The organism is Streptomyces sp. NPDC008238 (assembly GCF_042956445.1).
Lineage (GTDB): Bacteria > Actinomycetota > Actinomycetes > Streptomycetales > Streptomycetaceae > Actinacidiphila.
On sequence record NZ_JBIBGK010000014.1, the window covers coordinates 1 to 113998 of the forward strand.

The following is a 113998-nucleotide window of genomic DNA, read 5'->3' on the forward strand; positions in this document are numbered from 1 at the left end:
GCCGCTGCGGCCCTCATCCTGCTCCAGCTCGAGTACGACCGAACCGTCTAAACGATCACGCAGCGTCATGATCCATTACCGGGAAAGGCTCAATGGGCGCCCGGGACATGGCCGACCGTCAGGACCGTCCAGCCGCCGCCCTTCGGGCCCGCCAGCCCCGCCAGCAGGCGGGCCTCCTCGGCCTCCGGCCGGTGCAGCAGCACGATCAGCCCGGCCGCGGCCTGCGGCGTCCCCGCCCCGCGCAGCGCGGGGATCTGACGGAGGGTCCGGACCCGGAGCACCGCGGGCGGCCCGGGCAGGTCACGGGCACCAGGACCCACGGCGACCACCACGGTGCGGGTGGCGGGCGCGGCCTCCAACACCCCGTCCACCAGGGCGAGCACGGCGTCCCGCGCGACGGCGGGATCCCCGAGCACACTGAGGACGCCGCCGATCCGCGCGAGGTTCACCAGCACCTGGCCCCGGCCGACCGCGCCGAGCCTGGTCAGTTGGGGGAGCGGCCCCGGCCCGGCGGCGGGACCCTCGCCGGGTTCGAGGCCCGTGCGCTCCCAGCGGGTCGGCGTCAGCGCCGTCCACGGCGCCGGGGCCGGCCCGCACGCCGAGACCGTGGCCAGCACCCGGCCGGGCTCGGCGAGCACGCCCCGTACCCGGACCGGGCTGTCGGGCCGTCCCGCCAGGGCCAGTTCGCGCAGCGCGTGCCGGACCAGCAGGGGGGTACGGGTGTCCGCGGCGAGCCGCCGTCCGAGCGCCGCCCGCCGGTGCCGCCGTGCCGTCCGCAGCAGCGGACGCCGCCCCGCGGCGAGACCGGCCAGCAGCACCACCGCCCCGATCCCCGCGGCCGTCGCGCCCTGGGTCGGCGCACCCGCCGCCACGTCACGGGACGGCCGGGAGGCGGCGGACCCCGGTCCCTCCGGTGCAGGCCGCACGGGGGCGGCGGGCGCGGCGGGGGAGCGGTCCGCGGCGGCGCCGGGGGACGGGGCGACGGCGAACAGCACGGCGGCCGCCGCCAGCAGACGGACCGTCCTCTTCGCGGGGCTGTACCGCATCGTTCGTCTCCTCCTGTGGACCGGCCCGGGCGGGCGGGGGCGTGTGACCAGACACGGCCCGTGCCGCACGGCGGTTCAATCACGGCCCGCGCGGTGTGAGGCGGCTCACCTGAACCCGGCCCGGACGGGGGCCGTGTCTGCGTCGAGGCACCGCGGCACGGTCGGTGGGCGGGCGGAGTGGGCGGGTGACGGCAATGCGGCCCCGTACCCGGCAGAGCCGGGGCACGAGCGACGAGGCGCTCGTCAGGGCGCTCTACGAGGAACACGGCAGGGCCCTGCTCGCGTACGCGACCCGCCTCACCGGCGACCGCGCCGCGGCCGAGGACGTCGTCCAGGAGACCCTGATCCGGGCCTGGCGCCATCCCGACGCCCTGCTCAACGGCAAGGTCTCGGTGCCGGGTTGGCTGCTCACCGTGGCGCGCGACATCATCACCGACCGGTACCGGGCCAGGGCCGCCCGCGCCACCGAGGTCGCCGCGTCGACGGCGGCGCCACCGGTGGAGCGCGACCACGCGGAGGCGGTGGTGGACGCCGTGGTCGTCATGGAGGCACTGGAGCGGCTCTCCGCGGACCACCGCGACGTGCTCTACGTCCTCTACTTCCGCGGGCAGAGCGTCGCCGAGGCCGCCAGGACCCTGGGCATCCCGCCGGGAACGGTCAAGTCCCGGTCGCACTACGCGCTCAAGGCGCTGCGCGAACTCTGCCGCCACCGGCCCGTCGAGATGGGGGAGGTCGCCGCATGAGCGCGCCGGAGCGACACGGAGGGGAGGCGCTCACCGCCCGCGTCCTGGGCGCGCTGAACGAGGAGGAGGTCCGCGCCGTGGACGAGCACGCCGGGTCCTGCGAGTCCTGCCGGACCGAACTCGGCGAGCTGCGCGCCATGGCGCGGGCCCTCGGCGGCGTCCCGCCGGAGACCTTCCTCGACGGCCCGCCCGAGGGCGGTGACCTGCTGCTGCAGCGGACGTTGCGTCAGGTGCGCGCCGAGCGGGCCGGCGCACGGCGCCGCCGGCGGGCGGCCGTCGCGGTCGCGGCCGCGCTCCTCCAGGGCGGTGTGCTCGTCGGGGAGCACCGTTCCGCGCGCGCGTCCCGCCCGCCGGCCGCGGCCTCGCCCCCGGGTCCCTTCCGTACCGCCTCGGCCGCCGACCCGTCCACCGGGGCCGCTTGGCCGTACGGCTCACCCCGGCCACCGCCTGGGTGCGGGTGCACGCCCGGGTCGGCGGCATCCCGCCGGGGGAGCGCTGCCTGCTGGTGGTGGTGGCCCGGGACGGCGCCCGGACGATCGCCGGCAGCTGGGTGGTGTCGCCGGGCGGGGAGGGTCGCGGCGTCAGCCTCGACGGTTCCGCGGCGGTGGCCCCCGGTGAGGTCGCCGCGGTCGTCGTGGAGACCGCCGAGGGCGGGGCGTACGTGTCGGCCAGGCTCTGACCGCCCCGGGGGCCGGGCGCGGCCCCGGCCCCCGGCTCCCGCTCGGGCGGGGGGACTTCGAGGGTCGTTGGGCCTGTCGTGGTGAGGGCGGTCCGATCACTTCCGGGGCAGTGCGTGCGGGTTGAGCTGTTCCAGCATCCGCCGCAGGTCGGCGTGGACGCGTCCGCGCTCCTGCGCGGCGAAGGGCGCGAGCGCCTCCTCCTCGGCAGGGGCGATGGCCTGCTCGGCGCGGACCGCCAGTTCCTCGCCCGCCGGGGTGACGCTGATCTCGATGATGCGTCCGTGCGTCGCGTGCGCCCGCCGCTCGACCAGCCCGCGCTCGGCCAGGCCCTGCACCGCGGTGCCCATGGACTGCGCCGTGACCCCGCAGTGGCGCGCCAGTTCCGCGCCCGACATGGGCCCGCTCACCGTGAGCCGCATCAAGGCGCTGAACTGCGCCTGGGTCAGCCGCAGCGGACGCAGCGCCTGCTCGATACGGATCGCGTACGCCTGCGAGATCTGCCAGATCAGATAGCCGATGTGGTCGCCGGGCTCCGCTACGGGCATGCCGTGCACCCTTCTGTTGTCTGTTAACTTATATAAGTCAGCTTACATTACTGGAGGGACTCTCCCTGGTGGACAACGTGATCATCACCGATGCGCACCCCCCGGCGGAACAGCCTCCTCCGCACCACCGTCACCGGGCGCGGCACGTCCCGGGAGCGCAGACCGACGCACCGCCCGCACGGCCGGGACGGACCGGCGCGAAGGCCGTCATCACCCCGGTGATCTCGGTGCTCATCGTCGGGCTCTCCTTCGTCAGCGTCTTCCTCGCCGCCTTCCACACCCCCACCGCGCACCGGCTGCCGGTGGCGGTCGTCGCCTCGGACCACTCGGCGGCCCTGTTCGACGTACGCCTCCAGCGCATCGCGCCCGAGGCCTTCCAGGTCGACCGCTACCCCGACGTGGCCTCCGCCCGGCACGCCGTGGAGCACCGCGAGGCCTACGCGGCCTACCTCTCCAAGGGCGGCACGTCCAAGGTCGTCTACGCCGGCGCGAACGGCCCCGCGGTGTCCTCCCTGGTCACCACCCTGGCGTCGGTCCCGCACGGCGAGGACCACAAGATCCCGGTGGCAGACATCCTGCCGCTGTCGTCCGGCGACAGCAGAGGGCTGTCGGTCTTCTACGCCTCCTTCGGGCTCATCCTGGCCGGTTTCCTCTTCGGCCAGCTGACCTACCAGGTCGCGCCACGGCTCTCCTTCAACCAGCGCGTCCTGAGCATCGCCCTCTTCGCCGTCGTCGGTGGACTGGCCACCACCCTGATCGCCTGCACGGCCTTCGGCGCGATACCCGGGCCCTTCTTCGGGATCTTCGGCGTCGTGACCCTCATGGCCGGCGCGGTCGCCGCCGCGACCGTCGCGCTCATCCGCGTGTTCGGCCCGGTGGGCGTGCCCCTCGGCTCCATCTTCATGCTCATCATCGGGAACGCCACCAGCGGCGGCGTCCTCCCGCCGTCCTTCCTGCCCGGCTGGCTGCAGCCACTGGCCTCCGTCATGCCGGCCGGGGTCGGCGTCCGCGCCATGGACGGCCTGTCCTACTTCCACCACGACGGCCTGACCCGCGGGATCGTCATCCTCTGCTGCTGGATCGTGGCGTGCGTGGGCACCATGTTCCTGCTCGACCGCATCGCGGCGACCTCGGGGATCGTGCACGCGGCCACCCGCTGAGCCGAGCCGGAGCGGCTGCTCCCCGGGGCGTACCCGGCCCGCCTCCCCGCGGACGACGACCGGCCCCGCCGCCCCGGGCAGGCTGGGGCCCATGGCGACGACCACCAGCCCCACCGCCCCGGGGCGGACGCACGACCGCCCCGGCACCGCCGACCGCCTGTGCCGGGCCACCGGTGCCCTGCTGATCCTCTCGGGGCTGTTCCACCTCGCCGTCCTCGCGGTGGACGGCGGCCCCTGGGAGGGCCCGGTGTCCTGGCGCAAGCCGGTGACCTTCGGGCTCTCCTTCGGCCTGACCCTCCTCGCGGTCGCCTGGGTCACCTCGTACCTCGACGTCGGCGCGCGCCTGCGCGCGCTGCTGCTCACCGTGTTCGCCGCCGACTGCGTCGTCGAGGTCGCCGGCATCACCCTGCAGGCGTGGCGGCACGTGCCGTCGCACCTCGACATGGAGACCGGCTTCGACACCGCGGTCTCCATGACGCTCGCCGCCGGCGGCGCCGTCCTGGTGGCCGTCCTGTCGGTCTTCGCCGCCGCGTCCTTCCGGCGCCGCCCCGGCGGGCCCACCGGGATGCCCCTCGCCCTGCGCGCCGGCTTCGTGATCCTGCTCGTCGGACTGCTCTCCGGCGCGGCCATGATCGCCCGCGGCGTCCACCTCACCCGCACCGGCCACCAGGCCGCCGCGTACGCCTCGACGGCCCCCCTCAAGCCCCTCCACGGCGTCAGCCTCCACGCCGTCCTCGTCCTCCCCGCCCTGGCCTGGCTGCTGTCCCGCACCCGCCTGTCCGCCCGGGCGAAGATCCGCCTCCTGCGCGCCGCCACCGCCTGCTACGCCCTCGCGGTCGCGGCGACGGCGGTGTGGGCGGCGGCCACGTACCGCTGAGGCGGGGTCCGGCTCCGGCGGCGCCTGGCATCATGCGGGGCATGGGCAGGCAGGACAGCGACGAGGCGTACGTACTCGACCTGTGCGACGAGGTGTTGGCCGAGCGCGGGAGGCGACAGCACCGTTTCGACTGGCTGGTGGGCGATCCGAGCCCGTCGGGACGCAGAGCACGCCTGCCGGTCGACTCCTACTGGCCGGGCTACGGCCTGGTGGTGGAGTACCGGGAGATCCAGCACGACCAGCCGGTCGCCTTCTTCGACAAGCCCGACCGCCTCACGGTCAGTGGCGTCCACCGGGGTGTTCAGCGCGCCCTGTACGACGAGCGACGCGAGGCGCTGATCCCGGAGAACGGCCTGGACCTGCTGGTCATCTGCCCGGGGGACCTGGCGGCCGACGCCAGGGGACGATTGCGCCGGTTCCGCGAGACCGACCTCGCCGCGCTGCGCGGACTCCTCGCCACGGCCGAGCACCGCGTGACCACCGACGAGGACCGTGTGGTCGCGGCCTTCCGCCGTTGGCTGCGCTCCGAAGGGTGGACACCGGTGCTGCCGACCGACGAGTACGCCGACATCGAGGCCGTGCGGGACGGCGGGCGGATCGTGGGGGAGGCGAAGGGCCGCACCGAGGACCCGGGCATCGACGCGGACGTCGCGTACGGGCAGCTCCTGCGGAGGATGACCGACGCGTCGGCAACCACGCGCTACGCACTGGTCGTTCCCAGCTCCGGCCTCGCTGCCGCCCGACGTGTGCCCGCAGCCGTGCGCCACGCGCTCAGGATCGACGTGTACGAGGTCGGCGACGACAACGTGGTACGGCCGGTCGGCGACTGACCTCCCCCGTGGCAGGGCTCAGGGAACCCCGGGGACGGGAGGTCGCGGCGGGTACGGCGGGGCCCCGGCCGCCCGGAGGTCCGGGGCGGCCGGGGCCCGCGGCGTCAGCACTCGATGACGTTGACCGCGAGCCCGCCCCGCGCGGTCTCCTTGTACTTGACCTTCATGTCGGCCCCGGTCTCCTTCATGGTCTTGATGACCTTGTCGAGGGAGACGTGGTGCCGCCCGTCCCCGCGCATCGCCATGCGGGCGGCGGTGACGGCCTTGACCGCGGCCATGCCGTTGCGCTCGATGCAGGGGATCTGGACGAGCCCGCCGACGGGGTCGCAGGTGAGGCCCAGGTTGTGCTCCATGCCGATCTCCGCGGCGTTCTCCACCTTCTCCGGGCCGCCGCCGAGGACCTCGGCGAGCCCGCCCGCGGCCATGGAGCAGGCGGAGCCGACCTCCCCCTGGCAGCCGACCTCGGCGCCCGAGATGGAGGCGTTCTCCTTGAAGAGCATGCCGATCGCGCCCGCCGCGAGCAGGAAGCGGACGACGCCGTCCTCCTTCTCCGCCTCCGTCGACTGCCCGGCCACGAAGTTGACGTAGTAGTGCAGCACGGCCGGGATGATGCCGGCGGCACCGTTGGTCGGGGCGGTGACGACGCGGCCGCCCGCGGCGTTCTCCTCGTTGACGGCCATGGCGTACAGCGTGACCCACTCCATGGCGTGCGCCGCCGTGTTGCCCTCGGCGCGCAGCTGGCGGGCGGTGGCCGAGGCGCGGCGGCGGACCTTGAGGCCGCCGGGGAGGATGCCCTCGCGGGTCAGCCCGGCCTTGACGCAGTCCTGCATGACGCGCCAGATCTCCAGCAGGCCCGCGCGGATCTCCGCCTCGGTGCGCCACGCCTTCTCGTTCTCCAGCATCAGCCCGGAGATCGACAGCCCGGTCTCCCGGGTGAGCCGCAGCAGCTCGTCGCCGGTGCGGAAGGGGTACCTCAGCACGGTGTCGTCGAGCTTGATGCGGTCCTCGCCGACCGCGTCCTCGTCGACGACGAAGCCGCCGCCCACCGAGTAGTAGGTCTTCTCCAGCACGGGCGCGCCGGTCTCGTCGTACGCGGCGAGCGTCATGCCGTTGGCGTGGTACGGCAGCGAGCGGCGCCGGTGCAGCACCAGGTCGTCGTCGGCGGAGAACGGGATCTCGTGGGCGCCGAGCAGGTTGATGCGGCGGCTGTGGCGGATCTGCTCGACCCGCTGGTCGGCGGTGTCCACGTCGACCGTGCGGGGGGAGTGCCCCTCCAGGCCCAGCAGCACCGCCTTGGGGGTGCCGTGGCCGTGGCCGGTCGCGCCGAGCGAGCCGAACAGCTCGGCGCGCACGGAGGCGACGCCCGCCAGCATGCCGTCGTTCTTCAGCCGCTGGACGAACATCCGCGCGGCGCGCATCGGGCCCACGGTGTGGGAGCTGGAGGGGCCTATGCCGATCGAGAAGAGGTCGAAGACGGAGATGGCCACGGTGCGATGACTCCTCGGGTTCGCGGACCCCGTTGTCCGCGGGCGGCCGGCGGGTTCGCCGCCGGGTGGTACGTGGGCGCGGCGTGGGTGCGCCGCCTGTGTTCCAGTGTGCGGGACCGTCCTCACGGAGCGGCCCCGCACACCGGGTGACACTCGCTACTTCAGGCCGGGGTACAGCGGGTGCTTGCCGGCCAGGGCGGTGACCCGGGCGCCGAGCGCCTTGGCGGTCTCCGCGTCGAAGCCCGGCTTGAGGGCCTCGGCGATGACGTCGGCGACCTCGCGGAAGTCCTCCGTGCCGAAGCCGCGGGTGGCCAGCGCCGGGGTGCCGATGCGCAGGCCGGAGGTGACCATCGGCGGGCGCGGGTCGTTCGGGACCGCGTTGCGGTTGACCGTGATCCCGATCTCGTGCAGCCGGTCCTCGGCCTGCTGGCCGTCGAGCTCGCTGTCGCGCAGGTCGACCAGGACCAGGTGGACGTCGGTGCCGCCGGACAGCACCGAGACGCCGGCCGCCGCGATGTCGTCCCGGGTCAGCCGCTCCGCGAGGATCCGCGCGCCCTCCAGGGTGCGGACCTGGCGGTCCTTGAACTCCTCGCTCGCCGCGATCTTGAAGGCGACCGCCTTCGCCGCGATGACGTGCTCCAGCGGGCCGCCCTGCTGGCCGGGGAAGACCGCCGAGTTGATCTTCTTGGCGAGCTCCGCCTTGCACAGGATGACGCCGCCGCGCGGGCCGCCCAGCGTCTTGTGCGTGGTCGTGGTGACGACGTCCGCGTACGGCACGGGGGAGGGGTGCAGGCCCGCCGCCACCAGACCGGCGAAGTGCGCCATGTCGACCATCAGGTAGGCGCCGACCTCGTCGGCGATCCGGCGGAAGGCCGCGAAGTCCAGCTGCCGCGGGTACGCCGACCAGCCGGCGATGATCAGCTTCGGCCGGGACTCCTTGGCCAGGCGCTCGACCTCGGCCATGTCGACCTGACCGGTCTCCTGGTCCACGTGGTAGGCGACCACGTCGTACAGCTTGCCGGAGAAGTTGATCTTCATGCCGTGGGTCAGGTGCCCGCCGTGGGCGAGGTTCAGACCCAGGATCGTGTCGCCGGGGTTCAGCAGCGCGAACATCGCGGCCGCGTTGGCCTGCGCGCCCGAGTGCGGCTGGACGTTGGCGTGCTCGGCGCCGAAGAGCGCCTTGATCCGGTCGATCGCGAGCTGCTCGACGACGTCGACGTGCTCGCAACCGCCGTAGTAGCGGCGGCCGGGGTACCCCTCGGCGTACTTGTTGGTCAGCACCGAGCCCTGGGCCTGGAGCACCGCGACCGGAGCGAAGTTCTCCGAGGCGATCATCTCGAGGGTGGACTGCTGACGGTGGAGTTCGGCGTCGACGGCGGCGGCGACGTCGGGGTCGAGCTCGTGCAGTGAGCTGTTGAGAAGCGACATCAGGGGGTCATCCGTCCGGAGGTCGGAGTGGACAGGGCGGAGCTGCCGGGAGGTCCCGAGCGGTCAGTTGCCGGTGAAGGCGGTGTACTCGTCCGCGGAGAGCAGGTCGCCCGGCTCCTCGGTGACCTTCACCTTGAACAGCCAGCCGCCCTCGAAGGCCGCCGAGTTCACCAGCGAGGGGTCGTTGACGACGTCCTCGTTGACCTCGGTGACCTCACCGGAGACCGGGGCGTACAGGTCGCTGACCGACTTGGTCGACTCCAGCTCACCGCAGGTCTCGCCCGCGGCGACCGTGTCACCGACCGCCGGGAGCTGGACGTAGACGACATCGCCGAGGGCGTTCGCCGCGTGCTCGGTGATGCCCACCGACGACACGCCGTCCGCGTCGGCGGCCGAGACCCACTCGTGCTCCTTGCTGTACCGCAGCTGCTGGGGGTTGCTCATGGCGTGAATTCTCCTGGATGACGGTATGTGCTGGTGAACGGCTGTCTTGACAGGTGGGACGGGTGTGCCGGATGAGACCGGGGACTCAGCGCTGCCGCTTGTAGAACGGCAGGGCCACCACCTCGTACGGCTCATGCGTACCGCGGATGTCCACGCCCACACCGGAGGTACCCGGCGCGGCGTGCGCGGCGTCCACGTACGCGATGGCGATCGGCTTGCCCAGGGTCGGGGAGGGGGCGCCGGAGGTGACCTCGCCGACCACCTCGCCGCCCGCCACCACCGGGTAGCCCGCCCGGGGTACCCGGCGGCCCTCGGCGACCAAACCGACCAGCTTGCGCGGCGGCGTGGCCTCGGCCTTGGCGGCGGCCGCGGCCAGCGCCTCGCGGCCCACGAAGTCACCTGGCTTGTCGAACTTCACGACCCGGCCGAGCCCGGCGTCGAACGGGGTGAGCGCGGTGGTCAGCTCGTGCCCGTACAGCGGCATGCCCGCCTCCAGGCGCAGCGTGTCGCGGCAGGACAGGCCGCACGGCACCAGGCCGGCGTCCGCGCCCGCCTCGGTCAGCGCCTGCCACAGCTTCTCCGCGTCGGCCGGGGCGACGAAGAGCTCGAAGCCGTCCTCGCCGGTGTAGCCCGTGCGGGCGATCAGCGCGGGGACGCCGGCCACGGTGCCGGGCAGGCCCGCGTAGTACTTCAGCCCGTCGAGGTCGGCGTCGGTGACCGACTTCAGGATGGCGGGGGAGTTCGGCCCCTGGACGGCGATCAGCGCGTAGGCGTCCCGGTCGTCGCGGACCGCGGCGTCGAAGCCGGCGGCGCGCTCGGTCACCGCGTCGAGGACGACCTGGGCGTTGGAGGCGTTGGCGACGACCATGTACTCCTCGTCGCCGAGGCGGTAGACGATCAGGTCGTCGAGGATGCCGCCGTCGGGCGCGCAGATCATCGTGTAGCGGGCACGGCCCACGGCCAGCGCCGAGATGTGGCCCACCAGCGCGTGGTCCAGGGCCTCGCCCGCACCCGGACCGGTGACCGTGATCTCACCCATGTGGGACAGGTCGAAGAGACCGGCCCGGGTCCGTACGGCGGTGTGCTCGTCGCGCTCGCTGGCGTACCGCAGCGGCATGTCCCAGCCCGCGAAGTCGGTCATGGTGGCGCCGAGGGCGCGGTGCAGCGCGTCCAGTGCGGTACGGCGGGATTCACTCATCGGGCGGGCTCCCAAGGCAAGGAAGAGACAGGTAGGGCGATGACGGGGCAGGTCCTCCCCATCTGTCATCGGAACCTGAGAGGTTCACCTGGACCCTCCGTGCGGAGGAGTCCCGGCTTGCACCTTGGGTGGGGCGGCACCCCCGTGGCCGGGAGGGCTCGCCCGCTTTTCAGATGTGCCTCGAACGCGCGGTATCTGTGCCTGAGAGATTCAAGGGAGGACTTGCTCCTTCGGCGTCCCGCCCGCCACAGCGGTGCGGAAACTCTCCCGCGCGGCCTCGAACGGCCTATATGCGATTGAGGCCGCCATCATTGCACGGGCGCCCGCCGTTGTCGCGATCGCGTCCCGGATGTCCCGGTCCGGTCCCGATCCGGTAGTAACGCCGCCGTTCCTCTGGGTAGGCAAAGACACAGGATTTACCATCTTGAACGTCGGACCCGGAGGGCGAACTGTGCGGTGGCAGAGTGCGTATGCGACGGCCGGGGGTCCGGCCGTGTCCCGGCCGGTACCGGCGCGGGCCGGGGAAGCGCGTCGCGGGGGACGTGCCGTACGGCCGCGGCGGCTGATCGATCTGCGACGGGGGCGCCGGCCCGTACGCACCCTGCGCTACCCGCCGGGGGACGTCCTGCTCGTCTCCGGCCTGCCGGGCGGCGGCAAGAGCACCCTCATGCGGCGCGCGACCGGCGGCGCCCGCCTGATCGACTCACAGGACGTCAGGGAACGCTGGCAGGCCCGGGTTCCGCGGCTGCTGCCGTACGCCCTCTACCGTCCCCTGGTGCGGATCGCTCACTACGCCGGGCTGTGGCGGGCGCTGCGCTCGGGCGACAGCGTCGTGCTCCACGACTGCGGAACCCTGCGCTGGGTGCGCGCCTGGGTCTCCCGTGAGGCCCGGCGCCGGGGAAGGGGCATGCACCTGGTGCTGCTGGACGTCCCCGTCCGGACCGCGCTGGACGGCCAGCGCGAACGCGGCCGCCGGGTGTCGGCGTACGCCATGGCCCGGCACCGTGCCGCCTCCCGCCGCCTGCTGACGGAGGCGGAGGCGGGCCGGCTGCCGGGGGCGTGCGCCTCGGTGGTGCTGCTGGACCGCGAAGCGGCCCGGGAGCTCGAGGCCATCGACTTCGACGGCTGAGCGGCCGGGCCGCGACGCGTGAGGGGCGGTACCGCTGAACGATCAACCAATCTGCGGATCCACCTGGGCCTGGGGCGCGATCTCCGCCTCGGGCGACAGCTGCTGCCCCTGGTCGTTCAGGGGGAGCGGCAGCGGGAGCGGAAGCGGCAGCGGCAGTGCGCCGGTGAGCAGCTTCGGCACCGCCAGCAGCAGGGCCTGCAGGTCGGCGACGACGGCGGCGACACCGGCCGTCACACCCGCGAGGTCCTTGGCGACCACCTTGGCCAGCAGGTCCGTGACGTCCTGGACCAGCTTGGTGAGCGCGTTCTTGACGTCGGTGACGGCGTCCGCGGCGCCCTGATCGCCGGGACCGCCGACCTGGTCGATGGTGCTCGGGTCACCCGGCAGGCCGGGGTCCCCTGGCTCCAGGCCCGGTTGTGGCGCGCCCGGATCCATGGCCGCCGGGTCGGTGAAGCCGGGAGAAACCGCACCCGCCTGGTCGAGGACCGAGGCCAGCTGCCCGCTCGCCTCCTCCAGACCCTTGCGGAGTTCCTCGAGCTTCGCCGAGTCCGGGCTTTCGACCTGGGCTTCCTGGGTGAGCTTGGCCCCGATGGACAGCGTGTCACCGAGCTTGGAGATCAGTTCGGCGTTGCCCGTGTCCGCCGCGCGAGCGGCGAGGTGCTCGACCTCGACGGCCGTGCTCCGGGTGGGGGCCTGGGCACTCGCGACACCGCCGGTGAGGCCCATCGTCAGCGAGGCGCACACGGCCGCCGCTATGAGGGTGGAGTTGATCCTGGTGATGCGCATGTCGAGATATCTCCCGGTTGAGGGTGTTCTCCTTGCTCGTCCTACCTTCGGAGCCGCTGTGACGCTTCGCAACCGGACGATCGCAATATGTGACCACGGCATGGGGCGGCCGATGTGACGGGCGCGTGATGCGGGGGTCGTCCGCGCCCGCCGCCGGATAGGGTTTCCACGGAGCGCACCACCACAGGAAATTGCGAGGCGAAACGCAGTGAACATCCCGGGGCAGCGGATACCGGACGGCTTCGCCCCGCCTGGCCACGGCGCCGGCGGCTGGCCCGCCAACGAACTCGAGGAAGTGCTCTCCGCGGCACTCGGCGATCCGGGTGCCACGGCCCGCGTCCTGGAGGTGCTCGGACGCTCGCAGTTGTGGATCCCGCTGCCGAACGGCGGCAGTCCCGAGAGCACCGACCTCGACCTGCCGACCCTCGAACTCGACGGCGGCGTCTACGTCCCCGTCTTCAGCTCCGAGCAGCAGTTCCTCGCCGCCGGTACCGGCATGAGCTTCGCCGTCGCCCCCGCCCGTGAGTTCGCCCGGGGGCTGCCCCCGCAGATCGGGATCGCCGTGAACCCCGGAGGCGCGGTGGGCATCCCGCTGCCGCCCGCCGCGGTGATGGAGCTGTGCCGCACCGACCGCGAGCCCGGTACCCCCACCGGCGCCCGGGTCCGGCTGTGGGAACCCTCGCCGGACGAGGAGCCGGTCGACTTCCTGGCCGTAGCCGCGGGCGAGTTCGCCGTGACCCCGGTCGTGCTCTCCGCCCGCCGCGCGCTGGCCAGCGTCGAGGGCGACCCCGCCACCCTCTTCGTCGGCGTCGAACTCGACCGCTGGCAGGAGGAGGACCGGGCCGCCGCCATGGCCGCCCTCGGGCGCGCGCTCGGCGCCGTACCGCTGCCCTGGCAGGTCAGTCTGGTGCTGCTGGACGTCGCACAGGACCCCATCGGCGACTGGATGCTGGAGCGCGTGCGACCCTTCTATGTCGGCACGGGCGCATAACCTGGGTCCCGTACGGCACCAGAGGCATTCGGCGGAGCAGACGACGCGGACGAGGCAGACGCGGAAGGGCGGGACACGTGAGCGCCGGCGTGGGAGGGGGCGGGGGGCTGGAGCATGCGCTCCGGCAGGTGACGCCCGGTAGGTACGACGCCTACGAGGAAGTGCTGCGGACCCTCGCCGACAGCCAGGTGTGGATGCTGCTCTGGCAGGGCACCCCCGGCGGGGCGGACGCGCAGTACGGCAACATGGAGGTCGCCGGCCACGGCTACGCGCCGTGCGTGACCTCGCCGCAGGAGTTCACCGCCTGCGGCTGGAACCGGGCCCACGAGGTGGTGTCCGGCCGCGAGATCGCGGCCTCGCTCTTCCCCGACCGCTGGGGCCTGTGGCTCAACCCGCACGCCCCCGGCGGCGGCGTCGGCGTCCCCTGGCTCGACCTGCGGCGCGTCAGCCTCGGCCTCGACCGCTCCCCGGCCGGACCGCTGCGGATCGGCGAGCCCGCGCTCCAGATCCCCCAGTACTACGCCCTGTTGTCCCAGCAGGCCCATCGCAGCCCGGCCGTCCGCTCCCTGCGGCGCGCCTGGGTCCAGCCCGTACTGGGCGAGCCCTACCTGGCGATCGGCGTGGACCTCTACGACGCCGGGCCCCAGGCCGTGGAGTCGGTGCGCCTGATGATGCAGTCCGCCCTCGGGGCGGTGCCGCAAGGGCTGCCGGTCGCCACGGTCGCGCTCACCGACGAGTACGACCCGGTCGGTATGTGGATGCGGGCTTCGGCGCAGCCCTTCTACTCCCGTGACGCCCACGGCGCGCCGGGTGCACAGGGCGCACCGGGCGCGCCGGGTGCTCCCGGGGCGACGTACGGGTGGGCCCCGCAGCCCTACTGACGCTCCCGGCGGGTCTCTCCCACCCGCCCACCCGGACGGCGCCTCCGTGCAGGTCAGGAAGGCGGTGACGGGCGGGTGGCGAGTGGGTGGGAGGCGGCCCGCCGCAGGCGCGACGGACCCGCTCCGCGGGGGACCCCGGTCACAGGATCGCGTCGATGAGCCCCAGCGGCGGGCTCCCCATTTCCAGCAGCGCCCCGTGGAACCGCTGGAGCGAGAACTCCGGCCCCCAGGCGCGCCGGGCGCGCTCCCGCAGCCGCATGATCTCCAACTTGCCCCAGGTGTAGCGCCCGTAGGCCGCGTCGAAGGTGCCGCGCCGTGCCTCGGAGGCCGCGCCGGCCCGCGCGAGGTGGGCGTCCCGCATGAAGCGCTGCGTGGCCTCCTCCAGCGTCATCGCCCCCGTGTGCAGCCCGATCGCGCACGCCAGCCGGGTGACGCGTACGAGCGCCTCCAGCGCCACGCCGATCGCGAAGCGGGGGTCGCGGGCACGGAAGCCCTCCTCCAGGCAGACCTCCTCGACGTAGTGCGCCCAGCCCTCGCAGAAGGAGAGCGAGTGCAGGACACGCCGTACCTGCGTGGGTGCGTGCCGCAATGCCCGGCCGTGGGCGAAATGGCCCGGCGCGACCTCGTGGACGGTGATCGCCGGCAGGCTCGTGCGGCTGAAGACCGAGAGCCACTCCTCGCGTTCCTCCTCCGGCCAGTCCGGCTCCGGCGGGGTGACGTGGTACCAGGAGGCGGAGTCGGCCTCCTCCGGCGCGGCCCAGGTCATCATTGCCATGGACCAGCGGCGTGACGGCGGTGCCGGTCCGACCAGGCAGTCCCCGTCGAGCCAGGGCACGAGCCCGCGCTGCCGGGTGAACTCGATGACCTCCTCGGTGAGCCGGGCGGCCTCGGGGATGACCCCGTCCGCGTCCGGGTGGTCGGCCAGCAGCCGCGGGATGAGCTCGTCCACGCCGGCCTTCGGGTCCAGCCGCCCGCAGGACTCGGTGAGGAGCGCGGTGAGCCGGTCCCGCTCGCGCTCGGCCTCGTCGGCCAGGGCCGACAGGTCGACGTGCAGGCCTTCTTGACTGCCCATCAGCAGGGCCAGCGCCTCGCCCCCGAGCCGCGGGTCGGGGTCGCCGGTCTCGGCGGCGCGGGCGATGTGGTCGACCAGCCGGGCGTGCGCGGCGAGCGCGGGACCCGCCTCCGGCTCGGCCTCCGGGTCGAGGTCGGCGGCGAGTCCGCGGACCGCCCCGAGGAGTGCCCCGGCGACCGGCGCGCTCACCCGGTCGAGCGACGCGATGGCCGCGTCGACGGCGTCCGGCCACTGCTGCAGGTGGCGTCTGCGTGCCTCGGCAAGCTCCTCACGGGGCGCGTACTCGCGGTCGTAGGCGGTGAGTTCGAGATTGGACAAATGCGGATATGGGTCGCGGCGGTGCAGTTCCAGTTCCCCGTACTGGACCTTGAGGGTGTCCTCGAAGACCGAGAGGTGCCGTTCGTCGTGGGGGTCGGCGAGGGCCGGCTCGCGCAGCCGGGCGTGGGCGAGCGAGGACAGTCCGCGGCGGACGCCTGCGGGCGACAGATCCTGCACCTGGCCGTCGTACTCGTGGAGTCCCGCCATCTCCCTGACCACGGGGACCATCAGGTCGCACACCGAGCGAAGCCGATCATTCATGGCGTCGACGGTAGCGACTCCAGTTGCATCGCGGCGATCTGTCAACGCGCGTAACACTGCGGTAATAACGGACGAAGGCTCACCACATCACGGTTGCGCATCGCTTCCCTGTGGGGTCTGGCGCGTGATCCACGCCCCATGAAGACTCGCGCACCAAGACGCCTCACGCGTCGCCTTAACGATTCATCACACGTCAAACACACAGCCCAGCGCCACCGCACCACCATCAAGAGCTGCGCCCGACATGGTCGGTCCGCTCCGTCGACCCGGGCGGACGGCCAGGCGAAGCCGGCCACCGCCGGCAGGGGGATGCACGAGGAGACATGACAGCACCGCTGCACGACACCGCTGAGACGGCCGTCGCCGACGTCGCCGCCGACATACCCGCGAAGGCGATCGAGGGGCGTTCGCCCGGGCGCATCGCATGGATGCGCCTCAAGCGCGACAAGGTCGCGCTGGCGGGCGGCGTGATCGTCGTCCTCCTCATCCTGGTCGCGATCTTCGCCCCCCTCATCGTCAGCGCCTTCGGCCACCCGCCGAACGACTTCCACGAGGACAAGATCGACCCGCTGTTCGGCACGCCCACCGGCAAGTGGGGCGGCATCAGCGGGGATTACCTCTTCGGCGTGGAGCCGGTCAACGGCCGCGATGTCTTCAGCCGCATCGTCTACGGCACGCGGATCTCCCTGCTGGTGGCCTTCCTGTCGGCGATCGTCGCCGTGGTCCTCGGCACCTTCTTCGGCATAATGGCCGGCTACTTCGGCGGCTGGGTCGACGCCGCCATCGGCCGTGTGATGGACGTGCTCCTCGCCTTCCCGCAGCTGCTCTTCATCATGTCCCTCGTCTCGGTCATGCCGAACTCGCTGCTGGGATTCAGCGGCACCGGCGTGCGCATGGGCGTCCTGGTGGTCGTGATCGGCTTCTTCGGCTGGCCGTACGTCGGGCGCATCGTGCGCGGCCAGACCCTGAGCCTGAGGGAGCGCGAGTACGTCGACGCGGCCCGCAGCCTCGGTGCCGGCCGCGGCTACATCCTCTTCCGTGAACTGCTGCCCAACCTCGTCGCACCCATCACCGTCTACGCGACGCTGATGATCCCGACGAACATCCTCACCGAGGCCGCCCTGAGCTTCCTCGGGGTCGGCGTGAAGCCGCCCACCTCGTCGTGGGGACAGATGCTCTTCAAGGCGCTGTCCTTCTACGAGACGGACCCGATCTTCATGCTGATCCCGGGCCTGGCGATCTTCATCACCGTGCTCGCCTTCAACCTCTTCGGTGACGGCGTACGGGATGCGCTGGACCCGAAGGGCTCCCGCTAGCCCCTCGCACACCGCCCCTGCCATTCCCGTCAGGTGGCTTCTCACCGAGAAGGACCGCAGGTCCGCGGAAAGTCGCGGACCGCGAATCACGGAGGTTACGAAAAAGTGACATCCCCACGCTCATCGAGGCGCAGGCTGGCCGCAGGGACGGTCGTCGTGGTCGCCACGCTGCTGTCCACCGCCGCCTGCGGCGGAGGCGGCGGTGGCAAGTCCGACGGCAACGCCAAGGCCCCCGGATTCAACGCCGCCGTCAACAAGGTGGCGAACGCGTCCGACAAGAAGGGCGGCACGCTCAAGTTCATCGGTACCCAGGACGCCGACTCGTGGGACCCGCAGCGTGGTTACTACGGCTTCATGTGGGACTTCGCCCGGTACTACACCCGTCAGCTGGTCTCCTTCACCCCGGAGCCGGGCCTGGCCAGCACCACGCTGAAGCCGGACCTCGCGACCGGCCTCGCGAAGGTCAGCGACGGCGGCAAGACCTACTCGTACACCCTGAAGGACGGCCTGAAGTGGGAGGACGGCTCCCCGCTGACCTCCAAGGACGTCAAGTACGGCATCGAGCGCATCTGGGCGCAGGACGTCATCTCCGGCGGCCCGATCTACCTGCAGCAGGTGCTCGACCCCAAGGGTGAGTACAAGGGTCCCTACAAGGACACCTCGCCGGACAAGCTCGGTCTGAAGGCCATCGAGACGCCGGACGACAAGACCATCACCTTCCACCTGGCGACGCCGAACAGCGACTTCGAGCAGATGCTCGCGATGCCGTCCGGCTCCCCGGTCCCCGCGGCGAAGGACACCGGCGCCAAGTACGGCCTGAAGCCGTTCTCCAGCGGCCCGTACAAGTTCCAGTCGTACACGCCGAACAAGTCGATGGTCCTGGTCCGCAACACCAACTGGAGCGCGTCCACCGACGACCTCCGCAAGGCGCTGCCGGACAAGATCACGGTCACTCTGACCACCAACGCCGACGACATGGACAAGCGCCTGATCAACGGCGACTACGACCTGGACCTGAACGCCACCGGCGTCGGCCAGGCCGCGCGTGCCGAGGTGCTCGGCAAGAACAAGGCCAACGCCGACAACCCGGACACCGGCTTCATCCGCTACGCGGTCTTCCCGACCACGGTCAAGCCGATGGACAACATCCACTGCCGCAAGGCGGTCATCCTCGCCGCCGACCACAAGTCGCTGCAGACCGCCCGCGGCGGCCCGCAGGCCGGCGGTGCCATCGCCCCGAACATGCTCCCGCTGGGCATCAAGGGCGCCGACGGTGCCTACGACCCGTACAACGTCCTGAAGGACACCACGGGCAACGTCGAGGAGGCCAAGAAGGAGCTCAAGGCCTGCGGCCAGCCCAACGGCTTCAAGACCACGATCGCGGTCCGCAACAACAAGCCGATCGAGATCGCCACGGCCGAGTCGCTGCAGGAGTCGCTGAAGAAGGTCGGCATCACCACCGAGCTCGACGAGTTCGACGGTGCGCAGACCTCCGGCATCATCGGTGCCCCGAAGACGGTCAAGTCCAAGAACTACGGCATCATCATCATGGGCTGGGGCGCCGACTTCCCGTCGGGCCAGGGCTTCCTCCAGCCGCTGGTCGACAGCCGGTTCATCCTCGAGAGCGGCAACAACAACTTCGCCGAGATCAAGGACAAGTCGATCGACGGCCTGTTCGACCAGGCGCTGCAGCAGACCGACCCGAACGCGGCGGCCGAGCTGTACAAGCAGATCAACCAGAAGGTCTCCGAGGGCGCGTACTACCTGCCCTTCACCTTCGAGAAGAACATCATCTGGCGCAGCTCGCGCCTGACCAACGTCTACACGGCCGACGCGTACAACGGCCGCTACGACTACGCCTCGCTGGGCGTGCAGTAACAACCCTCGAATCGATCGAGTGCCACACCCGCTAGGCACGAAGGGCAGGTGATGGCCGCGTGCGGCGGCCCGGGGAACCCCCGGGCCGCCGCCGGGCCGAGCACAGTGCTTGCATACATCATCCGGCGACTGTTCGCTGTCGTCGTCATGTTGCTGGTCATCACGTTGGTGACCTTCGGGATCTTCTTCCTGATCCCCAAATGGGTCGGTGTCGACCCCGCCACCTACTTCATCGGGAAGCAGGCGGACCCGGCCTCCCTCGAGGGCATTCGGAAGAAGATGGGCCTCGACGATCCCATCCTCGTGCAGTTCGGCAAGTTCCTGTGGGGGCTGATCGCCGGGCGTGACTACGCCAATGGCACCGATGTCACGCACTGCTCCGCCCCTTGCTTCGGCTACTCCTTCCGCAACGAGCAGGCGATCTGGCCGGTCCTGACGGACCGTCTCCCGGTGACCCTGCAGCTGGCGGCCGGCGCCTGCGTCATCTGGGTCGTCGTCGGCGTCGGCACCGGTGTCGTCTCCGCCCTCAAGCGCGGCTCCGCCCTGGACCGCACGCTGATGACGGTCGCGCTCGCCGGCGTCTCGCTCCCCATCTACTTCACCGGCATGATCGCCCTCGCGGTGGTCGTCTACGGACTCGGATGGATCGACGGCCAATACGTGCCGTTCGGTGATTCGCCATCCGGGTGGTTCGGCGGCATGCTGCTGCCCTGGGTCACGCTCGCCTTCCTCTACGCAGCCATGTACGCCCGGATGACCCGGGCCACCATGCTGGAGATCATGGGCGAGGACTACATCCGCACCGCCCGTGCCAAGGGCCTGCGCGAGCCGGTCGTCATCGGCAAGCACGCCATGCGCTCGACCATGACCCCGGTGCTGACCATCCTCGGCATGGACCTCGGCGCCCTCGTCGGCGGCGCGATCCTCACCGAGACGACGTTCAGCCTGCCCGGCATCGGCCAGGCGGCGGTGAAGGCGATCGGGGACAAGGACTTCCCGCTGATCCTCGGCGTCACGCTGATCGCGGCCGTCGCCGTGGTGGTGGCCAACCTCCTCGTAGACCTGCTGTACGCCGTCGTCGACCCGCGCGTGAGGCTGTCATGACCGACCTCCCCATCCAGAAGTCCGGTACCGGGGCGGATTCCGCGCCGAACGAGCCGGTGGCCGGGAAGGCGCAGCCCACGTCGTTCCTCGAGGTCCGCGACCTCAAGGTGCACTTCCCGACCGACGACGGCCTGGTGAAGTCCGTCGACGGCCTCTCCTTCCAGCTGGAGAAGGGCAAGACCCTCGGCATCGTCGGCGAGTCCGGCTCCGGCAAGTCCGTCACGTCGCTGGCGATCATGGGCCTGCACCGGACCGGTCAGTACGGCCGGAGCAAGGCCCGGATGTCCGGCGAGATCTGGCTCGAGGGCAGGGAACTGATCTCGGCCGACCCGGACGAGGTCCGGCGGCTGCGCGGCAAGGACGTCGCGATGATCTTCCAGGACCCGCTGTCGGCGATGCACCCCTACTTCACCGTCGGGGCGCAGATCGTCGAGGCGTACCGGGTGCACCACGACGTGTCCAAGGCCGTGGCGCGCAAGCGCGCCATCGAGATGCTCGACCGCGTCGGCATCCCGCAGCCCGACAAGCGCGTCGACGACTACCCGCACCAGTTCTCCGGCGGCATGCGGCAGCGCGCCATGATCGCGATGGCGCTGTCCAACAACCCCGACCTGCTCATCGCGGACGAGCCGACCACCGCGCTCGACGTGACCGTGCAGGCGCAGATCCTGGACCTCATCCGGGACCTGCAGAAGGAGTTCGGCTCCGCGGTCATCATCATCACCCACGACCTCGGCGTCGTCGCCGAGCTCGCGGACGACATCCTGGTGATGTACGGCGGACGCTGCGTGGAGCGCGGGCCGGCGGACAAGGTCTTCTACGAGCCGCAGCACCCCTACACCTGGGGCCTGCTGGGCTCGATGCCGCGTCTGGACCGTGAGCGCACCGAACGGCTCAACCCGGTCAAGGGCTCGCCGCCCAGCCTGATCAACGTGCCGTCCGGCTGCGCCTTCCACCCGCGCTGTCCGTACGCGGAGCTCACCGGCGGCGCCAGCACCACCGTCGTTCCGGAACTGCGCGAGGTCGGCAGCCGGCACCACGCCGCCTGCCACCTGGGCGTGGCGGACCGGGAGCGCATCTGGACCGAAGAGATTGCGCCGAAGCTGTGAAAGGCCAGGAGATGACGATCCCCCAGCAGTCGACCGCCGACGGGTCGGATGCGCTGCTCAAGGTGAGCGGCCTGGTCAAGCACTTCCCGATCACCAAGGGCCTGCTGCGCCGTCAGGTCGGCGCGGTCAAGGCGGTCGACGGCATCGACTTCCACGTCAACCCCGGCGAGACCCTGGGCGTGGTCGGCGAGTCCGGGTGCGGCAAGTCCACCATGGGCCGGCTGATCACCCGGCTGCTCGAACCGACCGGCGGGACGATCGAGTTCGAGGGCCGCGACATCACGCACCTGGGCACCGCGGGCATGCGCCCGCTCCGCCGCGACGTGCAGATGATCTTCCAGGACCCGTACTCCTCCCTCAACCCGCGGCACACCGTCGGCACCATCGTCGGCGCGCCGTTCCGGCTGCAGAAGGTGCAGACGGAGAACGGGGTGAAGAAGGAGGTCCAGAACCTCCTGGAGCTGGTCGGCCTCAACCCCGAGCACTACAACCGCTACCCGCACGAGTTCTCCGGCGGACAGCGGCAGCGCATCGGCATCGCCCGCGCACTGGCGCTCAAGCCCAAGCTCGTCGTCGCGGACGAGCCGGTGTCGGCGCTCGACGTCTCCATCCAGGCCCAGGTGGTCAACCTCCTGGACGACCTGCAGAGCGAGCTCGGCCTGACCTACGTGATCATCGCGCACGACCTGTCGGTCATCCGGCACGTGTCGGACCGCATCGCGGTCATGTACCTCGGCAAGATCGTGGAGGTCGCGGACCGCGAGGACCTCTACACCAAGCCGATGCACCCCTACACCAACGCACTGCTCTCCGCGGTGCCGGTGCCGGACCCCAAGCGGCGCGCCAAGCGCGAGCGGATCCTGCTGACCGGTGACGTCCCGTCGCCGATCTCCCCGCCGTCCGGCTGCCGCTTCCACACCCGCTGCTGGAAGGCGACCGAGGTCTGCAAGACCACGGAGCCCCCGCTGGCGACCCTGGCCACCGGGCACCAGGTGGCCTGCCACCACCCGGAGAACACCGGGGACTCCGGTGCCTCCGGCGACGGCACGGCAGGGAAGACGACCGAAAAGGCGTAACCCCGGCACCCTGCACAATGGGACCGGTGCACACCGAACTGTTCAGCCACTCCGTCCAGCACGTGCTCGACCTCGTCGGAATCTTCGTCTTCGCGATCTCCGGCGCTCTGCTCGCCGTACGCAAGAACTACGACGTCTTCGGCATGGCGGTGCTCGCCGAGGTCACCGCGCTGGGCGGAGGGCTGATCAGGGACCTGATCATCGGGGCGGTCCCGCCGGCCGCCTTCACCGACCTCGGGTACTTCCTCACCCCGCTGATCGCCACCACGGTGGTGTTCTTCCTGCACCCCCAGGTCGAGCGGATCAACACCACGATCAACGTCTTCGACGCCGCCGGCCTCGGCCTCTTCTGCGTCGCCGGCACCACCAAGGCCTACGACCACGGCCTCAACCTCACCGCCTCGGCCACCCTCGGGCTCGCCACCGCCGTCGGCGGCGGCGTACTGCGCGACCTGCTCGGCAACGAGGTCCCCTCCCTGCTGCGCTGGGACCGCGACCTGTACGCGGTGCCGGCCATCGTGGGGGCGACCGTGGTGGCGGTGCTGATCAAGTTCGAGGCCCTGACCCCCGGCACCGGGGTCCTCGCCGTGATCAGCGCCTTCACCCTCCGGCTGCTGGCCATGCGCTACCACTGGCGGGCCCCCCGCGCCTGGCACCGGCGCACCACCGCGGCGGAACAGCTCCACCTGTAGGCCATCCCCCGCGGGGCACCCCCGCGGACGGCGTACCCGGGGCGGGCCTCGGTCCGGGAAGGCGCCGCAGCGGCCGTAGAATCACGCTCATCATGGCCTACCTCGACCACGCCGCCACGACCCCGATGCTGCCGGAGGCGGTCGAGGCGATGACCGCGCACCTCGCTGTCACGGGCAACGCGTCCTCCCTGCACGCCGCCGGCCGCCGGGCCCGGCGCACGGTGGAGGAGTCCCGCGAGTCCCTGGCCGCCGCGCTCGGCGCCCGCCCCAGCGAGATCGTCTTCACCTCGGGCGGCACCGAGGCCGACAACCTCGCGGTCAAGGGCCTGTACTGGGCCCGCCGCGACGCGGACCCCCGGCGCACCCGGGTCCTCGCCAGCCCCGTCGAGCACCACGCCGTCCTCGACGCCGTCGACTGGCTCGCCACGCACGAGGGCGCCCGGGTCGAATGGCTCCCCGTCGACGCCCACGGACGCGTCCACCCCGAGGCCCTGCGCGAGGCCGTCGCCCGCGACCCCGGCGATGTGGCGCTCGCCACCGTGATGTGGGCCAACAACGAGGTCGGCACGGTCTTCCCGGTCGCCGAACTCGCGGCGGTGGCCAGGGAATTCGGGGTGCCGCTGCACTCCGACGCCGTCCAGGCCCTCGGCCAGGTCGAGGTCGACTTCGCGGCGTCCGGGCTCGACGCGATGACCGTCACCGGGCACAAGGTCGGCGGCCCGTACGGGGTCGGCGCGCTGGTGCTCCGGCGTGAGCTCGGCCCGGTCCCCGTCCTCCACGGCGGCGGCCAGGAGCGCGGCGTACGCTCCGGCACGCTCGACGTCCCCGCGGTCGCCGCGTTCGCCGTCGCCGGGACGCTGGCCGCGGAACGGCACGAGGCGTTCGCGCGGGACATCGGCGCCCTGCGCGACGACCTGGTCGCCCGGGTCCGGGAGGCCGTCCCCGAGGCCATCCTCAACGGCGACCCCGCCCCCGGCGGCCGCCTCCCCGCCAGCGCCCACTTCTCCTTCCCCGGGTGCGAGGGGGACTCCCTGCTGATGCTGCTCGACGCCCAGGGCATCGAGTGCTCCACCGGGTCCGCGTGCACCGCCGGCGTGCCCCAGCCCAGCCACGTCCTCCTCGCGATGGGCGCCGACCCCGACCTCGCGCGGGGCTCCCTGCGGTTCTCCCTCGGGCACACCTCGACGGCCGAGGACGTCGCGGCCCTCGGCGACGCCATCGCCCCCGCGGTGTCCCGCGCCCGCAGCGCGGGCCTGATGTAGCGCCCGCGGCAGCGTGCCGCCCGCCCGCCCACCTGCGCGGCGTTGTCGGCGTATGCGGGTGGCCCCCGTGGGCCGTGCCGCCCCTGCGTTCACGCACCGCAGGCGGTAACGGGCGGGTGTGCGGGAGACAGCCCGCCGCAGGCGCGGCGCACTCGCCCACGCACTGGCACCCGCGTTCACGCACCGCCGGCCGCCCCGCGAAGCCCCGCCGGGGCGCCGTACCCTAGGAGGCGCTATGACTGACTTCCCCGGTGCACCCACAGGCCCTGGCGACGGCCGTCGCCTCCGCGTGCTCGCCGCGATGAGCGGTGGCGTCGACTCGGCCGTGGCGGCTGCCCGCGCCGCCGAAGCGGGGCACGACGTCACGGGCGTGCACCTCGCGCTCTCCGCGAACCCGCAGTCCTTCCGTACCGGTGCCCGCGGCTGCTGCACGATCGAGGACAGCCACGACGCCCGCCGCGCCGCCGACGTGATCGGCATCCCCTTCTACGTCTGGGACCTCGCCGACCGCTTCCGCGCCGACGTCGTCGACGACTTCGTCGCCGAGTACGCCGCCGGCCGCACCCCCAACCCCTGCCTGCGCTGCAACGAGAAGATCAAGTTCGCCGCGCTGCTCGACAAGGCGATCGCCCTCGGCTTCGACGCCGTGTGCACCGGCCACTACGCCACCGTCGTCGTCAACCCCGACGGCTCCCGTGAGCTGCACCGCGCCTCCGACGCGGCCAAGGACCAGTCGTACGTGCTGGGCGTCCTCGACGAGCGGCAGCTGGCGCACGCCATGTTCCCGCTCGGCGACACCCTCACCACCAAGGAGGAGATCCGGGCGGAGGCGGCCCGGCGCGGCCTGTCCGTCGCCAAGAAGCCCGACAGCCACGACATCTGCTTCATCGCGGACGGCGACACCCAGGGCTTCCTCGCGCGCCGCCTCGGCGCCGCCGAGGGCGACATCCTGGACGAGGACGGCAACCGCCTGGGCACCCACTCCGGCGCCTTCGGCTACACCGTGGGCCAGCGCAAGGGCCTGCGCCTGGGCGTGCCCGCCGCCGACGGCAAGCCGCGCTACGTGCTCGACATCTCCCCGGTGAACAACACGGTGACCGTCGGCCCGGCCGAGGCCCTGGACGTCACGGCCCTGACCGCGATCCGCCCGCGCTGGTGCGGTACCGCGCCCGACGGCGCCGGGCCGCGCACGTACACCGCCCAGCTGCGCGCCCACGGCGACGACGTGCCCGTCACCGCCGAGCTGACCGACGGCGAACTGCGCGTCCGCTTCACCGGCGGCGCCGTCCGAGGCGTCGCGCCCGGCCAGGCGGTCGTGCTCTACGACGGCACGCGCGTCGTAGGCTCGGCGACCATCGCCACCACGGAGCGCAGCCGGCGCGCCACCGCGAGCGCCTGAGCGCCCCCACGCGGCTCCCGGACGGGCCGGGCGCCCCCCTGCCCGGCCCACGGCGTCATGCGCGAGACTGGCCCGCATGAACATCTGCGTCTTCCTCTCCGCCGCCGACCTCGAGCCCCGCTACACCGAACCCGCCCGCCAGTTCGCCGAGTTGATCGGCAAGGGCGGTCACACCCTGGTGTGGGGAGGCTCGGACGTGGGCCTGATGAAGGTGATGGCGGACGGGGTGCAGGAGCACGGCGGACGCCTGGTCGGGGTCTCGGTGGAGTTCCTGGCGGCCAAGGCGCGCAAGGGCGCCGACGAGATGGTGATCGCGGCCGACCTCGCCGAGCGCAAGGCGGAACTGCTGGCCCGCGCCGACGCCGTGGTGGTCATGGTGGGCGGTACCGGCACGCTGGACGAGGCGACCGAGATCCTGGAGCTGAAGAAGCACGGGCTGCACACCAAGCCGGTCGTCCTGCTCAACACGGCGGGCTTTTACGACGGGCTCAAGGAGCAGTTCCAGCGCATGGACGCGGAGGGCTTCCTGCCGCTGCCCCTCACCGACCTGGTGTTCTTCGCCGAGGACGGCGTCTCGGCGCTCGCCTACCTGGAGGAGGGCGCCGGCATCGTGTGAGCCGGCCGGGATGACAGCATGGGGCCCATGTCGATTCACCTGATCACCGGCGCGGGCTCCGGCATCGGAGCCGTCGTGGCCCGGCGTCTCCTCGACCGCGGCGACGAACTGTGGCTGCTGGCCCGCAACGCCGGACGCGCCAAGGAACTGGCCGACCGCTTCCCGGGCGCGCGGACCCTCGTCGGCGACCTCGCGGAGCCGGAGCGGCTGTCCTGGGCGCTGGGCCAGCAGGCGCCGCCGGACCGGCTGGACTCCCTGATGCACATCGCGGGCGTCGTGGACCTGGCGCAGGTCGGCGAGCTCACCCCGAAGATCTGGAACCGGACGCTCGCCGCCAACCTCGTCGCACCCGCCGAGCTGACCCGTCTCCTCCTTCCCCAACTGCGGCTGTCCCGCGGCCACGTGCTCTTCGTCAACTCCGGCGCCGGGCTCAACGCGCACGCCGAGTGGGGCGCCTACGCGGCCAGCAAGCACGGCCTCAAGGCGCTCGCCGACTCCCTGCGCGAGGAGGAGCACGCCAACGGGGTACGGGTCACCTCCGTCTACCCGGGCCGCACCGCCACGCCGATGCAGGCCAAGGTGCACCAGCAGGAGGGCAAGACGTACGACCCCTCGCGGTGGATCGACCCCGGGTCGGTCGCGACGGCGATCCTGACCGCGATCGACCTGCCGCGGGACGCGGAGGTCAACGACCTGACCATCCGGCCGGGAGCCTGACCCGCCGGTCGTCGTAGGCTGCACCGGTGAGCACGGAAGGTACCGAAGCGAAGTTCCGGCTGCCCGAAGGGGCGGCCACCGGTGTGGGCTCGATGCCCGGAGGCGACGCGCGCGAGGCGGCACGGACGGCGACCGGGGCGCTGGAGGCGCTGCCGTTCCTGCCGGAGCTGCCCGCGCGCGGCCCGGGCGCCGACATGATCGGCCGCACCCTCGGGATGCTGGTCGAGCTGTACGCGCGCGTGGAGCCCAGCGGATGGCGGTTCGGCGACCGCCCCGGCCGGGACACCCGCCGGGCCAGGGCGTGGCTGGGGGAGGACCTCGACGCCGTCGAGGAGTTCACCCAGGACTACCGGGGCCCCCTCAAGCTCCAGGCCGTCGGCCCGTGGACGCTCGCGGCCTCGGTCGAGCTGAAGAACGGCGAGGCCGCGCTCTCCGACCCGGGTGCCTGCCGCGACCTGGCCGCCTCGCTCGGCGAGGGGCTGCGGCTGCACCTGGAGGACGTGCGCCGGCGCGTGCCGGGCGCACAGCCCGTGCTGCAGCTGGACGAGCCCTCGCTGACCGCCGTCCTCCAGGGCCGGGTCAGGTCCGCCAGCGGCTACCGCACGCACCGCGCGGCGGACCGGGGCGTCGTCGAGGGCGCGCTGCGGGACGTCATGGCGGCCGCCGGCGGCGGCGCGGACGGCGTGCCCGTGATCGTGCACTCCTGCGCTCCCGAGGTGCCCTTCGCGCTGCTGCGCAGGGCCGGGGTGGCGGGGGTGTCGTTCGACTTCTCGCTGCTCACGGAGGGTGACTGGGACGCCTTCGGTGAGGCGGCCGAGGCGGGAACCGCGCTCTTCACCGGTGTCGTCCCGGGTACCGATGCCCCATTGTCGGACCCTGCGGGTAGCGTCAGTGGTGTTCGGGCGCTGTGGCGCAGGCTGGGGCTGTCCCCGGGGGATCTGGGCACCTCCGTGGCGGTGACCCCGTCCTGCGGTCTGGCGGGGGCCTCGCCGGCCTATGCCCGTGCCGCGCTCGTGCACTGCGCGAAGGCGGCACGCTCGCTCGTCGACAACCCTGAGTGAGGATGGGAAGAGGAAGGACGTGGACGTGGAGGACTCCGTGATCCCCGAGGGCGCCAGGAACGAGGACGTGCCGGCGAAGGCGCGCGAGCTGCACGCCTCCCTGGCCGAGCAGGTCGAGGAGCACCGCTTCCGCTACTACGTCAAGGACCAGCCGGTCATCAGCGACGCGGACTTCGACAAGCTGCTGCGGCGGCTGGAGGCGCTGGAGGACGAGCACCCCTCGCTGCGCACGCCGGATTCGCCGACCCAGAAGGTCTCCGGCGCGTATGCGACGGAGTTCACCTCCGTCGAGCACCGCGAGCGCATGCTCTCCCTCGACAACGCCTTCACCGAGGAGGAGTTGGACGCCTGGGCCGACCGCCTCGCCGCGGAGCTGGGCCCCCCGGCGGGCGAGGGCGGCACCTACCACTTCCTGTGCGAGCTGAAGGTCGACGGCCTTGCCGTCAACCTCACGTACGAGAACGGCCGTCTGGTGCGCGGCGCCACCCGCGGCGACGGCCGCACCGGCGAGGACATCACGCCCAACGTCCGCACGATCGCCGAGATCCCGGACCGGCTGGCGGGGGAGCGCGTCCCCGCCCTGGTCGAGATCCGCGGCGAGGTCTTCTTCCCCATGGAGAAGTTCGAGGAGCTCAACGCCCGCCTGGTCGAGGCCGGCGACAAGCCCTTCGCCAACCCGCGCAACGCCGCCGCCGGTTCCCTGCGGCAGAAGGACCCCCGGGTCACCGCGAGCCGCCCGCTGCACATGGTGGTGCACGGCATCGGCGCCCGCGAGGGCTTCACCATCGACTGCCAGTCGCACGCCTACGAGCTGCTGCACGAGTGGGGTCTGCCCACCACCAGGTACGCCCGGGTGGTCGGCACGCTCGCCGAGGTCAAGGAGGCCATCGCCTACTACGGCGAGCACCGCCACGACGTCGAGCACGAGATCGACGGCATCGTCGTCAAGGTCGACGAGATCCCGCTGCAGGGCCGGCTCGGCTCCACCGCCCGCGCGCCGCGCTGGGCCATCGCGTGGAAGTACGCGCCGGAGGAGGTCAACACCAAGCTGGTCGACATCCGCGTCGGCGTGGGCCGTACGGGCCGCGTGACGCCGTACGCGGTGGTCGAGCCGGTCACGGTGGCCGGCTCCGAGGTCGAGTTCGCGACCCTGCACAACCAGGACGTGGTCAAGGCCAAGGGCGTGCTCATCGGCGACACCGTCGTGCTGCGCAAGGCCGGTGACGTCATCCCGGAGATCCTCGGCCCGGTCGTCGACCTGCGGGACGGCGGTGAGCGCGAGTTCGTGATGCCCGCCGACTGCCCCGAGTGCGGCACCCCGCTGCGCCCCATGAAGGAGGGCGACATCGACCTGCGCTGCCCCAACGCGCGGGGCTGCCCGGCGCAGATCCGGGAACGGCTGTTCTACCTGACCGGCCGCAAGTGCCTGGACATCGAGAACTTCGGCTACGTCGCGGCGGCCGCGCTCACCCGGCCGCTGGAGCCCGCGGAGCCGGCGCTGCGCGACGAGGGCGACCTGTTCGACCTCACGCCCGAGGACCTGCTGCCTATCCGCGCCCACGTCCTCGACCAGAACACCGGCCTGCCCAAGCGCGACCCGGAGACCGGTGAGGAGAAGGTCGTCTCGGTCTTCGCCAACCAGCAGGGCGAGCTGAAGAAGAACGCGGCGGCCATGCTGGAGCACATCCAGGACGCCAAGGAGCGCCCGCTCGCCCGCATCATCGCGGGCCTGTCGATCCGTCATGTCGGCCCGGTCGCCGCCGAGGCCCTGGCCCGTGAGTTCCGCGACCTGGACGCCGTCTTCGCCGCCGACGAGGAGCGCCTGGCGGGCGTCGACGGCGTCGGCGGCATCATCGCCGCCTCCCTCAAGCAGTGGTACGAGGAGGAGTGGCACCGCGAGATCCTCCGCAAGTGGAAGGCGGCCGGGGTCCGCTTCACCGAGGAGGGCTCCGACGAGGGACCGCGCCCGCTGGAGGGCCTCACCGTCGTCGTCACCGGCACCCTCGCCACCCACACCCGGGACGGCGCGAAGGAGGCGCTCGTGAGCCGCGGGGCCAAGGTCACCGGGTCGGTCTCCAAGAAGACCGACTTCGTGGTCGTCGGCGACAGCCCGGGCTCCAAGTACGACAAGGCGGTGCAGCTGAAGGTGCCGGTCCTGGACGAGGACGGCTTCGCCGTCCTGCTCGGACAGGGTGCGGACGCCGCCCGGGAGGCCGCCGTGAACCCGGAGGCCTGACACCCCATCATCACCCTTTCGGCCCAGAGCGGGACGATCCGGGATGGTGGGATCCATTCGGGCAACAGCAGCCGATCGGTGCCCGTGACAGCCTTTATCGGCCTACTGTTGAGAGGCGCGCCTTCCGGGCACGGGCCCTCCGGCAGCCCGGCCGTCAATCCCGCGGGCAAGGGCGTGTGGTGGAACGGCACACGCGGCTGCGAGAGGGTACGGGCATGGAACCGACGGACAGCGCCGGACCGGCGCAGCGGCTGCTCGGACCGGCCGCGCCGGTGCTGCCCACGGCGGCACTCAGGTACTCGGTCGTGGGCGCTGCCGCGGCGGCCCTGGCCGTGGGCGTCGTCCGGATGCTCGTGGACGGCAACGCCTTCTTCCCCGGCGGCGACGTCGGCTGGGCGTTCGCCGTGCTCACCGGCATCATCGTCGGCCACCTGGTCGCGATGGGCCGGGACCGCTGGTGGGGCGGCACCGGCTCCGGCGCCGCCCTGACCCTCGCCATGCTGCTGCTCTACGGCTGGGTGCCCGCGGTGCTGATCAGCCTGGCCGTCGTCGTCCTGGTCGGCGCGGCCCGCCGGCACCGCTGGCGCGAGGCGCTGCTGCACGGCGCCGTGGACATCCTGGGCATCGGCGCGGCCTCGCTCGCGCTGTCCGCCTTCGGTACCCACCCGTCCGTCGAACAGCCCTGGCAACCCGCCACTTGGGGGATGGCCGCCGTCCCCGCGGTGCTCGCCGCCGCGCTCGGTTACCTCGCTGCGACCCGCACGCTCCTGTGGTACGCGATCGTGCCGCGCGCCGGAGCGCTGCCCACCGTGGCCCGTACCGCGCTGATACGCCAGGGCTTCGTCGGCGTCGCACTGCTCGGCATCTCCCCGCTGATCATCATCGTCGCGGCCGATCTGCCCCTGCTGCTGCCGCTGTTCGCCGTGCCCCTGATCGCGCTCGACTCCACCCTCTGGATCGCCCACGCCCGCGCCGAGGAGCAACTGCGCGACCCGCTCACCGGACTGCCCAACCGTCAGTGGCTGCTGGAGCGCACCTGGACCGCGCTGGACGACGCCGCCCGCAACGGCGAACGCGCCGCCCTGGTCCTCATCGACCTCGACAAGTTCCGCTCCGTCAACGACACCCTCGGTCACATGGCCGGCGACCGGCTGCTGCTGCAGATCGCCGACCGCCTGCGGCTCGCCCTGCCGCGCGGCGCCGAGGTCGCCCGGCTCGGCGGCGACGAGTTCGCCGTCCTGCTCCCCACCTGCGACGCGCCGACCCGCGCCCAGCGCATCGCCAGGGCCCTGGTCGCCGCGCTGGGCTCGCCGTTGAGCCTCGACGGCCTGACCCTGGTCCTCGAGGCCAGCGCCGGGGTCGCCGTCTACCCCGATCACGCCGGTGACGCCGAGGGCCTGCTGCGCCGCGCCGACGTCGCGATGTACCAGGCGAAACGTGACCGCAGCGGGGTCGAGGTCTACGAGTCCTCCCGCGACGGCAACACCCCCGACCGCCTGGGTCTCCTCGGCGACCTGCGCCGGGCCCTGGACCGCGGCGAGGTCGAGCTGCACTACCAGCCGAAGGTCCGCTTCGACGGGCAGGTCGCCGGCCTGGAGGCGCTGGTCCGCTGGGTGCACCCCGAGCGCGGCCGGGTCAGCCCCGAGGAGTTCATCGCGATCGCCGAGACCTCCGGGCTGATGCCGCAGCTCACCGAGTACGTCCTGGAGACCGCCCTCGGGCAGGTCGCCCGGTGGCGGGCGATGGGCCTCGACGTCCCCGTCGCCGTCAACGTCTCGCCGCGCGACGTCCACTCGCCCGGCTTCGCCGGGGCCGTCGCCGCGCGGCTGGCCCGGCACGGCGTCCCGCCGGGGGCCCTGCAGCTGGAGATCACCGAGCACGTGCTGCTGGAGGACCCGCAGCGCGCCGCCGACACCATGGCCGGGCTGACCGGGCACGGGGTGAAGATGTCGCTCGACGACTTCGGCACCGGTTACTCCTCGCTGGTGCACCTGCGGCGGCTGCCGGTCAGCGAGCTGAAGATCGACCGCTCGTTCGTGGCCCGGCTGTCCGTCGACGCCGAGGACGCGGAGATCGTGCGCTGCACGGTCGACCTCGCCCACTCCCTCGGCCTCCTCGTCGTGGCGGAGGGCGTCGAGGACGACGAGACGTGGGAGCGCCTGCGGGACCTGGGCTGCGACGCGATCCAGGGCTGGCTGGTCGCCGCCGCGATGCCCCCGGAGGAGACCACGGCCTGGCTGCGGCTGCGCGGACGCGCCGGATGGCGCCGTCCGGCGGAGCTGGAGGCCGCGAAGGAGAGGGCCGCCGTCCCCGACGCGCAGTAACGTTTGCGGGCCCGTGACCTGCGGACCCGTACCCGCCGCGGGGCGCCTCGGGCGCCCCGCGCACCCCACCGGTCCCGGTGGCACCACTGGTACGGCCGGTGCCGTCCGGCGCACCCCGGCCCGGCGAAGCGCAAACCGTTTCGCCCCCGGGGCGCCCGCGCCCATAGGATTGGGCGCGAAAAGACCAAACTCACCCCCAGAGGATCGCTGCATGCCAGGCATCACGCGCGAGGAGGTCGCCCACCTCGGCCGGCTGTCGCGTCTGGAGCTGAAGGACGAAGAGCTCGATCACTTCGCCGGACAGCTCGACGCCATCATCGGCGCGGTCGCCCGCGTCTCCGAGGTGGCCGGCGAGGACGTACCGCCGACCTCCCACCCGCTGCCGCTGACGAACGTCATGCGCCCCGACGAGGTCCGGCCCAGCCTGACCCCGGACCAGGCGCTGTCCGGCGCTCCCGCCGAGGAGCAGCAGCGCTTCAAGGTGCCGCAGATCCTGGGGGAGGACTGATCACGATGACCGATCTGACCAGGCTCACCGCCGCGCAGACCGCGGCCGCCGTCGTCTCCGGCGAGACCTCCGCCGTCGAGGTCGCCCAGGCCCACCTGGACCGCATCGCCGCCGTCGACGAGAAGGTGCACGCCTTCCTGCACGTCGACACCGAGGGCGCCCTGAAGGCCGCCAAGGCCGTCGACGACAAGCGCGCCGCCGGTGAGAAGCTCGGCCCGCTCGCGGGCGTCCCGCTGGCGCTGAAGGACATCTTCACCACCAAGGGCGTCCCGACGACCGTGGGTTCCAAGATCCTCGAGGGCTGGGTCCCGCCGTACGACGCGACGCTGACCGCCCGCCTCAAGCAGGCCGGCATCGTCATCCTCGGCAAGACCAACATGGACGAGTTCGCCATGGGGTCCTCCACCGAGAACAGCGCCTACGGCCCGACCGGCAACCCGTGGGACCTCACCCGCATCCCCGGCGGCTCCGGCGGCGGTTCCTCCGCCGCCCTGGCCTCCTTCCAGGCCCCGCTGGCCATCGGCACCGACACCGGCGGCTCCATCCGCCAGCCGGCCGCCGTCACCGGCACCGTCGGCGTCAAGCCCACCTACGGCGGGGTCTCCCGCTACGGCATGGTCGCCTTCAGCTCCTCCCTGGACCAGGGCGGCCCCTGCGCCCGCACGGTCCTGGACGCGGCGCTGCTGCACGAGGTCATCGCGGGCCACGACCCGATGGACTCCACCTCCATCGACGCCCCCGTCCCGCCGGTCGTCGAGGCCGCGCGCCGCGCCGACGTCAAGGGCATGCGGGTCGGCATCATCAAGGAGTTCGCGGGCGAGGGCTACCAGGCCGGCGTCATGGAGCGGTTCAACGAGTCCGTCGAGCTGCTGCGCGAGCTCGGCGCCGAGGTCGTCGAACTGTCCTGCCCGTCCTTCCAGTACGCGCTCGCCGCGTACTACCTGATCGCGCCGTCCGAGGCCTCGTCCAACCTGGCCCGCTTCGACGGCCTGCGCTACGGCCTGCGGGTCGGCGACGACGGCACCCGCAGCGCCGAGGACGTCACCGCCCTCACCCGCGAGGCCGGCTTCGGCCCCGAGGTCAAGCGCCGCATCATGCTCGGCACGTACGCGCTCAGCTCCGGCTACTACGACGCGTACTACGGCAGCGCCCAGAAGGTCCGCACCCTGATCTCACGCGACTTCGAGCGCGCCTTCGGGCAGGTCGACGTGGTGATCTCGCCGACCACCCCCACCACCGCGTTCCCGATCGGCGAGCGCGTGGACGACCCGATGGCGATGTACCTCGCCGACCTGTGCACCATCCCGGCCAACCTGGCCGGCAACGCCGCCATGTCCGTGCCCTGCGGCCTCGCGGCCGAGGACGGGCTCCCGGTCGGTCTGCAGATCATCGCCCCGGCCATGGCCGACGACCGCCTCTACCGTGTCGGTGCGGCCGTCGAGGCGGCGTTCACCGCACGCTGGGGTCACCCGCTGCTGGAGGAGGCACCGATCCTGTGAGCAAGCTCGAGAAGGCCAAGGGCTTCAAGAAGAGCAAGTCCGGCACCTACCTGTCGATCGGCACCACGCTCTTCGGCGCGGTCGGTGTCGCACGGCAGATGAAGCGGGGCCGCGCGGAGAGCGACACGCTGCTGCTGATCGACGCGGTGGTGAGCGCCGCGGCGATCGCCACCGGTGTCGCCCTGCTGCTCCGGCAACTGCGCCGGATCGGCGACGACGACGTGCTGTCATCCTGACGGGGAACTGAGAGGTATCAAGACTGTGACCGTCACGGACCTGGTGTCGTACGAGGACGCGCTCGCGTCCTATGACCCGGTGATGGGCCTCGAGGTCCACGTCGAGCTCGGCACCAAGACGAAGATGTTCTGCGGCTGCTCCACCACCCTGGGCGCCGAGCCGAACAGCCAGGTGTGTCCCGTGTGCCTCGGGATGCCCGGCGCGCTGCCGGTCGTCAACGCGACCGGCGTGGAGTCCGCGATCAAGATCGGTCTCGCGCTCAACTGCGAGATCGCCGAGTGGTGCCGCTTCGCGCGGAAGAACTACTTCTACCCGGACATGCCGAAGAACTTCCAGACCTCCCAGTACGACGAGCCGATCGCCTTCAACGGCTACCTCGACGTGCAGCTGGAGGACGGCGAGATCTTCCGCGTGGAGATCGAGCGCGCCCACATGGAGGAGGACACCGGCAAGTCCACGCACGTGGGCGGTGCCACCGGCCGCATCCACGGCGCCTCGCACTCGCTGCTGGACTACAACCGGGCCGGCATCCCGCTGATCGAGATCGTCACCAAGCCGATCGAGGGCGCCGGCGAGCGCGCGCCCGAGGTCGCCAAGGCGTACGTCACCGAGCTGCGCGAGCTGATCAAGGCGCTGGGCGTCTCCGAGGCCCGCATGGAGATGGGCCAGATGCGCTGCGACGTCAACCTGTCGCTGCGCCCCCACGGCCGGGAGAAGTTCGGCACCCGCAGCGAGACCAAGAACGTCAACTCGCTGCGCAGCGTCGAGCGGGCCGTCCGCTTCGAGGTCCAGCGGCACGCGGCCGTGCTCTCCTCCGGCGGCACGATCGTCCAGGAGACCCGGCACTTCCACGAGGACACCGGCTCCACCACCTCCGGCCGCATCAAGGAGGAGGCGGAGGACTACCGGTACTTCCCGGAGCCCGACCTCGTCCCCGTGGCGCCGGCCCGCGAGTGGGTCGAGGAGCTGCGGGGCGGCCTGCCGGAGCTCCCGCGGGTGCGCCGGATGCGCCTCCAGGAGGACTGGGGCATCTCGGACCACGAGATGCAGTCGGTGCTCAACGCGGGCGCGATCGACCCGATCGTCGCCACCATCGAGGCCGGGGCCGACGCGGCCTCCGCCCGCAAGTGGTGGATGGGCGAGCTGGCCCGCCGCTCCAACGAGGACGGCGTGGAACTGACCGCCCTGCCCATCACCCCGGTCCAGGTGGCCCGGGTGGCGGCGCTGGTGGCCGAGGGCTCGCTCAACGACAAGCTGGCCCGCCAGGTCATCGAGGGCGTGCTGGCCGGTGAGGGCGAGCCGGACGAGGTCGTCGACAAGCGCGGTCTGAAGGTCGTCTCGGACGAGGGCGCGCTCGGCGCCGCCGTCGACGAGGCCATCGCGGCCAACGCCGCCGTCGCGGACAAGATCCGCGGTGGCAACCTCGCGGCGGCGGGCGCGCTCATCGGCGCCGTCATGAAGATCACCCGCGGTCAGGCCGACGCCAAGCGCGTGCGCGAGCTCGTGCTGGAGAAGCTGGGCGTCCAGGGCTGATCCGGCGGCCGGCGCGGCCGGCAGGCATGCGAGGGGCGGGCTCCCGGTCAGGGGGCCCGCCCTTCGGCGTCGCCGCAGGTCCGTGGCGTGTAAGGGCGACATAAATTCCCCGGACGATATGTGATTAAGCGCACGAACGCGGCCAACGATCTCTTCTTCCTGGTTCAGTCGAGGACGTACGTGTTGTGTTCTTTGCGGGCTCTTCCCCGGCCTGAAAGATCCGCGCAATCCCAGGGAGAGCAATGGCTGCACTCGCCCGCTGGTGCCTCGACCGTCGTCTCGCCGTCGTCCTGCTGTGGCTCGTCGCCCTGCTCGGCCTGTCCACGGCCGCCCTGCTCGCCGGTTCCGCGTACTCCAACGACTACGACATCAAGGGCACCGACTCCAGCAAGGCCACCGCTCTGCTGAAGGAGGCCTTCCCGGGCTCGGCGGGCGACAGCGACACCATCGTCTGGCACACCGACAAGGGCACCGTCGGTGTCGCGTCCGTCAGGGAACGGCTGACCGGCACGCTGGACGAGGTGGCCGGGCTCCCCGGCGTCGCCTCGGTGACCAGCCCCTACAGCACCGAGGGCGCCGCGCAGATCAGCCAGGACGGGCACACCGCCTACGCGACCGTGGTGTTCGACAGGCCCTCGGACGACCTGCAGGCCGGTCAGGTGCAGAAGGTCGTCGACACGGCCAGGGCCGCCGCCGACGACAACACGCAGGTCGCCCTGGGCGGCGGCGCCATCGCGCTGACCGAGGGCGGCGGCGGGCACATGAGCGAGGTCGTGGGCGTCGCCGTCGCGGCCGTGGTGCTGCTGGTGGCCTTCGGCTCGCTCTTCGCGATGTTCATGCCGATCGTCACCGCGCTGGTCAGCGTCGGCACCGCGTACATGACGATCCAACTGCTCGGCCACCTGATCAGGGTCGCCGACTTCGCCCCGATGCTCGGCCTGCTCATCGGCCTGGGCGTCGGCATCGACTACGCCCTGTTCATCGTCACCCGCCACCGCAGGGGCCTCAAACAGGGCCTGCCGGTGCGGGAGGCCGCCGAGAAGGCGGTCGCCACCACCGGCAGGGCGGTGGTCTTCGCCGGCGGCACGGTCTGCGTGGCCCTGCTCGGCATGCTGATCCTGCGGCTGTCGTTCCTCAACGGCGTGGCGATCGCCGCCTCCCTCACCGTGATGCTCACCGTCGCCGCCTCGGTGACGCTGCTGCCCGCACTGCTGGGCGCCATCGGCATGAAGGCGCTCAGCCGCCGGGAACGGCGCCGGCTGGTCGAGCACGGCCCGTCGCCCGAACTGCCGACCGGGTTCGCCGCCCGCTGGTCCGCCTTCGTCGAACGGCACCCCAAGGTCCTCGGCGTGGTCGCCGCCGTCGTCATGCTCGCGCTGGCCCTGCCCACGACCTCCCTCCACCTGGGCGCCTCCGACCAGGGCAACAGCGCCGCGGGCACCACCACCCGCCAGGCGTACGACCTGCTCTCCGAGGGCTTCGGCCCGGGCTTCAACGGCCCGCTGCAACTGGTCACCAAGTCCGGCGACGCCGCCGACCGGGCGGCCCTGGAGCAGCTCACCGCCGACCTCGGGCGGACCGAGGGCGTCGCCGCGGTGCACAAGGAGCAGGCACAGCACGGCAGCGGGCTGGACGTCATCGACGTCGTCCCGACCACCTCCCCGCAGGACCAGGCCACCGACCGGCTCGTCACACACCTGCGCAAGGACGTCATCCCGGAGGCGACCGAGGGCACCTCCCTCGAGGTGTACGTCGGCGGTGTCACCGCGGGCTACGCGGACTTCGCCTCGGTGATCGTCGGCAAGCTGCCGCTCTTCGTGGGCTCGGTCATCGGGCTCGGCTGCGTGCTCCTGCTGCTGGCCTTCCGCAGCTTCGGCATCCCGATCAAGGCCGCGGTCATGAACGTCGTCGCCGTCGCCTCCTCCTTCGGCATCGTGGTCGCGATCTTCCAGTGGGGCTGGGGGAGCGAACTGCTGGGGCTGGGAGCGGCCGGACCGATCGAGCCCTTCCTACCGGTGATCATGGTCTCGGTACTCTTCGGGCTCTCCATGGACTACCAGGTCTTCCTCGTCAGCCGCATGTACGAGGAGTGGCGCGAGACCCGCGACAACCGCCGTGCGGTCCGGGTGGGCCTCGCCGAGACCAGCCGCGTGATCAACTCCGCCGCGGTCATCATGATCTCCGTCTTCCTCGCCTTCGTGCTCAGCGGCGACCGCGTGATCGCGATGTTCGGCATCGGCCTGGCGGCCGCCGTCGCGCTCGACGCCTTCGTCCTGCGGACCCTGCTCGTACCGGCGTTGATGCACATGATGGGCGACTGGAACTGGTGGCTGCCCCGGTGGCTGGAACGCCGGCTGCCGCGGATCTGCATCGAGGGCCCGGTGGGGCAGCGCACGCCCGTCGCCGTGGAGGAGCCCGGTTCTCAGAAGGCTCTCAGAATGTGACCGTACGGTTGCCGCCCATGGAGACCACCAAGACCCCCGAGGCGGCAGCCGGCGACCTCGCCGCGGACGCCGAGCCCGACCGAGCCGCTGACGACGGCGCGCATCCCGCGACCGCGCCCGGCGCCGAGCCCACGACGGCCGACGAGCCGCAGGCCCTCGACGAGCCCGGCCGACGCGAAGACCCGCAAGACTCCGAAGCCCGCGAGGAGGCCGACGACGTCGACGCGGCCGAGCAGAGCGACGCCACCGGCACCCCGGAGGCGGCGGACGCCTCCACCCCCGCGGTCGTCCCGGGCGCCGCGGCCGTCGTCGGCGCCGCCCTCGGCCTCGCGTCCCTCACCGGCACCTGGCTGGGCACCGTACTGGCCGAGCGGCGGCAGCTCGTCGGGCAGATCCACGCCTCCTCCGGCACCGCCGCCCAGCAGATCGAGCAGATATACGGCGCCCCCTGGCACACCACCGCCGTCGTCAACGGCGTCTGCGCGCTGGTCGCCCTCGTCGTCCTCGGCGCCGTGCTGCTCGCCGGACGGAACGCCGCGCCCTGGGTGCGCGCGGTCGCCTGGGGCGGTCTCGCCCTCGGTGTCCTCGGGCTGTTCGTCGCGGCCGGAACGTGGTTCGACCTCTTCGGCGGCCTGCCGAGCGTGGCCGAGGCCCCGGTCTCGACCGGCGGCTGAGGCACCTGCCGAGGCACCTGAGGAGGGGCCGCGCGGTCGACCCGGGGAACTGGGCGCTTCGCCGCGCGGCCTAAGGCATCCGCACCCTTCAAGCCTGGGCGGTTGCCCGATGTGGCCCACCCCCCTCGGGGACGAGGCTGATGGCACGGAGAAGAAGACTCCCGACCATCGGTCCCGGACCCGAGGAGCAACGATGTACCCACACGAACTGCTGGGCCGCGAAAGGGCGGAGCAGCTGCTGCGCGAGGCCGCCGAGTACCGGCTGGCCCGCCAGGCCGACCAGGCCCGCCGGGCCGCGCGGCAGGCCGCCCGCGAGGCCGGCGGCGCCCGCGTGACCGCCGCCGGCCAGGACGGGGGAAGGCGGCACGGAAGGAGGGCCGGCCGGCTCTCCCGCCGACTGCGGGCCGCCGGATGAGCACCGTGGTGCCGGTGCAAACCGGTACCGCGCCGTCAGGGCCCCGTGCGATGCTCGGGACCGTGCAGAACCAGTCGGTCAGCCCGGTGTTCGTCGGACGCAGCCGCGAACTGACCCGCCTCACCTCCGCGCTCGCCCGCGCCCACGCGGGCGAGCCGCAGGCGCTGGTGATCGGCGGCGAGGCAGGCGTCGGCAAGACCCGGCTCGTGGAGGAGTTCCTCGCCGCGGCCCAGGACGGACCGGCGACCATGACCGCCGTCGGCGCCTGCGTGGAGATCGGCGCGGACGGACTGCCCTTCGCCCCCGTCGCGACGATCCTGCGCGCCCTGCACCGCCGGCTCGGCGACGAACTGGTCGCCGCGGCCGCCGGCAGCGAGGCCGAACTCGCCCGCCTGCTGCCCGGGCTCGGCGGCACGGACGGCCCCGACCCCCTCGCCGACCAGCGCGACGAGCACGGCCGCGCCCGGCTCTTCGAGCTCACCTCGCGGCTGCTGGAGCGGCTGTCGGAGGAACGCACGCTCGTCGTCGCGCTGGAGGACCTGCACTGGGCCGACCGCTCGACCCGCGAACTCCTCGGCTACCTGCTGCGCTCGCTCTCCCGCGGCCGGCTCGTCGTCCTGGCCACCTACCGCTCCGACGACATACACCGCCGGCACCCGCTGCGGCCCTTCCTCGCCGAACTCGACCGGATGCGTTCCGTCGCGCGGCTGGAACTGGCCCGCTTCAACCGCGCCGAGGTCCGCGCCCAGGTCGCCGGGATCCTCGACTCCGAGCCCGCCCCGACCCTGGTCGACCGGGTGTTCAGCCGCTCCGACGGCAACCCCTTCTTCGTCGAGGAACTCGCCTGCAGCATCACCCAGGGCTGCCGCACCGGGCTCAGCGACAGCCTGCGCGACCTGCTGCTGGTCCGCGTCGAGACACTGCCCGAGACCGCGCAGCGCGTCGCGCGCGTCGTCGCCGAGGGCGGCTCCGCCGTCGAGTACCGGTTGCTGGAAGCCGTCGCCGGGCTCGGCGAGGACGAACTCATCGAGGCCCTGCGCTCGGCCGTCGGCGCCAAGATCCTGCTGCCCACCGACGACGGCGACGGCTACCGCTTCCGGCACTCGCTGGTCCGCGAGGCCGTCGGCGACGACCTGCTGCCGGGCGAGCGCAGCCGCATCAACCGCCGCTACGCGCGGGCCCTGGAGGCCGACCCCGCTCTGGTGCCCGCCGACGAACTCCCCGCCCGGCTGGCCAGTTACTGGTACCACGCCCACGAGCCCGCCAAGGCGCTGCCCGCGGTGCTGAGCGCCTCCGTCGAGGCGCGACGCCGGCACGCCTACGCCGAACAGCACCGGCTGCTCGAACGCGCCCTGGAGCTGTGGGACGACACGCCCGCGGACGTCCGCGAGGAGCTGCGCCCCGTCGACTACGTCGAGGTGTTCCCCCCGTGCGGCTGCGACCCGGGCAGCAAGCCCCTGCAGTACATGGACCTGCTCGCCGAGACGACCGTGGCCGCCCGCCTCAGCGCCGACCGCGAGGGCGCCTACGAGGTCACCAAGCGCGCGCTGCGCCTGCTGGAGCGCTCCGGCAGCAACCCGCTGCGCGCCGCGTGGTTCTGGATCCAGCGCTCCCGGCTGATGGTCGCCATGGGCCGCGGCGACGGCTGGGCGGAGATCGCCGAGGCCCAGGAACTCGTCCGCGGGCTGCCGCCGTCACCGGTCCACGCCGAGGTACTGGAGAGCGCGGCCGGCTGGGACATGATGCACGACCCGGGGCCGGACAGCATCACCACGGCCGAGCGCGCCATCGAACTGGCCCGGCTGGTCGGCGCCGAGGAGACCGAGCTCCACGCCCGGGTCACCCTCGGCATCCTCCTCGCCGACTCGGGTGACACCGCGGCCGGCATCGCCGAACTGGAGGCGGCCCGAGAACGGGCCGCCGCCGCCCGGTACGGCAACCTCACGGTGAACACCGACGCCAACCTCGCCGCCCTGCTGGAGTCCGTGGGCCGCTCGGAGGAGGCGATCGCGGTCGCCCGCAGGGGCGTGGAGAGCGCCACCCGCCACGGGCTGCGCGACGGAGCCACCTTCGCCTCCGCCAACCAGGCCGAATCGCTGCTCGCCCTCGGCCGCTGGGAAGAGGCCGCCGAGGTCGCCGTCCGCGGCCGGGAGAACACCAACCACGCCCTGTACCTCGGCTGGGCCGCGACGCTGCTGGCCCACCTCGCCGTGCTGCGCGGGGAGTACGACCGCGCCGAGGCCGAGGTCGCCGCCGCCCGGGACCACCTGGGCCCGCAGGACCACCAGCCGCAGAACACCCTGCCGCTGCGTCATCTGACCATCGCCGTCGCCGCCGGGCGCGGACGTTTCCTGGAGGCCCGCGCCGCGGTGATGACGGCCCTCGAAGCCGGGTTCCCGCCCGCGTTCCACCGTTACGCCTGGCCCATGCTGCACACCGCGGCGGCCCTGGAGGCGGACGCCCTCGGGCTGCCCGGCGCGGAGGCCGGCCGGCCCGCGATGCTCGCCCTCATCCGCAAGGCGGCGGGGCGGCTGCCCCGGCTGTCACCGGTGTGGGCCGCCCACGCCCTGCTGGTCGAGGCCGAACTGCTGCGCGCCGACGGGAGCACCGACCCCGGTCCCTGGGCCGCCGCCGAGGAGGCCTACGCCGCCCTCGACCGCCCCTACCCGCTCGCCCTGGTACGGCTGCGGCTCGCCGAGACCCTGCTCGCGCGGCACGATCCCGGCGCCCGCGAGCGGGCGGCCGCCCTGCTGCGCCTGGCGTGCGAGGTCGCCGACTCCCTCGGTGCCGTCCCGCTGCGCGAGGCCGTCCGGCTGCTCGCCCGCCGCGGCCGGCTCGCGCTGGACGAACCGGAGGCCGCCGCCCCCGAAGCGGCCGGGGAGCCCGAGCCCTTCGGGCTGACCGCGCGCGAACGCGAGGTCCTGCGCCGGGTCGCCGCCGGCTACACCAACCGCCGGATCGCCGAGGAACTCTTCATCTCACCGAAGACCGCCAGCGTGCACGTCTCCAACATCCTCGCCAAGCTGGGCGTCTCGGGCCGCGGCGAGGCGGCCGCGCTCGCCCACCGGCTGCGGCTGTTCGCCGGGCAGCCGGGCTGAAGCCCGCACCGCGGGCCGGTGGGCCTGACCGCCGGCGCGCGGCGGACGTATCAGGACGGCGCCCGAGTCGAGGTCGACCGGGCCCCGGCCGGGATCCGCGTCGCCCTCCTCGTCCCGCACGAGCTCCAGGCGGTTGCGTTCGTCCTCGGCGTGCCTGCGGCCCGGAGCGAACAGTTCGTCCAGCGCGTTGAACATCGCACCCCCCAAGGTGTCGTCGGTCAGCTCACCCGCAGCCGCAGGATCCGGTCGTCGCCCTTGCGGGGCTCGCCGCGGCCGTCGGTGTTGCTGGTGGTCAGCAGCAGCCCGCCGTCCGGATCGGCGAGGACGGTGCGCAGCCGCCCGTACGTGCCGACGAGGAACGCCTGCGGGTCGGCCGCGGCCTTCGTACCGGCCAGGGGGATCCGCCACAGACGGGCGCCGCGCAGCGAGGCCATCCAGATCGAGCCGTCCGCATAGGCGATGCCGCTGGGCGAGGCGTCGTCCGTGCGCCACTGCGCGACCGGGTCCGCGTAGCCGTCGCGGTGGGCGAGGCCCTCCACGACCGGCCAGCCGTAGTTCCTGCCCGGCTCGATCAGGTTGAGCTCGTCCCAGGTGTCCTGCCCGAACTCCGAGGCCCACAGCCGCCCCTGGCCGTCCCAGGCCAGACCCTGCACGTTGCGGTGCCCGTAGGAGTAGACGACGGAGTCCGCCTCGGGGTTGCCGTGCACGGGCTCACCGTCCGGGGTCATCCGCAGGATCTTGCCGCCCAGGGACTTCTTGTCCTGCGCCAGGCCCCGTTCGCCGCTCTCGCCCGTGCCCGCGTAGAGCATGCCGTCGGGGCCGAAGGCGATCCGCCCACCGTTGTGGATGGCGCCGTGCGGGATGCCGCGCAGGATCGTGTCCGGCGCGCCCAGTTGTTCCCCGGCGGGCTTCGCCGGGTCGTAGAGCATGCGCGCGATGCGGTTGTCCGAGTCGGTGGTGAAGTAGGCGTACACCATGTGGTCGGTGGCGAAGTCCCGCGAGACGGCGAGCCCCAGCAGGCCGCCCTCGCCGCCGGAGGAGACCCCGGGCACCGTGCCGAGGACGGTCGTACGGCCGCCGTCCGCGGCGACCCGGACGATTCTTCCGGTGTCCCGGGAGGCCACCAGCAGATCGCCCTCCGCGAGCGCGGCCACGCCCCACGGGGTGCTGAGCCCGGTCGCGACCGTGCCGGTCACCTCCGCCGTGCCCTTCGCCGGCGCCGCGGGCCCCTCACTGCCGCCGGGCGCCGGCGCCGACTTCGTGGCGGAAGAGGAGGAGGCCGGGGGAGCGGGCGCGGCACCACCGTCCGAGGAGCATCCGGTGGCGAGCAGCGCGGCACTGGCCAGCGCGGCGGTCACGACGGCGGCACGGCGTCCCACGCTTCCCTCCCGGGGGTTCTCCGGCTCGGACTCCAAGAACATCACATCCCTCACTACACCGCCCGGCCGTTCGGGGTTCCCGCCGTACGACGTCGATTTCCGGCACCCCGGGCTCGGGGCCCGTGCATCGCAGCGGTGTCGCCACGGGGGTCTCTCCGGCCCCGTCCGTCCCGGCCGTCGCCCTCAGTCCCAGGAGCCCCGCGCCGGCGGCAGCGCCGCGATCTCCGCGAAGTCCTCCTCGGTCAGCCGCAGTTCCGCGGCCCCGGCGTTCTCCACCGTCCACCGCTGCTGCTTCGCGCCGGGGATCGGCACGACCTGCGGTCCCTGGGCCAGCACCCAGGCCAGTGCGACCTGCGCGGGCGTCGCCCCGTGCACCTCGGCGACCCGGCGCAGTCCCGCGACGATCGGCTGGTTGGCGGCCATCATCTCGGCCGTGAAGCGGGGGTGGCGGGCCCGTACGTCGTCCGGCTCGAAGCCCTGGCCCGGGGTGAGGGTGCCCGTCAGGAAGCCGTTGCCGAGCGGCATCGCGGCCATGAAGCCGACCCCGCGCTGCGTGCACCAGGGCAGCAGCTCGGCCAGCGCCTCGGGCGACCACACCGACAGCTCGGCCTGCACGCAGCTGACCGGGAAGACCTGCTGGGCGCGGCGCAACTGCCGCAGCGTCTCGTCGTATATGCCCGCACCCGCGCGCCGTGCCGCCCGGGCGCCCACCGCGCACCACCCCAGCGCACGCACCTTGCCGGCCGCCACCAGTTCCGCCATCGCGCCCCACGTCTCCTCGACCGGGACCTCGGGGTCGGCGCGGTGCAGCTGGTAGAGGTCGATCACATCGGTCTGCAGCCGCCGCAGCGACGCGTCGCAGGCCCGCTTCACGTACGAGGGGCGGCCGTTGGCCACCAGGTGCTGCTCGCCGACGAGCAGTCCGCACTTGGTGGAGAGGAAGACCTCCCGCCGACGCTCCCTCAGCACCCGCCCCAGCAGCAGCTCGTTGGTGAACGGCCCGTACATGTCGGCGGTGTCCAGCAGTGTCGTGCCGCGGTCGACCGCCGCGTGCACGGCCCGCAGTGACGATTCGCCTTCCTGCCGGGACGCCGTGTAGGCCCAGCTCATCGGCATGCATCCCAGACCGACGGCGCCCACCTCCAGAGCCGCCGATCCGACCGTCCTGCGCTCCACCTGGCTGACCTCCGCTGACCTCTCGCGCCGCCCCACTGTGCCATAGCCTCCTGACCATGGCTGACATCACCCGGAACCACCGCCCCACGGTCTGGCTCCCGATCCCCGCGCAGGACGTCGAAGGGCTCCCCGCCGGACTCGACTACCTCTTCTGGGACGGGGGCGACGAGTTCCCGGCCGACCCCGCCGACGCCGCGTTCTACGTGGTGCCCTACATGAAGGGGCCGGAGGTCGCCGGGCGTCCGCTGCCCCGCATGTCCGGGGTCAGGGTCGTGCAGACCCTCAGCGCGGGTGTCGACCACGTCACGCCGTACCTCCGGCAGCTCCCCCAGGGGGTGCGGCTGTGCAACGCCCGCGGGGTGCACGAGGCGAGCACCGCCGAACTGGCCGTCGCCCTCACCCTGGCGTCCCTGCGCGGCATCCCCCGCTTCGTGCGCGGCCAGGACGCCGAGGAGTGGCACGCCGGCTTCTACCCCGCCCTCGCCGACAAGCAGGTGCTCATCGTCGGCTACGGCTCGATCGGCGCCGCCATCGAGGACCGGCTCACCCCGTTCGAATGCCACGTCACCCGGGTCGCGCGGCTGGCCCGGCGCTCCCCGCACGGCCCGGTGCACGCCCTGGGGGAGCTGCCCCGGCTGCTGCCGCGGGCGGACGTGGTCGTCCTGTCGACCCCGCTCACCCCGGACACCCGCCATCTGGCCGACGCCCGGTTCCTGGCCGGGATGAAGGACGGGGCCCTGCTGGTGAACGTGGCCCGCGGGCCCGTGGTGGACACCAAGGTGCTCCTCGCGGAGCTGGAGGCCGGCCGCCTAATGGCGGCACTCGATGTCACCGATCCGGAACCGCTTCCTCCGGGGCACCCGCTGTGGCACGCGCCGGGCGTCCTGGTCAGTCCGCACGTCGGCGGCAGCACCTCCGCCTTCCTGCCCAGGGCCAAGCGGCTGCTCCGCGAGCAACTGGGCCGCTTCGCGGCCGGCCAGGACCTCACGAACGTCGTCCTGACCACCTGAGCACCCGCACCACACGTCCTGGCACCGAGTGCCCCACGCGTGGGGCAGGGCGCTACGCGTGGTCACGCTGTGTAGAGGAACTATGTCCCTGAGTGACTGAACTGGTGTATCGTCCCGCACTGGGGGAACACGACCGGCGTGGCTCGGCGAGCCGCGAACGGGCGTGGGACGACTCGGCACTTGATGGGGGGCGACGGGCGATGCACGGCCAATGGAGAGAGCATCCGACGCTGGACCACGGCACACCGTGCCGGGGACGCTCACGGTTCCACGGGACGACACCGTGAGCGCGCCCGGTGCGGTCCTCTCGCAGGCCTCCGCGCCGGGCAGCCGGGCCGGCCTGCTGCCCCAGATGCTGCTGGCCGTGCTCTGCGGCGGCTACGCCATCGGGGCAACCCTCGGCTGGGGCTCCAGGGGGCTGGCCGTCGTCATGGGCGACTTCGGCCTCTCCGCGGCCGCGCTGGCCGCCGCCGTCTCCTGTCTGGTCTACGTCCGCAAGGCGGCCGACGACCGCTACCGCCCCGCGTGGGCGCTGTTCGCCGTCTCCTCCGCCATGGTGGCGCTCGGCAACGGCATCTGGGGCTGGTACGAGGTCGTGCTGCGCGACGACGTGCCGCGCACCTCGGTCGCCGACTTCTGCTTCCTGCTCTTCGCACCTCCCGCGATCATCGGGCTGCTGGTGCTCGCCAAACGGCCGGTCACCCGGGCCGGCTGGGTCTGCCTCGGGCTGGACGCCTGGCTCATCGGCGGCTCCCTGCTGACGCTCTCCTGGACCCTCGCCCTGGCCCAGACGGCCCTGTGGGAGGGCCGCAGCACCGCGCGCATCGCCCTGTCCCTGGCCTACCCCCTGCTGGACATCATGCTGGTGAGCATGGTGCTGGCGCTGCACTTCCGGCGGTCCTCGGCCAACCGGGCCGCGGTGAACACCGCCATCGCCTCGCTCGCCCTCACCGTGCTGTGCGACGCGCTGTTCACCTCGCCCCTGCTGCGCGAGCACTACAGCTCCGGCCAGATCCTGGACGCCGGGTGGTTCGCCGGCAGCATGCTGCTCGCCTACGCCCCCTGGGTCGGCGAACGCGCCACGGCCGAGCCGGGCACGACCGAGCGGGGGACGGCGCGACGGCAGCAGGAGCAGGGCCGCCGGGTGAGCGGCTCGCTGGCGGCCCTGACCCCGTACCTGGCCGCCGCGGTCTGCGTGCTCGGGATCCTCTACAACGTCATCGACGGCCGCAAGAGCGACCGGGTGGTGCTCCTGACCGGCTGCACCGTCGTGCTCGCCCTGGTCGTGCGGCAGGGCATCATGCTGCTCGACAACATGGCCCTCACGCAGGAGCTGGCCCAGAAGGAGAACCACTTCCGGTCCCTCGTGCAGGGCTCCAGCGACGTCATCATGATCGCCTCGCCGACCGGCGCGCTGCGTTACGTCAGCCCCGCCGCCAAGGGTGTGTACGGCTGCGACCCGGAGGAGTGGGTCGGCACCGAGTTCGCCACCCACATCCATCCCGACGACCTGGGCCGGGTGGTGCACGAGGTACGGCGCTTCCTGGCCGCCCACGCGGCCGAGGAACCCGCCACCCGCATCGAGTGCCGCATACGGCACGGGGACGGCAGCTGGCTCAACGTCGAGTCGAGCGTCAACCGCCACCAGGGCGGCCTGATCTTCAACAGCCGCGACGTCACCGAACGGGTCCGGCTCCAGGCCCAGCTGCAGCACAACGCCGAGCACGACCCGCTCACCGACCTGCCCAACCGGGCCCTGTTCACCGAACGGATCCGCCAGGCGATCGGCGGCCGCCGGGCCGGCGACGGCGACACCGGCACCACCGCGGTGCTCTTCATCGACCTGGACGGCTTCAAGGCGGTCAACGACACCGTCGGCCACCAGGCCGGCGACGAGCTGCTCGTCCAGGCCGCGCGACGGTTGCAGGACTCGGTGCGCGCCGGCGACACCGCCGCACGCCTGGGCGGCGACGAGTTCGCCGCCCTCATCTGCGGCACCAGCGCCGACCGCCATCTGCGCGAGTACCAGGTCCACGAGGTGGCCGACCGGCTCCGCGCCGCGCTGTCCGAGCCCTACCGGGTGGACGGCACCGAGGTCCGGGTGGCCGCCAGCATCGGGGTGGCCTTCGCCGACCCCGGGGTCAGTGCCGGCGAGCTGCTGCGCAACGCCGACCTGGCGATGTACCGGGCCAAGCAGGCCGGCAAGGGCCGGGTCGAGATGTACGCGCCCGCGATGCAGGCCGAGGTGGTGCGCCGCGCCGAACTCGCGGGACGGCTGCGCACCGCCCTGCGGGACGGCGAGTTCGCCCTGCTCCACCAGCCCGTGGTCGACCTCGGCAGCGGCGAGGTGGCGGCGGTCGAGGCGCAGGCCCGCTGGCGTTCCGCGCAGGGCATCCTCTTCACCCCCGCCGAGTTCCTCCGGGTTGCCGAGGACACCGACCGCACCGCGCAACTGGCCCGCTGGCTGCTGGAGGAGGCGGTCGGGCAGGCCGCGCTGCGCCATGCCGCGGGCTGCCCGGTGCCCGTCGCCGTACGGCTGTCCACCCGGCGCCTGATGCACCGCGAGCTGCCCACCAAGGACGTCGAGGCGCTGCTCGAACGGCACGGGCTGCCGCCGGACTCCCTCGTCCTGCAGATCGCCGACCAGGATCCGCGGATCTCCCTGGACGAGCTGGAGCGGCGGCTGACCGCGCTCAACCGGCTCGGGGTGCGCATCGCCCTGGAGGGCTTCGGCAGCGGCTACGCGCCCATGGACGCGCTGCGTCGGCTCCCCGTCGACGTGCTGAAACTGGACCGCGGGCTCACCGAGGGCCTCGTGGAGTCGCCGCGCCTCAGGAAGATCACCGCCGGGCTGCTGCGCATCGCCGCGGACCTCGGGATCCGTTCGGTGGCCGAGGGCGTGGACCGTCCGGAGCAGGTGCTGGCGCTGCGCGAGATGGACTGCACCCATGGTCAGGGCATGGCGTTCTCGGGGCCGCTGGACGAGCACCGGCTGCGCTCCTCGCTGACCCGCGGGAGCTATCCCGTGCCCGGCGGGCCGGTCCCGCTGAACAGCACCCGGATCTCCGTGCGCGGCACACGGAAGACGGAGGAGCTACGCTCAAATAATGAGACGCCCGTCCCACCCGCTTGACACTCCCCGCAGGCGAGGAGGAAGGTCAGTCCCATGCGCACCCGAATTCTCGTACTTGGAAAGCGCGTCGGCTGACCCGGGGCCCCTGACCGCCTCGTGGAACGCACCGACGCGCTCCCCTCGCTTGCCTGCCGGCACGGGGGGTTTTTTGTTGCCTGGGATCCAGACATACCGCCCTCTCCACCCTCACCCTCCTGAGAGATGAGAACCAGATGACCGAGCAGGCCACCGGGGCCCACCACCCGCAGCCGCGGGCCCGCGGCGCCGCGCCGCAGCCCACTCCCGCCGAGCGCGTCACGGGCGCCCAGTCCCTCATCCGCTCTCTCGAGGCGGTCGGCGCGGACACCGTGTTCGGCATCCCGGGTGGTGCGATCCTCCCCGCGTACGACCCGCTCATGGACTCCTCCAAGGTGCGCCACGTCCTCGTCCGGCACGAGCAGGGGGCCGGTCACGCCGCCACCGGCTACGCGCAGGCCACCGGCAAGGTCGGCGTCTGCATGGCGACCTCGGGCCCGGGCGCGACCAACCTGGTCACCCCGATCGCCGACGCCCACATGGACTCGGTCCCCATCGTCGCGATCACCGGCCAGGTGGCCTCCAAGGCGATCGGCACCGACGCCTTCCAGGAAGCGGACATCTGCGGCATCACGATGCCGATCACCAAGCACAACTTCCTCGTCACCAACGCGGACGAGATCCCGCGCACCATCGCCGAGGCCTTCCACATCGCGTCCACCGGCCGCCCCGGCCCGGTCCTGGTCGACATCGCCAAGGACGCGCTGCAGGCGCAGACCACGTTCTCCTGGCCGCCCGCCACCGACCTGCCCGGCTACCGCCCGGTCACCAAGCCGCACGCCAAGCAGATCCGCGAGGCCGCCCGCCTGATCAACGAGGCCAAGCGCCCCGTGCTGTACGTCGGCGGCGGCGTCCTCAAGGCCCGCGCCACCGCCGAACTGCGCATCCTGGCCGAGCTGACCGGCGCCCCGGTCACCACCACGCTGATGGCGCTGGGCGCCTTCCCCGACAGCCACCCCCAGCACGTCGGCATGCCCGGCATGCACGGCTCGGTCTCCGCCGTCGCGGCCCTGCAGAAGGCCGACCTGATCGTCACCCTGGGCGCCCGCTTCGACGACCGCGTCACCGGCAAGCTCGACTCCTTCGCCCCGTACGCCAAGATCGTCCACGCCGACATCGACCCGGCCGAGATCTCCAAGAACCGCGTGGCCGACGTGCCGATCGTCGGTGACGCCCGCGAGGTCATCGCCGACCTGATCGTCGCCGTCCAGGCCGACCACGACGCCGGCCGCCGCGGGGACTACGCCGACTGGTGGAAGCTGCTGAGCGGCCTGCGCGACACCTACCCGCTCGGGTACGACCTGCCCGCCGACGGCAGCCTGTCCCCGCAGCAGGTCATCCAGCGGATCGGCGAGCTGGCCCCGGAGGGCACCCTCTTCGCGGCCGGCGTCGGCCAGCACCAGATGTGGGCCTCGCAGTTCATCTCCTTCGAGCGGCCCAACACCTGGTTCAACTCCGGCGGCGCCGGGACGATGGGGTACGCCGTGCCCGCCGCCATGGGCGCCAAGGCCGGCCGGCCCGGTACGACCGTGTGGGCGATCGACGGCGACGGCTGCTTCCAGATGACCAACCAGGAGCTGGTCACCTGCGCGCTGAACAACATCCCGATCAAGGTCGCCATCATCAACAACGGCGCCCTCGGCATGGTCCGGCAGTGGCAGTCGCTCTTCTACAACGAGCGCTACTCCAACACCGTCCTGCACGCCGGTGAGACCAACGCGGGCCGCGGCTCCCAGCAGGGCGTCAGCCAGACCCCGGCGCCCGGCACCCGGGTCCCGGACTTCGTGAAGCTGTCGGAGGCGATGGGCTGCGTGGGCCTGCGCTGCGAGTCGCCCGACGAGCTGGACGAGGTCATCGAGAAGGCCAACGCGATCAACGACCGCCCGGTGGTCGTGGACTTCATCGTCCACGAGGACGCCATGGTGTGGCCGATGGTCGCCGCCGGCACCTCCAACGACGAGATCATGGCCGCCCGCGACGTCCGCCCCGACTTCGGCGACGCCGCGGACGACTGAGGACCGAGAGAGAAGCAGAGGAACGACGCGACATGTCCAAGCACACGCTCTCCGTCCTGGTGGAGAACAAGCCCGGTGTCCTGGCCAGGATCACCGCCCTGTTCTCCCGCCGCGGCTTCAACATCGACTCCCTCGCCGTCGGCACCACCGAGCACGCCGACATCTCCCGCATCACCATCGTGGTGAACGTGATCGAGGAGCTCCCGCTGGAGCAGGTCACCAAGCAGCTGAACAAGCTGGTGAACGTCCTGAAGATCGTCGAGCTGGAGCCCTCCGCCGCCGTCCAGCGCGAGCTGGTCCTGGTGAAGGTGCGCGCCGACAACGAGTCCCGCTCCCAGATCGTGGAGATCGTCCAGCTGTTCCGCGCCAAGACCGTGGACGTCTCGCCCGAGGCGGTCACCATCGAGGCCACCGGCGGCGCCGACAAGCTCGAGGCCATGCTGAAGATGCTGGAGCCCTTCGGCATCAAGGAGCTCGTCCAGTCCGGCACGATCGCGATCGGCCGGGGTGCACGCTCGATCACCGACCGGTCTCTGCGCGCCCTCGACCGGACCGCATAGCGAGACCCCCAGACTTGATCCCGGCCCGCGGACGTACTGTGTGGGCAACCCCCCAGATCACCAAGGAGAGACCCGAAGTGGCCGAGCTGTTCTACGACGACGACGCCGACCTGTCCATCATCCAGGGCCGCAAGGTCGCGGTCATCGGATACGGCAGCCAGGGCCACGCCCACGCGCTGTCGCTGCGCGACTCCGGGGTCGACGTCCGCGTCGGCCTGCACGAGGGCTCCAAGTCCAAGGCGAAGGCCGAGGAGCAGGGCCTGCGCGTGGTCACCCCCGCCGAGGCCGCCGCCGAGGCCGACGTCATCATGATCCTGGTCCCGGACCCGATCCAGGCGCGGGTCTACGAGGAGTCCATCAAGGACAACCTGAAGGACGGCGACGCGCTGTTCTTCGGACACGGCCTGAACATCCGCTACGGCTTCATCAAGCCCCCGGCCGGCGTCGACGTGTGCATGGTCGCCCCCAAGGGCCCGGGCCACCTGGTGCGCCGTCAGTACGAGGAGGGCCGCGGCGTCCCGTGCATCGCGGCCGTCGAGCAGGACGCGACCGGGAACGGCTTCGCGCTGACGCTGTCCTACGCCAAGGCCATCGGCGGCACCCGCGCCGGCGTCATCAAGACGACCTTCACCGAGGAGACCGAGACCGACCTGTTCGGCGAGCAGGCGGTCCTCTGCGGTGGTACCACCGCCCTGGTCAAGGCCGGTTTCGAGACCCTGACCGAGGCCGGCTACCAGCCGGAGATCGCGTACTTCGAGTGCCTGCACGAGCTGAAGCTCATCGTGGACCTCATGTACGAGGGCGGCCTGGAGAAGATGCGCTGGTCCATCTCCGAGACCGCCGAGTGGGGCGACTACGTCACCGGCCCCCGCATCATCACCGACGCCACCAAGGCCGAGATGAAGAAGATCCTCGGCGAGATCCAGGACGGTTCCTTCGCCAACAACTGGATCGCCGAGTACAACGCCGGCCTGCCGCGCTACAACGAGTACAAGAAGGCCGACGAGAGCCACCTGCTGGAGACCACCGGCAAGAAGCTGCGCAAGCTGATGAGCTGGGTGGACGAGGAGGCGTAGGTCCTCCGCACCGACGTCGACACGGTCCCGGGGGCGCCGCGCCCCCGGGACCTGCCGCTTTGGCCACCCCGTACACCCTCGTGCGGGTGATCCTTCCACGTTGGCGCAGGATGCCGGGCCCGCCGCCGATAGACTCCATGAACAAGCGCGTCAGGCTCACAGCGTCGTGCGTCTTCCACGCGGCATGCCATTCCCCTCCACCGCCTTCGGCCGTCGGGACGCGGCCGTTGACCTGGGACTAGTGAGGACTCACGTGAGCAACCCCGTCGTACTCATCGCTGAAGAGCTGTCGCCCGCCACCGTCGACGCCCTCGGACCGGACTTCGAGATCCGGCACTGCAACGGCGCCGACCGGGCCGAGCTGCTGAGCGCGATCACCGACGCCGACGCCATCCTGATCCGCAGCGCCACGAAGGTGGACGCCGAGGCGATCGCCGCCGCCTCGAAGCTCAAGGTCGTCGCCCGTGCGGGCGTCGGACTCGACAACGTGGACGTCTCCGCCGCCACCAAGGCCGGCGTGATGGTCGTCAACGCCCCGACCTCCAACATCGTCACCGCCGCCGAGCTCGCGTGCGGCCTGCTGATCTCCGTCGCCCGCAACATCGCCCCGGCGAACGCGGCCCTGAAGCAGGGCGAGTGGAAGCGCAACAAGTACACCGGTGTGGAGCTCGCCGAGAAGACCCTCGGCGTGGTCGGACTCGGCCGGATCGGCGCCCTGGTGGCCCAGCGCATGTCGGCCTTCGGGATGAAGATCGTCGCGTACGACCCCTACATCCAGCCCGCGCGCGCCGCCCAGATGGGTGTGAAGATCCTCAGCCTCGACGAGCTGCTGCAGGTCTCCGATTTCATCACGGTGCACCTCCCCAAGACCCCGGAGACGGTCGGGCTCATCGGGGACGAGGCGCTGCGCAAGGTCAAGCCGCACGTCCGCATCGTCAACGCCGCCCGCGGCGGGATCGTGGACGAGGAGGCGCTGTTCGCCGCGCTGAAGGAGGGCCGGGTGGGCGGCGCCGGCCTGGACGTGTACGCCAAGGAGCCGTGCACGGACTCGCCGCTCTTCCAGTTCGACAACGTCGTGGCCACCCCGCACCTGGGCGCCTCCACCGACGAGGCGCAGGAGAAGGCCGGCATCGCGGTCGCCCGCTCGGTGCGCCTCGCGCTCGCCGGTGAACTGGTGCCGGACGCGGTCAACGTCCAGGGCGGGGTCATCGCCGAGGACGTCCGCCCGGGCCTGCCGCTCGCCGAGAAGCTCGGCCGGATCTTCACCGCCCTCGCGGGCGAGGTCGCGGTCCGCCTCGACGTCGAGGTGCGCGGCGAGATCACCCAGCACGACGTGAAGGTGCTGGAACTCTCCGCCCTCAAGGGCGTCTTCGAGGACGTCGTCGACGAGACCGTCAGCTACGTCAACGCCCCGCTCTTCGCGCAGGAGCGCGGCGTCGAGGTCCGCCTCACCACGAGCAGCGAGTCGCCCGACCACCGCAACCTGGTCACCGTGCGGGGCACCCTCTCGGACGGCACCGAGGTGTCCGTCTCCGGCACGCTGGCGGGCCCCAAGCACATCCAGAAGATCGTCGCCGTGGGCGACGACGACGTGGACCTGGTCTTCGCCGACCACATGGGCTTCCTGCGCTACACCGACCGCCCCGGTGTCGTCGGCACCATCGGCCGCATCCTGGGCGAGGCCGGCGTCAACATCGCGGGCATGCAGGTCGCCCGTGACCAGGCGGGCGGCGAGGCGCTGGTCGCGCTGACCGTCGACACCGCCATCCCGGCGCCGGTGCTGGCCGAGATCGCCGAGGAGATCGGCGCGTCCTCGGCCCGCGCGGTCAATCTCGAGGACTGACGGCCGGTTCGCTCCGCTGGGGGCGGCCGACCCGGGCGATCCGGGCCGGCCGCCCCTTCGCCGTCTGCGCCGCCGTCGCCGGGGAGCCGGGCCGGAAGCGGAGCGCCACCGCGGCCAGGAAGACCAGACCCAGCACGGGGTACGGGGAGGCGAAGGGCTGCAGCCACCACGCCAGGTGCAGATCGAGGTCACCGGCCTTCGGCACGATCCACAGGGTGCGGGCCAGGAAGACCACCGCGGCCACCCGCAGCGCCCAGCGCGGCGCCTCGGCGGCGAGGAGGATCAGCATCGGCACGCACCACACCCAGTGGTGCGACCAGCTGATCGGTGTGATGAGCAGCGCCGTCACCGCGCAGCACACCACGCCCCAGGCCTCCCGGCCCAGCCGGCCCATCCGCACCGAGACCGCGAGCCCCGCGCAGGCCACGAGCAGCGCGACGGCCGCCCACACCGCGCCGGGGTGCTCGGTGTGCAGCACCCGGGCGACGAGGCCCTGCAGCGACTGGTTGTCGACGATCCAGACCTTGCCGATGCGGCTGGTGTCGAAGAGGCAGCGGGTCCAGTAGTCGACCGTCGCTCCGGGCAGTGCGAGCGCACCGAGCAGTGCGGTGCCGGCGAAGCTCGCGGCGGCGACCGCGGCCTCCTTGCGGCGGCCGGTCAGCAGCAGGTAGACGGCGAAGATCGCGGGGGTGAGCTTGATGCCCGCCGCCACGCCGATGGCGATGCCCTTGCCGCGTGCGCCGTCCGGCCGGCTCAGGTCCCACAGCACGAGCACCGTGAGCAGCAGGTTGATCTGGCCGTAGAGCATCGTCTGGAAGACGGGCTCCAGCCACAGCCCGAGGGCCATGGCCAGCAGCACCACGACCCACCGCGAGCCGCGGGCGCGGGGCCAGCCCGTCGCCCGGCAGGAAAGGTGCGCGAGGAGCCCGAGCAGCAGCAGGTTCCCGCCCATGAAGACCGGCTTCAGCAGCGCCACGGGCAGCCACGTCGTCGGCACGAACAGCATCGCGGCGAAGGGCGGGTAGGTCGCCGGGAGCTTCCACTCGGTGACGGTGAAGCCGTACAGGTCGGTGCCGTTGACGACGGCGGCGCCCTCGGCCCGGTAGACCTGCATGTCGGCCATGGGGACGGCCATCGACAGGCACAGCGCGGTGAAGGCGGCCAGCGACACGACCAGCAGCAGCCCGGCGAGGAGGAGCCTGCGGTCGGCGCGCGGTCTGCCGGGGACGGCAGGCGGTGTCCTCCACAGCGCCGGGCGTTCGCGTCCGTGGGCCTCCGTGGAATGAGTCACCGGCTCCCGATCCCCTTGTTCGCCATCCGCGGTGTCCGCGCCGGACGCGCGGTCCGGCCGCGTCCCACGCGTACTGATCAAGCCCCCCTGGGCCTTGCTGCCGAAGCCCGGCCGCCCCGCGGCGCCGGGCCGCGCGCCACGTTACTTGTGCCCCCTCGGGTCGGCAACAGTCCCTTCAGCCCCCGAGCCCGGCCGTCTTGAGGGCTATGTGGAGCAGCAGCCGGTCCTCACCGTCGTCCAGGTCGAGGCCGGTCAGCCGCTCGACGCGGGACAGCCGGTAGTAGAGCGTCTGCCGGTGTATCCGGAGCTCCGCGGCGGCGCGCCCGGCCTGACCCGCACGGTCGAGGTACACCTCGGCGGTACGTGCGAGGTCGGCGTGCGAGGGGTCGAGGAGCGGACGCACCGAGGGGTCCACCGCCCCCGAGGGCAGCGCGGCCAGCATCCGGTAGGGGCCGATGGCGTCCCACTCCGCGGTGCGCCCGAGCCTCGGCTGGGCGCGGGCGGCGCGGGCCGCGGACACGGCCTCGTGCCATGCCTCGGGCAGTTCGGCGAGTCCATGGCGCGGGGTGCTGATCCCGGCCCTGGCGTCCGGCTCCGCCGCCTTGCCGTTGCCCTCCATCAGCCGTGCGGCGGCGGTGAGCGCGGGCCCCGACATCGTCGCCGAGCGCAGCCTGACCAGCGCGGCGAGCGCCGCGACCGGGGGCTCCCGGTGCTTGTCGACCGTGCTCTCCTGGGGCGGCACCACGCACAGCGCGGCGGCGCCCGGCACGCCGCGCGGTCCCGGGGCCTCGCCGTCCTCGCCGCCCGGCCAGGGCAGGACGCACACCACGGCGTGGGCCTCGTCGGCGTCCGGGCCGAGTGCGACGCGCAGCGCCTCGCGGGCGGCCGTGCGGCCGGGCCCGGGGGACGAGCCGAGGAGGTCGCCCAGCGCCCGGCCGGCGCCCGCGCCCGCACGGGACTCGGCGGCCAGCAGCGCGCCGATCCGGGATGCGACCGCCATGGCGGCGGCCAGCTGGGCACCGGTGTGCCCGCTGGTGTCCAGCAGCCAGACGTACCCGTGGACGACGCCGCCGTGTCGCACGGGCAGGCACAGCCGGGGCCGGAAGACCCCGGCGTCGGGGGCGGCCGGGATGCGGACCGGGGCCGTGGCGCGGGCGATGCCGAAGCGCTCGAACCAGGAGCGGACCTCGGCGGTGGAACGGCGGGTGAGGATCGACCGGGTGCGCACCGGGTCCATGGCGCCGTCGTCGTCGCTGTCGTGCGCGCCGAAGGCGATCAGCCGGAAGTCGCGGTCCTCCAGGGTCGCGGGGGCGCCGAGCAGCGCCGAGACCTCGTCGACCAGCTCCTGGTAGTCACCGCGCACGCCGCCATTCTCCCTCATACATCTGTATGAGGGATGCCGATCGGATGCGTGACAGCTGTCGATGGCGGGCGGGGTAGGTGAATCCTAGATTTCACGGCGACGCTGCCTTCCCCCTGGGCAGCCCTTCATCCAGGAGGAGACCGTGCTGGGTCCCGTGCTGCTCGCCGCCTCGCGCAGCGACCGTATGCGCCGCGTCGTCGCGGGCGCGCCGATCACCCGTCCCGTGGTGAACCGCTTCATCGCGGGTGACGAACTGGTGCCCGCCATGGACACCGTGCGGTCGCTGACCGCCTCCGGCCTGGAGGTCACGCTCGACCACCTGGGTGAGGACGTCACGGACAAGGCGACCGCGCTCGCCACCCGCGACGCGTACCTGCGGCTGCTGGAGGCCCTCCAGGCCGAGGGACTGGGCGCCCGCGCCGAGGTCTCCGTCAAGCTGTCGGCGTTCGGGCAGGCCCTGCCGGCCGGCGGCCACGACATCGCGCTGGAGAACGTCCGCCCCGTCGCCGACCTGGCGAGCGAGATCGGCACCACCGTCACGCTCGACATGGAGGACCACACCACGGTCGACTCCACCCTCGCGATCCTCGCCGACCTGCGGCTGCGCCACCCCGGCACCGGCGCCGTCCTGCAGTCGTACCTCTTCCGCACCGAGGAGGACGCCCGCGCCCTGGCCGTCGCCGGCTCCCGCGTGCGCCTGGTCAAGGGCGCCTACAAGGAGCCCGCCACGGTCGCCCACCAGGACAAGGCCGAGGTCGACCGCGCCTACGTGCGCTGCCTGAAGATCCTGATGGCGGGCGAGGGCTACCCGATGATCGGCTCCCACGACCCGCGGCTGATCTCCATCGCCCAGGACCTCGCCCACCGCCACGGCCGCAAGCAGGGCTCGTACGAGTTCCAGATGCTCTACGGCATCCGCACCGCCGAGCAGCGGCGGCTGGCCGACGAGGGCGAGCGCATGCGCATCTACGTCCCGTACGGCGCAGACTGGTACGGGTACTTCATGCGGCGTCTCGCGGAGCGGCCGGCGAACCTGGCCTTCTTCCTGCGGTCCTTCCTCCCCACCCGCTGAGCCCACGACCCCTCAAGGACACAAGGAGATGTCTTCCATGGACGCTGTGACCCAGGTCCCCGCCCCGGTGAACGAGCCGGTGCACTCCTACGCCCCGGGGAGCCCGGAGCGGGCCCGGCTGGAGGCGAAGCTGAAGGAGCTGGCCGGGAACCCGGTCGAGCTGCCGATGACCATCGGCGGCGTGCGGCGGATGGGCGGCGGCGAGCGCTTCGACGTCGTGCAGCCGCACAACCACGGCGCCCGCCTCGGCACCTACGCCAACGCCACCCAGGACGACGCCCGCGACGCGATCGACGCCGCGCTGACCGCCGCCCCGGCCTGGCGGGCCATGTCCTTCGACGACCGCGCCGCCATCATCCTGCGCGCGGCCGACCTGCTGGCCGGCCCCTGGCGCGAGACCATCGCGGCCTCGACGATGCTCGGCCAGTCCAAGACCGCGCAGCAGGCCGAGATCGACAGCCCCTGCGAGCTGGTCGACTTCTGGCGCTTCAACGTGCACTTCGCCCGCCAGATCCTGGCCGAGCAGCCGATCGCCAACTCCCCGGGCGTCTGGAACCGCCTCGACCACCGCCCGCTCGAGGGCTTCGTCTACGCGATCACGCCCTTCAACTTCACCGCGATCGCCGGCAACCTGCCGACCGCCCCGGCCCTCATGGGCAACGTCGTGGTGTGGAAGCCCTCCCCGACCCAGACGCACGCCGCCGTTCTGCTGATGGAGCTGCTGGAGGAGGCCGGGCTGCCCAAGGGCGTCATCAACCTGGTCACCGGCGACGGCATCGCGGTCTCCGAGGTCGCCCTGGAGCACCCGGACCTGGCCGGCATCCACTTCACCGGTTCCACCCGGACCTTCCAGCACCTGTGGCGGACCGTCGGCAACAACATCGACAAGTACCGCTCCTACCCGCGGATCGTCGGCGAGACCGGTGGCAAGGACTTCGTCGTCGCCCACCCCTCGGCCGACCCGGCGGTGCTGAAGACCGCGCTGACCCGAGGCTCCTTCGAGTACCAGGGCCAGAAGTGCTCCGCGACCTCCCGTGCCTACATCCCGCGCTCCCTGTGGGAGAACGGCTTCAAGGAGGAGTTCGCGGCCGAGGTCGACGGCCTGACCATGGGTGACGTCACCGACCTGTCGAACTTCATCGGCGCCGTGATCGACGAGCGTGCCTTCGCCAAGAACAAGGCCGCCATCGACCGCGCCAAGTCCGACCCGACCGTCGAGGTCGTCGCCGGCGGCACCTACGACGACAGCGTCGGCTACTTCGTCCGGCCGACCGTGCTGGTCTCCTCCGACCCGGAGAACGAGATCTTCCGCGAGGAGTACTTCGGCCCGGTCCTCGGCGTCCACGTCTACGACGACGCCGACGAGGACGCCTTCGAGGCGATGCTCACCCAGATGGAATCGGTCGCCGCGTACGCGCTGACCGGCTCGGTCGTCGCCCGTGACCGTGCCGCCGTCGCCCACGTCATGGAGCGGCTGCGCTTCGCCGCGGGCAACTTCTACATCAACGACAAGTCCACCGGCGCCGTGGTCGGCCAGCAGCCGTTCGGCGGCGGCCGCGCCTCCGGCACCAACGACAAGGCGGGTGCCGCGCAGAACCTCATGCGCTGGACGTCGACCCGGTCGATCAAGGAGGCCCTGGTGCCCCCGACCGACTACCGCTACCCGCACATGGGCTGACCTCCGCGTCACCCGGACGAGCCCGCAAGGGGCAGGGCCCGGTACCCCCGATTCCGTGGGGTGCCGGGCCTTCGCCGTCTCAGATAGTAGGAAGTCCGAGTAATTGTGGAGACAGATCGGCGGAGCTGTCCTAGCTTTGTAGGAGCCGAACGTCTCGCTCCACCAGCGACCGGCGGACGTCAGCCGCGCACCTTCGCGGGGTCACCCCCCGCAGCGCCGCTCCCCGCCCCGTTCTATGGCGACACAACCCTCCTCTTCTTCTCCGGGAGCTGTTCACCATGGACGAGACCGCCCGCAAGAACGCCGCCGAAGCCCTCCAGCGCGCCCTGGACCGTCGTGACAACGGCGGCTCGACGGGTCACGAGCCGCGATGAGCGGCCTGATCGTTCCCCGCCGGATCAGCCGCCTGCGGCGCCTGGCCTACCTGGCCGTGCGCGCGATGGTGAAGTGATCGATCCGTCCGCCGTTCTCGGCCAGTGCCGAGACGACCAGCCGCGCCGTCCTGCCGGGTGGTGCCGGCTGCGACTCCATGGCCAGGAACGAGTGGCCCGTGTAGCGGACGCGTGACCACTCCACCGTCTCCACGGCCTTGTGGGCGCCCTTCACCCAGCGGTAGGTGTCCACGCTGTCCAGTTCCTTGACCTGCCCTTCGTGACTGTCCGGGACGGGGAAGGCGTACAGGCTCTTCCCCGCGCCGCCCGCCGTGACGTAGACGATGCCGTCCCGCTCGGGGTACGTGGTCGCCCCGACGGGGACGGCCTTGCCCACCGCGTCGCGGCGCACCGCGTCGGTGCGCTCGTAGACGTGGTTGTGCCCGTTCACCACCAGGTCGACCCGGTGCTTCTCGAAGAGCGGCACCCAGGCCTCGCGCACCCCGCCCTCCGAGGCGTGAGCGCTGGTGGTCGAGTAGGCGCAGTGGTGGAAGAAGACGACCACGAAGTCGACCCCGCGCCGCGCCCGCAGCTCGCCCAGCCGCCGGTCCAGCCAGGCGGTCTGACGGCCGCCGCTGATCCCGTGGTTGGCCGGGATCTCGTACGACACGTCGTTGGCGTCCAGCGCCACGACGGCCACGTTGCCGTACGTGAACGAGTAGGCGCCGGGGATCCGCGCCGGGTCGGGGCCGTTGCCCGGCAGGGTCCAGCGGGCCTCCTGGCCGCCGTAGCCGTTGGGGGAGTACCAGGCCTCCATGTCGTGGTTGCCGAACGCGACCATCCACGGGACGCGGGAGGCGACGCTCTCGGTCTGGGCGAGGAACTGGTCCCACACGCGCGCGTCGAAGGTGTCGTCCGCCTTGCCGTGGCCCGAGTCGTCGGCGTAGCAGATGTCGCCCGCGTGGAGGTGGAAGGCGGGGTTCTGCGCCAGGACCAGGCTGTCGTTGGCCAGCGCGTGGTAGCTGACGCCCTGGTCGCCGAAGGCCGTGAACACGAACGGCCGGCGCTGCGCGGGGTCCGGGGCGGTGGTGAAGGAGCCGATCGTGGCGTAGGCGGACGCCGTGGCGGGGTCGAAGCCCCGGTGCCCCACGCCGTAGTAGTACGTGGTGCCCGGTTGCAGCCCGTCGAGCGCCGCGTGCAGGTAGTACTGCTCGACCGGGGGCAGGTCCTTGCCGAGCGCGGCCGTGTGCAGCGGCCGCACCTCGGCCTCGATCCGCTGCCCGAGCTCCCAGGGCTGCAGGCCCACCCGTACGAACGGCCCCCGGACCGGCAGCGGCACCTGCCAGGAGACCCGCATCTGGGTACCGGGGTCGCCGCCGAAGGCCAGGTGCCGGCCGAACGGGGCCACCAGCGCGCCGTCCACGCGGGCGGCGGCCGGCGGGGCGAGCACCTGCGGGAAGCGCACCGGCGCGGAGGCCTCCCCGCCGGCGTGGGCGGACGCGCCCAGGACACCGGCCCCGGCGACGATCCCGGCGGCCGCGACGCCGCCCCGGACCACCCGTCTGCGGGAGTGCCGCTCCCGTAGCCAGGCGTGCTGCTCCGCCGTGCTCAGACGGCCGGCGAGGTGCTCGTCGATGCCCATCCGTGGAGTGTCCATGGACAGGGAATTCCCATCCGCCGCCAACTCAGCACGGTCAGACGGGTGAACAGCGCCTGGCGGGTACGCGGCGCGTCCGCCATGCGGACATCACATGTCATTCCATGGACGGGGGAGTAGGGTTCTCGCCATGTCTCGCAGCATCAGTCTCGCAGTGATCCCCGGTGACGGAATCGGCCAGGAGGTGGTGGCCGAGGGCCTGAAGGTCCTGTCCGCCGTCCTTCCGCAGGACGTGAAGCTGGAGACCAAGGAGTACAGCCTCGGCGCCAAGCGCTGGCACGAGACCGGTGAGACCCTGCCGGACGCGGAGCTGGAGCAGCTCAAGGCGCACGACGCGATCCTGCTGGGCGCGGTGGGCGATCCGTCGGTTCCTTCCGGCGTCCTGGAGCGCGGGCTGCTGCTGAAGCTCCGCTTCGCCTTCGACCACCACGTCAACCTGCGGCCCTCCCGGCTCTTCCCCGGGGTGAAGGGCCCGCTGGCCGGCGAGCCGGACATCGACTTCGTCGTGGTCCGCGAGGGCACCGAGGGCCCGTACGTCGGCAACGGCGGTTCCCTGCGCACCGGTACGCCGCAGGAGGTGGCCACCGAGGTCAGCCTCAACACGGCGTTCGGCATCGAGCGCGTGGTGCGCGACGCCTACGCCCGCGCCCAGGCGCGCCCCCGCAGGAAGCTGACGCTGGTCCACAAGAACAACGTCCTCGTGCACGCCGGCCACCTGTGGAAGAACATCTTCGACAAGGTCGGCGAGGAGTACCCCGAGGTCGCCACCGACTACCTGCACGTGGACGCGGCGACGATCTTCTTCGTCACCCAGCCCGAGCGGTTCGACGTGATCGTCACCGACAACCTCTTCGGTGACATCCTCACCGACCTGGCCGCCGCCGTGACCGGTGGCATCGGCCTCGCCGCCAGCGGCAACATCAACCCCGGCGGCGAATTCCCGTCGATGTTCGAGCCGGTGCACGGCTCCGCGCCGGACATCGCGGGCCAGGGCAAGGCCGACCCGACCGCCACCGTGCTCTCGGTCGGCATGCTGCTGCGGCACCTCGGCTACACCGCCGAGGCCGAGCGGATCGAGGCCGCCGTCGCCGCGGACCTCGCCGAGCGCTCCGGGACGCGCAGCACCGCCGTGATCGGTGACGCGCTCGCCGCGCGAGTAGCCGGCTGACCGCCGGGTAAGCCTCCGCCAGTCGGCCCGGCCGGTCAGCGACCGTTCCACGACTGCCCTCGACCTCTCGGGCCGCGCATGTATGTCCTCGGCCCCGCCGCTGCGATAATCAGCGGTGGGGCCGCTGTGCGAGGGGAAACTCGGACGTCCTGGCAGCTGGGGACGGCGGGTGCGGTCCGCCCTGACCCTGACGCGAAGGACACCACACATGACGACGCCCACGATCGAGCTCAAGCCCTCCTCGCGCCCGCTGCCCGACGCGCAGCGGGAGGCGATCCTCGCGAGCCCCGGGTTCGGCCGCCACTTCACCGACCACATGGTGACGATCCGGTGGACCGAGGGCCGCGGCTGGCACGACGCCGAGCTCGTCCCGTACGCGCCGCTGTCCATCGACCCCGCGAACATGACGCTGCACTACGCGCAGACGATCTTCGAGGGCCTCAAGGCCTACCGCCAGCCCGACGGGTCGGTCGCCACCTTCCGTCCCGAGGCCAACGCCGAGCGCTTCCAGGCCTCCGCCCGCCGTCTGGCCATGCCCGAGCTGCCCGTCGAGACCTTCATCGCCGCGGTCGACGCGCTCGTCACCCAGGACGAGGCATGGGTTCCCAGCCAGGGCGAGCAGTCCCTCTACCTGCGTCCGTTCATGTTCGCCACCGAGGTCGGCCTCGGCGTCAAGCCGGCCAACGAGTACCTGTTCATGGTCATCGCCTCGCCGGCCGGCGCCTACTTCCCCGGTGGCGTCAAGCCCGTCTCCGTCTGGCTCTCCGAGGAGTACGTGCGTGCCGCGCCCGGTGGCACCGGCGCCGCGAAGGCGGGCGGCAACTACGCCGCGTCCCTGGTCGCGCAGGCCCAGGCCATCCAGCACGGCTGCGACCAGGTCGTGTGGCTCGACGCGATGGAGCGCCGCTGGATCGAGGAGATGGGCGGCATGAACCTGTACTTCGTGTACGGGAACACGATCGTCACCCCCGAGCTCACCGGCTCCCTCCTCCCCGGCATCACCCGGGCCTCGTTGCTGCGCATCGCCGCCGACCTCGGCTACGAGGTCAGCGAGGGCCGCATCTCCGTGGACGACTGGAAGAACGGCAACGCGGACGGATCGCTGACCGAGGTCTTCGCCTGCGGCACCGCGGCGGTCATCACGCCGGTCGGTTCCGTGAAGTCCACCCGCGCGGACTGGACCGTCGGCGACGGCCGGCCCGGTGAGGTCACCATGAAGCTGCGCAAGGCGCTGCTCGACATCCAGACCGGCCAGTCCCCCGACACCCACGGCTGGATGCACCCCCTGGGCGGCTGACCCTCCGCCGTGTCCGCGCGGCACCGCACGGGGCAGGGCCCGTGCGGCGCCGCGCCGACGTCCGCGCGCGGGGCGGGTGCCGGGCGGGGGAGCGGGGCCGGCCTCACACGGTGACCGCCACCCGCTCCGGGGCCCGCGTCGGCGGCACGGGATGCGGGCGGCCCGCGTGGAGCACGAGGTACACGGCGGCCGAGAAGCGGCGCGGCGATATGTAGCGGGTGTAGTCGCCCAGCAGCGTGATGAACGCGATCGGTCCGCTCAGGCCGGCCGAGACCGTGGCGAGCAGCCAGGTCGGCCAGATGCCGCCGAGCAGGTACCCCGTGCCGGCGGGCGCGGCCGTGGTGAAGTTCCCCGCGTACGCGAGGACCCCGACGAGCAGCAGCACCGTCAGCCCTGTGGACAGGGCGCGGCTGAGCCGCAGCAGCATGCGGTAGCCGAAGACCGCGGACGTGGCGGTGCAGGCCGCGAGCAGCGTGTAGACGACCCCGTAGCTCCAGCCGCCGGCCGGGAGCCCGGCGATCCGGTGGAGGCAGCCGACGACGGCGTCGCCGCCGACCCACAGGGTCAGCGCGGTGTAGCCCAGCGACAGCAGCAGCCCGATGACCGAGCCGAGCAGTCTGCCGCGCACGCCGAAGTGGGCCCCGCTGCTGGTGGACAGGTTGGTGGCGGTGCGCAGCGAGACCAGTGCCGGCGGCGCGACGAGCACCGTGCCGACCACGGTGCCCACGAGCAGGGACGTGAAGGAGACCCACCAGCCGAGACCGAAGGAGACCGGGAGCCAGCCGAAGACGATCACGCCCAGCGCGAGGTCGGAGCCCAGCAGGATGCTGACCAGATCGCGCGGGCGACTCGTCCGTTCCTCCTCGGGGACCGTGTCCACTCCGCGTCGTTCGATCTGCATGGCTGGCTCCCTTGCCGTGCCCGGATGGTTAGAACGTCACTCAATTTCCTCCGGTCGTCGGCTCCCGGTCAATCCTTCCCACGGGTGACTGCGAGGTTTAGAGTGGTGCTCTAACATGTGATCGATGTGGGAGGTGCGGAGGCGTGAGGCTCACCCCGACCGAGCGCGACCGGCTGCTGCTGTTCGGCGCCGCCGAGCTGGCCCGGGCCCGGCGGGCCCGCGGGCTCCGGCTCAACGTGCCCGAGGCCACCGCGTTGATCGCCGACGCGGTCTGCGAGGCCGCGCGGGACGGCGCGCGCCTCGCGGAGGCCGTCGAGGCCGGCCGTGCCGTGCTCGGCCCCGAGGACGTGCTGCCCGGCGTGGCGGACGTCGTCACCGAGGTCCACGTGGAGGCCGTCTTCGACGACGGCTCGCGGCTGGCCGTGGTCCCGGACCCGATCGGCGGGGGCTCGCTGGGGGCGGAGGCGCCCGGCGCCGTGCTGCCCGGCCCGGCCCTGCCCGAGCGGTCCCCGGACGTGGTGGTGGCCGTGCGCAACACCGCCTCGGTGCCGGTCAGCGTGACCTCGCACTTCCACTTCTTCGAGGCCAACCCCCGGCTGGACTTCGACCGTTCGGCGGCGTACGGCATGCGGCTGAACGTCCTGGCCGGCTCCTCCGTCCGCTTCGGTCCCGGGGAGGAGCGGGAGGTCGGGCTGGTCCCGATCGGCGGGGACCGCGTCGTGATCGGCTTCGCCGGGCTCGTCGACGGTCCGCTCGACGCGCCCGGCGCGAAGGCGGAGGCCCTGCGGCGGGCCGCCGCCTGCGGATACCTGGGGGCGCGGCGATGACCATCGACCCGTACGAGTACGCCGCCGTCCACGGACCGCGCGCCGGGGACCGGGTCCGGCTGGGCGACTCGGGCCTGGTGGTCCGCGTCGAGTCGGACTCCCAGCGGCCCGGGGACGAGTTCCTCGCCGGCTTCGGCAAGACCGCCCGCGACGGGCTGGCCCTCAAGGCCGCCGCCGTACGTGAGACCTGCGACGTGGTGATCAGCAACGTCCTGGTCATCGACGCCGCCGTCGGCATCCGCAAGGTGTCCGTCGGCATCCGCGAGGGCCGCATCCACGCCATCGGCAGGGCCGGCAACCCGGACACCCTCGACGGGGTGGACGTCGTGGTCGGCACGGGCACCTCCATCGTCTCCGGCGAGGGCCTGATCGCCACCGCCGGGGCCGTGGACACCCACGTCCACCTGCTCTCGCCGCGGATCATGGAGGCCTCGCTCGCCTCCGGTGTCACCACGATCATCGGCCAGGAGTTCGGGCCCGTCTGGGGCGTCGGCGTCAACTCGCCCTGGGCGCTGCGGCACGCGTTCAACTCCTTCGACGCCTGGCCCGTCAACATCGGCTTCCTCGGCCGCGGTTCCTCCTCCGACCCGGCGCCACTGGTCGAGGCGCTCGCCGAGGGAGGGGCCTGCGGCTTCAAGGTCCACGAGGACATGGGCGCCCACACCCGGGCCCTGGACACCGCGCTGCGGGTCGCCGAGGAGTACGACGTCCAGGTCGCCCTGCACAGCGACGGCCTGAACGAGTGCCTGTCGGTGGAGGACACCCTGCGGGTGCTGGAGGGCCGGACGATCCACGCCTTCCACATCGAGGGCTGCGGTGGCGGGCACGTCCCCAACGTCCTGAAGATGGCGGGCGTCCCCAACGTCATCGGCTCCTCGACCAACCCCACCCTGCCCTTCGGCCGGGACGCGGTCGGCGAGCACTACGGGATGATCGTCTCCGTCCACGACCTGAAGCCGGACCTGCCGGGCGACGCCGCCATGGCCCGCGACCGCATCCGCGCCGGCACGATGGGCGCCGAGGACGTGCTGCACGACCTCGGCGCGATCGGCATCACCTCCTCCGACGCCCAGGGCATGGGCCGCGCCGGCGAGACCGTGCGCCGCACCTTCGCCATGGCGGGGAAGATGAAGGCCGAGCGCGGCCCCCTGGAGGGGGACGGCCCGGACGACGACAACGCCCGGGTGCTGCGCTACGTCGCCAAGCTCACCATCAACCCGGCCATCGCCCACGGCCTCGCCCACGAGATCGGCTCGATCGAGGTCGGCAAGCTCGCCGACATCGTGCTGTGGCGGCCGCAGTACTTCGGCGCCAAGCCGCAGATGGTGCTCAAGTCCGGCTTCCCCGCCTACGGGGTCACCGGCGATCCCAACGCGGCCACCGACACCTGCGAACCCCTTGTCCTCGGACCGCTGTTCGGGGCCCACGGCGCCACGGCGGCGGAGCTGTCCGTGGCGTTCGTCGCCCGCCCCGCACTGGAACTGGAGCACGACCGGATGCCCACCCGGCGCCGGCGCGTCGCCGTGCGCGGCACCCGCGGCATCGGCCCGGCCGACCTCGTCCTCAACTCCCGCACCGGGCAGGTCGACGTGGAGGACACCACGGGCCTGGTGACCCTCGACGGCGACCCGCTGCGCTCCGAGCCCGCGGAGCGGGTGTCGCTCAGCCGTCTCTACTTCTTGTGACAAGGACCGGCACCATGCCCACCACCACCCCCGCCGCCGACGGCTACACGATGCCGCCCGAGTGGGCCCCGCACACCCGCACCTGGATGGCGTGGCCGTCGCCCAGCGTCACCTTCGACGGCGCGGACGACCTCGCCGTGTCCCGCGCCGCCTGGGCCGCGGTGGCCCGGACGGTCGCCCGCTTCGAGCCGGTGACCGTCGTGGCCCGTCCCGAGGACGCGGCGGCCGCCAGGGAGCTGCTCGGCGCCGGCGGCGCGGACGTCACGGTCACCGAGGCGCCGCTGGACGACGCCTGGATGCGCGACATGGGCCCCACCTTCCTGACCGGCGGCGGACGCCTCGCCGCCGCCGACTGGACGTTCAACGGCTGGGGCGCCCAGGAGTGGGCGGCCTGGGGACACGACGCCGAGATCGGCGCCTTCGTCGCCGGGCAGGCCGGCGCCGCCCGCTACGCCACGTCCTTCGTCAACGAGGGCGGGGGCCTCCACGTCGACGGCGAGGGCACCGTGCTGCTCACCGAGACCGTGCAGCTCGATCCGGGCCGCAACCCGGGGTGGACGAGGGAGCGGGCGGAGGCCGAGGTCCACGCCTTCCTCGGCACCCGCAAGGCGATCTGGCTGCCCCGCGGCCTCACCGCCGACTACGGCCGCTTCGGCACCCGCGGCCACGTCGACATCGTGGCGGCCTTCGCGCGTCCCGGTGTGGTCGTCGTCCACAGCCAGCAGGACCCGGCTCACCCCGACCACGCCGTCTCCCGGGAGGTCGCCTCCCTGCTGCGGGCCGCCACCGACGCCCGGGGCCGGTCGCTGGAGGTCGTGGAGCTGCCCGCGCCCCAGGTCCGGGAGGTGGACGGCGAACTCGTCGACTACTCGTACGTCAACCACTACCTCTGCAACGGCGCCGTGATCCTCTGCGCCTTCGACGACCCGGCGGACGAGGTCAACAGGGCGGTCTTCGAGCGGCTCTTCCCGGACCGGGAGGTCGTACTGGTCGACGCTCGTACGATCTTCGCCCACGGTGGTGGTATTCATTGCATCACCCAGCAGCAGCCCCAGGTGTGACCGTCCCACCGCCCCGGAGGAACCGTGACCGGACCCGCCCGCCCTCGGCGGCGGCTCAAGCAGCCCCGCGAGGACGTGATGGCCGCCGCCATGGCGACCATCGCCGAGCGCGGTCTGGCCGAACTGACCATCGCGGGTCTCGGCCGGCAGGTCGGCATGAGCAGCGGCCACATCCTCTACTACTTCGGCAGCAAGGACGAGCTGCTGCTGCAGACCCTCGAATGGAGCGAGGAGCAGCTCGCCGCCGAGCGCCGGCGGGTGCTGGGCGGCCCCAGCGCCCCACGGGAACGGCTCGACGCCGTGATCGGCCTCTACCTCCCCGACGGGCGCCGGGACCCGCGCTGGACGCTCTGGTCCGAGATCTGGAACAGGACGACGGCCGCCGAGGACGTCCTGCGCCGCCAGCTCGACCTCGAACTGGTCTGGCACCGCGACCTGGTCGCCCTGCTCGCCGAGGGCATCTCGCGCGGCGACTTCCGGCGGCTGGACCCCGAGCGCTTCACCGTGCGGCTGCGCGCGCTGCTGGACGGCTTCGGGGTGCCCCTGGTCATCGGGCTGCCGGGAATGGACCGCGAGCAGGCCCTGGAGCACGTCCGGGAGTTCCTGGACGACGCCCTCACCCCGGCCCCCGCGGCGGGCTGAGGGGCGGCCGGGACACCGCTCTTCCGCACGCCGACGAGCGGGTGCCCGCATCCTGAGACCGTGTCCCACGTCCGCGGGTCCTGTGGCAGACTGCCGATGTGCCCTCGTTCGCCATGATTATCGGCAGCAGGCGCGCCGGTCCTCAGTGATCGCACCACCGCAGACCATCGCGGAAGCGACCACCGTGTCCCAGACCCGCGCGCAGACCTCTCGCACCCGCGAGAGGTTTTTTCGTTTCCCGGCCCACCCGCGCCGGGTGCGGCGCAGCGCGAGGGATGATGGGGGCAAGTGGAGCCCGGTCTTCCGGAACCACTCACCCGACAGGAGTTGGAACGAACCATGACGGCCGTACTGGACGACAGCTTCCACGTCTTCGACACCACGCTGCGCGACGGCGCGCAGCGCGAGGGCATCAACCTCACCGTCGCCGACAAGCTGACGATCGCCCGGCACCTGGACGACTTCGGGGTGGGCTTCATCGAGGGCGGCTGGCCCGGCGCCAACCCCCGCGACACCGAGTTCTTCGCACGCGCCGCCGACGAGCTCGACCTGCAGCACGCCCAACTGGTGGCCTTCGGCGCCACGCGCCGGGCCGGCGGCAGCGCCGCCGAGGACCCCCAGGTCAGGGCGCTGCTGGAGTCGGGCGCCCCGGTCGTCACCCTGGTCGCCAAGTCCCACGACCGGCACGTCGAGCTGGCCCTGCGCACCACGCTCGAGGAGAACTTGGAGATGGTCCGGGACACCGTCTCCCACCTGCGTTCCCAGGGCCGCCGCGTCTTCGTCGACTGCGAGCACTTCTTCGACGGCTACAAGGCCAACCCGGCGTACGCCAAGGAGGTCGTGCGCGCCGCCCACGAGGCCGGCGCCGACGTCGTGGTCCTCTGCGACACCAACGGCGGAATGCTGCCCGCACAGATCACCGCCGTCGTCCGCACCGTGCTCGCCGACACCGGCGCCCGCCTGGGGATCCACGCCCAGGACGACACCGGCTGCGCGGTCGCCAACACCCTCGCCGCCGTCGACGCCGGGGCCACCCACGTCCAGTGCACCGCCAACGGCTACGGTGAGCGGGTCGGCAACGCCAACCTCTTCCCGGTCGTGGCGGCCCTGGAGCTCAAGTACGGCCGCAAGGTGCTGCCCGCCGGTTCCCTCGCCGAGATGACCCGCATCTCGCACGCCATCGCCGAGGTCGTCAACCTCACGCCCTCCACCCACCAGCCGTACGTGGGAATCTCGGCCTTCGCCCACAAGGCGGGGCTGCACGCCTCGGCGATCAAGGTCGACCCCGACCTCTACCAGCACATCGACCCGGAACTGGTCGGCAACACCATGCGCATGCTGGTCTCCGACATGGCGGGGCGCGCCTCGGTGGAGCTCAAGGGCAAGGAGCTCGGCATCGACCTCGGCGACGACCGCGAGCTGATCGGCCGCGTCGTCGAGCGGGTCAAGGAGCGCGAACTCGCGGGCTACACCTACGAGGCGGCCGACGCCTCCTTCGAACTCCTGCTGCGCGAGGAGGTCGAGCGCCGGCCGCTGCACTACTTCCGGGTCGAGTCCTGGCGCGCCATCGTCGAGGACCGCCCCGACGGCACCCACGCCAACGAGGCGACGGTCAAGGTGTGGGCCGACGGCCAGCGCATCGTCGCCACCGCCGAGGGCAACGGCCCGGTCAACGCGCTCGACCGCGCGCTGCGCGTCGCACTGGAGCGCACCTACCCGCAGCTGGCGAAGCTGGAGCTGGTGGACTACAAGGTGCGCATCCTGGAGGGCAAGCACGGCACGGAGTCCATCACGCGGGTGCTGGTCGCCACCTCGGACGGCAGTTGCGAGTGGTCCACCGTCGGCGTCGGCGAGAACGTCATCGCCGCCTCCTGGCAGGCCCTGGAGGACGCGTACGCGTACGGGCTGCTGCGCGCCGGCGTGGAGCCGCGCCGGAACGACTGAAGGGCGCGGAACGAAGTGGCGGACGCGGCGCATTCACCCGCGTCCGCCGCGCCGAAAGGACGTCCGGGCACGCGACGCGGCTGCCCCGCCGGAATAATTGCCGTGGGCACCGGAATTCCCGCTCGGGTAATTCCGCGCGATTGATCCGTCCACGCCGGGCAAGCGTCCATGAGTGGACACCCGGCTCCCGTGTCGTTACGGTCGAATTGTCGGCGTCATCGACATGGGATGACTTGATCCACAGGTCAGATGGCGTCCGCAGCCGGAATCGCCCGGCTGTCATGGTGCCCCGCGCATTGCATTGCAGATTTCGCCCCCCGGCCCGTACGCATGTCCTCCATGTGCCCCGGCCGGGTCGAGGCACCATCCGCGCGTACCAGATTCCAGGCAAGAAGAAAGTCATGCGCGGCAAGCGAAGCATCGCATTGCTGGCAAGCCCCCTCGTCGCGGCCGCGGCGCTGGCGTTCTCGTCGGCGGTACCGGCAACGGCACACGCGGACACGGCGCACCACGCGACGGCGTCCGCGCAGCAGGCTCCCGCAAGGACGACCCGAAGTACCAGCAGGGTTACAGCGCCGGGCTCCTCGACGGACGCTTCGACGGAAAGTCCTGCTCGTACTACGACTCCTACAGCCCGGAGACGACGAACGCGAAGTACAAGTCGGGCTACTCCAGCGGCTACAACGTCGGCTACAGCGCCAAGTGCGCCCACTAGCGCCCCGCGGAATCCGCGTGCGTGCGCCCCGACTGCCGCGCATACGCGCGTAGAACACCGGGCACACTCCTCCTGCTCCACCTGCACCGCCGCCCCACCGGAAGCACGGTCCCCAGCAGGAGGAATCGCCCATGAAGTTCCGCTCCGTCCTGAGCGCGCTCGTCCTCGCGCTCGGGGTGCTGTTCGCGCCCGGCGTCGGTCTCGCCGCGTCCCACGACGCCTACGCCGTCACGAAACTGACGCATGCCCAGGCCACCACGATGTTCCGCAACGCCGGGATCACCTGGTCCTCGTCAGGCGGCTGTTCCAACCGCAACAACGCGACCTGCACGTCCTTCGACCAGCTCAACCAGCCGACCGCCCAGGGTGCGGTGACCCTGAAGCACGCCACCGGATGCGCCCTGAACATCACCGGCGGCACCGAGACCGGTCACGCGAGCGGCACCTACTCGCACTGGAACGGTTACAAGCTCGACTACGGCAAGAACAGTTGCGTCACCAACTACATCCACAGCGCCTTCACCTACATCGGCCTGCGCGGTGACGGCGCCCCCCAGTACCGCTCCGGCTCGGGCAACGTCTACGCCGACGAGGGCAACCACTGGGACGTCCTCTACTACAACTGCGGCGGCTGCTGACCCCGTTCGGTGAGCCGCCCGCGGCCCGGTCCCGGCCGGGCCGCGGGCGGTCCTCTCCCGCGTGGCACGCAGCCGGGCGACAAGGTCCGCGTTCCCGCCGAAGTCATCAACGCCGGGCGGCCGTTCGTGCCGGTTCCACTTCCACGGCACGCGGCGCGGTGTGCGCGGCCGGTGCGGGAGGGGCCTCACGCCCAGGCCAGGACCTCCACCGGGTCGCCGACCGCGATCGTGCCCGGCCGGAGCACCGCCGCCTTCATCGCGAAGCTCACCTTGTTGCCGTACTCCGGCTCCCGCCGGTAGCCGGCCAGGGTGCGCACCGGCTCCGGGCCCGCCGTACGACCGGTCGCCTGGTCGACCAGCGGCACGGAGCAGCGCATCGCGCGCACGGAGTAGCCGAGCCGGGCGGTGCCGGCGTCCATGACCCGCACCCGGTCCTCGGTGTGGGGCTCGGTCCAGCCGGCGACCACGACGTTGGACCGGAAGCGGTCCACGGGCACGGGTGCGCCACCGCGTTCGGTGATGCGCCGGTTGAGGTCGTCGAGCGAGGCCAGCGAGGCCACCGAGAGGGCGTGGGCGTCGGCGAAGTTGACCTTGCCCGGGTGCTCGCCCCAGCCGTCCCGGTCGAAGCCCGGACGCACGCGCACCAGGCGCGAGGGCGCGCCCAGCGCCTCGGAGAACCAGCGCGCGGCCTCCTCGCCCTGGTCCACCGCCGGCCCCAGCGGCCGGCCGAACAGGACGACCTCGCGCGGCGGCCCCTCGTACGCCACCTCCAGCGCCAGCTCCCCGGCGCCGGGTGCCGACAGCGCCAGGTGCTTGCCGTCGTCGGTGACCTCCGCGCGCACCACGGCCATCCGCGGCAGCGTCCGCTGGCTGCGGAAGGTCCCGTCGGCCGCGTCGACCACCATGAACGTACGGTCGTGGACCAGACCGGTCGCGGTGACGGAGGCGTTCGCCAGCGGCACGCCGGCGCAGCCCTTGACGGGGTAGCAGGTCAGCGAGTGCACGGTCGCTGCGGTCATGGGGCTCGTCCTTCCGGGGCGGGTAAACCCATTCGATCACGCCCCCGGGCCCGGCGTAGGTTCATCGCGTGACCGACGACACAGCGATACGGATCAGGGCCGCGCGGGCTGCGGACGCGGACGCGATCACCGCCGTCTTCCTCGCCTCCCGGGCCGCCGCCATGCCCTGGCTGCCCCGGCTGCACACCGACGCCGAAACCCGGTGGTGGGTCGCGAACGTGGTGCTGGAGCAGTGCCGGGTGTGGCTCGCGGAGGAGACCGGCACGGGTGCCGCAGCCGGCTTCGCGGCGCTCGACGGCGACTGGCTGGAGCACCTCTACCTGCGGCCCGACGCGCGCGGACGCGGCATCGGGACGCGGTTGCTCGACGAGGTCGTGCGCCACCACCCGGACGGCCCACTGTCGTTGCACGTCTTCCGGCGCAACACCGCGGCCCGCGCGTTCTACGAACGGCGCGGCTTCCGGGCCGTCCCCGGCAGCGGGAGCACCGCGAACGAGGAGGGCGAGCCGGACCTGACCTACCGTCTGCCGCCCGTGGCGGACCGGTGACCAACGGCACACGTACCGACCAGTAACGCGGGCACCCCGCGGATCATAGGGTGAGCGCCGTACGCTCCCCAACCCTCGAACCCCGGGAGACCGCATGCGTTCCGCGAAGGACTTCTTCCGACCGCTGGCCGTGGGGGCCCCGGCCCCCGTACGGGAAGTGCCGTTCCGGCCGTCGCGGATGATCCACTTCTTCGATCCGAGCAACGAGAAGATGGCGGCGAAGGTCCCCTCCATCGCCCCCAAGGTGGACGTCCTGCTGGGCAACCTGGAGGACGCCGTCTCCGCCGACCGCAAGGAGGCCGCCCGTGCGGGGCTGGTCGCCACGGCCAAGGCCAACGACTTCGGCGACACCCAGCTGTGGACCCGCATCAACAGCCTCGACTCGCCCTGGGCGCTGGACGACCTGCTGACCCTGGTCGCCGAGATCGGCCACAAGCTCGACGTCGTGATGGTGCCCAAGGTCGAGGGCGCCGAGGACATCCACTACGTCGACCGGCTGCTCGCCCAGCTGGAGGCCAAGGCGGGCGTCGAGCGGCCGATCCTCGTCCACGCGATCCTGGAGACCGCGACGGGCGTGGCGGCCGTCGAGGAGATCGCCGGTGCCAGTCCCCGGATGCAGGGCATCTCCCTCGGCCCGGCCGACCTGGCGGCGAGCCGCCGTATGAAGACCACCCGCGTCGGCGGGGGACACCCCGGGTACCTCGTGCGGGAGGACCCCAAGGACCCCGACATGGAGCTGCCGCGGCTGACCTTCCAGCAGGACCTGTGGCACTACACGATCGCGCGGATGGTTGACGCCTGCGCCGCGCACGGGATCCTGCCCTACTACGGCCCCTTCGGCGACATCAAGGACACCACCGCCTGCGAGGACCAGTTCCGCAACGCCTTCCTGCTCGGCTGCGTCGGCGCGTGGAGCCTGCACCCGGTCCAGATCGACATCGCCAAGCGGGTCTTCTCCCCGGCGCCGGCGGACGTGGCCTGGGCGCGCCGGGTCATCGACGCCATGGGCGACGGCACCGGCGCGGTGATGATCGACGGCAAGATGCAGGACGACGCCACGGTCAAGCAGTGCCACGTCGTCGTCGAGCTCGCGGAGGCGCTGGCCGCCCGCGACCCGGAGCTGGCCGAGGCGTACGAGTCCGCGTACAAGGAGCAGGAGCAGAACCGATGACCGACGCGATCCTGCGGCCGCGCCGCTCCGTCCTGTACATGCCCGGGGCGAACGAGCGCGCCCTGGAGAAGGCGAAGACCCTCCCCACCGACGCGCTCATCCTCGACCTGGAGGACTCCGTCGCGCCCGACGCCAAGGCCGACGCCCGCAAGCGGGTCGCCGCGGCCGCCGCCTCGGGCGAGTACGGCTACCGGGAGGTGACCATCCGGGTGAACTCGCCGGGCACCCCCTGGCACGAGGACGACCTGCGGGCCGCCGCCGAGGCGGGCCCGGACGCCGTGGTCGTCCCCAAGGTCGACTCGGCCGCGACCGTGCACGCCGTCGAGCGCGCCCTGGAGGCCGCCGGCGCCCCGGACCGCACGGCCATCTGGGCGATGGTGGAGACCCCGCGCGCGATGCTGGACGCCCGGGCTGTCGCGGCGGCCTCGGAGCGGCTGCGCGTGCTGGTCATGGGCACCAACGACCTCGCCAAGGAGCTGCACGCCGAGCACGTCCCGGGCCGCGCCCCGCTGCTCACCGGGCTCTCCCTCGCCCTTCTGGGTGCACGCGAGGCAGGCAAGGTGATTTTGGACGGTGTCTACAACGACGTCACGGACGAGACCGGCTTCGAGGCCGAGTGCGTCCAGGGCCGGCAGTTCGGCTTCGACGGCAAGACCCTCATCCACCCACGGCAGGTGGGGATCTGCAACAGGGTCTTCGCCCCCTCGGAGGAGGAAGCCGACAAGGCGCGGCGCGTCATCGCGGCCTTCGAGGAGGCCGTGGCCGAGGGCCGCGGGGTCGTCACGGTGGACGGCCGGATGGTCGAGAACCTCCATGTGGATGACGCCCGGCGTGTCCTTGCCCTGGCCGAGGCGGTATCCGGAAGGTAGCGCTCCCGTAGAGTCCGGGTGGACGACCGCTACAAAGAAAAGGTCCCGCACGTGCCGTGCGGGGCCTTTCTTGTGTTGGTTCTGTCCAGATGCTCCATGAAGCGGGTCCGGACACTGTACGAAGTCGACGCCGATTTCCGCGGCCCTCCGCTCGTATGGTCGATGGCATGAGCGTTTTGGACGAGGTGCCGACCCAGCCCGCCGAGGCCGGAGGGGCCGAAGAGGCCGCGCAGCCGGCGAACGACGCCCGCGGGCGCGTCGCGGAACTGCGCGCCATCCGCGAGCAGGTCCGGCTCGGCCCCAGCGAGAAGGCCACCCAGGCCCAGAAGGCCAAGGGCAAGCTGACCGCGCGCGAGCGCATCGAGCTGCTGCTCGACGAGGGCACCTTCAACGAGGTCGAGCCGCTGCGCCGGCACCGCGCAAGTGGCTTCGGCCTGGAGGCGAAGAAGCCCTACACCGACGGTGTCATCACCGGCTGGGGCACCGTCCACGGGCGGACCGTCTTCGTGTACGCCCATGACTTCCGGATCTTCGGCGGCGCGCTGGGCGAGGCCCACGCCAGCAAGATCCACAAGATCATGGACATGGCCATCTCGGCCGGCGCCCCGCTGGTCTCGCTCAACGACGGTGCCGGCGCCCGCATCCAGGAGGGCGTCTCGGCGCTCGCCGGCTACGGCGGCATCTTCCAGCGCAACACCCGCGCCTCCGGTGTGATCCCGCAGATCTCCGTGATGCTCGGCCCCTGCGCCGGCGGCGCCGCGTACTCCCCGGCCCTGACCGACTTCGTGTTCATGGTCCGCGAGACCTCCCAGATGTTCATCACCGGCCCGGACGTCGTCCAGGCCGTCACCGGCGAGAAGATCTCCCAGAACGGGCTCGGCGGCGCCGACGTCCACTCGGAGGTCTCCGGCGTCTCGCACTTCGCGTACGACGACGAGCAGACCTGCCTCGAGGAGGTTCGCTACCTGCTGTCGATGCTGCCGCAGAACAACCGCGAGAACCCCCCGTCGATCCCCGCCGCGGACCCGGCCGACCGGCGCGGCGACGTCCTGCTGGACATCGTCCCCGCCGACGGCAACCGCTCGTACGACATGCACCAGGTCATCGAGGAGCTCGTCGACGACGGCGAGTACCTGGAGATCCACGAGCGCTGGGCGACCAACATCATCGTGGCCCTGGCCCGCCTCGACGGGCAGGTCGTCGGCATCATCGCCAACCAGCCCGCCTCCCTCGCCGGCGTCCTCGACATCGAGGCCAGCGAGAAGGCCGCGCGCTTCGTGCAGATGTGCGACGCCTTCAACATCCCGCTCCTCACCCTTCTGGACGTACCCGGCTTCCTCCCCGGCGTCGACCAGGAGCACGGTGGGATCATCCGGCACGGCGCCAAGCTGCTGTACGCGTACTGCAACGCGACCGTGCCCCGGATCTCGCTGATCCTGCGCAAGGCGTACGGAGGTGCCTACATCGTCATGGACAGCCAGTCGATCGGCGCCGACCTGACCTACGCCTGGCCGACCAACGAGATCGCCGTCATGGGCGCCGAGGGCGCCGCGAACGTGATCTTCCGCCGCCAGATCGCCGAGGCCGACGACCCCGACGCCATGCGTGCCCGCATGGTGAAGGAGTACAAGTCCGAGCTGATGCACCCCTACTACGCCGCCGAGCGCGGCCTGGTGGACGACGTGATCGACCCCGCCGAGACGCGCGAGGTCCTCATCCGCTCGCTCGCGATGCTGCGCACCAAGCACGCCGACCTGCCGTCCCGCAAGCACGGCAACCCGCCCCAGTAAGGGAGAAGACGAACCCCGTGAGCACCCCTGCCGACAGCACCTCCGCCGCCCTCGTGCGCGTGGAGCGCGGCCACGCCAGCGACGAGGAGCTGGCCGCCCTCACCGCTGTCCTGCTCGCCCGCGCCGCGGCCCAGGGCCAGGACGCGACCGACTACGTCAAGCCCCGCTCCACGGCCGGCTGGCGCCGCCTGGAGCGGCAGTCCGGCTTCAGCGCGCCCCACAGCTGGCGCAGCTGACCCTCCGGCCCCGTACGGCGGCGCGGCACCCCTTCCCGGGTGCCGCGCCGCCGTTGTCGTACGGGCCGGGTGGTCGCCGTCCTGGGCGCGAGGACAACGCGAAGGCCCCGCACATCCCGTGCGGGGCCTTTCGCGTCGTCGCGGGAGCGGGGACCGCTACCGCAGGCGCGCCATCAGCGCGTGCTCGACCAGCGTGATGAGCGCGCTCTTGGCCTCGGCGCGGTGCCGGGCGTCCGTGATGATGATGGGTGCCTCGGGACCGATCTGGAGGGCCTCGCGGACTTCCTCCGGGTTGTACGGCTGGTGGCCGTCGAAGCCGTTGAGGGCGATGACGAACGGCAGGCCGCTGTTCTCGAAGTAGTCGACCGCGGGGAAGCAGTCGGCCAGCCGGCGGGTGTCCACGAGGACGACCGCGCCGATGGCGCCGCGCACCAGGTCGTCCCACATGAACCAGAAGCGGTCCTGGCCCGGGGTACCGAACAGGTAGAGGATCAGGTCCTCGTCCAGGGTGATGCGCCCGAAGTCCATCGCCACGGTCGTCGTGGTCTTGTCCGGCGCGTGCGTCAGATCGTCGATCCCCGCGGAGGCGGAGGTCATCACGGCTTCGGTACGCAGCGGGTTGATCTCCGATACGGCACCGACGAACGTGGTCTTGCCCACGCCGAAGCCGCCCGCCACCACGATCTTCGCCGAGGTGGTTGAGCGAGCTGGACCGCTAGAGCTTGCGAAGTCCACTGAGCACCCTTTCGAGCAGTGTCACGTCTGGCTGTCCGCCCGAGGCATCGTCGCCACCGGGCTGGTGAATGGCGACGAGCCCGGCCTCCGCCAGGTCGGCGACGAGGATTCGGGCGACGCCGAGGGGGATGGAGAGGAGCGCGGAGATCTCCGCGACCGACTTGATCTCCCGGCAGAGGATGCAGATCCGCTGGTGCTCCGGCAACTGGCCCCGCAGCTGGGCCGGATCGGCGGTCGTGCTGACCAGTGCCTCGATGGCGAGCTGGTAGCGCGGCCGGGTGCGGCCTCCGGTCATGGCGTAGGGGCGTACCAGACCGGACGGCGTCCTGGCGCGCCCGGTCTGAGCTGTCCGAGGCGGTGGCGCCTGCGGGGGTTCGTACGGCTGGATCCTCGGCTGCCGGTGGGGCGGCATGGGGCCGGGGTTCCCCCCACCGTGGGAGGGGGGTGGCTCCTGGCTCGGTGCCGAGGGGAAGTTGAACCGCTTCAGGGGCGGCTGCTGTTGGTGATTGCCGTACTGATCTCCGCCTGGGGGCGTTGCCACGGTTCCTCCTCCAGCTGGGTAGCGCGTCTGAAAACCCTACGGGTCCCCAGACGCGCCCGCATGCCTGTCCGTTAGTTGAGCAGGCTGCCCTGCAATTCCGCACGCAGATCGGGGGTGAGCACATTGCCCGCCCGGTCGACCAGCAGGGCCATCTCGTAGCCCACGAGGCCGATGTCGCACTCCGGGTGCGCCAGCACGGCCAGCGAGGAGCCGTCCGAGACGGACATGATGAAGAGGAAGCCGCGCTCCATCTCCACGACGGTCTGGTTCACGTGGCCGCCCTCGAAGATGCGCGAGGCACCCGCGGTCAGCGAGGTCAGACCGGAGGCCACCGCGGCCAGCTGGTCCGCGCGGTCCCTCGGGAATCCTTCGGACATCGCCAGCAGCAGGCCGTCGGCAGAGACCACAACCGTATGGGAGACCCCTGGGGTCTGGTCCACGAAACTGGTGATCAACCAGTTCAGGTTCTGTGCCGCCTGGCTCATCGGACTCAACTAACGCTCCTGGTGCTTGGGGCCGAAGCCCTGGCCGTTCGTGTCAGTTCCCGCAGTGCGTCCCTGCTGGACACCGCGCCGGAGATTGCTCAGCCGGCCGCGGACGTCCTCGGGTGCACGGGAGACCATGGGGCCGCCCTGCGGAGTCTGCTGTGCGGTGCCCGGGACCAGGTTGGCCTTGGGGACCCGCCGGGGCAGGCCGGAGGGGGTGACTCCGCCCGCCTTGGGCTTGCGGGCCTGTTCGGCCCGCTGCCAGTTCTCGTCGTTCGTGGAGCGCCAGTCGGACTCCCCGTCCGGCGCCGGAGCGGAGGGCGCCGGCTGCGCCGGGAAGGCCTCCGCCGCCTGGGGCTCCGGCTGCGCCGGAACCGCCTGGCCGGACTGCTGCCACCCGCGGTCGCGGCGCGGCAGGCCCGCGTCGGTCACCGAGGAGTGCAGCGGGCCGGTGGTCGGACCCGGTCGGTCGAAGCCTACGCGGTCCGGGGCCTCGAAGGGGGCGGCTGCGGCGGAATCGGTCGCGGGCTGCCCGGGGAAGCCCTGCGGCTGGGCCGTCTGCGGCAGGTCGCCGGGCGTCGCCGTCCACTGCTCCTGCGCGTAGCCGTTCTGCTGCTGCCAGTCCTCCTGGGCGGCGTAGCCGTTCTGCGGAGCGGCGTACCCCTGCTCGGCGAAGGCGCCGTCGGTGTACACCGGCTCCTGGAAGCCGGGCTGGGCGTCGTAGCCGTGCTGCTCCTGGAACGGCTGGGCCTGCGGCTCCTGGAAGCCCTGCCCGTCGAAGCCGTTCGCGGGGAAACCGTTGTCCTGGAACCCGCCGTCCTGGAACCCGTTGTCCTGGAAGGGGGTCCCCTGGAACGCGGCCTCGGCGGCGGTCTCCTGGAAGACCTGCTCCTGCGCCTCGCCCTCGAACGGCGGGCGCTCCGCGGTGCGGTCGCCGGCCGCGGCCTCGAGCTGGGCGCGGCGCTGGTCGCGCATGAGCGAACGGCCGACCGGGTCGAGCGAGCGGGCGTCCTCCGGTGCCTCGGCGCGCTCGTAGCGCGAGTCGTCGAAACCGAGCTCCGCGGCGGTCGGCCCGTAGGCGGCGAACTGCGGGGTCTCGAGCTCCGGCACGATCCGGGACACGGTGAAGTCGTCGTCCAGCGGCAACTCCTCGCCACCGCCACCGTGGGTGATCGGCTCGGGGAGCATGACCAGCGAGGTGGTGCCGGCCTGCTCGCCGGACGGGCGGAGCTGGACGCGGATGCCGTGCCGGTCGGCGAGGCGGCCGACCACGAACAGGCCCATGCGCTTGGAGATCGACGCGTCGACGGTCGGCGGGTCGGCCAGCTTGTGGTTGATGTCCGCGAAGTCCTCGGCGGTGAGGCCGATGCCCTTGTCGTGGATCTCGACCATGACGCGGCCGTCGGGCAGCCGGGTGGCGGTGACCCGCACCTTGGTCTGCGGCGAGGAGAAGGTGGTGGCGTTCTCCAGCAGCTCGGCGAGCAGGTGCACGAGGTCGGTCACGGCGGTGCCGTGGATCTCGGTCTCCGGTATGCCGACCAGCTCGATGCGGTCGTACGCCTCCACCTCGGAGGCCGCGGCGCGGAGCACGTCGACCAGCGGGACCGGCTGGTTCCAGCGGCGGCCGGGCTCCTCGCCCGCGAGGACCAGGAGGTTCTCGCCGTTACGGCGCATACGGGTCGCCAGGTGGTCCAGCTTGAAGAGGTTCGCCAGCTGGTCCGGCTCCGCCTCGTTGTTCTCCAGGTCCGTGATCAGCGTCAGCTGGCGCTGGATGAGGCCCTGGTTGCGGCGGGAGAGGTTGGTGAAGATCGCGTTGACGTTGCCGCGGAGCAGTGCCTGCTCGGCGGCGAGCCGTACGGCCTCGCGGTGGATCTGGTCGAAGGCGCGGGCGACCTCGCCGATCTCGTCGTTGGAGGTGATCGGGATCGCCTGGACGCGGGTGTCGACTTTGCCCGGGTCGGTGCGCGAGAGCTGGTCGACCAGGCCGGGCAGGCGCTGCTCGGCGACCTCGAAGGCCGAGGTGCGCAGGCGGCGCATGCTGTTGCTCATGGAGCGGGCGACCATCGCGGCCACGATGAAGGCGATGATCAGCGCCACCAGCACGACGGCGGAGTTGACGATCGCGTCGATGCGGGCGCTGTTGGCGAGGTCGTTCGCGTCGCTGTACGCCTGGTCGGCCAGGTGCTGCTCGACGTTCTTGTAGGCGTCGAACGCGAGGGTGCTCGCGCCGAACCAGCTCTCGACGGTCAGGCCCTGGGACTTGAGCTGCTCGGGGCCCTGGCCGGAGGCGATCAGCTTGATCATGGTCTCGAGGTTCGGCGGCGCCTTGAAGGGCTGGCCCGCGTCCTTGGCCGCCTGGGCGGCCTGGGCGGCCTGCGCCTTGCCCTTCTCCAGGGCCGCGGCCTGCTCGTCGAGCAGCCGGCGGTAGTCCGCGTCGGTGCCGCCGCCCCGGTACTCCTCGAGGGCGACCTGCTGGAGGTAGGCGTACGAGGTGAAGGCGGTGAGCTGGAGCTGCAGCTCGCCGTCGGCCAGCTTGTCGCGGTCCTCGACCAGCAGGTGGGTGCCGATGGAGCGGGTCAGCGACTCGGCGGCCTTGGTCAGTTCGAGCGCGTAGAGGGTGCGGCCGTAGGAGGCGATGCTGTCGGTGCCGTAGCCCAGCTCGTTCGCGAGCTCCATCAGCGGGTGCTGGACCTCGACGTACTTCTCTTCGGTCTGCACGCCCGGGAGCTGCCGGGTGAAGGCCGTGTCGCGCAGCTTCGCCAGGACCTTCTCGCCCTCGCGGATGTTCTCCACGCGGCGCTGCAGCCGGTCGGTCACGGGCAGCTGGGCAACGGCCGCGTCGAACTTCGCGGCGGCCTGGTCGGTGGCCGCACGGGTCGCGACGACGTTCTTGTTGTCGGCGTCGCCGGCCAGCAGGGGAACCACGCTGAGGTCACGCTCGTTCAGGATGGCGTTCGCGTAGTCCACGGCCGCGCTCACGGCGCTGGCGGTGCGTACGGCGTCGTCCGCGTCCTGCCAGGTCTGCACCGAGCTCTGCACCCGGAAGCCGCCGAAGACCAGGGCGACCAGCACCGGGATGAGGAGGATGACGTTCAGACGGGTTGCCACCCGCCAGTTGCGCATGGCGAACCGGCTGCCCGGGCTCGCCACCGGCTCGGGAGCGGTGCCGGACTCGGGGTCTGTGGCCTGCGCCGTGCCGTACCGCGCAGGCGGGGTGAAATTGCCACGCGGGTGGTCCGCGGGACCCGGCTCTGCTCGCCTCGTGTTCCTCACTCGACCAACAACCTCTCGGCGACGGCGCGGGCGGCGCCGTTCCTACTCTCGGGTTTCGATGAATTCCAGCACGTCATGGGGGTGCTCCACAAACGTCCGGCGAGGACTGCGAACCCATGATCACGCGCCGGTTAAAACGGGCATAAGCGTAAAGCGGTGGCAATTCACCGGTTCGATGTGTGCGCAGTGAAGCCGACTGGGCGCGGGGGGTGTTCGGGTTGTTCCGATTCGCGGTCGAAACGTTATGAACAGAAGGACCGGCCATGTCAAAAGACACAGCCGGTCCCTACGCGAAGTGGCAAGCTGGAACGCTTACTTGAGACGAGCGAGCAGCGCGTGCTCCACGAGCGTGATGAGGCCGCTCTTCGCCTCGGCGCGGTGCCGGGCGTCCGTGGTGATGATGGGGGCGTCCGGGCCGATCTGCAGCGCCTCCCGGACCTCGTCGGGCGTGTACGGCTGGTGGCCGTCGAAGCCGTTGAGGGCGATGACGAACGGCAGGCCGCTGTTCTCGAAGTAGTCGACCGCGGGGAAGCAGTCGGCCAGCCGGCGGGTGTCGACCAGGACGACGGCGCCGATGGCACCGCGGACCAGGTCGTCCCACATGAACCAGAAGCGGTCCTGGCCCGGTGTACCGAACAGGTACAGGATCAGGTCGTCGTCGAGCGTGATACGACCGAAGTCCATCGCCACGGTCGTGGTGGTCTTGTCGGCCACGTGCGTCAGATCGTCCACGCCCGCGGACGCCGAGGTCATCACGGCCTCCGTGCGGAGCGGGTTGATCTCCGAGACCGCTCCGACGAACGTGGTTTTGCCCACGCCGAAGCCACCCGCCACCACGATCTTCGCCGAGGTGGTGGACCGGGCCGCGGGCGGCGCACCGTACGCCGCCTGCTGCCCCGGCCTAGAGCTTGCGAAGTCCACTGAGCACCCTTTCGAGCAGTGTCACATCAGGCTGTCCGCCGGCCTCGCCACTGCTCGGCTGGTGGATGGCGACCATACCGGCCTCAGCCAGGTCGGCCACCAGAATCCGGGCCACTCCCAGCGGGATCCCCAACAGTGCGGAGATCTCGGCGACCGACTTGATCTCCATGCACAGGTGGCAGATGCGCTGGTGTTCGGGGAGTAGTCCCTGGAAGGCACTCGCGTCCGCGCTGGTGCTGACCAGCGCCTCGATGGCGAGCTGGTAGCGGGGCCGGGTGCGACCACCGGTCATGGCGTACGGCCGCACCAGCGGCTGGTCGCCTTCATCCCCGTACGGCGCATGGTGGGGCGCGCCGTACGGGCCGGGCGAGGCGGGCGGCGGGGTCATGAATGGTCCTCCGGGTAAGAGCGGACGCGTGTCGCGAGTAGTCATGGGGCGTGCATTCGGCCGGGCTCCGGAGAGCTCAGCCCATCAGGCTGCCTTGGAGTTCTGCGCGCAGGTCGGGGGTGAGGACGGCGCCCGCTCGGTCGACGAGCAGGGCCATCTCGTAGCCCACGAGGCCGATGTCGCACTCGGGGTGCGCCAGGACGGCGAGTGAGGACCCGTCCGAGACCGACATCAGGAGGAGGAAGCCGCGCTCCATCTCCACGACGGTCTGGTTGACGCTGCCGCCCTCGAAGATGCGGGACGCGCCCGCGGTCAGCGAGGTCAGGCCGGAGGCCACCGCGGCCAGCTGGTCGGCGCGGTCACGGGGGAAACCCTCGGACATGGCCAGCAGCAGGCCGTCGGCGGATACGACCACGGTGTGGGACACCCCGGGGGTGTTGTCCACGAAGTTGGTGATCAACCAGTTCAGATTCTGTGCCGCCTGGCTCATCTGACTCAACTAACGCTCCTGCTGGTGAGTGGTGCCAAAGCCGCGGCCGTCGGTCGTTCCCGTACCGGCCTGGCGGCCCTGCTGGATACCGCGACGGAGGTTGGTCAGGCGTCCGCGCACGTCGTCGGGGGCCCGGGAAATCTGCGGACCGCCCTGTGGGGCTTGCTGGGGAGCACCGGCTCCCGGGACGAGGTTGGCCTTGGGGACCCGCCGCGGCAGACCGGAGGGGGTGACCCCGCCGGCGGACGGCTGGCGCACCTGACCGGCGCGCTCCCAGACCTCGTCGTTCGGCGAGGAGCGCCACGACGCCGGCTCGCGCCGCGGGGGCTGCGGCGGCTGCGTGGGCGGTGCCGGGTGCGCGGCCGGCGCGGGGTGCTCGGCGCGGGCCCGCTGCGGCGCGGGCTGCTGCGGGTGGTGCTGCGGCGCGGGCTGCTGCGGACGCTGCGGCGGCCGGGTGGGCGCTCCGGCGTTCATGCCGTTGCCGTTCAGCTGCGGGGCGGCCGGGCCGCTCTCGACGTGCACCTGCTGCATGCGCTCCGCTCGGCCGGTACGGAACCAGTCCGACTCGAGGGAGTCGAAGATCGGGCTGGGCTCGTCCGCGCGGATCGGGGCCGGCGGCAGTGCCATCGGCTCGCTCGCGGCCGGCAGCGGGTGCCGGTCGGCCTGCGGAGCCGCGGGACGCCGCTGCGGTATACCCGGCTCCTGGGCGTAGGCCCCGGAGTGCCGCGGACCCTGCGGGGCCGCCGGAGCGGCCTGCGGGGCCTCCGGCGCCTGCTGGTACTGCGGCGCTTGCGGGTACTGGGGCGCCTGCGGGTACTGCGGTGCCTCCGGCGCCTGCTGGTACTGGGGCGCCTGGGGAGCCTGGGGGGCCTGCGGGTACTGGGGCGCCTGCGGGGCCGCGGGGCGCTGGAAGACGTCGCTGCGGGTGAACTGGCCCTGCTGCTGCGGGACATGGCCACCGTGCTGCGGCATCTGCGGAGCCGGGGGCATCTGCGGGGCCTGCGGCGCCTGGGCGCCGCCGTACGCCGGCCCCGTGTGCGGCATCGCGTTGAAGTCCGGGCGCTCGAACTGCGCCGTGGAGTCCAGGTCCTCGTGACCGCGCGGCATGTCGGCCTCGGGGCCGTGGGCCGCGCCCATCGGCTGCGGGGCCGCCGGACGCTGCGGGGGAGCCGCGGGCCGCTGGGGCTGCTGCGGACGGCCCTGGCCACCGGGGACCTGCTCGTTGGCCCAGCTCGGGCCGGAGCGCTGCGGGCCGGGGGCCGCGGGGGCGCCGGGGCCGGCCGGACGGCCGCCCTGCGGGCTCATGCCGGGACCGGAGTTGAGGGCCGGACGGGCCCCGGAGCCGGAGACCTGGCCGCGCTGGCCACCGCGGTGCATGCCCGCGAGGCCCGTGCCGGCGCCGCCGCCCATGGCCGGCGGCGGAGGACCGCCCGCAGCCGCGGCGGGGGCACCGCCCGGCTGCTGGCCGCGGTTGCCCGCGCCCGGCTGCGGCTTGGCGCCGCCCTGGGTGACGTCCACCGGCAGCATGACGAGCGCGGTGGTGCCGCCCGAGTCGGACGGACGGAGCTGGATCCGGATGCCGTGCCGCAGGGACAGGCGGCCGACCACGAACAGACCCATGCGGCGGGAGACGGAGACGTCCACCGTCGGCGGGTTCGCGAGCCGCTCGTTGATGTCGGCGAGGTCCTCCGGGGAGAGACCGATGCCGGTGTCGTGGATCTCGATCAGCACGCGGCCGTCGGGCAGCGCGTGACCGGTGACCCGCACCTTGGTCTGCGGGGAGGAGAACGAGGTCGCGTTCTCCAGCAGCTCTGCGAGCAGGTGGACGAGGTCGTTGACGACTCGGCCGGTGACCTCGACCGCGGGCACCGAGGTGAGCTCGATGCGCTCGTACTGCTCCACCTCGGAGGCCGCGGCGCGGAGGACGTCGACCAGCGGGACCGGGCGGGTCCAGCGGCGGCCGGGCTCCTCGCCCGCGAGGACGAGGAGGTTTTCGCCGTTCCGGCGCATACGGGTCGCGAGGTGGTCGAGCTTGAAGAGGCTGGACAGCTGGTCCGGGTCGGCCTCGCGGGACTCCAGTTCGGAGATCAGGCTCAGCTGACGCTGGATCAGGCCCTGGCTGCGGCGCGAGAGGTTGGTGAACATCGCGTTGACGTTCCCTCGCAGCAGCGCCTGCTCGGCGGCGAGACGGACGGCCTCGCGGTGGACCTCGTCGAACGCGCGGGCCACCTGGCCGATTTCGTCGCGCGTGTGGATGCCGATCGACTCGACCGAGGTGTCGACGTCCTGCGGGTCGGACTCGGAGAGCTGCTTGACCAGCTCGGGCAGTCGCTTCTGGGCGACTTCCTGGGCGGTGTCCTGCAGCCGGCGCAGCGAGCGGACCATGGACCGGGCGACGACGAAGGCGCCGACGACCGAGATGCCGAGCACGAGGAGGATCAGCGCACCGCTGAGGATGGCCTCTTGCTGGGCCTCGTCGCGCAGCGTCAGGGCCTTCTGCTGCATCTGCTGCAGAAGGGTCTGCTCGATCTGGCCCATGACCTGGAGCTTGGTCTTGGCCGCGTCGTCCCAGTCCAGGTAGCCGCCCTGGAAGTTCTGGATGCTGGACTCGGACGCCGTGATGCGGGCGGCCTGGTCGTTGACGGTGTTGACGACGTCGTTGCCGCCGTTGAGGCCCTTGAGGAGGGTCTCGGCGTTCGACCGGCCGTAGATCTGGGTGAACTGCTTCAGCTCCGTGGCCTCGGAGCGGAAGGTGCCCTGGAGGTAGCGGAAGTCGTTGGAGCTGAGCTGGTGGTTGTGGGCCAGCGCGGCGCTGATCACGGCGCGCTGGATGGAGTCGAACTCCTTGGCGGCCGAGAAGGCCGCCAGCGCGCGGGTGCTGGAGATCATGTCCGGGTTTCCGGTCGCCTCGGCCATCTCCTGGGAGAGGTCGATCAGCGACTGGATCAGCTCGTTGTACTCGCTGGCGGTCTGCGCGATGTACTCGGGCTGCTCGTAGGCACGCTCGCGGATGGGACCCAGGCTGCCGAGCTGCCGGTTGATCGTGGTGATCGAGGCGTTGACACCCGTGAGGTCCGGCGAGACCTGGTTGGCGGCGTTGACGAACGCCGTGCGCGCGAGCTTGGTCTTCTCCCTCGCGGCCTCGATGTTGTCGTCGTCCTTGTCCACGGGCGTGCTGGACAGCGGGCCGGCGGAGACGTCTCGCTCCTCCTGGAGCGCGGCGGCCAGCTTGGTCGCCTGCTCCGTGAGGTCGGTCAGCGAGGTCATTGCCTCCAGCTGCTGCACGTTCTCCAGCGAGCTCTGGATGCGCAGCGCACCCAGCGTGGTCGCCGCGACCACCGGCAGCGCGAGCAGCGACACCAGACGGGTGCTGATGCGCCAGTTGCGCATGGCTATCCGGGAGCCGTGCTTCGGGCCGGTGCGCACACCACTTCCCGGCGTGACGTCGCTCTGCGCGCCCGCGGTTCCGGCGTCTGCGGTTTCCTCCCGGCGGGCAGGACCGTGTTCGGTCCCACCGCGCTGCTCCGGGTCGCCCGCAGCGCCGCCATCCCTCTTGAAACGTCCCTGCACTAGCGTCGCAACCTCTGGACCAGGCGTCCCCCGCACGGGCGGCAGGACGGTGTCGAGTCTTCGGAGTCCCGCCCTCCCCGGCGGATACCCATTGGCCGCCGCCGCTCGGCGATCGCACGCTCCCCCCTGCGCGCCGGCATCTGTTGATACGGCGGTCCGGGGAATTCCAGCACAGTGCCGGACGTCCAACAAGGGCCGACAGGTTTCGAGTGGAATACGTGACTCAGCGCGTCCGATGGATCACACGGTGTCGGTGCGCTTTCGGCTGTCTTCCGGCAATCCGGGCTTTCTCCAGGGGAGTTCGACCCCCTTGGTCGCTGCCCGGCTGCTGCCAACCGGGGGTGAAGAGTCCGGATGAGCCGTGATGTCGGATTCGAGGGCATCGGCCGGTCGACCGATTCGTCCTGCTTGTCCTCGCGTTCGTGAGGAAAATCACACGCTGTCAGTTGTATTGGGCATCCGGATCGGGGAATGGGCGCCGATAGATTGACGTTTGACACAGCCGTGTACTACGTCAACCGCGCCTTGCCAGGCGCCCGGTACAACACGAGGTTCTGACCGGCCCATGAAGACGACCATGATCATGCGACCCATAGCCAACCCGCGCCGCACCACCCTCGCGCACCTGACGGACGCCGAGGACACGCGGACCGCAGAGGTCGCCCCGGCCGTCGAGGCCACGGATGCGGTCGTGCTTCCCCGGCAGACCGCCAACCCCCGCCGCACCGTGCTGACGGAGCTGCCGACCGCCTGAGGCGCGGCTCGGCGGGCGGGTCGGGCAGCCACCCCCGGGATAACCTGGAGCGTCAGTCTCCGGCCAGTGAGGTGAGCTGCTTCCCGTGCGCATCGCCAGGTTCTCCATCGACGGCAATGTCGCCTTCGGCGTCGTCGAGGGCGACGAGTCCGTCCCGGACGGACTCGTCCTCGACATCATCAAGGGCATCCCGTTCGCCGAGTACGAGCGCTCCGGCACCAAGGTGCCGCTGAGCAAGGTCCGGCTGCTGCCGCCCGTGCTCCCCAGCAAGGTCGTCGCGATCGGCCGGAACTACGCCGAACACGCCGCCGAACTCGGCAACGAGGTGCCGGAGGTCCCGGTCGCCTTCTTCAAGCCGTCCACCTCGGTGATCGGCCCCGGCGACCCCATCGTGTACCCCTCCTTCTCGCAGGAGGTGCACCACGAGGCCGAGCTCGCCGTCGTCATCGGCCGGCTGTGCCGCGAGGTCCCGCGCGAGCGCGTCGCCGAGGTCGTCCTCGGCTACACCTGCGCCAACGACGTCACCGCGCGGGACGCCCAGAAGGCCGAGAAGCAGTGGGCGCGCGCCAAGGGCTTCGACTCCTCGTGCCCCATCGGCCCCTGGATCGAGACCGACCTCGACCTCGCCGCCGCGAACGACCTCGCCGTCACCGCGACCGTCAACGGCGAACTCCGCCAGTCCGGCCGCACGAGCCAGATGATCCGGTCCGTCGAGGACCTGATCGTCCACGTCACCGAGGCCATGACGCTGCTCCCGGGCGACGTCGTCCTCACCGGCACCCCGGCGGGCGTCGGCCCGCTCCACGTCGGCGACGAGGTCGCCGTCACCATCGAAGGCATCGGCACTCTCACCAACAAGGTGATCAAGCGTGACTAGCGCAGCTCCCGTACGCGTACGTTTCTGTCCCTCGCCGACCGGCAACCCCCACGTGGGCCTGGTCCGCACCGCCCTGTTCAACTGGGCGTTCGCCCGGCACCACCAGGGCGCCCTGGTCTTCCGCATCGAGGACACCGACGCCGCCCGCGACTCGGAGGAGTCGTACCAGCAGCTGCTGGAGGCCATGCGCTGGCTCGGCTTCGACTGGGACGAGGGCCCCGAGGTCGGCGGCCCGCACGCGCCCTACCGGCAGTCGCAGCGCATGGACGTCTACAAGGACGTCGCCGCGAAGCTGCTGGAGTCCGGCCACGCGTACAAGTGCTACTGCACCACCGAGGAGCTCGATGAGCGCCGCGAGGCCGCCCGCGCCGCCGGCCGTCCCTCCGGCTACGACGGCCACTGCCGCGACCTCACCGCCGAGCAGGTCGACGCGTACGAGCGCGAGGGCCGCGAGCCGATCGTCCGCTTCCGCATGCCCGACGAGACGATCACCTTCACCGACCTGGTGCGCGGCGAGCTGACCTTCACCCCGGACAATGTGCCCGACTACGGCATCGTCCGGGCCAACGGCGCCCCGCTCTACACGCTGGTCAACCCGGTCGACGACGCGCTGATGGAGATCACGCACGTGCTGCGCGGCGAGGACCTGCTGTCCTCCACTCCGCGCCAGATCGCGCTCTACCGCGCGCTCGCCGAGATCGGCGTCGGCAACGGCACCACCCCGCACTTCGGCCACCTGCCGTACGTCATGGGCGAAGGCAACAAGAAGCTCTCCAAGCGCGACCCGCAGTCCTCCCTCAACCTCTACCGGGAGCGCGGCTTCCTCCCCGAGGGCCTGCTGAACTACCTGTCGCTGCTCGGGTGGTCGCTCTCCGCCGACCGCGACGTCTTCAGCGTCGAGGAGATGGTGGCCGCCTTCGACATCGACGCGGTCAACGCCAACCCGGCGCGCTTCGACCTCAAGAAGGCCGAGTCGATCAACGGTGACCACATCCGCATGCTGGACGTGAAGACGTTCGTCGAGGCCTGCGGGCCGTGGCTGAAGGCCCCGTTCGCCGCCTGGGCGCCCGAGGCGTTCGACCAGGCCGCCTTCGAGGCGGTCGCGCCGCACGCGCAGACCCGTCTGACCGTGCTCTCCGACATCACCGACAACGTCGACTTCCTCTTCCTCGACACGCCGGTGGAGGACGAGGCGTCCTGGCAGAAGGCGATGAAGGACCCGGCCGCCGCCTCGGCGCTGCTGACCACCGCCCGGGAGAACCTGGCGGCCGCCGACTGGCATGCCGAGGCCCTGAAGGACGCCGTCCTCGCCGCCGGCGAGACCCACGGCCTCAAGCTCGGCAAGGCCCAGGCCCCGGTACGCGTCGCCGTCACCGGCCGCACCGTCGGCCTGCCGCTCTTCGAGTCCCTCGAAGTGCTCGGCCGTGAGCGCACCCTGGCCCGCGTCGACGCCGCCCTGGCGAAGCTCGCCGGCTGACCGCGGTACGCCGAACCGCCCCGGGCCCTCCACCAGGCGCCCGGGGCGGCACGCCTCCCGGACCACCTCGTGCGCCGCAGGACCAGGCCCCCGGTACCCCCGCTGCCCCAGCGCCGCGGGGTCGATCCCGTACGCGTCCGGCTGCCCGGCACCGGCACCTGGACGACGGTCCGCGACCACCTGGTGGACCGCTTCGGCACGGCGGTTCCGCCGGAACGGGTGGACGCCATGTTCGCGGCGGGGGAGGTGCACGGCGCCGACGGCCCGCTCGCACCCGACGCCGCCTACCACCCGGGCGGCCACGTCTGGTTCCACCGGGAGCTGCCGGAGGAGGTCCCGGTCCCCTTCGCGATCGAGGTGCTCCACCGCGACGACCGGCTGCTCGTCGTCGACAAGCCGCACTTCCTCGCCACCATGCCGCGCGGCGCCCACGTCGTGCAGACGGCGCTGACCCGGCTGCGCCACGACCTCGCGCTGCCCGAGCTCAGCCCGGCCCACCGGCTCGACCGGCTGACGGCGGGCGTGGTGATGTTCGTCGTCCGCCCCGAGCTGCGCGGCGCCTACCAGACGATCTTCCGCGACCGGCTGGTGCGCAAGGAGTACGAGGCCGCGGCCCGGCACGACCCCGCCCTGGTGCTGCCGCGCACGGTGCAGAGCCGGATCGTGAAGGAACGCGGTGAGATGGCGGCCCGCGAGGTCCCCGGCGAGCCCAACGCCCGCAGCCACGTGGAACTGCTGGACCACCGCGACGGACTCGCGCGCTACCGGCTCCGCCCCGAGACCGGCCGTACCCACCAGCTGCGGGTGCACATGAACGGCCTGGGCCTGCCGATCCTCGGCGACCCCGTCTACCCGCACGTCCTGCCGCCCGCCGCGCCCGGCGACTTCTCCCGTCCGCTGCGGCTGCTGGCCCGGGCGCTGGAGTTCGAGGACCCCGTGACGGGCGAGGCACGCCGTTTCGAGAGCCGCCGGACGCTGTTCACCGGGTGGCCGCCGGCCACCGGCACCCCGGACGGAGTACCGGGCTAGAGTCGGCATATGCCGATCCGCGCCGTGCTCTGGGACATCGACGACACGATCTTCGACTACTCCGGTGCCGAGCGGTCCGGCGCGCTGCGTCACCTCGAGGCCGAGGGTCTGCTCGGTGCGTTCGGCGGCGAGGAACGGGCGCTGCACACCTGGCGCGAGGTGATGGAGACGCACTACGCGCGCTTCCTCACCGGGGAACTGACCTTCATCGAGCACCGCAGGGAGCGCCTCCGGGCCCTCCTGGGTCCGTCCGTGCCCGACACCGAGGCCGACGCCTGGTTCGCGGCGTACTACGTGCACTTCGAGGCCGCCTGGGTGGTCTTCCCCGACGTCCTGCCGGCGCTGGACGCCCTCACCCCGCGATACCGGCACGGTCTGCTGTCCAACTCCAGCACCGCCCACCAGGAGCGCAAGCTGTCCCGGCTCGGGATCCGCGACCGCTTCGAGTGCCTGGTGTGCTCGCAGGAACTCGGGCACGCCAAGCCCGCGCCGGAGGCCTTCCTCGGAGCGTGCCGCGTGCTCGGGCTGCCGCCGGAGGAGGTCGCCTACGTGGGCGACAAGGCCGACACCGACGCGCGCGGCGCGGACGCGGCGGGCCTGTACGGGGTGTGGCTGGACCGTACGGGTTCCGTCACCGCGCCGGACCTGCGCCGGATCACCGGGCTCGGGGAGCTGCCCGCACTTCTGGCGGCGGATACTCGTTTTGGAGCCCCGTCACCGATCGGGTAATGTTCTTCCTGCGCCGCCCGGGCGGGCCGAAAAGGCCGGCACGGGAAGCGCGGCCAAACAAAACCCCCTGCGGGGGGTTGAGTTTTGGTGGGGTATGGTGTAATTGGCAGCACGACTGATTCTGGTTCAGTTAGTCTAGGTTCGAGTCCTGGTACCCCAGCGCAGATCTTCTGCAAAGCCCCCGTTGTGTAGCGGCCTAGCACGCTGCCCTCTCAAGGCAGTAGCGCCGGTTCGAATCCGGTCGGGGGTACGGATCTCTCTCGCAGGGATCGCTAGGGCCCCCGTTGTGTAGCGGCCTAGCACGCCGCCCTCTCAAGGCGGTAGCGCCGGTTCGAATCCGGTCGGGGGTACTTGACACACCATGGGGTATGGTGTAATTGGCAGCACGAGTGATTCTGGTTCATTTAGTCTAGGTTCGAGTCCTGGTACCCCAGCGCATTTCCTGAAGACTTGCCCCCGTTGTGTAGCGGCCTAGCACGCCGCCCTCTCAAGGCGGTAGCGCCGGTTCGAATCCGGTCGGGGGTACATGAGGGAGAGGCCCTCCGCTTCGGCGGGGGGCCTCTTCCGTTTCCGCCGGTCCCGGCCCCCGCCCGGCTCCTTCCGGGCGTTCCGGGTCACTCAACTCCGAAGCGGCGCCGGGACTCCTCGGCCTCGGCGAGCCGGCGCAGGCCCAGCAGCACGGGTTCGTAGAGCACGGTGAGCGTCACCGCGGCCGCCGCCTGTTCGAGCGGGGTGTCGTACGTCTCGACCAGATCCAGGTCGTGGACGGCCTGTTGGGCGGCGAGCCGCGCGTACGGCGCCAAGTGCCGTGCGCTGCTGGGGTATCCGAGGCGGGTCAGCGCGGCGACCGCCGTGACGAGCATCCGGTACGCGGGGGAGGGGCCGTACTCCTCGCTGCCGTAGCGCCAGCCGAGTTCGGTCATCAACCGGTCCACCTCGCGGCGGGCCGTGCCGGTCGCCGGGTCGTCCTCGTCGGGCTCCGGGCCGTGCGGCAGGACAAAGGTGGCGGCGCCGAGCCGCGTGTGCCGGCCGAGCGACTCGTCCTCGACCGCGGCGAGCACCTCGCGGGCGGTGGTCACCGGCACCTTGCCGACCTGGATCAGCGCCCGGACGAACCGCAAGCGGCGCAGGTGGTCGTCCCCGTACTCGGCCTGCGTGGCCGTCACGCGGCGGCCGGGCGGGAGCAGGCCCTCGCGCAGGTAGTACTTGATCGTGGCCGTCGCCACGCCGCTGCGTTCGCTCAACTCCGCCAGTCGCATTCCCTTGCGCCCTCCATCGGATAGTGGCACTATCTAAGCATGGATAGTGCCACTATCCAACACGACCGACAGGGGTTCCTCATGTCCGCGCAGGTGATTCCGGGCCGCAACACCGCCGCCGCCGAGGGGGGCATCGTGGTGTTCCTCATCGGGATGCGGATCAACCGCTTCCGGTCCCTCGGCAGCTGGCTGCCGGTCTTCCGTGCGATGCCCCGCATGCTGCGGGAGCTGTCGCAGGACGACGGGAGCGGGTTCCTGGGGTACCGGCTGCTGTTCGGCGGGCCCCGGGTGATCTACGTCGTCCAGTACTGGAGGTCCACGGAGCAGCTCTTCGCGTACGCCTCGCAGCAGGACAAGCAGCACCGGCCCGCGTGGGCGGCGTTCAACCGCCGCGCGCGGGCCGGCAAGGGCAGAGTGGGCTTCTGGCACGAGACGTACGCGGCACCGGCGGGCGCCTACGAGTCCGTCTACGTCGACATGCCCGCCTTCGGGCTGGGTGCCGCGACGGGCGTGGTCCCGGTGGGACGCCGGGGCGAGACGGCGGCCCAGCGGCTGAAGGCGGGTGAGGAGCGGGCGGCCTGAGGCCGGCGCCGGCTCAGCTGCTGCGGCGCAGCGACTCCGACAGCCGGGCCGCGGCGTCCACGACGGCCTGGGCGTGCATGCGCCCGGGGTGACGGGTGAGCCGCTCGATCGGACCGGAGACGGACACCGCCGCCACCACGCGGTTGGACGGGCCGCGCACCGGGGCCGAGACGGAGGCCACGCCGGGTTCGCGTTCGCCGATCGACTGAGCCCAGCCGCGGCGCCGCACACCGGAGAGCGCGGTGGCGGTGAAGCGGGCCCCCTGCAGACCGCGGTGGAGCCGCTCCGGCTCCTCCCAGGCGAGCAGGACCTGGGCCGCCGAACCCGCCTTCATCGGCAACGTGGAGCCGACGGGGACGGTGTCCCGCAGTCCGGACAGCCGCTCGGCGGCGGCCACGCAGATGCGGGTGTCGCCCTGGCGACGGTAGAGCTGGGCGCTCTCGCCGGTCACGTCCCGCAGGTGCGTGAGCACCGGACCGGCGGTGGCCAGCAGTCGGTCCTCGCCCGCGGCGGCGGCGAGTTCGGACAGCCTCGGACCGAGGATGAAGCGCCCCTGCATGTCGCGGGCAACCATCCGGTGGTGTTCCAGGGCGACGGCCAGGCGGTGTGCGGTGGGGCGGGCGAGACCCGTGGCGCCCACGAGCCCGGCCAGGGTGGCCGGGCCGGACTCCAGCGCGCTGAGCACCAGAGCCGCCTTGTCGAGAACGCCGACGCCACTACTGTTGTCCATGCAACGATACTCCCGTCTCACTCTGTGAAACGCAAGTTCAATTTTCCGGTGGACGCGGCACGCTGGAATGCACAGGGCCGCTGCGGCCACTCCCCACAAGGGCGCGGACACGCAGGGCAACGACGAACAGGCCGGCAGAGCGGCCGGTCGGAGGGAATGCGATGGCAAGGACACTCGCGGAAAAGGTCTGGGAGGATCACGTCGTACGGCGCGCCGAGGGCGAGCCCGACCTCCTCTTCATCGACCTGCACCTGCTCCACGAGGTCACCAGCCCGCAGGCCTTCGACGGTCTGCGGATGAACGGCCGCCAGGTCCGCAGGCTGGACCTCACCATCGCGACCGAGGACCACAACACCCCCACCCTCGACATCGACAAGCCGATCGCCGACCCGGTCTCGCGTACGCAGCTGGAGACGTTGCGCAAGAACTGCGCCGAGTTCGGGGTGCGGCTGCACCCGCTGGGCGACGTCGAGCAGGGCGTGGTGCACGTCGTGGGTCCGCAGCTGGGCCTGACCCAGCCGGGCATGACCGTCGTCTGCGGCGACAGCCACACCTCCACCCACGGCGCCTTCGGCGCGCTGGCGTTCGGCATCGGCACCAGCCAGGTCGAGCACGTGCTGGCCACCCAGACCCTGCCGCTGGCCCCGTTCCGGACCATGGCGATCACCGTCGACGGCGAGCTGCCCGACGGCGTCACCGCCAAGGACCTGATCCTGGCGATCATCACGAGGATCGGCACCGGCGGCGGCCAGGGCTACGTCATCGAGTACCGCGGCTCGGCCATCGAGAAGCTCTCGATGGAGGCCCGGATGACCATCTGCAACATGTCGATCGAGGCGGGTGCCCGGGCCGGCATGATCGCCCCGGACCGGACCACCTTCGACTACCTGCAGGGCCGTCCGCACGCCCCGCAGGGCGAGGACTGGGACGCCGCAGTCGCGTATTGGGAGACGCTCAGGACCGACGAGGACGCCGTCTTCGACCACGAGGTCGTCATCGACGCCTCCGAGCTGTCCCCGTTCGTCACCTGGGGCACCAACCCCGGCCAGGGCGCCCCGCTGAGCGCCGCCGTGCCGGACCCGGCCGGTTTCGAGGACCCCAGCGACCGGCTGGCCGCCGAGAAGGCGCTGGAGTACATGGCCCTGGAGCCCGGTACGCCGCTGCGCGAGGTGAAGGTCGACACCGTCTTCGTCGGCTCCTGCACCAACGGCCGCATCGAGGACCTGCGCTCCGCCGCCTCCGTCGTCAAGGGCCGCAAGATCGCCGACGGCGTACGGATGCTGGTGGTGCCCGGCTCGGTCCGGGTCGCGCTGCAGGCCGTGGAGGAGGGCCTGGACAAGGTCTTCAAGGAGGCCGGCGCCGAGTGGCGGCACGCGGGCTGCTCGATGTGCCTGGGCATGAACCCCGACCAACTGGCCCCCGGTGAGCGCTCCGCGTCCACCTCCAACCGCAACTTCGAGGGACGGCAGGGCAAGGGCGGCCGCACCCACCTGGTGTCGCCGCAGGTGGCGGCCGCAACCGCGGTCACCGGCCGCCTCTCGTCCCCCGCCGATCTGCCCGGCGCAGCCGTCCTGGAGGCCTGAGAACGATGGAAGCTTTCACCACGCACACCGGGCGCGCCGTGCCGCTGCGCCGCAGCAACGCCGACACGGACCAGATCATCCCGGCCCACTGGCTGAAGAAGGTCACCCGCAACGGCTTCGAGGACGGCCTGTTCGAGGCCTGGCGCAAGGACCCCGAGTTCGTGCTCAACCGGCCCGAGCGCCAGGGCGCCACCGTCCTGGTCGCCGGCCCGGACTTCGGCACCGGCTCCTCCCGCGAGCACGCGGTGTGGGCCCTGCAGAACTACGGTTTCAAGGCCGTCATCTCGTCCCGCTTCGCCGACATCTTCCGCGGCAACTCGTTGAAGAACGGCCTGCTCACCGTGATCCTGCCGCAGGAGACGGTCGAGGAGCTCTGGCAGCTGACCGAGGCCGACCCCACGGTCGAGATCACCGTCGACCTCCAGGACCGCGAGGTCCGCGCCGGGGACGTCACCGCCCCCTTCGAGCTGGACGACAACGCCCGCTGGAGGCTGCTCAACGGCCTGGACGACATCAGCCTCACCCTGAAGCACGAGGCCGACATCGCCGCCTACGAGGCCGAGCGCCCCTCCTACAAGCCGCAGACCCTGCAGGCCTGAGCGGTCCGGCCGCCCCGCGGCCGCCCTCCGGCCCCACCTCCGCAGCGCCCCCCGCCCCCACCGGGCGGGGGGCGCTGCGGCGTGTTCGGCTCCACACCTCGTGACAACTCACCGCAGATGACACAATCGGCACATGGAACACGATGGCCAACTCGAGCTGTACGGGTTCCTCGCTGCCAGGTTGAAGCAGGCCCACACCCGGGTGGCGGGTCTGCAAGTGCCGGAGGACGTCAGGATGCAGTTGACCCGGCGGCTGCTTGTCATCACCGCGGCCGCGAAGCACGATCTCGCGGGTGCGGCAAGGCGTCTGGAGGAACTGATGAAGGACCTCGACGAAGGCCGATTCCCCGATCAAAGGTCTTCCTGAGCCCTGAGTTCGTTGCGGCACAAGGGTGATTCGCCCGTTTCGTATTTGATTTGCGGTATATATCCGCCTAGCGTGCGAAAAAGCCCGAACTTCATCGCCGGGCAAGTTTCCGAAGGGGAAGACGTGAACAAGGCGCAGCTCGTTGAAGCGATTGCCGACAAGCTCGGCGGCCGTCAGCAGGCCGCGGACGCGGTCGACGCCGTCCTGGACGCGATCGTCCGCGCGACGGTCAGCGGGGACCGGGTCTCGGTCACCGGCTTCGGCTCGTTCGAGAAGGTGGAGCGTCCCGCCCGCTACGCCCGCAACCCCCAGACCGGGGAGCGGGTCCGGGTCAAGAAGACCTCCGTCCCGCGCTTCCGCGCCGGTCAGGGCTTCAAGGACCTGGTCAGCGGGTCGAAGAAGCTCCCCAAGATGGGAGAGGTCTCCGTCAAGAAGGCGCCCAAGGGCAGCCTGAGCGGAGGCGTCACCGCCAAGGCCACCACCAAGAAGGCCGCCGCGAAGAAGACCACGGCGAAGAAGGCCGCCACCAAGGCGGCCACGGCCAAGAAGACCACCGCCGCCAAGACCACGGCCAAGAAGACCACCGCGGCCAAGGCGACGACGGCGAAGAAGGCGACCGCCAAGAAGACCACGGCGAAGAAGGCGACCGCCAAGAAGACCGCCCCGGCCAAGAAAGCGCCCGCCAAGTCGGCGGCCCGGAAGACCGCCGCCAAGCGGACCGCGAAGCGGTAACGATTCCGCGGCCCCGTACACGCCGACGGGCCGGGCACCCCGACTCAGGGGTGCCCGGCCCGTCGGCGTGTACGTCGTGTGCTCAGGCCCCCGGGTCGGGGAAGGTCTGCAGCGTCACGAACACCACCCGGCGCCCGTCCCCGCTGCCCTCCGTGCGGATCCGCACGCGTTGACCGGGCCGCAGCAGTCGCAGGCCCCCGGCGTCGAACGCCGCCGCGTCGAACGGCAGCGGCGTCCCGTCGTCCAGCAGCACGCTGCCGGCGCGGGTCTCGGGGTCGTAGGTGTACGCGGTGGCCTGCATGGGCCTCAGCCTATCGGGCACCGCCGCCCGGGGCCGGTGCCCCCGCGGCCGGGCACCCGGCCGGGCCGGGTGCCGTGGACCCGTCCTGCGGCGCCGCCCGAAGTCCCGGCAGCAGCAGCGCCCGCGTGTGCGGCCCGGCGCCCAGCAGCAGGGCGGCGGCCAGGTCCTCGCCCGTATCGACGTCCCGGCGCACGGAGTCCACGTCCGGCAGGGCGATCTCACGGGCGCCGGAGGCCCGGTGGCGGGCCCGCGAGGGCCCCCCGAAGGCCGGCGCGAGGGCGGTTCCCGCGGTCGCCGCCAGCAGCGTGGTGCCGATTCCGGCCGCGTCGGCCAGAAACGACCGCCCTGGGCGCCGCGCGGCCGCGCGGAGCACCGCGGCCAGTTCGGCGGGCCGCAAGGCCGGGAGATCGGCGTTCAGGGCCGCCACGGCGGCGGTGGGGTGGTGCCGGCGGACCGCTTCGGCGCCGTGCCGCAGCGCGGCGTTGAGGCCGGCCGCCGGCGAGTCCGGCACGACGCGCGCCCCCAGGGCCGCCAGCGCGGCCCCGGCGAGCGGGTCATCGGTGACGACCGTCACATTTCGTACCGCCGCGCAGGCCAGCGTGGCGGCCACCGTGTCCTGCGCGAAGGCCAGGGCCAGCCCGGGCCGCACGGGGCCGACGGCCTCCGCGAGGCGGCTCTTGGCGGCGGCCAGCGGCTTCAGCGGGACGACGAGCGACCATTCCACGGGTGGCGACACCGAACTATTGTGCTCGGGTCCCACGGGCCCACCGCCACCCTGCCCCAACCCCCCTTCCCGGCGGCCCGCCTCCGGGTGCACGATCTCCCTGGCACGTGCCCTGGCCCCCCGGCCCGGCGCCCGCGCCGGGGGCGCGCCCCCCGAGGGCCTTTCGCCCTGGCGTTACGGTGGCCCTTCCGGCGACACTTGTGCGGCCGCACCGGCCGTACGGTGCCGCCGACCACAGCAGGCCGCGGTCCGGTGATCCCGGGCCGGCGGCGGAACGAGGAGGAGTTCTGGTGTCCCGCCGCAGAATCGGCTTCTGGTACCGGCTCGCAGCCGTCATCGCCAAACCGCCGCTCGTCGTTCTCTTCAAGCGGGACTGGCGCGGAATGGAGCACATTCCGGTCCAGGGCGGATTCATCACGGCGGTCAACCACAACTCGTACCTCGACCCCCTGTCGTACGCGCATTTCCAGTACAACACCGGACGGGTCCCCCGCTTCCTGGCGAAGGCGCCGCTGTTCAAGCCCGCCTTCGTCGGCGCGGTCCTTCGCGGCACCGGCCAGATCCCCGTGTACCGGGAGAGCACCGACGCCGCCAACGCCTTCCGCGCCGCGGTGGACGCCATCAACTCCGGCGAGTGCGTCGCCTTCTACCCGGAGGGCACGCTGACCCGCGACCCCGAGATGTGGCCGATGGTGGGCAAGACCGGCGTGGCCCGGGTCGCGCTGATGACCAAGGCCCCCGTGATCCCGGTCGCCCAGTGGGGCGCCAACGAGGTCATGCCGCCGTACGCCAATGACAAGAAGGTCCGCCTCTTCCCGCGCAGGACGCTGCGGGTCGTCGCCGGACCGCCGGTGGACCTGTCGGCCTTCCACGGCCAGGAGGCCAACGCCGAGGTGCTCAGGGACGCCACCGACACCATCATGGCCGCGGTCAGCGAGCTGCTGGGCGAACTGCGCGGTCAGACACCGCCCGCCGAGCGCTTCGACCCGCGCAAGCAGAAGGGGACCACCAAGTGACGACGCGCTGCGCGGTCTACGGCGCGGGCTCCTGGGGCACCGCCTTCGCGATGGTGCTCGCGGACGCCGGCGCCCAGGTGACCATGTGGGGCCGCCGCCCCGAGGTCGTCGAGGCCGTCAACAACACGCGCAGCAACCCGTTCTACCTCCCCGGTACCGAGCTGCCCGCGACGATCACCGCCACCACCGACCCCGCCGAGGCCGCCCGGGACGCGGAGTTCGTGATCCTCTCCGTACCGTCGCAGACGCTCCGCGGCAACCTGGCCGAGTGGCAGTCGCTGCTGCCCCGCGACTCGGTGCTGGTCAGCCTGATGAAGGGCGTCGAACTCGGCACGGCCAAGCGGATGAGCGAGGTCATCGAGGAGGTCGCCAAGGCGGGCCCGGAGCGCGTCGCCGTGCTGTCCGGCCCCAACCTGGCCAAGGAGATCGCCGCGCGGCAGCCCGCCGCCAGCGTCGTCGCCTGCCGCGACGAGGCCGTCGCCAAGCGGCTGCAGGCCGCCAGCCACACCGCGTACTTCCGCCCGTACACCAACACCGACGTGGTCGGCTGCGAACTCGGCGGCGCGGTGAAGAACGTGATCGGCCTGGCGGTCGGCATCGCCGACGGCATGGGCCTGGGCGACAACACCAAGGGATCGCTGATCACGCGCGGCCTGGCCGAGACCACCCGGCTCGGCATCGCGCTCGGTGCCGACCCGCTGACCTTCTCCGGTCTCGCGGGCCTGGGCGACCTGGTCGCGACCTGCTCCTCGCCGCTGTCCCGCAACCACACCTTCGGTTTCAACCTGGGCAAGGGCATGACGCTGCAGGAGACCATCGCGGTCACCCGGCAGACCGCTGAGGGCGTCAAGTCCTGCGAGTCGGTCCTCGACCTGGCCCGCCGGCACGGAGTCGACATGCCCATCACCGAGACCGTCGTCGACATCGTGCACAACGGGAAGCAGCCGGTCGTCGCGGTCAAGGAGCTGATGTCGCGCTCCGCCAAGTCGGAACGCTGACGTCCGGAACGGTAAGGTCAACGCGACATGAGCATTCAGCCTTCTTCCCGCAAGCCGCGCGTCGCGGTCGTCTTCGGCGGACGCAGCTCCGAGCACGCCATCTCGGTCGTCACCGCAGGCGCCGTACTCAGCGCGATCGACCGCGACAAGTACGACGTGCTGCCGATCGGGATCACCACCGACGGCCGTTGGGCGCTCACCGCCGACGACCCGTCCCGGATGGCGATCGCCGACCGCGCGCTGCCGAGCGTCGAGCAGCTCGCCGAGTCCTCCGAAGGCTCGGTGGTGCTGCCGGTGGACCCGGCCAGCCGCGAGGTCGTCTACAGCGAGCCCGGCTCGGTGCCCAAGGTCCTCGGCGACGTCGACGTCGTCTTCCCCATGCTGCACGGCCCGTACGGCGAGGACGGCACCCTCCAGGGGCTGCTGGAGCTCTCCGGCGTGCCCTACGTCGGCTCCGGCGTGCTCGCCTCCGCCGTCGGCATGGACAAGGAGTACATGAAGCGGGTCTTCGTCTCCTTCGGCCTGCCGGTCGGCCCGTACGTCGTCATCCGCCCACGCGAGTGGGAGAACGACCCGGCCGCGGCCCGCGCGAAGGTCGTCGAATTCGCCGCCGACCACGGCTGGCCGGTCTTCGTCAAGCCCGCCCGCGCCGGGTCCTCGATGGGCATCAGCAAGGTCAACGACCTCGCCGGCCTGGACGAGGCGATCGAGGAGGCCCGCCGGCACGACCCCAAGGTGCTCGTGGAGTCGCTGCTGCGGGGCCGCGAGATCGAATGCGGTGTCCTGGAGTTCGAGGACGGTCCCCGCGCGTCGGTGCCCGCCGAGATCCCGCCGGTCACCGCGCACGACTTCTACGACTTCGAGGCGAAGTACATCGACTCCGCCGAGGGCGTCGTCCCCGCGCCGCTGACCCCGGAGCAGACCGCCGAGGTGCAGCGGCTCGCCGTGGCCGCCTTCGACGCGGCCTCCTGCGAGGGCCTGGTCCGCGCGGACTTCTTCCTGCAGGAGGACGGCGAGTTCGTGATCAACGAGATCAACACGATGCCGGGCTTCACGCCGATCTCCATGTACCCGCGCATGTGGCGGGAGAGCGGCGTCGGCTACGCGGAACTGGTGGACCGGCTGATCCAGGCCGCGCTGCGGCGCTCCACCGGCCTGCGCTGAGCCCGACCGGACGGGAGCCGTACCCCCGGTGCGTCAGAGCTCGGAGGGGATCGTCGTCTCCACCGCGTGCCCGAGGTCGGTCAGCGGATTGACCTCGGGCTTGTACCGGGCGGGTACCGTCACCTCGACGAAGGCCTTGCGGCCGGTCGTCGTGAAGCGGTAGCCGTCGCCGGTCGGCTCGACGAGCCAGCTGACGCCGTTGACCTCCACCGCGTCCGCGGTGGGGTTGTACGACGGGTTGCCCGGGGTCAGCATCTCGGGTCGCGGCACGCCGCAGCGCAGCACCACCGTAGGATCCCCCCAACCGGCGGTGAGGTCGGAGACGGGACGCACCGACCGCTTCGACAGGCCGTCGACCTTCCCCGGCAGCGCGTCGTGGAGCGCGCCGCACATCCGGGCGGCGGAGGCGGAGGGCGACGGAACGGCGACCCCGCCCGCGTCACCGCCGGAGGCGGAGATCCAGACCGCCGCCGCGGACACGCACGCGGCGGCGGACACGGAGACTAGCGCTACCCGGCGGTACATCACCCGCCGAGCCTACAGGGGGCCTACAGATGGACGACCGGACAGGTCAGGGTGCGGGTGATCCCCTCGACCTGCTGCACCTTCGCCACCACGAGGCGCCCGAGGTCGTCGACCGTGTCGGCCTGGGCGCGCACGATCACGTCGTACGGGCCGGTGACGTCCTCGGCCTGGATGACCCCGGAAATCTTGGAGATCACCTCCGCTACTGCCGAGGCCTTCCCTACCTCGGTCTGGATCAGAATGTACGCCTGTACCACGGAACCTCCAGGGCGGCTACGAGGATCATGTGGGAGGGAACGTCACGGTACCGCGTCGCCGCATGCCGCGGGGAGACCCGCGCGGTACCGGCCGTGCCGAAGCTGCCGCGCGAGCGCACACAGAAGGGGACCGGCCAGGTGAAGGGGACAGTCAGATGAAGGGCACCGTGGGCGAACTGGGGGAGTTCGGGCTCATCAGGGAGTTGACCGCCCGGCTCACCTCCAGCCCCGCCGTCCGGCTCGGACCGGGTGACGACGCGGCCGTGGTGGCGGCCCCGGACCGGCGGGTGGTGGCCACCACCGACGCGCTCGTGGAGGGGCGGCACTTCCGCCGCGACTGGTCCACCGCCTACGACGTGGGCCGCAAGGCCGCCGCGCAGAACCTCGCGGACATCGCCGCCATGGGCGCCGTGCCGACCGCGGTGCTGCTCGCCCTGGTCGTCCCGGCCGACCTGCCGGTGACCTGGCCGGTCGAGCTGATGGACGGCATCCGGGACGAGTGCCAGGTGGCCGGCGCGGCCGTGGTCGGCGGCGACGTCGTCCGCGGCGACACGATCATGCTCTCCATCACCGCACTGGGTGACCTGCGCGACCGCGAACCCATCACCCGATCCGGTGCCCGGCCCGGCGACGTCGTCGCCGTCACGGGCTGGCTGGGCTGGTCCGCGGCGGGACTCGCCGTCCTCTCCCGGGGGTTCCGCTCCCCGCGCGCCTTCGTCGAGGCCCACCGCCGCCCCGAACCGCCGTACCACGCCGGTCCCGCCGCCGCGGAACTCGGCGCGACGGCCATGACCGACGTCAGCGACGGGCTCGTCGCGGACCTCGGCCACATCGCCGCCGCCAGCGGGGTCGCCATCGACCTCTCCTCCGCCGACATCGACGTCCCGGCGCAGATGGCCGACATCGGCCAGGCCGTCGGGGTCGACCCGCTGCACTGGGTGCTGACCGGGGGAGAGGACCACGCGATAGTCGCCGCCTTCCCCCCGGACACGAAGCTGCCCGCCCGCTGGCGGGTCATCGGCCGGGTGGTGAAGGCCACCACGGCGCCCCAGGTCACCGTGGACGGCGCCCCCTGGGACAAGGCCGGCGGATGGGACCACTTCGGGGCCGAGTGACGGCGGCGACTAGATTCGGCCCATGACGATTCCACCGCGCGTGCTCACCGTCGCCGGCTCCGACTCCGGCGGCGGGGCGGGCATCCAGGCCGACCTGAAGACCATGCTCGCCCTCGGCGTCCACGGGATGAGCGTGGTCACGGCCGTCACGGCGCAGAACTCGCTGGGCGTCCAGGGCGCCTGGGAACTGCCCGTGGAGGCCGTACGGGCCCAGTTCCGCAGCGTCGTGGACGACATCGGCGTGCAGGCGGTCAAGACCGGGATGCTCGCCTCGGCCGGGCTCGTCACCGCCGTCGCCGAACTCCTCGCCCCGCTCGACGTCCCCGTGGTCGTCGACCCGGTCGGCGTCTCCAAGCACGGCGACCCGCTGCTCGCCGCCGACGCCGTCGAGGTCGTCAGGACCCGGCTGTTGCCGCTGGCCACCGTCGCCACCCCCAACCTGGACGAGGTGCGCCAGATCACAGGCGTCGTCGTGGACGGCGAGCCGGCCATGCGCGAGGCCGCGGCCGCCGTCCTCAAGTGCGGGCCCCGCTGGGCCCTGATCAAGGGCGGCCACCTCAGCGGCGACGCCGTCGACCTGCTCACCGACGGCAGCAGCGAGCACTGGCTGCGCGGCCCGCGGCATGACAACCGCCACACCCACGGCACCGGCTGCACCCTGGCCTCGGCCGTCGCCTCGTTCCTCGCCCGGGGGCTGGACGTCCCGGAGGCGGCCCACGCCGCCAAGGAGTACGTCACCGGCGCCATCGCGGCCGGCTTCCCGCTGGGCGGCGGGATCGGCCCCGTGGACCACGCCTGGCGGCAGCGCTGACGGATCCCGCCGGCCGACGTGCGGGAGGTCACAGCAGAAAGCCGGTCCACCCGAGGGTGGACCGGCTCCGGCAGCCGCAAGGCTGCGCTACGACGTCCTATGCGTCAGCGCGCGACCTTGCCGGCCTTGATGCACGAGGTGCAGACGTTGAGGCGCTTCGGCGTCCGACCGACCACGGCACGCACCGTCTGGATGTTGGGGTTCCAACGACGGCGAGTACGGCGGTGCGAGTGCGAGATGTTGTTGCCGAAGCCCGGCCCCTTGCCGCAGACGTCGCAGTTGGCAGCCACGGGTCACTCCAAAGACTTCAGATGCACTAACGGATAAATCCCGGCGGCGCCGTCGCCCGTCCAAGTGCATTGAAGGAGGACCGGTGGTGCCGTGGGACGGCCCGGGACAGCCCCGGGCAACCGGAGCAGCATACTACGACCGCTCCTGTCCCTCGAAATTACCATGGTCAGCGGTACGGGGCGGTCGCCCGGAGGGCCCCGGCGCTCAGTACGCTGCGTGCGGACACCTCCCCACCCCAGGTCCCCGGCCGCCCCCGCAGGAGGAACACGTGCCGCCGACGCTCGACCCCCCCGCGGTGCGCGCATGGTGCCGGCTGTCCCTCCAGGCACTGGGGCGGGCCCGCGAGGAGATCGACGCGATCAACGTCTACCCCGTCGCCGACGGGGACACCGGCACGAACCTCTTCCTGACCGTGGAGTCCGCCGCCCAGTCCGTGGACGCCGTCTTCGAGGGCCACGCCGCCTCGGGAAGCACCCCTGACCTCACCTCGTGCCTGCGCTCCATGGCGCACGGCGCGCTCATAGGGGCGCGCGGCAACTCCGGGACGATCCTGGCCCAACTGCTGCGCGGCATGGCCGAGGTCCTCACCGTGGACGCCGGCGACCTGCGTCCGGCCCTGCGCCGGGCCGCGGAGTCCGCGTACCAGGCGGTCGCGCACCCGGTCGAGGGCACGATGCTGACCGTCGCCACGGCCGCCGCGGAGGCCGCCTCCGCGGCGAGCGGCGGCGTCCACGAGGTGTCCCGGGCCGCGTACGAGGCGGCCCGCCTCGCGCTGGCGGCAACTCCGCGGCAACTGGCCGTCCTTGGTGACGCCGGTGTCGTCGACGCCGGCGGGCGCGGCCTCGTCGCCGTCCTGGGCGCCCTCGCTGACGCGGTCTCCGGGCAGGCCCCGATGGGCCCGCTCGACGACGCCCTGCGGGTGCCGCTGCCCAGGGGCGCGTCCCCGGTCGAGCCGTACGGCTGCGCTGCGGCGGGCGAGGGCGCGGACGGGGGCGACCCGCACGCGGTGCCCGGCGGGCCGGGCTTCGAGGTCATCTACCTCCTGGAGGCGCCCGATCGCGCCGTCCCCGCGCTGCGCACGCGGCTGGACCGGCTCGGCGACTCCCTGGTGGTCGTGGGCGGGGACGGGCTGTGGAACGTCCACGTGCACGTCGACGACGTGGGCGCCGCCATCGAGGCGGGGATCGAGGCCGGCCGGCCGTACCGCATCAAGGTCACGCACTTCGGGGACCAGGCGAGGGCGCTGGAGCGCGGGCGCCGCGGGACGAGCGGCGTGCACGGGACGAGCGGCGTCCACGGGGCGGGCGAACGGGGCGAGCGTGCGGTGCGTGCGGTCGTCGCCGTGGTGCGCGGCGAGGGCCTGGCCGCGCTCTGCGCCCGGGCCGGCGCCACCGTGGTCGCGGTACGGCCCGGGGAGCCGCCGGCGAGCGGCGACATCGCGGAGGCCATCCGCCGGGCCCACGCCCGCGAGGTCGTCCTGCTGCCCAACGACGTCGAACTGCGGCACGCGGTGGGCGCCGCGGCCGAACAGGCCCGCGCGGAGGGCGTCCGCGTGGCCCTCATCCCCACCCGGTCCGCGGTCCAGGGCATCGCGGCCATCGCCGTCCACGAGCCCACCCGGCGCTTCGACGAGGACGTCGTCGCCATGACCTCCGCGGCCGGCGCCACGCGCTACGCCGAGCTCGCCGTCGCGGAGGCCCAGTCCTGGACCATGGCCGGCGTCTGCCAGGGCGGGGACGTCCTCGGGCTCATCGACGGGGACGTCGCGGTGATCGGCGGGAACCTCGTGGAGACCGGGATCAACGTCCTGGACCGCATGCTCGCGGCGGGCGGGGAGATGGTCACCCTCGTCATCGGGACGGACGCGCCCGCGGACCTGGCGGACCGGCTCGAGGCGCACGTCCGCGACAGCCACCTCGCGGTCGACACGGTCGTCTACGACGGCGGCCAGGAGACGTGCCCGCTCCTGATCGGCGTGGAGTAGGCCCCGCTCGCCGGGCGGGGGCCGCCGTACATGAACGGCAGGCGCGGCCGTGCGGCCCGTCCGGTGACCATGTCGGCATCCTGCAACAGCCGTTCGACCGACGGGCGACGGTCGGGAGGCATTCCTCGGCACGGCCGGACAGCGCGTGCACAGTGGTCACGACGGCAACGTCACCCGCCGGGGGGGAACACGGCGGGACCGTACCGATGTGGGGGTAATCATGAACATGCGCATCCGCTCCGCCGCGGCCGTCGTGGTCGGCGCCCTGGCCCTGTCCGCTCTCGCGCTGCCGTCCGTCCAGGCGGCTCCCGCGGCCGCATCCGGCGGCACGCGGATATCCAACGTGATCGTCAACGGCGGCAAGTCCATCGTGGTCGACTCCTCGGGCAGGGCCTCCGTCACCGTCAAGCTCACGGCCTCCGACCCGGACGGCATCAGCGACGCGGGCGGGATCCTTTACCACGGCAAGGACGTCAACCACGACGACTGGGGCGTGGTGCTCCCCAGCTGCGGTGTGCACGCCGTCACCAGCTACACCTGCACCCTGGTGCTGAAGAGCACCTCGGACTACCGGCACTTCGGCGTGAGCAAGAACTCGCAGGCCGGCACCTGGAAGATGTGGGCCTACGCGAACGGCCTCAACAACGGGCACTACGTCCAGATCGACCCCGCCAAGACCTTCAAGGTGCTGCGCGCCACCAAGCTGACGGTCAACGCCACCCCGGAGCCGGTGAAGAAGGGCAAGACGATCACGATCACCGGCGCCCTGACCCTCGCGAACTGGGAGACGCACAAGTACGGCGGCTACGCCGGCCAGAAGGTCGTGCTGCAGTTCCGCAAGGCGGGCACGACCAACTACGTGAACGTCAAGGGCATCCCGTCGAGCAGGACGGGTTCGCTGAGGACCACGGTCAAGGCCGCCCAGGACGGCTACTACCGCTTCAGCTACGCCGGTTCGCCGACCGCCGCGCCCGTCGCCGTCGCGGGCGACTACGTCGACGTCAAGTGACCGGATGACAACGGTGTCCCGGGCGGCGCGCCCCAGGCGTCCGCCCGGGACACCCGGCGGCGACGCCCCACCGGCGGCCCGTGCGGCGCCGCGCGCAGCACTTTGTCGGCGGGGTGCGCAAAGATGGACGCGATGTCTGCTGCCCTTGACGAACCCCTCGCCCGATCCGTCGGCGGCCGCACCGCAAAGGTGTTCGCCGACCACCTCGACCTGCGCACGGTCGGGGACCTGCTGCACCACTACCCCCGCCGCTACGCCGAACGCGGCGAGCTGACCCGCCTGTCCGACCTCCCGCTCGACGAGCACGTCACCGTCGTCGCCCGGGTCGCCAAGGCGACGAAGAAGACGTACGGCGCGGGCAAGGCGCGCCTGGAGGTGGTCGTCACCGACGGTAGCGGTTCGCTGACGCTGGTCTTCTTCGGCCGGGGGGTGTTCAAGCCGGAGCACGATCTGCTGCCCGGCCGCCGCGGCATGTTCGCCGGCAAGGTGTCCGTGTTCAACCGGGCCCTGCAGCTGGCGCACCCCGAGTACCAGTTGCTGGACGCCGAGGACAGCGAGGAGGCCGTGGACGCCTTCGCGAACCGGCTGATCCCGATCTACCCGGCGGTCAAGCAGGTCAACTCGTGGACGATCGCGAAGACCGTGGACACCGTGCTCACCTCCCTGGGGGCCACGCAGTGGGCCGGCACGGGCGAGCCGCTGCCCGCCGCGCTGCGGGAGACGCGGGGGCTCGCGCCGCTGCCTGAGGCGCTGGAGAAGATCCACCGCCCGCGGTCCAAGGCCGACATCATGGTCGCCAAGGAGCGCCTGAAGTGGGACGAGGCGTTCGTGCTGCAGGTGGCCCTCGCGCGGCGCAGGGCGGCGGACGACGCGCTGCCGGGCGTACCGCGCGTCCCCGCGGAGGACGGGCTGCTGAAGGCGTTCGACGCCCGGCTGCCGTTCACGCTCACCGAGGGCCAGGAGACGGTGTCGGCGGAGATCTTCGCGGACCTCGCGACGGACCACCCGATGCACCGGCTGCTCCAGGGCGAGGTGGGTTCCGGCAAGACGATGGTGGCGCTGCGCGCCATGCTCGGCGTGGTCGACGCGGGCGGTCAGGCCGCGATGCTGGCGCCGACCGAGGTGCTGGCGCAGCAGCACCACCGCTCGATCACGGAGATGATGGGCGACCTCGCCGAGGGCGGCATGCTCGGCGGCTCGGACCTGGGCACCAAGGTCGTGCTGCTGACGGGTTCCATGGGGGCCGCCGCCCGCCGCCAGGCACTGCTGGACCTGGTGACCGGCGAGGCCGGGATCGTCGTGGGCACGCACGCGCTGATCGAGGACAAGGTGCAGTTCCACGACCTGGGCCTGGTCGTGGTCGACGAGCAGCACCGTTTCGGCGTCGAGCAGCGCGACGCGCTGCGCGGCAAGGCCAAGCAGCCGCCGCACCTGCTGGTGATGACGGCGACGCCGATCCCGCGCACGGTCGCGATGACCGTCTTCGGTGACCTGGAGACCTCCGTGCTGGACCAGCTGCCGGCCGGGCGTTCGCCGATCGCCACGCACGTCGTGCCGGCGAAGGACAAGCCGCACTTCCTGTCGCGCGCCTGGGAGCGGGTGCGCGAGGAGGTCGAGAACGGCCACCAGGCGTACGTGGTGTGCCCGCGGATCGGCGACTCGGACGACGAGGCGGACGCGTCGAAGAAGACCGCGGAGGACGAGGCGGAGCGGCGGCCGCCGCTGGCGGTGCTGGAGACCGCCGAGCAGCTGGCCAAGGGGCCGCTCGTGGGGCTCCGGGTGGAGGTCCTGCACGGGAGGATGCAGCCGGAGGCGAAGGACGACGTGATGCGCCGCTTCGCCGCCGGCGAGGTCGACGTGCTGGTGGCGACCACGGTGATCGAGGTCGGCGTCAACGTGCCGAACGCCACCGCCATGGTGATCATGGACGCGGACCGCTTCGGCGTCTCGCAGCTGCACCAGTTGCGCGGCCGGGTCGGCCGTGGTTCGGCGGCGGGACTGTGCCTGCTGGTGTCCGAGATGCCGGAGGCGACCTCGGCTCGCGCCCGGCTGGACGCCGTGGCCGGGACGCTGGACGGCTTCGAGCTGTCGCGCATCGACCTGGAACAGCGGCGTGAGGGCGACGTGCTGGGCCAGGCCCAGTCCGGGACGCGGTCGTCGCTGCGCATGCTGACGGTGATCGACGACGAGGACGTGATCGCGGCGGCCCGCGAGGAGGCCACCTCGCTGGTCGCCGCGGACCCCGAACTGGCCGGTCAGCCGGATCTGCGCAGCGCGCTGGAGAGCCTGGTCGACGCCGACCGCGAGCAGTACCTCGACAAGGGCTGACGGGCCGTCATTGTCAGTGCCCCCTGGGAGAATGGACACAGTCCGCGCCGATCCGCTCGGGAATCGGCGTAGTTGGACCTTTGGGGGCTGATTTCATGTCGTTCCGTCATCTGAACGAACTGCCGCTCGGTGAGAAGGTCTTCCGGATCGAGCTCTCCAGCGACGACGACACCACCGTCACCCTGACCCTGGCCGGCTGGTCCGAGGACGACCCGGACACCCTCCTCGCCTCCGGCACCCTCACGCTGCCGCTGACCGACGTCCCGTCCCTGCGCATCGCCCTCAACCGCGCGCTGCGCGCCCTCGCGCTCGTGGCCGACGTGTCCGAGCCCATCCCCGACCGTGACGTGCTGCGCGAGCTGTTCCCGGGGCACGGCGCGCCCTGGGTGCCGCAGCACGAGGAGGAGCTGGTCCGCCGGTTCCACGACGGCGAGTCCATCGCCCGCGTGGCCGCCCGCTTCGGCCGCACGCCCGACTCCGTCCGGACGAAGCTGCGTGAGCTCGGTCACGACCCGCGCCGCCCCGAGTACTGCCCGCCCGACGGCTGCCTGTCCTGGTCGCGTTACGCCTCGCCCGCGCTCGTCGGGACGGTGGCGGGCTCCCCCCTGCCGGAGGCCGGGGACGAGCAGGGCCGGGACTGACCTACGTATCGTGGGGGAGCGGCGCCGCGCAGGCGCCGTTCCGCCCGCCCACGAGACGAGTGAGCCGCAGATGACCCGCGTGATCGCCGGAGCCGCCGGTGGCCGCCGCCTGGCCGTTCCGCCCGGCAACGGAACCCGACCCACCTCCGACCGGGCGAAGGAGGGGCTGTTCTCCACCTGGGAGTCGCTGCGCGGCGCCCTGCACGGCGCGCGGGTCGCCGACCTGTACGCGGGATCGGGCGCCGTCGGCCTGGAGGCGCTCTCGCGCGGCGCCGCGCACGTACTGCTGGTCGAGGCCGACCCCCGCGCCGCCCGGGTCATCCGGGAGAACGTCCGCCACCTCGGGCTGCCCGGGGCCGAGGTGCGGGCCGGCAAGGCCGAGAAGGTGATCGCGGGAGAACCCCCGGCGCAACCGTACGACCTGGTGTT

General features: G+C 72.2%; 100 protein-coding genes, 5 tRNA genes, 2 pseudogenes and 1 riboswitch (1 of these 108 cut by a window edge). Of the genes and pseudogenes, 76 read left to right on the top strand and 31 right to left on the bottom strand.

The window, feature by feature from the left end; all coding sequences use genetic code 11:
• Positions 1-89 precede the first annotated feature (89 nt).
• Positions 90-1046 carry a hypothetical protein gene (locus ACFZAU_RS25365; RefSeq protein WP_500554097.1) on the bottom strand — a complete coding sequence of 319 codons (957 nt, stop codon included), beginning with the start codon at positions 1044-1046 and terminating at the stop codon, positions 90-92.
• 194 nt (positions 1047-1240) lie between these two features.
• Here ACFZAU_RS25365 and ACFZAU_RS25370 point away from each other — a divergent pair, with 194 nt between their 5' ends.
• The 3 genes and pseudogenes from ACFZAU_RS25370 to ACFZAU_RS25380 all read left to right on the top strand — a co-directional run bounded on the left by ACFZAU_RS25370 (position 1241) and on the right by ACFZAU_RS25380 (position 2468).
• Positions 1241-1789 carry a sigma-70 family RNA polymerase sigma factor gene (locus ACFZAU_RS25370; protein ID WP_500554098.1) on the top strand — a complete coding sequence of 183 codons (549 nt, stop codon included), beginning with the start codon at positions 1241-1243 and terminating at the stop codon, positions 1787-1789.
• Positions 1786-1860 (top strand): annotated as a pseudogene (locus tag ACFZAU_RS25375) (hypothetical protein); the annotation flags it as partial. The gene ACFZAU_RS25370 and the pseudogene ACFZAU_RS25375, both read left to right, overlap by 4 nt.
• Positions 1861-2207: 347 nt before the next feature.
• Positions 2208-2468, top strand: a complete 261-nt coding sequence (locus ACFZAU_RS25380; RefSeq protein WP_500554223.1) for a hypothetical protein — start codon at positions 2208-2210, stop codon at positions 2466-2468.
• Between the two features lie 96 nt (positions 2469-2564).
• Here the strand turns inward: ACFZAU_RS25380 and ACFZAU_RS25385 are convergent, their stop codons facing one another.
• Positions 2565-3014, bottom strand: coding sequence for a MarR family winged helix-turn-helix transcriptional regulator (locus ACFZAU_RS25385; RefSeq protein WP_500554099.1), 450 nt, complete (start codon positions 3012-3014; stop codon positions 2565-2567).
• A gap of 68 nt (positions 3015-3082) precedes the next feature.
• Here ACFZAU_RS25385 and ACFZAU_RS25390 point away from each other — a divergent pair, with 68 nt between their 5' ends.
• The 3 genes from ACFZAU_RS25390 to ACFZAU_RS25400 all read left to right on the top strand — a co-directional run bounded on the left by ACFZAU_RS25390 (position 3083) and on the right by ACFZAU_RS25400 (position 5881).
• Entirely contained in the window at positions 3083-4174 is a 1092-nt protein-coding gene (locus ACFZAU_RS25390; RefSeq protein ID WP_500554100.1) for an ABC transporter permease, read from the top strand.
• 91 nt (positions 4175-4265) lie between these two features.
• Entirely contained in the window at positions 4266-5051 is a 786-nt protein-coding gene (locus ACFZAU_RS25395; RefSeq protein ID WP_500554101.1) for a hypothetical protein, read from the top strand.
• 41 nt (positions 5052-5092) lie between these two features.
• Positions 5093-5881, top strand: a complete 789-nt coding sequence (locus tag ACFZAU_RS25400) for a hypothetical protein (RefSeq protein ID WP_500554102.1) — start codon at positions 5093-5095, stop codon at positions 5879-5881.
• A 104-nt stretch (positions 5882-5985) separates the two neighbouring features.
• Here the strand turns inward: ACFZAU_RS25400 and ACFZAU_RS25405 are convergent, their stop codons facing one another.
• The 4 genes from ACFZAU_RS25405 to gcvT form a co-directional block, all read right to left on the bottom strand.
• A complete protein-coding gene (locus ACFZAU_RS25405; RefSeq protein WP_500554103.1) occupies positions 5986-7368 on the bottom strand; it encodes an L-serine ammonia-lyase in 1383 nt (460 codons plus the stop codon).
• 156 nt (positions 7369-7524) lie between these two features.
• Positions 7525-8796: a serine hydroxymethyltransferase gene (glyA, locus tag ACFZAU_RS25410; RefSeq protein ID WP_500554104.1), complete on the bottom strand. Its 1272-nt coding sequence runs from the start codon at positions 8794-8796 to the stop codon at positions 7525-7527.
• 63 nt (positions 8797-8859) lie between these two features.
• Positions 8860-9240, bottom strand: a complete 381-nt coding sequence (gcvH, locus tag ACFZAU_RS25415) for a glycine cleavage system protein GcvH (RefSeq protein WP_499602333.1) — start codon at positions 9238-9240, stop codon at positions 8860-8862.
• Between the two features lie 85 nt (positions 9241-9325).
• On the bottom strand, positions 9326-10438 hold the full coding sequence (gcvT, locus tag ACFZAU_RS25420) for a glycine cleavage system aminomethyltransferase GcvT (protein ID WP_499602331.1): 1113 nt from the start codon (positions 10436-10438) through the stop codon (positions 9326-9328).
• Positions 10439-10617: 179 nt separating this feature from the next.
• A riboswitch (glycine riboswitch) is annotated at positions 10618-10718 on the bottom strand.
• 171 nt (positions 10719-10889) lie between these two features.
• Here gcvT and ACFZAU_RS25425 point away from each other — a divergent pair.
• The gene (locus tag ACFZAU_RS25425) at positions 10890-11567 is read left to right on the top strand and encodes an AAA family ATPase (RefSeq protein ID WP_500554105.1); all 678 of its coding nucleotides are present in this window, start codon (positions 10890-10892) and stop codon (positions 11565-11567) included.
• 42 nt (positions 11568-11609) lie between these two features.
• On the opposite strand, the gene ACFZAU_RS25430 is transcribed toward ACFZAU_RS25425, so the two are convergent.
• A complete protein-coding gene (locus ACFZAU_RS25430) occupies positions 11610-12353 on the bottom strand; it encodes a hypothetical protein (RefSeq protein ID WP_500463136.1) in 744 nt (247 codons plus the stop codon).
• Between the two features lie 208 nt (positions 12354-12561).
• On the opposite strand from ACFZAU_RS25430, the gene ACFZAU_RS25435 reads away from it, so the two are divergent.
• Both ACFZAU_RS25435 and ACFZAU_RS25440 read left to right on the top strand, forming a co-directional pair.
• Positions 12562-13344 carry an enhanced serine sensitivity protein SseB gene (locus tag ACFZAU_RS25435; protein ID WP_500554106.1) on the top strand — a complete coding sequence of 261 codons (783 nt, stop codon included), beginning with the start codon at positions 12562-12564 and terminating at the stop codon, positions 13342-13344.
• Between the two features lie 77 nt (positions 13345-13421).
• Positions 13422-14225, top strand: a complete 804-nt coding sequence (locus tag ACFZAU_RS25440) for an enhanced serine sensitivity protein SseB C-terminal domain-containing protein (RefSeq protein WP_500463138.1) — start codon at positions 13422-13424, stop codon at positions 14223-14225.
• A gap of 139 nt (positions 14226-14364) precedes the next feature.
• Here ACFZAU_RS25440 and ACFZAU_RS25445 read toward each other — a convergent pair whose 3' ends face one another.
• A complete protein-coding gene (locus tag ACFZAU_RS25445) occupies positions 14365-15876 on the bottom strand; it encodes a DUF885 family protein (protein ID WP_500554107.1) in 1512 nt (503 codons plus the stop codon).
• A 323-nt stretch (positions 15877-16199) separates the two neighbouring features.
• On the opposite strand from ACFZAU_RS25445, the gene ACFZAU_RS25450 reads away from it, so the two are divergent.
• The 21 genes from ACFZAU_RS25450 to ACFZAU_RS25550 all read left to right on the top strand — a co-directional run bounded on the left by ACFZAU_RS25450 (position 16200) and on the right by ACFZAU_RS25550 (position 43074).
• Positions 16200-17192 (top strand): ABC transporter permease, encoded by a 993-nt coding sequence (locus tag ACFZAU_RS25450; protein ID WP_499602321.1) that lies wholly within the window; start codon positions 16200-16202, stop codon positions 17190-17192.
• Between the two features lie 105 nt (positions 17193-17297).
• Positions 17298-19070, top strand: a complete 1773-nt coding sequence (locus tag ACFZAU_RS25455) for an ABC transporter substrate-binding protein (protein WP_500554108.1) — start codon at positions 17298-17300, stop codon at positions 19068-19070.
• 105 nt (positions 19071-19175) lie between these two features.
• A complete protein-coding gene (locus ACFZAU_RS25460; RefSeq protein WP_499602317.1) occupies positions 19176-20174 on the top strand; it encodes an ABC transporter permease in 999 nt (332 codons plus the stop codon).
• Positions 20171-21283 (top strand): ABC transporter ATP-binding protein, encoded by a 1113-nt coding sequence (locus ACFZAU_RS25465; protein WP_500554109.1) that lies wholly within the window; start codon positions 20171-20173, stop codon positions 21281-21283. Before ACFZAU_RS25460 ends, ACFZAU_RS25465 begins: the two co-directional genes overlap by 4 nt.
• A gap of 11 nt (positions 21284-21294) precedes the next feature.
• Positions 21295-22359, top strand: a complete 1065-nt coding sequence (locus ACFZAU_RS25470) for an ABC transporter ATP-binding protein (protein WP_499602313.1) — start codon at positions 21295-21297, stop codon at positions 22357-22359.
• 26 nt (positions 22360-22385) lie between these two features.
• Positions 22386-23051, top strand: a complete 666-nt coding sequence (locus ACFZAU_RS25475; protein ID WP_499602311.1) for a trimeric intracellular cation channel family protein — start codon at positions 22386-22388, stop codon at positions 23049-23051.
• 92 nt (positions 23052-23143) lie between these two features.
• Entirely contained in the window at positions 23144-24313 is a 1170-nt protein-coding gene (locus ACFZAU_RS25480; RefSeq protein ID WP_500554110.1) for a cysteine desulfurase family protein, read from the top strand.
• A gap of 235 nt (positions 24314-24548) precedes the next feature.
• Positions 24549-25712 (top strand): tRNA 2-thiouridine(34) synthase MnmA, encoded by a 1164-nt coding sequence (gene mnmA, locus ACFZAU_RS25485; protein WP_500554111.1) that lies wholly within the window; start codon positions 24549-24551, stop codon positions 25710-25712.
• 76 nt (positions 25713-25788) lie between these two features.
• Positions 25789-26328, top strand: coding sequence for an LOG family protein (locus ACFZAU_RS25490; protein ID WP_500463146.1), 540 nt, complete (start codon positions 25789-25791; stop codon positions 26326-26328).
• Between the two features lie 27 nt (positions 26329-26355).
• Positions 26356-27045: an SDR family oxidoreductase gene (locus tag ACFZAU_RS25495; RefSeq protein ID WP_500463147.1), complete on the top strand. Its 690-nt coding sequence runs from the start codon at positions 26356-26358 to the stop codon at positions 27043-27045.
• 26 nt (positions 27046-27071) lie between these two features.
• The gene (locus tag ACFZAU_RS25500) at positions 27072-28106 is read left to right on the top strand and encodes a methionine synthase (RefSeq protein ID WP_500554112.1); all 1035 of its coding nucleotides are present in this window, start codon (positions 27072-27074) and stop codon (positions 28104-28106) included.
• A gap of 25 nt (positions 28107-28131) precedes the next feature.
• Positions 28132-30342, top strand: a complete 2211-nt coding sequence (gene ligA, locus ACFZAU_RS25505; RefSeq protein WP_500463149.1) for an NAD-dependent DNA ligase LigA — start codon at positions 28132-28134, stop codon at positions 30340-30342.
• 215 nt (positions 30343-30557) lie between these two features.
• Complete coding sequence (locus ACFZAU_RS25510) at positions 30558-32666, top strand: putative bifunctional diguanylate cyclase/phosphodiesterase (protein WP_500554113.1); 2109 nt, start codon at positions 30558-30560, stop codon at positions 32664-32666.
• Between the two features lie 211 nt (positions 32667-32877).
• Positions 32878-33174: an Asp-tRNA(Asn)/Glu-tRNA(Gln) amidotransferase subunit GatC gene (gene gatC, locus ACFZAU_RS25515; RefSeq protein ID WP_500463151.1), complete on the top strand. Its 297-nt coding sequence runs from the start codon at positions 32878-32880 to the stop codon at positions 33172-33174.
• Between the two features lie 5 nt (positions 33175-33179).
• Positions 33180-34673, top strand: coding sequence for an Asp-tRNA(Asn)/Glu-tRNA(Gln) amidotransferase subunit GatA (gene gatA / locus ACFZAU_RS25520; protein WP_500554114.1), 1494 nt, complete (start codon positions 33180-33182; stop codon positions 34671-34673).
• Complete coding sequence (locus tag ACFZAU_RS25525; RefSeq protein WP_499602291.1) at positions 34670-34909, top strand: hypothetical protein; 240 nt, start codon at positions 34670-34672, stop codon at positions 34907-34909. Before gatA ends, ACFZAU_RS25525 begins: the two co-directional genes overlap by 4 nt.
• A 25-nt stretch (positions 34910-34934) precedes the next feature.
• The gene (gene gatB, locus ACFZAU_RS25530; RefSeq protein WP_500554115.1) at positions 34935-36443 is read left to right on the top strand and encodes an Asp-tRNA(Asn)/Glu-tRNA(Gln) amidotransferase subunit GatB; all 1509 of its coding nucleotides are present in this window, start codon (positions 34935-34937) and stop codon (positions 36441-36443) included.
• Between the two features lie 242 nt (positions 36444-36685).
• On the top strand, positions 36686-38887 hold the full coding sequence (locus ACFZAU_RS25535; RefSeq protein ID WP_500554116.1) for an MMPL family transporter: 2202 nt from the start codon (positions 36686-36688) through the stop codon (positions 38885-38887).
• 17 nt (positions 38888-38904) lie between these two features.
• Complete coding sequence (locus ACFZAU_RS25540) at positions 38905-39561, top strand: hypothetical protein (protein WP_500554117.1); 657 nt, start codon at positions 38905-38907, stop codon at positions 39559-39561.
• Between the two features lie 193 nt (positions 39562-39754).
• Positions 39755-39976: a hypothetical protein gene (locus ACFZAU_RS25545; RefSeq protein WP_500554118.1), complete on the top strand. Its 222-nt coding sequence runs from the start codon at positions 39755-39757 to the stop codon at positions 39974-39976.
• A 50-nt stretch (positions 39977-40026) separates the two neighbouring features.
• Positions 40027-43074: a helix-turn-helix transcriptional regulator gene (locus ACFZAU_RS25550; RefSeq protein ID WP_500554119.1), complete on the top strand. Its 3048-nt coding sequence runs from the start codon at positions 40027-40029 to the stop codon at positions 43072-43074.
• Here ACFZAU_RS25550 and ACFZAU_RS25555 read toward each other — a convergent pair.
• The 3 genes from ACFZAU_RS25555 to ACFZAU_RS25565 all read right to left on the bottom strand — a co-directional run bounded on the left by ACFZAU_RS25555 (position 42955) and on the right by ACFZAU_RS25565 (position 45629).
• Positions 42955-43269 carry a DUF6191 domain-containing protein gene (locus ACFZAU_RS25555; RefSeq protein ID WP_500554120.1) on the bottom strand — a complete coding sequence of 105 codons (315 nt, stop codon included), beginning with the start codon at positions 43267-43269 and terminating at the stop codon, positions 42955-42957. The genes ACFZAU_RS25550 and ACFZAU_RS25555 overlap by 120 nt on opposite strands.
• Before the next feature lie 23 nt (positions 43270-43292).
• The gene (locus tag ACFZAU_RS25560; protein WP_500554217.1) at positions 43293-44432 is read right to left on the bottom strand and encodes a PQQ-dependent sugar dehydrogenase; all 1140 of its coding nucleotides are present in this window, start codon (positions 44430-44432) and stop codon (positions 43293-43295) included.
• 204 nt (positions 44433-44636) lie between these two features.
• Entirely contained in the window at positions 44637-45629 is a 993-nt protein-coding gene (locus ACFZAU_RS25565; protein WP_500554121.1) for an aldo/keto reductase, read from the bottom strand.
• 56 nt (positions 45630-45685) lie between these two features.
• Here ACFZAU_RS25565 and ACFZAU_RS25570 point away from each other — a divergent pair, with 56 nt between their 5' ends.
• The 6 genes from ACFZAU_RS25570 (at position 45686) to serA (ending at position 55341) form a co-directional block, all read left to right on the top strand.
• Positions 45686-46639 (top strand): 2-hydroxyacid dehydrogenase, encoded by a 954-nt coding sequence (locus ACFZAU_RS25570; RefSeq protein ID WP_500554122.1) that lies wholly within the window; start codon positions 45686-45688, stop codon positions 46637-46639.
• A 283-nt stretch (positions 46640-46922) separates the two neighbouring features.
• Complete coding sequence (locus ACFZAU_RS25575) at positions 46923-49772, top strand: putative bifunctional diguanylate cyclase/phosphodiesterase (protein WP_500554123.1); 2850 nt, start codon at positions 46923-46925, stop codon at positions 49770-49772.
• Between the two features lie 212 nt (positions 49773-49984).
• Entirely contained in the window at positions 49985-51862 is a 1878-nt protein-coding gene (locus ACFZAU_RS25580) for an acetolactate synthase large subunit (protein ID WP_500554124.1), read from the top strand.
• Positions 51863-51894: 32 nt separating this feature from the next.
• Complete coding sequence (gene ilvN / locus ACFZAU_RS25585) at positions 51895-52422, top strand: acetolactate synthase small subunit (protein ID WP_400802304.1); 528 nt, start codon at positions 51895-51897, stop codon at positions 52420-52422.
• A 77-nt stretch (positions 52423-52499) separates the two neighbouring features.
• Positions 52500-53498 carry a ketol-acid reductoisomerase gene (gene ilvC / locus ACFZAU_RS25590; RefSeq protein ID WP_500463163.1) on the top strand — a complete coding sequence of 333 codons (999 nt, stop codon included), beginning with the start codon at positions 52500-52502 and terminating at the stop codon, positions 53496-53498.
• Between the two features lie 253 nt (positions 53499-53751).
• Positions 53752-55341, top strand: a complete 1590-nt coding sequence (gene serA / locus ACFZAU_RS25595) for a phosphoglycerate dehydrogenase (RefSeq protein ID WP_499602275.1) — start codon at positions 53752-53754, stop codon at positions 55339-55341.
• On the opposite strand, the gene ACFZAU_RS25600 is transcribed toward serA, so the two are convergent.
• On the bottom strand, positions 55325-56632 hold the full coding sequence (locus ACFZAU_RS25600; RefSeq protein ID WP_500554125.1) for a glycosyltransferase 87 family protein: 1308 nt from the start codon (positions 56630-56632) through the stop codon (positions 55325-55327). The genes serA and ACFZAU_RS25600 overlap by 17 nt on opposite strands.
• 175 nt (positions 56633-56807) lie before the next feature.
• A complete protein-coding gene (locus ACFZAU_RS25605; protein WP_500554126.1) occupies positions 56808-57995 on the bottom strand; it encodes a PucR family transcriptional regulator in 1188 nt (395 codons plus the stop codon).
• A gap of 142 nt (positions 57996-58137) precedes the next feature.
• On the opposite strand from ACFZAU_RS25605, the gene ACFZAU_RS25610 reads away from it, so the two are divergent.
• Positions 58138-59067: a proline dehydrogenase family protein gene (locus ACFZAU_RS25610; protein WP_500554127.1), complete on the top strand. Its 930-nt coding sequence runs from the start codon at positions 58138-58140 to the stop codon at positions 59065-59067.
• Between the two features lie 37 nt (positions 59068-59104).
• A complete protein-coding gene (pruA, locus tag ACFZAU_RS25615) occupies positions 59105-60745 on the top strand; it encodes an L-glutamate gamma-semialdehyde dehydrogenase (protein ID WP_500554128.1) in 1641 nt (546 codons plus the stop codon).
• 420 nt (positions 60746-61165) lie between these two features.
• Here pruA and ACFZAU_RS25620 read toward each other — a convergent pair whose 3' ends face one another.
• Positions 61166-62773, bottom strand: a complete 1608-nt coding sequence (locus ACFZAU_RS25620) for a purple acid phosphatase family protein (RefSeq protein WP_500554129.1) — start codon at positions 62771-62773, stop codon at positions 61166-61168.
• A gap of 130 nt (positions 62774-62903) precedes the next feature.
• On the opposite strand from ACFZAU_RS25620, the gene ACFZAU_RS25625 reads away from it, so the two are divergent.
• Positions 62904-63941 (top strand): 3-isopropylmalate dehydrogenase, encoded by a 1038-nt coding sequence (locus ACFZAU_RS25625; protein ID WP_500554130.1) that lies wholly within the window; start codon positions 62904-62906, stop codon positions 63939-63941.
• 208 nt (positions 63942-64149) lie between these two features.
• Positions 64150-65238, top strand: a complete 1089-nt coding sequence (locus ACFZAU_RS25630; RefSeq protein WP_500463170.1) for a branched-chain amino acid aminotransferase — start codon at positions 64150-64152, stop codon at positions 65236-65238.
• Positions 65239-65401: 163 nt separating this feature from the next.
• Here ACFZAU_RS25630 and ACFZAU_RS25635 read toward each other — a convergent pair.
• Positions 65402-66139, bottom strand: a pseudogene (locus ACFZAU_RS25635) (cytosine permease); the annotation flags it as partial.
• Positions 66140-66282: 143 nt separating this feature from the next.
• On the opposite strand from ACFZAU_RS25635, the gene ureA reads away from it, so the two are divergent.
• From ureA to ACFZAU_RS25665, 6 genes are all read left to right on the top strand, one after another.
• A complete protein-coding gene (ureA, locus tag ACFZAU_RS25640) occupies positions 66283-66966 on the top strand; it encodes an urease subunit gamma (RefSeq protein ID WP_500554131.1) in 684 nt (227 codons plus the stop codon).
• Positions 66963-68651, top strand: coding sequence for an urease subunit alpha (locus tag ACFZAU_RS25645; protein WP_500554132.1), 1689 nt, complete (start codon positions 66963-66965; stop codon positions 68649-68651). Before ureA ends, ACFZAU_RS25645 begins: the two co-directional genes overlap by 4 nt.
• A 14-nt stretch (positions 68652-68665) precedes the next feature.
• Positions 68666-69712 (top strand): agmatine deiminase family protein, encoded by a 1047-nt coding sequence (locus tag ACFZAU_RS25650; protein WP_500554133.1) that lies wholly within the window; start codon positions 68666-68668, stop codon positions 69710-69712.
• A 24-nt stretch (positions 69713-69736) separates the two neighbouring features.
• Entirely contained in the window at positions 69737-70354 is a 618-nt protein-coding gene (locus ACFZAU_RS25655; protein WP_500554134.1) for a TetR/AcrR family transcriptional regulator, read from the top strand.
• Positions 70355-70693: 339 nt separating this feature from the next.
• On the top strand, positions 70694-72298 hold the full coding sequence (gene cimA / locus ACFZAU_RS25660; protein ID WP_500554135.1) for a citramalate synthase: 1605 nt from the start codon (positions 70694-70696) through the stop codon (positions 72296-72298).
• A gap of 846 nt (positions 72299-73144) precedes the next feature.
• Positions 73145-73651: a hypothetical protein gene (locus ACFZAU_RS25665; RefSeq protein ID WP_499602251.1), complete on the top strand. Its 507-nt coding sequence runs from the start codon at positions 73145-73147 to the stop codon at positions 73649-73651.
• A 185-nt stretch (positions 73652-73836) separates the two neighbouring features.
• Here the strand turns inward: ACFZAU_RS25665 and ACFZAU_RS25670 are convergent, their stop codons facing one another.
• Positions 73837-74670 carry an MOSC domain-containing protein gene (locus ACFZAU_RS25670; RefSeq protein ID WP_500554136.1) on the bottom strand — a complete coding sequence of 278 codons (834 nt, stop codon included), beginning with the start codon at positions 74668-74670 and terminating at the stop codon, positions 73837-73839.
• A gap of 68 nt (positions 74671-74738) precedes the next feature.
• Here ACFZAU_RS25670 and ACFZAU_RS25675 point away from each other — a divergent pair, with 68 nt between their 5' ends.
• The 5 genes from ACFZAU_RS25675 (at position 74739) to ACFZAU_RS25695 (ending at position 79284) form a co-directional block, all read left to right on the top strand.
• Complete coding sequence (locus ACFZAU_RS25675; protein WP_500554137.1) at positions 74739-75218, top strand: GNAT family N-acetyltransferase; 480 nt, start codon at positions 74739-74741, stop codon at positions 75216-75218.
• Positions 75219-75312: 94 nt separating this feature from the next.
• Positions 75313-76389 carry an HpcH/HpaI aldolase/citrate lyase family protein gene (locus tag ACFZAU_RS25680; protein ID WP_499602247.1) on the top strand — a complete coding sequence of 359 codons (1077 nt, stop codon included), beginning with the start codon at positions 75313-75315 and terminating at the stop codon, positions 76387-76389.
• Positions 76386-77258 carry an HpcH/HpaI aldolase/citrate lyase family protein gene (locus ACFZAU_RS25685; protein ID WP_500554138.1) on the top strand — a complete coding sequence of 291 codons (873 nt, stop codon included), beginning with the start codon at positions 76386-76388 and terminating at the stop codon, positions 77256-77258. Before ACFZAU_RS25680 ends, ACFZAU_RS25685 begins: the two co-directional genes overlap by 4 nt.
• A gap of 167 nt (positions 77259-77425) precedes the next feature.
• Positions 77426-79048 carry an acyl-CoA carboxylase subunit beta gene (locus tag ACFZAU_RS25690; protein WP_499602243.1) on the top strand — a complete coding sequence of 541 codons (1623 nt, stop codon included), beginning with the start codon at positions 77426-77428 and terminating at the stop codon, positions 79046-79048.
• Between the two features lie 17 nt (positions 79049-79065).
• Positions 79066-79284, top strand: coding sequence for an acyl-CoA carboxylase epsilon subunit (locus ACFZAU_RS25695; protein ID WP_089224994.1), 219 nt, complete (start codon positions 79066-79068; stop codon positions 79282-79284).
• 156 nt (positions 79285-79440) lie between these two features.
• Here the strand turns inward: ACFZAU_RS25695 and ACFZAU_RS25700 are convergent, their stop codons facing one another.
• From ACFZAU_RS25700 to ACFZAU_RS25735, 8 genes are all read right to left on the bottom strand, one after another.
• A complete protein-coding gene (locus ACFZAU_RS25700; RefSeq protein ID WP_089224993.1) occupies positions 79441-80019 on the bottom strand; it encodes a GTP-binding protein in 579 nt (192 codons plus the stop codon).
• The gene (locus tag ACFZAU_RS25705) at positions 80000-80560 is read right to left on the bottom strand and encodes a DUF742 domain-containing protein (RefSeq protein WP_499602242.1); all 561 of its coding nucleotides are present in this window, start codon (positions 80558-80560) and stop codon (positions 80000-80002) included. The genes ACFZAU_RS25700 and ACFZAU_RS25705 overlap by 20 nt, the downstream gene beginning before the upstream one ends.
• A gap of 71 nt (positions 80561-80631) precedes the next feature.
• Positions 80632-81045, bottom strand: a complete 414-nt coding sequence (locus ACFZAU_RS25710; RefSeq protein WP_018562059.1) for a roadblock/LC7 domain-containing protein — start codon at positions 81043-81045, stop codon at positions 80632-80634.
• 9 nt (positions 81046-81054) lie between these two features.
• The gene (locus ACFZAU_RS25715) at positions 81055-84168 is read right to left on the bottom strand and encodes a sensor histidine kinase (RefSeq protein ID WP_500554139.1); all 3114 of its coding nucleotides are present in this window, start codon (positions 84166-84168) and stop codon (positions 81055-81057) included.
• A gap of 462 nt (positions 84169-84630) precedes the next feature.
• Positions 84631-85239 carry a GTP-binding protein gene (locus ACFZAU_RS25720; protein ID WP_500465155.1) on the bottom strand — a complete coding sequence of 203 codons (609 nt, stop codon included), beginning with the start codon at positions 85237-85239 and terminating at the stop codon, positions 84631-84633.
• Positions 85220-85627 (bottom strand): DUF742 domain-containing protein, encoded by a 408-nt coding sequence (locus tag ACFZAU_RS25725; protein ID WP_018562062.1) that lies wholly within the window; start codon positions 85625-85627, stop codon positions 85220-85222. The genes ACFZAU_RS25720 and ACFZAU_RS25725 overlap by 20 nt, the downstream gene beginning before the upstream one ends.
• Before the next feature lie 76 nt (positions 85628-85703).
• Positions 85704-86117, bottom strand: a complete 414-nt coding sequence (locus ACFZAU_RS25730) for a roadblock/LC7 domain-containing protein (protein WP_018562063.1) — start codon at positions 86115-86117, stop codon at positions 85704-85706.
• A gap of 9 nt (positions 86118-86126) precedes the next feature.
• Positions 86127-89687, bottom strand: coding sequence for a sensor histidine kinase (locus tag ACFZAU_RS25735; protein WP_500554140.1), 3561 nt, complete (start codon positions 89685-89687; stop codon positions 86127-86129).
• 565 nt (positions 89688-90252) lie between these two features.
• Here ACFZAU_RS25735 and ACFZAU_RS25740 point away from each other — a divergent pair.
• The 10 genes from ACFZAU_RS25740 to ACFZAU_RS25785 all read left to right on the top strand — a co-directional run bounded on the left by ACFZAU_RS25740 (position 90253) and on the right by ACFZAU_RS25785 (position 95078).
• Positions 90253-90441 carry a hypothetical protein gene (locus ACFZAU_RS25740; protein ID WP_499602236.1) on the top strand — a complete coding sequence of 63 codons (189 nt, stop codon included), beginning with the start codon at positions 90253-90255 and terminating at the stop codon, positions 90439-90441.
• Between the two features lie 85 nt (positions 90442-90526).
• Positions 90527-91318 (top strand): fumarylacetoacetate hydrolase family protein, encoded by a 792-nt coding sequence (locus ACFZAU_RS25745; protein ID WP_500554141.1) that lies wholly within the window; start codon positions 90527-90529, stop codon positions 91316-91318.
• On the top strand, positions 91311-92795 hold the full coding sequence (gltX, locus tag ACFZAU_RS25750; RefSeq protein WP_500554142.1) for a glutamate--tRNA ligase: 1485 nt from the start codon (positions 91311-91313) through the stop codon (positions 92793-92795). Before ACFZAU_RS25745 ends, gltX begins: the two co-directional genes overlap by 8 nt.
• Before the next feature lie 69 nt (positions 92796-92864).
• Complete coding sequence (locus tag ACFZAU_RS25755; RefSeq protein WP_500554143.1) at positions 92865-93824, top strand: pseudouridine synthase; 960 nt, start codon at positions 92865-92867, stop codon at positions 93822-93824.
• Between the two features lie 9 nt (positions 93825-93833).
• The gene (locus tag ACFZAU_RS25760; RefSeq protein WP_500554144.1) at positions 93834-94553 is read left to right on the top strand and encodes an HAD family hydrolase; all 720 of its coding nucleotides are present in this window, start codon (positions 93834-93836) and stop codon (positions 94551-94553) included.
• Positions 94554-94641: 88 nt separating this feature from the next.
• Positions 94642-94713: transfer RNA gene (locus ACFZAU_RS25765), tRNA-Gln, on the top strand.
• Between the two features lie 17 nt (positions 94714-94730).
• Positions 94731-94803 (top strand) — tRNA-Glu (locus ACFZAU_RS25770).
• Positions 94804-94830: 27 nt separating this feature from the next.
• Positions 94831-94903 (top strand) — tRNA-Glu (locus ACFZAU_RS25775).
• 12 nt (positions 94904-94915) lie between these two features.
• Positions 94916-94987 (top strand) — tRNA-Gln (locus ACFZAU_RS25780).
• 18 nt (positions 94988-95005) lie between these two features.
• Positions 95006-95078, top strand: a tRNA-Glu gene (locus tag ACFZAU_RS25785).
• Between the two features lie 89 nt (positions 95079-95167).
• On the opposite strand, the gene ACFZAU_RS25790 is transcribed toward ACFZAU_RS25785, so the two are convergent.
• On the bottom strand, positions 95168-95812 hold the full coding sequence (locus ACFZAU_RS25790; RefSeq protein ID WP_500554145.1) for a MerR family transcriptional regulator: 645 nt from the start codon (positions 95810-95812) through the stop codon (positions 95168-95170).
• 81 nt (positions 95813-95893) lie between these two features.
• On the opposite strand from ACFZAU_RS25790, the gene ACFZAU_RS25795 reads away from it, so the two are divergent.
• Complete coding sequence (locus ACFZAU_RS25795; protein WP_500554146.1) at positions 95894-96394, top strand: DUF4188 domain-containing protein; 501 nt, start codon at positions 95894-95896, stop codon at positions 96392-96394.
• Positions 96395-96407: 13 nt separating this feature from the next.
• On the opposite strand, the gene ndgR is transcribed toward ACFZAU_RS25795, so the two are convergent.
• Entirely contained in the window at positions 96408-97124 is a 717-nt protein-coding gene (ndgR, locus tag ACFZAU_RS25800) for an IclR family transcriptional regulator NdgR (RefSeq protein ID WP_499602225.1), read from the bottom strand.
• 161 nt (positions 97125-97285) lie between these two features.
• Between ndgR and leuC the strand changes: the two genes are divergently transcribed.
• The 4 genes from leuC (at position 97286) to ACFZAU_RS25820 (ending at position 100405) form a co-directional block, all read left to right on the top strand.
• Positions 97286-98707, top strand: a complete 1422-nt coding sequence (gene leuC, locus ACFZAU_RS25805; protein WP_500465163.1) for a 3-isopropylmalate dehydratase large subunit — start codon at positions 97286-97288, stop codon at positions 98705-98707.
• Between the two features lie 5 nt (positions 98708-98712).
• Positions 98713-99306, top strand: a complete 594-nt coding sequence (leuD, locus tag ACFZAU_RS25810; protein ID WP_500554147.1) for a 3-isopropylmalate dehydratase small subunit — start codon at positions 98713-98715, stop codon at positions 99304-99306.
• Positions 99307-99439: 133 nt separating this feature from the next.
• Positions 99440-99673 carry an SCO5555 family protein gene (locus ACFZAU_RS25815; RefSeq protein WP_018562075.1) on the top strand — a complete coding sequence of 78 codons (234 nt, stop codon included), beginning with the start codon at positions 99440-99442 and terminating at the stop codon, positions 99671-99673.
• Between the two features lie 123 nt (positions 99674-99796).
• The gene (locus tag ACFZAU_RS25820) at positions 99797-100405 is read left to right on the top strand and encodes an HU family DNA-binding protein (protein ID WP_500554148.1); all 609 of its coding nucleotides are present in this window, start codon (positions 99797-99799) and stop codon (positions 100403-100405) included.
• A gap of 82 nt (positions 100406-100487) precedes the next feature.
• On the opposite strand, the gene ACFZAU_RS25825 is transcribed toward ACFZAU_RS25820, so the two are convergent.
• Both ACFZAU_RS25825 and cofC read right to left on the bottom strand, forming a co-directional pair.
• Positions 100488-100706 carry a hypothetical protein gene (locus ACFZAU_RS25825; RefSeq protein WP_018562077.1) on the bottom strand — a complete coding sequence of 73 codons (219 nt, stop codon included), beginning with the start codon at positions 100704-100706 and terminating at the stop codon, positions 100488-100490.
• A gap of 10 nt (positions 100707-100716) precedes the next feature.
• Complete coding sequence (gene cofC, locus ACFZAU_RS25830; RefSeq protein ID WP_500554218.1) at positions 100717-101430, bottom strand: 2-phospho-L-lactate guanylyltransferase; 714 nt, start codon at positions 101428-101430, stop codon at positions 100717-100719.
• A 290-nt stretch (positions 101431-101720) separates the two neighbouring features.
• Between cofC and ACFZAU_RS25835 the strand changes: the two genes are divergently transcribed.
• Genes ACFZAU_RS25835 through ACFZAU_RS25845 form a run of 3 tightly spaced genes read left to right on the top strand, consistent with a single transcriptional unit; the run spans position 101721 to position 104608 of the window.
• Complete coding sequence (locus ACFZAU_RS25835) at positions 101721-102446, top strand: lysophospholipid acyltransferase family protein (protein WP_500554149.1); 726 nt, start codon at positions 101721-101723, stop codon at positions 102444-102446.
• 50 nt (positions 102447-102496) lie between these two features.
• Positions 102497-103444: an NAD(P)H-dependent glycerol-3-phosphate dehydrogenase gene (locus tag ACFZAU_RS25840; protein WP_499602741.1), complete on the top strand. Its 948-nt coding sequence runs from the start codon at positions 102497-102499 to the stop codon at positions 103442-103444.
• A 27-nt stretch (positions 103445-103471) separates the two neighbouring features.
• Complete coding sequence (locus tag ACFZAU_RS25845; RefSeq protein WP_500554150.1) at positions 103472-104608, top strand: D-alanine--D-alanine ligase family protein; 1137 nt, start codon at positions 103472-103474, stop codon at positions 104606-104608.
• A gap of 33 nt (positions 104609-104641) precedes the next feature.
• Here ACFZAU_RS25845 and ACFZAU_RS25850 read toward each other — a convergent pair whose 3' ends face one another.
• Positions 104642-105106 carry a DUF3515 domain-containing protein gene (locus tag ACFZAU_RS25850; protein WP_499602218.1) on the bottom strand — a complete coding sequence of 155 codons (465 nt, stop codon included), beginning with the start codon at positions 105104-105106 and terminating at the stop codon, positions 104642-104644.
• Positions 105107-105156: 50 nt separating this feature from the next.
• On the bottom strand, positions 105157-105390 hold the full coding sequence (locus tag ACFZAU_RS25855) for an Lrp/AsnC family transcriptional regulator (protein ID WP_018562083.1): 234 nt from the start codon (positions 105388-105390) through the stop codon (positions 105157-105159).
• A gap of 155 nt (positions 105391-105545) precedes the next feature.
• Here ACFZAU_RS25855 and ACFZAU_RS25860 point away from each other — a divergent pair, with 155 nt between their 5' ends.
• Both ACFZAU_RS25860 and thiD read left to right on the top strand, forming a co-directional pair.
• Positions 105546-106505 (top strand): thiamine-phosphate kinase, encoded by a 960-nt coding sequence (locus tag ACFZAU_RS25860; RefSeq protein WP_499602217.1) that lies wholly within the window; start codon positions 105546-105548, stop codon positions 106503-106505.
• A gap of 22 nt (positions 106506-106527) precedes the next feature.
• The gene (gene thiD, locus ACFZAU_RS25865) at positions 106528-107316 is read left to right on the top strand and encodes a bifunctional hydroxymethylpyrimidine kinase/phosphomethylpyrimidine kinase (RefSeq protein ID WP_499602216.1); all 789 of its coding nucleotides are present in this window, start codon (positions 106528-106530) and stop codon (positions 107314-107316) included.
• Between the two features lie 104 nt (positions 107317-107420).
• Here thiD and rpmB read toward each other — a convergent pair whose 3' ends face one another.
• Complete coding sequence (rpmB, locus tag ACFZAU_RS25870) at positions 107421-107606, bottom strand: 50S ribosomal protein L28 (RefSeq protein ID WP_014628431.1); 186 nt, start codon at positions 107604-107606, stop codon at positions 107421-107423.
• Positions 107607-107875: 269 nt separating this feature from the next.
• Here rpmB and ACFZAU_RS25875 point away from each other — a divergent pair, with 269 nt between their 5' ends.
• The 5 genes from ACFZAU_RS25875 to rsmD form a co-directional block, all read left to right on the top strand.
• Positions 107876-109591: a DAK2 domain-containing protein gene (locus ACFZAU_RS25875; RefSeq protein WP_500554151.1), complete on the top strand. Its 1716-nt coding sequence runs from the start codon at positions 107876-107878 to the stop codon at positions 109589-109591.
• A gap of 220 nt (positions 109592-109811) precedes the next feature.
• The gene (locus tag ACFZAU_RS25880) at positions 109812-110600 is read left to right on the top strand and encodes a calcium-binding protein (protein WP_500554152.1); all 789 of its coding nucleotides are present in this window, start codon (positions 109812-109814) and stop codon (positions 110598-110600) included.
• Positions 110601-110723: 123 nt separating this feature from the next.
• Entirely contained in the window at positions 110724-112928 is a 2205-nt protein-coding gene (recG, locus tag ACFZAU_RS25885) for an ATP-dependent DNA helicase RecG (protein WP_500554153.1), read from the top strand.
• A gap of 95 nt (positions 112929-113023) precedes the next feature.
• On the top strand, positions 113024-113569 hold the full coding sequence (locus ACFZAU_RS25890) for a helix-turn-helix domain-containing protein (protein ID WP_500465173.1): 546 nt from the start codon (positions 113024-113026) through the stop codon (positions 113567-113569).
• A gap of 70 nt (positions 113570-113639) precedes the next feature.
• Positions 113640-113998 carry the 5' portion of a 16S rRNA (guanine(966)-N(2))-methyltransferase RsmD gene (gene rsmD / locus ACFZAU_RS25895; protein ID WP_500554154.1) on the top strand. Its footprint extends 223 nt past the window's final position, so only the first 359 of its 582 coding nucleotides appear in the window; its start codon is at positions 113640-113642; its stop codon lies beyond the right edge, outside the window.

Excerpts from the sequence above, each read along its gene's own strand:
- ACFZAU_RS25365 (WP_500554097.1), bottom strand. The coding sequence starts at position 1,046 with ATGCGGTACAGCCCCGCGAAGAGGACGGTCCGTCTGCTGGCGGCGGCC.
- ACFZAU_RS25370 (WP_500554098.1), top strand. The coding sequence starts at position 1,241 with ATGCGGCCCCGTACCCGGCAGAGCCGGGGCACGAGCGACGAGGCGCTC.
- ACFZAU_RS25385 (WP_500554099.1), bottom strand. The coding sequence starts at position 3,014 with ATGCCCGTAGCGGAGCCCGGCGACCACATCGGCTATCTGATCTGGCAG.
- ACFZAU_RS25395 (WP_500554101.1), top strand. The coding sequence starts at position 4,266 with ATGGCGACGACCACCAGCCCCACCGCCCCGGGGCGGACGCACGACCGC.
- ACFZAU_RS25400 (WP_500554102.1), top strand. The coding sequence starts at position 5,093 with ATGGGCAGGCAGGACAGCGACGAGGCGTACGTACTCGACCTGTGCGAC.
- glyA (WP_500554104.1), bottom strand. The coding sequence starts at position 8,796 with ATGTCGCTTCTCAACAGCTCACTGCACGAGCTCGACCCCGACGTCGCC.
- gcvH (WP_499602333.1), bottom strand. The coding sequence starts at position 9,240 with ATGAGCAACCCCCAGCAGCTGCGGTACAGCAAGGAGCACGAGTGGGTC.
- gcvT (WP_499602331.1), bottom strand. The coding sequence starts at position 10,438 with ATGAGTGAATCCCGCCGTACCGCACTGGACGCGCTGCACCGCGCCCTC.
- ACFZAU_RS25430 (WP_500463136.1), bottom strand. The coding sequence starts at position 12,353 with ATGCGCATCACCAGGATCAACTCCACCCTCATAGCGGCGGCCGTGTGC.
- ACFZAU_RS25445 (WP_500554107.1), bottom strand. The coding sequence starts at position 15,876 with ATGAATGATCGGCTTCGCTCGGTGTGCGACCTGATGGTCCCCGTGGTC.
- ACFZAU_RS25450 (WP_499602321.1), top strand. The coding sequence starts at position 16,200 with ATGACAGCACCGCTGCACGACACCGCTGAGACGGCCGTCGCCGACGTC.
- ACFZAU_RS25465 (WP_500554109.1), top strand. The coding sequence starts at position 20,171 with ATGACCGACCTCCCCATCCAGAAGTCCGGTACCGGGGCGGATTCCGCG.
- ACFZAU_RS25470 (WP_499602313.1), top strand. The coding sequence starts at position 21,295 with ATGACGATCCCCCAGCAGTCGACCGCCGACGGGTCGGATGCGCTGCTC.
- ACFZAU_RS25480 (WP_500554110.1), top strand. The coding sequence starts at position 23,144 with ATGGCCTACCTCGACCACGCCGCCACGACCCCGATGCTGCCGGAGGCG.
- mnmA (WP_500554111.1), top strand. The coding sequence starts at position 24,549 with ATGACTGACTTCCCCGGTGCACCCACAGGCCCTGGCGACGGCCGTCGC.
- ACFZAU_RS25490 (WP_500463146.1), top strand. The coding sequence starts at position 25,789 with ATGAACATCTGCGTCTTCCTCTCCGCCGCCGACCTCGAGCCCCGCTAC.
- ACFZAU_RS25495 (WP_500463147.1), top strand. The coding sequence starts at position 26,356 with ATGTCGATTCACCTGATCACCGGCGCGGGCTCCGGCATCGGAGCCGTC.
- ACFZAU_RS25510 (WP_500554113.1), top strand. The coding sequence starts at position 30,558 with ATGGAACCGACGGACAGCGCCGGACCGGCGCAGCGGCTGCTCGGACCG.
- gatC (WP_500463151.1), top strand. The coding sequence starts at position 32,878 with ATGCCAGGCATCACGCGCGAGGAGGTCGCCCACCTCGGCCGGCTGTCG.
- gatA (WP_500554114.1), top strand. The coding sequence starts at position 33,180 with ATGACCGATCTGACCAGGCTCACCGCCGCGCAGACCGCGGCCGCCGTC.
- ACFZAU_RS25535 (WP_500554116.1), top strand. The coding sequence starts at position 36,686 with ATGGCTGCACTCGCCCGCTGGTGCCTCGACCGTCGTCTCGCCGTCGTC.
- ACFZAU_RS25540 (WP_500554117.1), top strand. The coding sequence starts at position 38,905 with ATGGAGACCACCAAGACCCCCGAGGCGGCAGCCGGCGACCTCGCCGCG.
- ACFZAU_RS25545 (WP_500554118.1), top strand. The coding sequence starts at position 39,755 with ATGTACCCACACGAACTGCTGGGCCGCGAAAGGGCGGAGCAGCTGCTG.
- ACFZAU_RS25550 (WP_500554119.1), top strand. The coding sequence starts at position 40,027 with ATGCTCGGGACCGTGCAGAACCAGTCGGTCAGCCCGGTGTTCGTCGGA.
- ACFZAU_RS25555 (WP_500554120.1), bottom strand. The coding sequence starts at position 43,269 with ATGTTCAACGCGCTGGACGAACTGTTCGCTCCGGGCCGCAGGCACGCC.
- ACFZAU_RS25570 (WP_500554122.1), top strand. The coding sequence starts at position 45,686 with ATGGCTGACATCACCCGGAACCACCGCCCCACGGTCTGGCTCCCGATC.
- ACFZAU_RS25580 (WP_500554124.1), top strand. The coding sequence starts at position 49,985 with ATGACCGAGCAGGCCACCGGGGCCCACCACCCGCAGCCGCGGGCCCGC.
- ilvN (WP_400802304.1), top strand. The coding sequence starts at position 51,895 with ATGTCCAAGCACACGCTCTCCGTCCTGGTGGAGAACAAGCCCGGTGTC.
- pruA (WP_500554128.1), top strand. The coding sequence starts at position 59,105 with ATGGACGCTGTGACCCAGGTCCCCGCCCCGGTGAACGAGCCGGTGCAC.
- ACFZAU_RS25620 (WP_500554129.1), bottom strand. The coding sequence starts at position 62,773 with ATGGACACTCCACGGATGGGCATCGACGAGCACCTCGCCGGCCGTCTG.
- ACFZAU_RS25625 (WP_500554130.1), top strand. The coding sequence starts at position 62,904 with ATGTCTCGCAGCATCAGTCTCGCAGTGATCCCCGGTGACGGAATCGGC.
- ACFZAU_RS25630 (WP_500463170.1), top strand. The coding sequence starts at position 64,150 with ATGACGACGCCCACGATCGAGCTCAAGCCCTCCTCGCGCCCGCTGCCC.
- ACFZAU_RS25645 (WP_500554132.1), top strand. The coding sequence starts at position 66,963 with ATGACCATCGACCCGTACGAGTACGCCGCCGTCCACGGACCGCGCGCC.
- ACFZAU_RS25650 (WP_500554133.1), top strand. The coding sequence starts at position 68,666 with ATGCCCACCACCACCCCCGCCGCCGACGGCTACACGATGCCGCCCGAG.
- cimA (WP_500554135.1), top strand. The coding sequence starts at position 70,694 with ATGACGGCCGTACTGGACGACAGCTTCCACGTCTTCGACACCACGCTG.
- ACFZAU_RS25665 (WP_499602251.1), top strand. The coding sequence starts at position 73,145 with ATGAAGTTCCGCTCCGTCCTGAGCGCGCTCGTCCTCGCGCTCGGGGTG.
- ACFZAU_RS25670 (WP_500554136.1), bottom strand. The coding sequence starts at position 74,670 with ATGACCGCAGCGACCGTGCACTCGCTGACCTGCTACCCCGTCAAGGGC.
- ACFZAU_RS25680 (WP_499602247.1), top strand. The coding sequence starts at position 75,313 with ATGCGTTCCGCGAAGGACTTCTTCCGACCGCTGGCCGTGGGGGCCCCG.
- ACFZAU_RS25685 (WP_500554138.1), top strand. The coding sequence starts at position 76,386 with ATGACCGACGCGATCCTGCGGCCGCGCCGCTCCGTCCTGTACATGCCC.
- ACFZAU_RS25690 (WP_499602243.1), top strand. The coding sequence starts at position 77,426 with ATGAGCGTTTTGGACGAGGTGCCGACCCAGCCCGCCGAGGCCGGAGGG.
- ACFZAU_RS25710 (WP_018562059.1), bottom strand. The coding sequence starts at position 81,045 with ATGAGCCAGGCGGCACAGAACCTGAACTGGTTGATCACCAGTTTCGTG.
- ACFZAU_RS25715 (WP_500554139.1), bottom strand. The coding sequence starts at position 84,168 with ATGCGCAACTGGCGGGTGGCAACCCGTCTGAACGTCATCCTCCTCATC.
- ACFZAU_RS25725 (WP_018562062.1), bottom strand. The coding sequence starts at position 85,627 with ATGACCCCGCCGCCCGCCTCGCCCGGCCCGTACGGCGCGCCCCACCAT.
- ACFZAU_RS25730 (WP_018562063.1), bottom strand. The coding sequence starts at position 86,117 with ATGAGCCAGGCGGCACAGAATCTGAACTGGTTGATCACCAACTTCGTG.
- ACFZAU_RS25740 (WP_499602236.1), top strand. The coding sequence starts at position 90,253 with ATGAAGACGACCATGATCATGCGACCCATAGCCAACCCGCGCCGCACC.
- ACFZAU_RS25760 (WP_500554144.1), top strand. The coding sequence starts at position 93,834 with ATGCCGATCCGCGCCGTGCTCTGGGACATCGACGACACGATCTTCGAC.
- ACFZAU_RS25790 (WP_500554145.1), bottom strand. The coding sequence starts at position 95,812 with ATGCGACTGGCGGAGTTGAGCGAACGCAGCGGCGTGGCGACGGCCACG.
- ACFZAU_RS25795 (WP_500554146.1), top strand. The coding sequence starts at position 95,894 with ATGTCCGCGCAGGTGATTCCGGGCCGCAACACCGCCGCCGCCGAGGGG.
- ndgR (WP_499602225.1), bottom strand. The coding sequence starts at position 97,124 with ATGGACAACAGTAGTGGCGTCGGCGTTCTCGACAAGGCGGCTCTGGTG.
- leuC (WP_500465163.1), top strand. The coding sequence starts at position 97,286 with ATGGCAAGGACACTCGCGGAAAAGGTCTGGGAGGATCACGTCGTACGG.
- leuD (WP_500554147.1), top strand. The coding sequence starts at position 98,713 with ATGGAAGCTTTCACCACGCACACCGGGCGCGCCGTGCCGCTGCGCCGC.
- ACFZAU_RS25815 (WP_018562075.1), top strand. The coding sequence starts at position 99,440 with ATGGAACACGATGGCCAACTCGAGCTGTACGGGTTCCTCGCTGCCAGG.
- ACFZAU_RS25825 (WP_018562077.1), bottom strand. The coding sequence starts at position 100,706 with ATGCAGGCCACCGCGTACACCTACGACCCCGAGACCCGCGCCGGCAGC.
- ACFZAU_RS25840 (WP_499602741.1), top strand. The coding sequence starts at position 102,497 with ATGGTGCTCGCGGACGCCGGCGCCCAGGTGACCATGTGGGGCCGCCGC.
- ACFZAU_RS25845 (WP_500554150.1), top strand. The coding sequence starts at position 103,472 with ATGAGCATTCAGCCTTCTTCCCGCAAGCCGCGCGTCGCGGTCGTCTTC.
- ACFZAU_RS25860 (WP_499602217.1), top strand. The coding sequence starts at position 105,546 with ATGAAGGGCACCGTGGGCGAACTGGGGGAGTTCGGGCTCATCAGGGAG.
- thiD (WP_499602216.1), top strand. The coding sequence starts at position 106,528 with ATGACGATTCCACCGCGCGTGCTCACCGTCGCCGGCTCCGACTCCGGC.
- ACFZAU_RS25880 (WP_500554152.1), top strand. The coding sequence starts at position 109,812 with ATGAACATGCGCATCCGCTCCGCCGCGGCCGTCGTGGTCGGCGCCCTG.
- recG (WP_500554153.1), top strand. The coding sequence starts at position 110,724 with ATGGACGCGATGTCTGCTGCCCTTGACGAACCCCTCGCCCGATCCGTC.
- ACFZAU_RS25890 (WP_500465173.1), top strand. The coding sequence starts at position 113,024 with ATGTCGTTCCGTCATCTGAACGAACTGCCGCTCGGTGAGAAGGTCTTC.